98 protein-coding genes and 2 pseudogenes are annotated in these 114,306 nt (G+C 61.4%); 15 read left to right on the forward strand and 85 right to left on the reverse strand.

Translation table 11 applies throughout. The annotated features are described in order from the left end of the window. Positions 1-70 precede the first annotated feature (70 nt). The 6 genes from priA to hisD all read right to left on the reverse strand — a co-directional run bounded on the left by priA (position 71) and on the right by hisD (position 5,387). Positions 71-808, reverse strand: coding sequence for a bifunctional 1-(5-phosphoribosyl)-5-((5-phosphoribosylamino)methylideneamino)imidazole-4-carboxamide isomerase/phosphoribosylanthranilate isomerase PriA (gene priA / locus JFX23_RS04115; RefSeq protein ID WP_005961632.1), 738 nt, complete (start codon positions 806-808; stop codon positions 71-73). Between the two features lie 96 nt (positions 809-904). Continuing rightward, positions 905-1,540 carry an imidazole glycerol phosphate synthase subunit HisH gene (gene hisH / locus JFX23_RS04120; protein ID WP_198775852.1) on the reverse strand — a complete coding sequence of 212 codons (636 nt, stop codon included), beginning with the start codon at positions 1,538-1,540 and terminating at the stop codon, positions 905-907. 3 nt (positions 1,541-1,543) lie between these two features. Next, positions 1,544-2,263, reverse strand: a complete 720-nt coding sequence (locus tag JFX23_RS04125) for a hypothetical protein (protein WP_005961636.1) — start codon at positions 2,261-2,263, stop codon at positions 1,544-1,546. Between the two features lie 60 nt (positions 2,264-2,323). Beyond that, complete coding sequence (gene hisB, locus JFX23_RS04130) at positions 2,324-2,941, reverse strand: imidazoleglycerol-phosphate dehydratase HisB (protein WP_198775853.1); 618 nt, start codon at positions 2,939-2,941, stop codon at positions 2,324-2,326. After that, complete coding sequence (locus JFX23_RS04135; protein ID WP_198775854.1) at positions 2,938-4,056, reverse strand: histidinol-phosphate transaminase; 1,119 nt, start codon at positions 4,054-4,056, stop codon at positions 2,938-2,940. The genes hisB and JFX23_RS04135 overlap by 4 nt, the downstream gene beginning before the upstream one ends. Beyond that, positions 4,053-5,387, reverse strand: coding sequence for a histidinol dehydrogenase (hisD, locus tag JFX23_RS04140; RefSeq protein ID WP_198775855.1), 1,335 nt, complete (start codon positions 5,385-5,387; stop codon positions 4,053-4,055). The genes JFX23_RS04135 and hisD overlap by 4 nt, the downstream gene beginning before the upstream one ends. 405 nt (positions 5,388-5,792) lie before the next feature. On the opposite strand from hisD, the gene JFX23_RS04145 reads away from it, so the two are divergent. Further along, positions 5,793-6,026: an RNA-binding S4 domain-containing protein gene (locus JFX23_RS04145; RefSeq protein WP_198775856.1), complete on the forward strand. Its 234-nt coding sequence runs from the start codon at positions 5,793-5,795 to the stop codon at positions 6,024-6,026. A 503-nt stretch (positions 6,027-6,529) separates the two neighbouring features. Here JFX23_RS04145 and JFX23_RS04150 read toward each other — a convergent pair. The 22 genes from JFX23_RS04150 to dinB all read right to left on the reverse strand — a co-directional run bounded on the left by JFX23_RS04150 (position 6,530) and on the right by dinB (position 33,824). Then, positions 6,530-8,254, reverse strand: coding sequence for an Ig-like domain-containing protein (locus JFX23_RS04150; RefSeq protein ID WP_198775857.1), 1,725 nt, complete (start codon positions 8,252-8,254; stop codon positions 6,530-6,532). A gap of 813 nt (positions 8,255-9,067) precedes the next feature. Then, positions 9,068-12,616 (reverse strand): DNA polymerase III subunit alpha, encoded by a 3,549-nt coding sequence (gene dnaE, locus JFX23_RS04155; protein WP_198775858.1) that lies wholly within the window; start codon positions 12,614-12,616, stop codon positions 9,068-9,070. A 107-nt stretch (positions 12,617-12,723) separates the two neighbouring features. Continuing rightward, the gene (locus JFX23_RS04160) at positions 12,724-13,626 is read right to left on the reverse strand and encodes an RluA family pseudouridine synthase (RefSeq protein ID WP_005961650.1); all 903 of its coding nucleotides are present in this window, start codon (positions 13,624-13,626) and stop codon (positions 12,724-12,726) included. A gap of 7 nt (positions 13,627-13,633) precedes the next feature. Then, a complete protein-coding gene (gene lspA / locus JFX23_RS04165) occupies positions 13,634-14,278 on the reverse strand; it encodes a signal peptidase II (protein WP_005961652.1) in 645 nt (214 codons plus the stop codon). Positions 14,279-14,351: 73 nt separating this feature from the next. After that, positions 14,352-14,972: a DivIVA domain-containing protein gene (locus JFX23_RS04170; RefSeq protein ID WP_005961654.1), complete on the reverse strand. Its 621-nt coding sequence runs from the start codon at positions 14,970-14,972 to the stop codon at positions 14,352-14,354. Positions 14,973-15,148: 176 nt separating this feature from the next. Further along, positions 15,149-15,451, reverse strand: coding sequence for a YggT family protein (locus JFX23_RS04175; RefSeq protein ID WP_005961656.1), 303 nt, complete (start codon positions 15,449-15,451; stop codon positions 15,149-15,151). A 9-nt stretch (positions 15,452-15,460) separates the two neighbouring features. Further along, positions 15,461-15,928 (reverse strand): cell division protein SepF, encoded by a 468-nt coding sequence (locus tag JFX23_RS04180; protein WP_040313652.1) that lies wholly within the window; start codon positions 15,926-15,928, stop codon positions 15,461-15,463. 427 nt (positions 15,929-16,355) lie between these two features. Next, the gene (locus tag JFX23_RS04185) at positions 16,356-17,114 is read right to left on the reverse strand and encodes a purine nucleoside phosphorylase YfiH/LACC1 family protein (protein ID WP_233050563.1); all 759 of its coding nucleotides are present in this window, start codon (positions 17,112-17,114) and stop codon (positions 16,356-16,358) included. 6 nt (positions 17,115-17,120) lie between these two features. Next, positions 17,121-18,407: a cell division protein FtsZ gene (ftsZ, locus tag JFX23_RS04190; protein WP_198775860.1), complete on the reverse strand. Its 1,287-nt coding sequence runs from the start codon at positions 18,405-18,407 to the stop codon at positions 17,121-17,123. Between the two features lie 324 nt (positions 18,408-18,731). Then, complete coding sequence (locus JFX23_RS04195; protein ID WP_198775861.1) at positions 18,732-19,532, reverse strand: cell division protein FtsQ/DivIB; 801 nt, start codon at positions 19,530-19,532, stop codon at positions 18,732-18,734. Between the two features lie 320 nt (positions 19,533-19,852). Next, complete coding sequence (gene murC, locus JFX23_RS04200; protein ID WP_198775862.1) at positions 19,853-21,259, reverse strand: UDP-N-acetylmuramate--L-alanine ligase; 1,407 nt, start codon at positions 21,257-21,259, stop codon at positions 19,853-19,855. Further along, positions 21,256-22,374, reverse strand: a complete 1,119-nt coding sequence (locus JFX23_RS04205) for a UDP-N-acetylglucosamine--N-acetylmuramyl-(pentapeptide) pyrophosphoryl-undecaprenol N-acetylglucosamine transferase (protein ID WP_198775863.1) — start codon at positions 22,372-22,374, stop codon at positions 21,256-21,258. Before JFX23_RS04205 ends, murC begins: the two co-directional genes overlap by 4 nt. Then, positions 22,371-23,666 (reverse strand): FtsW/RodA/SpoVE family cell cycle protein, encoded by a 1,296-nt coding sequence (locus tag JFX23_RS04210; RefSeq protein WP_198775864.1) that lies wholly within the window; start codon positions 23,664-23,666, stop codon positions 22,371-22,373. Before JFX23_RS04210 ends, JFX23_RS04205 begins: the two co-directional genes overlap by 4 nt. After that, entirely contained in the window at positions 23,650-25,110 is a 1,461-nt protein-coding gene (gene murD / locus JFX23_RS04215; protein ID WP_233050565.1) for a UDP-N-acetylmuramoyl-L-alanine--D-glutamate ligase, read from the reverse strand. The genes JFX23_RS04210 and murD overlap by 17 nt, the downstream gene beginning before the upstream one ends. Next, positions 25,092-26,183, reverse strand: a complete 1,092-nt coding sequence (gene mraY / locus JFX23_RS04220) for a phospho-N-acetylmuramoyl-pentapeptide-transferase (RefSeq protein ID WP_198775865.1) — start codon at positions 26,181-26,183, stop codon at positions 25,092-25,094. Before mraY ends, murD begins: the two co-directional genes overlap by 19 nt. Then, positions 26,180-27,583 (reverse strand): UDP-N-acetylmuramoyl-tripeptide--D-alanyl-D-alanine ligase, encoded by a 1,404-nt coding sequence (locus tag JFX23_RS04225; protein WP_198775866.1) that lies wholly within the window; start codon positions 27,581-27,583, stop codon positions 26,180-26,182. The genes mraY and JFX23_RS04225 overlap by 4 nt, the downstream gene beginning before the upstream one ends. A gap of 35 nt (positions 27,584-27,618) precedes the next feature. Continuing rightward, positions 27,619-29,382 carry a peptidoglycan D,D-transpeptidase FtsI family protein gene (locus JFX23_RS04230; protein WP_198775867.1) on the reverse strand — a complete coding sequence of 588 codons (1,764 nt, stop codon included), beginning with the start codon at positions 29,380-29,382 and terminating at the stop codon, positions 27,619-27,621. Positions 29,383-29,391: 9 nt separating this feature from the next. Beyond that, positions 29,392-29,787: a cell division protein FtsL gene (ftsL, locus tag JFX23_RS04235; RefSeq protein WP_198775868.1), complete on the reverse strand. Its 396-nt coding sequence runs from the start codon at positions 29,785-29,787 to the stop codon at positions 29,392-29,394. Further along, positions 29,784-30,761 carry a 16S rRNA (cytosine(1402)-N(4))-methyltransferase RsmH gene (rsmH, locus tag JFX23_RS04240; protein ID WP_198775869.1) on the reverse strand — a complete coding sequence of 326 codons (978 nt, stop codon included), beginning with the start codon at positions 30,759-30,761 and terminating at the stop codon, positions 29,784-29,786. The genes ftsL and rsmH overlap by 4 nt, the downstream gene beginning before the upstream one ends. Positions 30,762-30,866: 105 nt before the next feature. Beyond that, entirely contained in the window at positions 30,867-31,298 is a 432-nt protein-coding gene (gene mraZ, locus JFX23_RS04245) for a division/cell wall cluster transcriptional repressor MraZ (RefSeq protein WP_005961682.1), read from the reverse strand. Positions 31,299-32,150: 852 nt separating this feature from the next. Beyond that, positions 32,151-32,543, reverse strand: coding sequence for a DUF3040 domain-containing protein (locus JFX23_RS04250; protein ID WP_198775870.1), 393 nt, complete (start codon positions 32,541-32,543; stop codon positions 32,151-32,153). Between the two features lie 30 nt (positions 32,544-32,573). After that, positions 32,574-33,824: a DNA polymerase IV gene (gene dinB, locus JFX23_RS04255; RefSeq protein ID WP_198775871.1), complete on the reverse strand. Its 1,251-nt coding sequence runs from the start codon at positions 33,822-33,824 to the stop codon at positions 32,574-32,576. A gap of 36 nt (positions 33,825-33,860) precedes the next feature. On the opposite strand from dinB, the gene JFX23_RS04260 reads away from it, so the two are divergent. Both JFX23_RS04260 and JFX23_RS09495 read left to right on the forward strand, forming a co-directional pair. After that, the gene (locus JFX23_RS04260) at positions 33,861-34,736 is read left to right on the forward strand and encodes a spermidine synthase (RefSeq protein WP_198775872.1); all 876 of its coding nucleotides are present in this window, start codon (positions 33,861-33,863) and stop codon (positions 34,734-34,736) included. 50 nt (positions 34,737-34,786) lie between these two features. Beyond that, positions 34,787-34,921: a hypothetical protein gene (locus JFX23_RS09495; RefSeq protein ID WP_005961689.1), complete on the forward strand. Its 135-nt coding sequence runs from the start codon at positions 34,787-34,789 to the stop codon at positions 34,919-34,921. Here the strand turns inward: JFX23_RS09495 and JFX23_RS04265 are convergent. Further along, positions 34,915-36,072 carry a proteasome assembly chaperone family protein gene (locus JFX23_RS04265; RefSeq protein ID WP_005961691.1) on the reverse strand — a complete coding sequence of 386 codons (1,158 nt, stop codon included), beginning with the start codon at positions 36,070-36,072 and terminating at the stop codon, positions 34,915-34,917. The genes JFX23_RS09495 and JFX23_RS04265 overlap by 7 nt on opposite strands. Before the next feature lie 476 nt (positions 36,073-36,548). On the opposite strand from JFX23_RS04265, the gene JFX23_RS04270 reads away from it, so the two are divergent. From JFX23_RS04270 to JFX23_RS04280, 3 genes are all read left to right on the forward strand, one after another. After that, a complete protein-coding gene (locus JFX23_RS04270) occupies positions 36,549-38,957 on the forward strand; it encodes a HelD family protein (protein ID WP_198775873.1) in 2,409 nt (802 codons plus the stop codon). Positions 38,958-39,070: 113 nt separating this feature from the next. Further along, a complete protein-coding gene (gene serA, locus JFX23_RS04275) occupies positions 39,071-40,276 on the forward strand; it encodes a phosphoglycerate dehydrogenase (protein WP_198775874.1) in 1,206 nt (401 codons plus the stop codon). 106 nt (positions 40,277-40,382) lie between these two features. Then, positions 40,383-42,191 carry an AMP-binding protein gene (locus JFX23_RS04280; RefSeq protein WP_198775875.1) on the forward strand — a complete coding sequence of 603 codons (1,809 nt, stop codon included), beginning with the start codon at positions 40,383-40,385 and terminating at the stop codon, positions 42,189-42,191. 156 nt (positions 42,192-42,347) lie between these two features. Here the strand turns inward: JFX23_RS04280 and nrdR are convergent, their stop codons facing one another. Together nrdR and JFX23_RS09345 are read right to left on the reverse strand one after the other, a co-directional pair. Then, positions 42,348-43,010, reverse strand: coding sequence for a transcriptional regulator NrdR (nrdR, locus tag JFX23_RS04285; RefSeq protein ID WP_416153021.1), 663 nt, complete (start codon positions 43,008-43,010; stop codon positions 42,348-42,350). A 69-nt stretch (positions 43,011-43,079) separates the two neighbouring features. Then, positions 43,080-43,562 carry a LysM peptidoglycan-binding domain-containing protein gene (locus tag JFX23_RS09345; protein ID WP_233050566.1) on the reverse strand — a complete coding sequence of 161 codons (483 nt, stop codon included), beginning with the start codon at positions 43,560-43,562 and terminating at the stop codon, positions 43,080-43,082. Between the two features lie 188 nt (positions 43,563-43,750). On the opposite strand from JFX23_RS09345, the gene lexA reads away from it, so the two are divergent. Beyond that, complete coding sequence (lexA, locus tag JFX23_RS04295) at positions 43,751-44,458, forward strand: transcriptional repressor LexA (RefSeq protein ID WP_198775876.1); 708 nt, start codon at positions 43,751-43,753, stop codon at positions 44,456-44,458. Positions 44,459-44,709: 251 nt separating this feature from the next. On the opposite strand, the gene JFX23_RS04300 is transcribed toward lexA, so the two are convergent. The 3 genes from JFX23_RS04300 to hflX all read right to left on the reverse strand — a co-directional run bounded on the left by JFX23_RS04300 (position 44,710) and on the right by hflX (position 49,519). After that, complete coding sequence (locus tag JFX23_RS04300) at positions 44,710-45,699, reverse strand: L-lactate dehydrogenase (protein ID WP_005961710.1); 990 nt, start codon at positions 45,697-45,699, stop codon at positions 44,710-44,712. Between the two features lie 192 nt (positions 45,700-45,891). Then, on the reverse strand, positions 45,892-47,865 hold the full coding sequence (locus JFX23_RS04305) for an ATP-dependent DNA helicase (protein ID WP_198775877.1): 1,974 nt from the start codon (positions 47,863-47,865) through the stop codon (positions 45,892-45,894). Continuing rightward, complete coding sequence (gene hflX, locus JFX23_RS04310; RefSeq protein WP_198775878.1) at positions 47,858-49,519, reverse strand: GTPase HflX; 1,662 nt, start codon at positions 49,517-49,519, stop codon at positions 47,858-47,860. The genes JFX23_RS04305 and hflX overlap by 8 nt, the downstream gene beginning before the upstream one ends. A 248-nt stretch (positions 49,520-49,767) precedes the next feature. On the opposite strand from hflX, the gene JFX23_RS04315 reads away from it, so the two are divergent. After that, positions 49,768-50,385: a class I SAM-dependent methyltransferase gene (locus JFX23_RS04315; protein ID WP_198775879.1), complete on the forward strand. Its 618-nt coding sequence runs from the start codon at positions 49,768-49,770 to the stop codon at positions 50,383-50,385. A 274-nt stretch (positions 50,386-50,659) separates the two neighbouring features. Here the strand turns inward: JFX23_RS04315 and miaA are convergent, their stop codons facing one another. After that, a complete protein-coding gene (gene miaA, locus JFX23_RS04320; RefSeq protein WP_198775880.1) occupies positions 50,660-51,697 on the reverse strand; it encodes a tRNA (adenosine(37)-N6)-dimethylallyltransferase MiaA in 1,038 nt (345 codons plus the stop codon). A 172-nt stretch (positions 51,698-51,869) separates the two neighbouring features. On the opposite strand from miaA, the gene JFX23_RS04325 reads away from it, so the two are divergent. Further along, positions 51,870-52,316 (forward strand): histidine kinase, encoded by a 447-nt coding sequence (locus JFX23_RS04325; protein WP_198775881.1) that lies wholly within the window; start codon positions 51,870-51,872, stop codon positions 52,314-52,316. Continuing rightward, positions 52,309-52,866: a YbjN domain-containing protein gene (locus tag JFX23_RS04330; protein WP_198775882.1), complete on the forward strand. Its 558-nt coding sequence runs from the start codon at positions 52,309-52,311 to the stop codon at positions 52,864-52,866. The genes JFX23_RS04325 and JFX23_RS04330 overlap by 8 nt, the downstream gene beginning before the upstream one ends. Before the next feature lie 626 nt (positions 52,867-53,492). Here JFX23_RS04330 and miaB read toward each other — a convergent pair. The 14 genes from miaB to JFX23_RS04400 all read right to left on the reverse strand — a co-directional run bounded on the left by miaB (position 53,493) and on the right by JFX23_RS04400 (position 68,379). Beyond that, positions 53,493-55,016, reverse strand: a complete 1,524-nt coding sequence (gene miaB / locus JFX23_RS04335) for a tRNA (N6-isopentenyl adenosine(37)-C2)-methylthiotransferase MiaB (RefSeq protein ID WP_332874671.1) — start codon at positions 55,014-55,016, stop codon at positions 53,493-53,495. 10 nt (positions 55,017-55,026) lie between these two features. Next, the gene (locus tag JFX23_RS04340; RefSeq protein ID WP_005961725.1) at positions 55,027-55,521 is read right to left on the reverse strand and encodes a CinA family protein; all 495 of its coding nucleotides are present in this window, start codon (positions 55,519-55,521) and stop codon (positions 55,027-55,029) included. Between the two features lie 341 nt (positions 55,522-55,862). Further along, positions 55,863-56,456: a regulatory protein RecX gene (locus tag JFX23_RS04345; RefSeq protein WP_005961726.1), complete on the reverse strand. Its 594-nt coding sequence runs from the start codon at positions 56,454-56,456 to the stop codon at positions 55,863-55,865. 6 nt (positions 56,457-56,462) lie between these two features. Further along, positions 56,463-57,569 (reverse strand): recombinase RecA, encoded by a 1,107-nt coding sequence (gene recA, locus JFX23_RS04350; RefSeq protein ID WP_040313481.1) that lies wholly within the window; start codon positions 57,567-57,569, stop codon positions 56,463-56,465. Positions 57,570-57,854: 285 nt separating this feature from the next. Beyond that, on the reverse strand, positions 57,855-58,088 hold the full coding sequence (locus JFX23_RS04355) for a DUF3046 domain-containing protein (protein WP_005961728.1): 234 nt from the start codon (positions 58,086-58,088) through the stop codon (positions 57,855-57,857). Between the two features lie 2 nt (positions 58,089-58,090). After that, positions 58,091-58,405 (reverse strand): helix-turn-helix domain-containing protein, encoded by a 315-nt coding sequence (locus tag JFX23_RS04360; RefSeq protein WP_005961729.1) that lies wholly within the window; start codon positions 58,403-58,405, stop codon positions 58,091-58,093. A gap of 166 nt (positions 58,406-58,571) precedes the next feature. Beyond that, positions 58,572-59,201 carry a CDP-diacylglycerol--glycerol-3-phosphate 3-phosphatidyltransferase gene (gene pgsA / locus JFX23_RS04365; protein WP_005961730.1) on the reverse strand — a complete coding sequence of 210 codons (630 nt, stop codon included), beginning with the start codon at positions 59,199-59,201 and terminating at the stop codon, positions 58,572-58,574. Between the two features lie 20 nt (positions 59,202-59,221). Then, positions 59,222-62,119, reverse strand: coding sequence for an FtsK/SpoIIIE family DNA translocase (locus tag JFX23_RS04370; RefSeq protein ID WP_198775884.1), 2,898 nt, complete (start codon positions 62,117-62,119; stop codon positions 59,222-59,224). A 54-nt stretch (positions 62,120-62,173) separates the two neighbouring features. Continuing rightward, positions 62,174-63,130, reverse strand: coding sequence for a PfkB family carbohydrate kinase (locus JFX23_RS04375; protein ID WP_005961732.1), 957 nt, complete (start codon positions 63,128-63,130; stop codon positions 62,174-62,176). Positions 63,131-63,167: 37 nt separating this feature from the next. Continuing rightward, positions 63,168-64,859, reverse strand: coding sequence for a ribonuclease J (locus JFX23_RS04380; RefSeq protein ID WP_005961733.1), 1,692 nt, complete (start codon positions 64,857-64,859; stop codon positions 63,168-63,170). Positions 64,860-65,088: 229 nt separating this feature from the next. Next, on the reverse strand, positions 65,089-65,385 hold the full coding sequence (locus JFX23_RS04385) for a ferredoxin family protein (RefSeq protein WP_005961734.1): 297 nt from the start codon (positions 65,383-65,385) through the stop codon (positions 65,089-65,091). 28 nt (positions 65,386-65,413) lie between these two features. Beyond that, on the reverse strand, positions 65,414-66,712 hold the full coding sequence (locus JFX23_RS04390) for an FAD-dependent oxidoreductase (protein WP_198775885.1): 1,299 nt from the start codon (positions 66,710-66,712) through the stop codon (positions 65,414-65,416). Positions 66,713-66,727: 15 nt separating this feature from the next. Continuing rightward, complete coding sequence (locus JFX23_RS04395; protein WP_198775886.1) at positions 66,728-67,600, reverse strand: electron transfer flavoprotein subunit alpha/FixB family protein; 873 nt, start codon at positions 67,598-67,600, stop codon at positions 66,728-66,730. Between the two features lie 17 nt (positions 67,601-67,617). Continuing rightward, a complete protein-coding gene (locus JFX23_RS04400; protein ID WP_198775917.1) occupies positions 67,618-68,379 on the reverse strand; it encodes an electron transfer flavoprotein subunit beta/FixA family protein in 762 nt (253 codons plus the stop codon). 114 nt (positions 68,380-68,493) lie between these two features. On the opposite strand from JFX23_RS04400, the gene JFX23_RS04405 reads away from it, so the two are divergent. Then, positions 68,494-69,135 (forward strand): TetR/AcrR family transcriptional regulator, encoded by a 642-nt coding sequence (locus tag JFX23_RS04405; RefSeq protein WP_332874672.1) that lies wholly within the window; start codon positions 68,494-68,496, stop codon positions 69,133-69,135. On the opposite strand, the gene JFX23_RS04410 is transcribed toward JFX23_RS04405, so the two are convergent. The 23 genes and pseudogenes from JFX23_RS04410 to JFX23_RS04520 form a co-directional block, all read right to left on the reverse strand. After that, positions 69,099-69,770, reverse strand: coding sequence for an MBL fold metallo-hydrolase (locus JFX23_RS04410; protein ID WP_198775888.1), 672 nt, complete (start codon positions 69,768-69,770; stop codon positions 69,099-69,101). The genes JFX23_RS04405 and JFX23_RS04410 overlap by 37 nt on opposite strands. A 2-nt stretch (positions 69,771-69,772) precedes the next feature. Next, positions 69,773-71,065 carry an MFS transporter gene (locus tag JFX23_RS04415; protein WP_198775918.1) on the reverse strand — a complete coding sequence of 431 codons (1,293 nt, stop codon included), beginning with the start codon at positions 71,063-71,065 and terminating at the stop codon, positions 69,773-69,775. 161 nt (positions 71,066-71,226) lie between these two features. After that, on the reverse strand, positions 71,227-72,102 hold the full coding sequence (locus JFX23_RS04420; RefSeq protein ID WP_005961747.1) for a MaoC/PaaZ C-terminal domain-containing protein: 876 nt from the start codon (positions 72,100-72,102) through the stop codon (positions 71,227-71,229). A gap of 28 nt (positions 72,103-72,130) precedes the next feature. Beyond that, entirely contained in the window at positions 72,131-73,705 is a 1,575-nt protein-coding gene (locus tag JFX23_RS04425; protein ID WP_198775889.1) for an AMP-binding protein, read from the reverse strand. Positions 73,706-73,711: 6 nt separating this feature from the next. Beyond that, positions 73,712-74,932 carry an L-carnitine CoA-transferase gene (caiB, locus tag JFX23_RS04430; RefSeq protein WP_198775890.1) on the reverse strand — a complete coding sequence of 407 codons (1,221 nt, stop codon included), beginning with the start codon at positions 74,930-74,932 and terminating at the stop codon, positions 73,712-73,714. 25 nt (positions 74,933-74,957) lie between these two features. Beyond that, a complete protein-coding gene (gene caiA / locus JFX23_RS04435) occupies positions 74,958-76,091 on the reverse strand; it encodes a crotonobetainyl-CoA dehydrogenase (RefSeq protein ID WP_198775891.1) in 1,134 nt (377 codons plus the stop codon). A gap of 33 nt (positions 76,092-76,124) precedes the next feature. Further along, positions 76,125-77,051, reverse strand: coding sequence for an alpha/beta hydrolase fold domain-containing protein (locus JFX23_RS04440; protein ID WP_233050568.1), 927 nt, complete (start codon positions 77,049-77,051; stop codon positions 76,125-76,127). A gap of 50 nt (positions 77,052-77,101) precedes the next feature. Further along, positions 77,102-78,427 (reverse strand): MFS transporter, encoded by a 1,326-nt coding sequence (locus JFX23_RS04445; protein ID WP_198775920.1) that lies wholly within the window; start codon positions 78,425-78,427, stop codon positions 77,102-77,104. Positions 78,428-79,565: 1,138 nt separating this feature from the next. Then, a complete protein-coding gene (gene dapA, locus JFX23_RS04450; RefSeq protein WP_198775892.1) occupies positions 79,566-80,462 on the reverse strand; it encodes a 4-hydroxy-tetrahydrodipicolinate synthase in 897 nt (298 codons plus the stop codon). Positions 80,463-80,537: 75 nt separating this feature from the next. Beyond that, entirely contained in the window at positions 80,538-81,248 is a 711-nt protein-coding gene (locus tag JFX23_RS04455) for a GNAT family N-acetyltransferase (protein WP_198775893.1), read from the reverse strand. Between the two features lie 7 nt (positions 81,249-81,255). Then, positions 81,256-81,999 carry a 4-hydroxy-tetrahydrodipicolinate reductase gene (gene dapB, locus JFX23_RS04460; protein WP_198775894.1) on the reverse strand — a complete coding sequence of 248 codons (744 nt, stop codon included), beginning with the start codon at positions 81,997-81,999 and terminating at the stop codon, positions 81,256-81,258. Between the two features lie 222 nt (positions 82,000-82,221). After that, the gene (locus tag JFX23_RS04465; RefSeq protein WP_198775895.1) at positions 82,222-82,992 is read right to left on the reverse strand and encodes an NYN domain-containing protein; all 771 of its coding nucleotides are present in this window, start codon (positions 82,990-82,992) and stop codon (positions 82,222-82,224) included. A 240-nt stretch (positions 82,993-83,232) separates the two neighbouring features. Next, positions 83,233-84,549, reverse strand: coding sequence for a M16 family metallopeptidase (locus JFX23_RS04470; protein WP_198775896.1), 1,317 nt, complete (start codon positions 84,547-84,549; stop codon positions 83,233-83,235). Between the two features lie 123 nt (positions 84,550-84,672). Continuing rightward, a complete protein-coding gene (locus JFX23_RS04475; RefSeq protein ID WP_198775897.1) occupies positions 84,673-84,909 on the reverse strand; it encodes a hypothetical protein in 237 nt (78 codons plus the stop codon). 18 nt (positions 84,910-84,927) lie between these two features. After that, positions 84,928-85,338, reverse strand: a complete 411-nt coding sequence (locus JFX23_RS04480) for a hypothetical protein (RefSeq protein ID WP_198775898.1) — start codon at positions 85,336-85,338, stop codon at positions 84,928-84,930. 656 nt (positions 85,339-85,994) lie between these two features. After that, the gene (locus tag JFX23_RS04485; RefSeq protein ID WP_198775899.1) at positions 85,995-86,693 is read right to left on the reverse strand and encodes a response regulator transcription factor; all 699 of its coding nucleotides are present in this window, start codon (positions 86,691-86,693) and stop codon (positions 85,995-85,997) included. Next, the gene (locus tag JFX23_RS04490; protein WP_198775900.1) at positions 86,690-87,565 is read right to left on the reverse strand and encodes a sensor histidine kinase; all 876 of its coding nucleotides are present in this window, start codon (positions 87,563-87,565) and stop codon (positions 86,690-86,692) included. The genes JFX23_RS04485 and JFX23_RS04490 overlap by 4 nt, the downstream gene beginning before the upstream one ends. Positions 87,566-88,268: 703 nt before the next feature. Further along, complete coding sequence (locus JFX23_RS04495; RefSeq protein WP_198775901.1) at positions 88,269-90,617, reverse strand: polyribonucleotide nucleotidyltransferase; 2,349 nt, start codon at positions 90,615-90,617, stop codon at positions 88,269-88,271. A 439-nt stretch (positions 90,618-91,056) separates the two neighbouring features. Beyond that, the gene (gene rpsO, locus JFX23_RS04500; RefSeq protein WP_005961796.1) at positions 91,057-91,326 is read right to left on the reverse strand and encodes a 30S ribosomal protein S15; all 270 of its coding nucleotides are present in this window, start codon (positions 91,324-91,326) and stop codon (positions 91,057-91,059) included. A 671-nt stretch (positions 91,327-91,997) separates the two neighbouring features. Beyond that, positions 91,998-92,987 (reverse strand): bifunctional riboflavin kinase/FAD synthetase, encoded by a 990-nt coding sequence (locus JFX23_RS04505; RefSeq protein WP_198775902.1) that lies wholly within the window; start codon positions 92,985-92,987, stop codon positions 91,998-92,000. 973 nt (positions 92,988-93,960) lie between these two features. Further along, positions 93,961-94,621: pseudogene (truB, locus tag JFX23_RS09680) on the reverse strand (tRNA pseudouridine(55) synthase TruB); the annotation flags it as partial. A 2-nt stretch (positions 94,622-94,623) separates the two neighbouring features. Further along, entirely contained in the window at positions 94,624-95,067 is a 444-nt protein-coding gene (gene rbfA / locus JFX23_RS04515) for a 30S ribosome-binding factor RbfA (RefSeq protein ID WP_198775904.1), read from the reverse strand. Positions 95,068-95,342: 275 nt separating this feature from the next. Continuing rightward, a complete protein-coding gene (locus JFX23_RS04520) occupies positions 95,343-95,513 on the reverse strand; it encodes a hypothetical protein (RefSeq protein ID WP_198775905.1) in 171 nt (56 codons plus the stop codon). A 475-nt stretch (positions 95,514-95,988) separates the two neighbouring features. On the opposite strand from JFX23_RS04520, the gene JFX23_RS04525 reads away from it, so the two are divergent. Then, a complete protein-coding gene (locus JFX23_RS04525; protein WP_198775906.1) occupies positions 95,989-97,020 on the forward strand; it encodes an endonuclease domain-containing protein in 1,032 nt (343 codons plus the stop codon). 669 nt (positions 97,021-97,689) lie between these two features. Here JFX23_RS04525 and infB read toward each other — a convergent pair. The 4 genes from infB to JFX23_RS04545 all read right to left on the reverse strand — a co-directional run bounded on the left by infB (position 97,690) and on the right by JFX23_RS04545 (position 102,613). Beyond that, positions 97,690-100,635: a translation initiation factor IF-2 gene (gene infB, locus JFX23_RS04530; protein WP_198775907.1), complete on the reverse strand. Its 2,946-nt coding sequence runs from the start codon at positions 100,633-100,635 to the stop codon at positions 97,690-97,692. A 107-nt stretch (positions 100,636-100,742) separates the two neighbouring features. Continuing rightward, a complete protein-coding gene (locus tag JFX23_RS04535; RefSeq protein ID WP_332874673.1) occupies positions 100,743-101,066 on the reverse strand; it encodes a YlxR family protein in 324 nt (107 codons plus the stop codon). Between the two features lie 24 nt (positions 101,067-101,090). Continuing rightward, a complete protein-coding gene (gene nusA / locus JFX23_RS04540; protein WP_040313491.1) occupies positions 101,091-102,137 on the reverse strand; it encodes a transcription termination factor NusA in 1,047 nt (348 codons plus the stop codon). A gap of 5 nt (positions 102,138-102,142) precedes the next feature. Further along, positions 102,143-102,613 carry a ribosome maturation factor RimP gene (locus tag JFX23_RS04545; RefSeq protein WP_198775908.1) on the reverse strand — a complete coding sequence of 157 codons (471 nt, stop codon included), beginning with the start codon at positions 102,611-102,613 and terminating at the stop codon, positions 102,143-102,145. A gap of 72 nt (positions 102,614-102,685) precedes the next feature. Here JFX23_RS04545 and JFX23_RS04550 point away from each other — a divergent pair, with 72 nt between their 5' ends. Further along, positions 102,686-103,855, forward strand: a complete 1,170-nt coding sequence (locus tag JFX23_RS04550) for a hypothetical protein (RefSeq protein ID WP_198775909.1) — start codon at positions 102,686-102,688, stop codon at positions 103,853-103,855. A gap of 52 nt (positions 103,856-103,907) precedes the next feature. Then, on the forward strand, positions 103,908-104,393 hold the full coding sequence (locus JFX23_RS04555; RefSeq protein ID WP_005961816.1) for a hypothetical protein: 486 nt from the start codon (positions 103,908-103,910) through the stop codon (positions 104,391-104,393). Positions 104,394-104,561: 168 nt separating this feature from the next. Here JFX23_RS04555 and JFX23_RS04560 read toward each other — a convergent pair whose 3' ends face one another. The 3 genes from JFX23_RS04560 to JFX23_RS04570 form a co-directional block, all read right to left on the reverse strand. Then, a complete protein-coding gene (locus tag JFX23_RS04560; protein ID WP_005961818.1) occupies positions 104,562-105,050 on the reverse strand; it encodes an S-ribosylhomocysteine lyase in 489 nt (162 codons plus the stop codon). 481 nt (positions 105,051-105,531) lie between these two features. Beyond that, positions 105,532-107,493, reverse strand: a complete 1,962-nt coding sequence (dnaG, locus tag JFX23_RS04565) for a DNA primase (protein WP_198775910.1) — start codon at positions 107,491-107,493, stop codon at positions 105,532-105,534. A gap of 352 nt (positions 107,494-107,845) precedes the next feature. Beyond that, a complete protein-coding gene (locus tag JFX23_RS04570) occupies positions 107,846-109,150 on the reverse strand; it encodes a deoxyguanosinetriphosphate triphosphohydrolase (RefSeq protein ID WP_198775911.1) in 1,305 nt (434 codons plus the stop codon). Between the two features lie 280 nt (positions 109,151-109,430). Here JFX23_RS04570 and JFX23_RS04575 point away from each other — a divergent pair, with 280 nt between their 5' ends. Then, on the forward strand, positions 109,431-109,832 hold the full coding sequence (locus JFX23_RS04575; RefSeq protein WP_198775912.1) for a hypothetical protein: 402 nt from the start codon (positions 109,431-109,433) through the stop codon (positions 109,830-109,832). On the opposite strand, the gene JFX23_RS04580 is transcribed toward JFX23_RS04575, so the two are convergent. The 6 genes and pseudogenes from JFX23_RS04580 to JFX23_RS04600 all read right to left on the reverse strand — a co-directional run. After that, positions 109,829-110,500 (reverse strand): response regulator transcription factor, encoded by a 672-nt coding sequence (locus JFX23_RS04580; protein WP_198775913.1) that lies wholly within the window; start codon positions 110,498-110,500, stop codon positions 109,829-109,831. The genes JFX23_RS04575 and JFX23_RS04580 overlap by 4 nt on opposite strands. Next, on the reverse strand, positions 110,497-111,924 hold the full coding sequence (locus JFX23_RS04585; RefSeq protein ID WP_198775914.1) for a sensor histidine kinase: 1,428 nt from the start codon (positions 111,922-111,924) through the stop codon (positions 110,497-110,499). The genes JFX23_RS04580 and JFX23_RS04585 overlap by 4 nt, the downstream gene beginning before the upstream one ends. A gap of 122 nt (positions 111,925-112,046) precedes the next feature. Further along, the gene (locus JFX23_RS04590; protein ID WP_332874674.1) at positions 112,047-112,367 is read right to left on the reverse strand and encodes a hypothetical protein; all 321 of its coding nucleotides are present in this window, start codon (positions 112,365-112,367) and stop codon (positions 112,047-112,049) included. After that, positions 112,364-112,651: a hypothetical protein gene (locus JFX23_RS09595; protein WP_332874675.1), complete on the reverse strand. Its 288-nt coding sequence runs from the start codon at positions 112,649-112,651 to the stop codon at positions 112,364-112,366. Before JFX23_RS09595 ends, JFX23_RS04590 begins: the two co-directional genes overlap by 4 nt. Before the next feature lie 234 nt (positions 112,652-112,885). Further along, positions 112,886-113,740, reverse strand: a complete 855-nt coding sequence (aroD, locus tag JFX23_RS09500; RefSeq protein WP_332874676.1) for a type I 3-dehydroquinate dehydratase — start codon at positions 113,738-113,740, stop codon at positions 112,886-112,888. Positions 113,741-113,982: 242 nt separating this feature from the next. Next, positions 113,983-114,306: pseudogene (locus JFX23_RS04600) on the reverse strand (tRNA dihydrouridine synthase DusB); the annotation flags it as partial.

Genomic DNA, 114,306 nt, shown 5'->3' on the forward strand with positions numbered 1-114,306 from the left:
GAAGACAAGAGCCGTTTGCCCTCCACTGCCCCGCCCTCGCCACTCAAGCCCACAGGTTCAGGACCAGTGGTCACCGTGCAGACGCCCCAGCGGCCACGTCGAGCGCCTCCGGGAGCGTGAAACGCCCCGAGTACAAAGCCTTACCCACGATAACGCCTTCAACACCAGCATCGACAAGACCACGGATCGCTTCAATGTCCTGAAGACTCGACACACCCCCCGATGCGACGATCGCAGCATCCGTCGCCTCACACAGGCGCGCCAATAACTCAAGATTCGGCCCCGAAAGCATGCCATCACGCGACACATCGGTCACGACATAGCGAGCACAGCCCGCCGCGTCGAAGCGAGCGATCGTCTCGAAAAGATTCGGCCCCTGAGTCGTCCAACCGCGCCCCGCCAGGGTCTCGCCGCGCACATCAAGGCCAAGGGCGATCCGATCTGCGAACTCGCCAATCACTTTCTCCGTCCACTCCGGGTTCTCAATCGCAGCCGTCCCGAGGTTCACCCGTCGTGCCCCGCACTCCAAAGCACGCCTCAAAGACTCGTCATCCCTGATCCCGCCGGTCAGTTCCACATTGATCGGCAGCTGCGCGGTGATCGACTGGAGGAGCTCCGCATTCGAGCCTCGACCGAAAGCGGCATCCAGATCGACCAAGTGCAGCCACTTCGCCCCCGCTTCGACGAAAGAGCGGGCCGCTTCGAGCGGAGTGCCGTACACGGTTTCCGTACCGGCCTGCCCCTGGGTGAGGCGAACGGCCTGCCCGTTCACGACATCAACTGCGGGCAAGAGGATGAGTGTGGACATGTCAAGCCTTTCATTCCTACGAGTGGGCCGAGGAAGCGAAGTCATAGTCAAGGGCGAGGATGATGCGGCACGAGGACGAGGAGCCCTGCGCTTCGTTCACAGAGAGGAGAGCCAGTTCTTCAACAAAGCGAGACCCGCTTCGCCGGACTTTTCCGGGTGGAACTGTGTGCCGCACAGCGGACCGTTCTCAACAGCAGCAACGAAACGCGAGTCCCCATGTTTCGCCCAGGACACGAGGGGCGGCACGGTACGCCCATCGTCGAAGGGGGCTGCGGGGTCGTTGATCGCGGCATAGGAGTGCACGAAGTAGAAGCGCTGGTCCTCAACGCCGGAAAAGAGCATCGATCCTGCTCCCGCTTCCACTGGCGACCAGCCCATGTGCGGTACGACTGGGGCGTTGAGACGGCGAACCACTCCGGGCCATTGCGCAAGCCCCTCGGCCTCGCCTTTTTCTTCGGAGGATTCGAACATGACTTGCAGGCCCACGCAGACGCCCATCACGGGGCGCCCTCCCGAGAGGCGACGTTCAATGATGTTCGGCCCATTGGCCTCGCGAAGCTGAGCCATGACGGCGGCGAAGGCGCCGACCCCGGGAACGAAAAGACCATCCGCGTTCAGGCAGGCGTCACGATCCGAGGTGAGTTCCACTTCGGCCCCCACCTGTTCGAGGGCGCGGCACGCCGAACGGACATTTCCCGAACCGTAGTCGAAGACGACGAGGCGCACAGCCATGGATCACCTTTTCTTGAAGAAGCCGAAAGGACCGGGGCGACGCTTCGGGCCGCCCTCGGCGAGGACTGAATCACTGTAATCGCTGGGGGTGGTGCGCCCAAGGAGGAGATCCTCGGTCGCTTGGGGCATCGACCCGAGGAGGACCCCCGCCGGGATCGGCTCTTCAGGCTGGCCGGCCACATAGCGTTGCGCACTGATCCGCCCGGACACTCCTGGTTCCACCCCATCGCCTTCGACCAGCCAAGACATTATTGCGACAGCGCCGTACTTCGATAGGCGCGACACTGTGCGAGCGACGGCGTCCACGTCATCGGGCATCGGACGGCTCTCATTCAACAGGGCGTCGAGTTCGTCCTCGTCCGTCGGAGTCGTCTCAACGCGCAGCCATACTCCAGTCCAGGGTTTGAGGCGCACGACCGTCGCACGAATCCCTGTGAGCCCCAGGAGGGCGTGGAGTGCCTCTGGGGAGGGGATCGGTGCGAGCACAAGACCGACGGAGAGTTTGCCGCCGTCAAGATGGAGCTGCTCATCAACCGGAGTGTCATCCGGGTCCTTCAAAGCCGCTTCCAGGCCGCTCAGCTCTGAGGCGAAATCCTCTGCGCCTCCGTGTTGCGCAGTGTGTTCCGCAGCCTTCATGGGAACAGCATCAGGCTGAGAGGAATCCGCGAGCCCTGCGACGAGGTCGCGGAACTCGGCATCAATGTCATCGTCTCGCATGGACATGCCTTCTCCAGATTCTTGCGGCGCAGCCTCAAAGGCGTTGAGCCGATCGTATCGCAGCTCTTAAAGGGCGCCCTTCGTCGAGGGGATCCCCTCGACACGGGGATCAGGCTCAACAGCACTGCGAAGAGCTCGGGCGAGCGCCTTGAACTGTGCTTCGACAATATGATGCGGGTCGCGCCCATTGAGGACGCTCATGTGCAGGCAGATTCCAGAGTTGAAGGTGAGGGATTCGAGGGCGTGCCTCGTCATGGAGCCGGTGAAGTGGCCGCCAATGAGGTGATACTCCTGGCCTGCGGGCTCGCCCTCGTGAACGATATAGGGCCGGCCTGCAACGTCGACGACTGCGCGGGCGAGAGCCTCATCGAGGGGCACGGTCGCATCGCCGAAGCGCTTGATGCCACGCTTGTCGCCGAGCGCTTCCTTCAGGCCGAGGCCCAGGCAGATCGCCGTGTCTTCGACCGTGTGGTGCACGTCCACGTGGGTGTCACCGCTGGCCTGGATCTTCAAGTCAATGAGTGAGTGCTTACCCAGGGCGGTGAGCATGTGGTCCCAGAAGGGGACGCCTGTTGAAATCTCGGTCGCGCCCGTGCCGTCGAGGTTCATTTCCACGTGGATCGTGGACTCGGAGGTGGCGCGGTCAATGACGGCGAGGCGGGGGGTGTCGAAAACGAGGCTCATCGAGTGATCTCCTCCAGTGCAGTGGTGAACAGGCGGGTCTCTTCAGGGGTGCCGACGCTGACGCGCAACCACCCTTCGGGGCCGACGACACGGATGAGGACACCTCGGGCGAGCAGGGCTTCGAAGATCGCTGCGCGGTCCTCGAAGGTGCCGAAAAGAACGAAGTTCGCATCCGAGTCGAGGGCGTGAAAACCATGGGTGCGCAACCAGTCGACGAGGCCGTTGCGTTCCTTGCGCAATGCGCCGACCTGCGCCATGAGGGAGTCTTTGTGACGCAAAGCTGCGAGGGCGGCCGCCTGTGTGAGGGCGGAGAGGTGGTAGGGCAGGCGCACCAGCATGACGGCGTTGATGATCTCGCGCGCGGCGCTCATGTAGCCCAGACGTAGGCCAGCCATTCCGAAGGCTTTCGACATGGTGCGTGTGACGACGAGGTGGGGGGCGTCTTCGAGTAGTTCGAGGGCGGAGGGCACTCCTTCTCGGCGGAATTCCCCGTAGGCCTCGTCGATAACAACGAGGGTCGCGCTGGGGCGTCCATTGATGATGGGCCCGGATTCGCGGGTCATTTCCAGGATCGCCCGCTGCTGTTCTTGGGGCAGCGCCGTGCCCGTCGGATTATTCGGACTGGCGAGGACGAGCACAGCGGGGTGCTCGTGGGCGAGCACCCGGGCGACGGCGTCGAGGTCGAGGGAGAAGTCGTCGAGGCGCCTTCCCTGCACCCAGCTGGTGTTCGTATCACGCGCATACTCGTGATACATGGAGTAGGTGGGGGCAAAGGAGACGAGGGTGCGCCCAGGGCCCCCGAATGCTTGGAGGATCTGGGTCATGATCTCGTTTGAACCATTGGCCGCCCAGATGAGTTCCGGGGCGCGCCTGACTCCTGATTCCACTTCCAGGTAGTCGGCGAGGGCGCGGCGCAACTCGGTGAAATCCCTGTCCGGGTAGCGGTTGAGGGTGTGTGAGGCTTCGGCGACGGAGCGGGTGATATCGGCAATAACCTCGGGCGAGGGTGCGTAGGGGTTCTCGTTGACATTGAGGCGCACGGGCACATCCAATTGGGGCGCGCCGTAGGGCTCGAGTCCTGCGAGGTCTTCACGCACTGGGAGGAGGAGACTCATTGGCTTTTCCCCTCCCTCGCCCGGATGAGGGCGGCTTGTCCGTGGGCGGGCAGGTTCTCCTCGCGTGCGAGTACATCAAGTTGGGGGGTGAGTTGTGCGAGCGCCTCAGCGGTGTATTCAACGACTTGCTGGCTGCGCAGGTACTGGGTGACGTTGAGGCCCGAAGCGAAGCGGGCGGTCCCCCCGGTGGGCAGGACGTGGTTAGAACCGGCAATGTAATCGCCGAGTGGGACCGGCGTGTAGGGGCCGACGAAGATCGCCCCGGCGTTCGTGACCCGCTGTGCCACCTGTGAAGCGTTCGCGGTGTGGATCTCGAGGTGTTCGGCGGCGTAGGCGTTGACCACTTCGAGTGCCTCGTCGAGAGTATCGACGAGGACGATCCCGGATTGGGGCCCTGATAGGGCGGTGAGGATTCGTTCAGTGTGGGTGGTCGCGCGAGCTTGAGTGGGGATGATCGCGTCGACGGCTTCGGCGAGTGCGGCTGAGGTGGTGACGAGCACGGAGGCTGCGGCCGGATCGTGCTCGGCCTGGCTGATGAGGTCGGCTGCGACGAATTCGGGGGTTGCCGTCTCGTCGGCGAGGATCGCGATCTCTGTCGTCCCGGCTTCGGCATCAATGCCGACGGTGCCTTGGACGAGTCTTTTGGCGGCTGCGACGTAAATGTTGCCCGGTCCGGTGACGACGTCAACCGGTTGAAGAATGTCCTCTCCGTCGGTGATTCCGTAGCTCAGGGCAGCGATCGCTTGGGCGCCGCCGATGGCCCAGACTTCGTCGACACCGAGGAGGGCGCATGCGGCGAGGATCGTCGGGTGCGGCAAGCCGGCGAACTCAGCTTGAGGGGGCGAGGCGAGGGCGATTGAGCCTACTTTGGCGACTTGAGCGCACACGGCGTTCATGACGACGGAGGAGGGGTAGACGGCGAGTCCGCCGGGGACATACAGGCCGACGCGCCCGACGGGGAGCCACCTTTGTTCGACGGTGCCGCCCGGGATGATCTGAGTCTGGGAGGGTGCGGGGAGTTGCTGGGTGTGACCGATGCGGTTGTGTTCGATCGAGGTTTCCAGGGCTTCGCGCACCTGCGGGTCGAGTTGCTCGAGGGCGCGTGTGAGTGCTTCGGCGGGGACTCGCAGACGCTCGGGGCGAACATGGTCGAAGCGTTCAGCGAGTTCGTAGAGGACGGGGGCCCCTTCGTCTTTGACTCGAGCGATGATGGGGGCGACGGCCTGGGCCGCTGCTGTGGTGTCGAGGGCTGCCCGCGGCAACGCGTCCGACAGTTTCGTCCCTGTCAGCGCGCCATCTGTGAGGTCGATCCGTCTCATCGTGGAGATCATGTGCTCATGATAGGCGACTCGCTGACACCAGGCTTTTTCGTTTCCAGGGTGAACAGGCGGCTCAGCTCCGGGGCGAACAGGAGGCTCAGCTCTAGGTGCGCACATGGGGCTCAGGTCCGGCGGTGTGCACTCGGCTCAGCTCGGCGGTGAGCACTCGGCTCAGCTCGGCGGTGAGCACTCGACTCAACTCCGTGAACGAACACACGACTCAGCTCGAAGACGAACCCGTCGCTCAACTCCGAGGGTGAGCACTCGGCTCATCTCCAGCAGCGCACAGGAGGCTCAGCTCCAGGGGTGAACCCGTCACTCAGCTCCGGGAGCGAACACACGGCTCGGGACGTCGAATGCGCTGGAGGCGCATCAGTGAGATGCTGGGGGCCATCACGACCAGCGAGGAGAATACTCATGTCCACTGTCCCCGTCATTGCGGTATCCGGTGTCATCCGTTTAGGACAGTTCCTCAAATTGGCGGGCCTTGTCGAGGACGGAGCGATGGCGCGCGTACTCATCCAAGGCGGTGATGTGCTCGTCAATGGCGTGGTGGAGACGCGCCGTGGACGACAGCTTTCACACGATGACATGATCGAAGTTGACTCCCCCACTGGGCGTGCGGGCGCTCGCATCCACGTCATCGACTGAGGGGTCGCATCAGGCGAGGCATCTCTTCGCCCTGCCTCGCGTAGTGGTCGCAGGATTCATCGCTCGGGCAGCCCGGGAGAGGCCACACCTCCAACCCCGAGCGGGCATAAACTGCCACAAGTCGGACATTGGGTGGGCTCGAGTCGGACCATTCGAACTTTGATCTGGGGAGTTCTTCACGATTCGGAGCAGTGCGTCCGAGTTGTGCCCGAAAAGACAAGGTTTCGGGTGTAGTTTTGCGCCGCTGCGTGGTGCTGCTGCCCTCTAGCTTCTCGTGGTGCAGGCTAATGCCCCACACAGTGGGACGAGCGAAGCCCAGCACAGTGATGGCGGCTAAAACCACGGGATAGCCAGCACGACATCAGCATTATGGCTCAGGCAGCGCGACAGAGGCAGCGCGCGTCCTTTCTCCCAAACAAGCTAGTGGGGGCTGAGAACATTCCTGTTCTCAGCCCCCACCTGCTCAGCCTCGACGTTTCAGCATCTCAAGGCATCGCGTCGTGTCAGTCTTGGCTGTGCTTGCGGCGACGCGCAACAAGGATCGCTGCGCCCGCTCCACCAAGGACAAGAGAAGCGAGGGCCAGCCCACCACCGGAAAAACCAGTTTTGGCAAGCTTCTTACCGCCCTCCGTGTTCTTCTCAACGAAAGAATTCGTCACAGTGAAACCGTTTTGAGCATCTCCGGTCACAACTGACTCATAGCCTTCAGGAACATCCAGTTCCTTAACCGAGTAGACGATGTCCGCATCGTTCTCCTGCAGGATCAGCCCCGGCCACTTATGAGACCAGCCATTGGCCTCATTGAGAACAACCGGCTGACCAAGCTCCTTGCCATTGGCGAAGAGCTGAACCTTCACCGAATCAGGACGCTTACCGGCCTTGTTGTTCGAGTCCTGCCACTTCTTGACCACCGGCGCCTCGAAGAACAAGCGCTTATTCGTGATCGTCTGAACCGCACCACCATCACGGGTCACCTCCAGCGTGAACTCTTCATCGCTGGGCTCATACCCCTTGGGAGCCTTCTTCTCCTTGACCTTGTAGGTTCCCTGTTCGAGCGGCTCCGAGGTCACGGTCCCGTCCTCACCCGTGGTCAACTCCAGGGGAGCGAAGTTGGGATCGCCCGGCTTCGTCACCTCGAAGACAGCATCCTTCAAGACGATCGTGTCATCATCGGCATCGACCTTGATGAGCTTGATCCTCGACGCGAGATCGCCAGTGGCGTCACCACCGGAAGTAACCGAACGGTAAGTGTAGACGTGCTGCTTAGTCTCCTGGTCCTGAGATCCGAGCTTGAGCGTGTTCTTCAAGCTGGAACCCGCTTTGTTGTAGCTCGTCTGATAGTGGAGGCTGTACTGCTCGCCATTAATATCGCCTAGGTCAATGGTGAAGCGCTTCTTGTCCGGCGAAAGATCCAGCTTTCCAGTCAGATCAATCTTTTCCAGCTGCTGCTTGATTGTGCCATTGGTATTGAACTCGACTCGCCACAGTTCGAAGCTACCTTCGACGAAGGTCTCGTCTCCTTCGCCGACCAGTTCATCGCTCAACACAACGTTCTTGTAGTTCTTCTTCGCGCCATTGATGCGCGCTCCCCAGCGCACAATCTTAGGCTTGCCTTCCACGGGCTTGCCCCACTTCAGAAGATCCTCATTGGTGATGTCGCCATGATCAAGAGGGGTAACGGACGCAGTAGTGGCCTTGCCGTTGACGGTGACGGAGAAGTCGTTCACCACACCCTTGTTGATCTTCGTCTCTTCAAACTTGGCGCCGAGCCACATGCTTCCGTGGAGGTTGTATTTGTTCTCCACCTCCTTGTTGAAGGTGATGCGCACTGTTCCGCCAATGCTCCCAGCACCGGGTGTGACATGACCGGAGCCGACGACCTTACCCGAAGTCTTATCCTTCACATCGAAGTCCATCTCCGTGACTTCAGAGGGGAAGCGCATTGCCTCAGGCAAAGTGATGTCGAAGTAGTCCCCCTCATGGATACTCATCCCCAGATGCTTCGCATCCCAGTCCATCACTAGGCGGAACATGTCGCCGAAGAAGATCTGGTCGACCTTCTCTTCCTTCACATTCTGGATTTCGAAGCTCGTGATCTTAACGTCCACGTTCTTCGCTTCGGCCTTCGCTGTCATCGTCAGCCCCGGAATCACCAGGGCAAAGGCGAGAATGAACGCGAAAAGCGCAGCCAAGCGCCTCATGCTCATTCGATCATTTCGTGTATTCACGAGTTAATCCTCACGCTTGTCGAATCCGCGGAACGCGGATGAAAAACACCAGCATCACCCAGAAAAGAGCGCAGCACACACCGCACTGCTCTTCCGAAGACACAGTGCTTCCACTATCCCATAGCCAAACAAGCACTCGCAAGACTTCACCTTGCCCGTCCAGGTCACGCAGCATTCTCCTCCCTCTTTGCACTCCACAAGAGCAAGTCCCCCACCCCATCCCGAATAGTGTGCCGCTTCTTTGTCCGACATGCGTAAACAGCGTGAACTCCTACATAACTCAGGAGCAGCACGCTTGAGCTATCAGGGGCCTCTTCATTTACCGGGAGCCCACAATCGGGGGATGGATCACACACTCTCACAATTATTTCAATTCTTGAAACGCTGCGGGCTAGAAACCAGGAACACATTCCGACACAGCTACTCATCCTCAATGCTTCAGCGCCTCAACGCCTCCTACTAAAATCAGTCTTAGCCGCGCTTGCGACGAGGACAATCAGGATCGCAGCTCCTAGCGCGCCAAGGACAAGAGAAATGAGGACAAGGCCGCTTCCAAAAACCTCTCTTCACGGGATTCTTACCACCCTTCACATTCCCCACAAGAGAGCCCGCTTTATTACACCTCGTCATATAGCGAAAGATGAAACAGTCACCGCAAAGATGATCCAAGTCAATGGGGAAAGGTTTCTTCTTCGATGAGGAGAAGAAACCCTTCAGCGTCTGCGAGTTTGGGCTTTCATCGGCCATCCGACAGATCAAGCGGCGAATTCAGACCCCCGGCTGCTCCCTGAATTGTGAAGACCGGGAGACCCTTCACCCTGATATCCGAACCCCATCAACACCGACCACTGCTTTGATCTGCGAGAAGAAAGCACTCGATTGAGTGACCCTCAGCTTCGGATCCAACTCAACGAGCGTCGTACGACCTGTCTCACGAATACGCAAACGCACCGGTGATGCGCCCGGGAAGGACTCAAGAACATCCTTGAGTTCCCGCAAAAGGCTTGGCGTGCAGCGAGCAACAGGCAATTCCACCTCAATCGGAGTATCACAATCCTCACGCGCATCCACCAGCGTCATCGATTGGCCGTAGATGCTCATCCCCTCATCACGGACATTGACTCGCCCCTCCACCTGAACGATCACATCCTGAACGAGGTGAGTCTGAATCGTCTCGTAAGTGCGGGGGAAGAACAACACCTCAACGGAACCAGAAAGGTCTTCAATCGTGGCAATCGCCCACATTGAGCCCTGCTTCGTCACCTTCGTCTGTACGCCCGAGACCAGGCCCGCGATCTTCACGACGCGCTCCGCCATCGATTCTTCAGAACTCACCACCTGAGCGATCTCATAGTCCTGATAGCGTGCAAGCGCGCCTTCGAGCCCTCGGAGTGGATGATCCGACACGTACAGGCCGAGCATTTCTCGTTCCTGGGCGAGCTTCGCCTTGCGGTCGAACTCGGGGATATTCGGAATATCAACTGCAAGGGAAGAAGCAGCAGCCGACTCCTCGTCCCCGAAAGCGCCGAAGAGATCGAATTGGCCGAAAGCCTCATTGCGCTTCAGGTCAATGATCGCGTCCACCGCCTCATCGCAGCGGGCCAGAAGTGCGCGGCGCGTATGGCCCATTGAGTCGAATGCCCCCGCGCGAATGAGAGATTGGATCGTGCGCTTATTGCACACGACTTGCGGAACCTTGTCGAGAAAGTCATGGAAAGAGGTGAACTGTCCTTTGTCCTTCCGGGTCTGGACAATTGCCTCGACAACGTTCGCACCGACGTTTTGGATCGCGTTCAAACCGAAGCGGATCGCCTCACCATCGGGGGCGAAGTTCCCCTGCGAGGCGTTGACATCGGGCGGAAGGACATTGATGCTCATGTGCCTGGCCTCTGCAAGGTAGAGGGCCCGCTTGTCCTTATTGTCCTTGGTTGATGTGAGAAGAGCCGCCATGTACTCCGTCGGATAGTTCGCCTTCAAGAACGCCGTCCAGTAGGAGACGAGGCCGTAGGCCGCTGAATGGGCTTTGTTGAAGGCGTAGGCGGAGAAGGGGACGACAACATCCCACAGAGCCTGAATCGACTCCTCGGAGTAGCCGTTCGAGAGCATCCCAGCCTTGAAGCCCTCGAACTGTTTGGCGAGAACCTCAGGCTTTTTCTTGCCCATTGCCTTACGGAGGATATCCGCCTGGCCGAGGGTGTAGCCCGCAAGTTTCTGCGCGATCTGCATGACCTGTTCCTGATAGACGATCAGGCCATAAGTCGTGCCGAGAATCGGATCGAGCGCATCCGCGAGCTCGGGGTGGATCGGCTCAATATCTTGGCGCCCGTTCTTGCGCAGCGCATAGTTCGTATGCGAGTTCGCGCCCATCGGGCCCGGACGGTACAGGGCGCCCACAGCAGAGATATCTTCGAAGTTGTCGGGCTTCATGAGTTTAAGCAGGTCACGCATCCCACCACCATCGAGCTGGAAAACGCCGAGGGTCTCCCCCGCTGACAAGAGCTCGTAGGTCTTCTTGTCATCGAAGGAGAGATGTTCGAGGTCGGGGTCTTCTTTGCCGTTGATCTGGATGTTCTCCAGGGCATCCGAGAGCACCGTAAGATTGCGCAGGCCAAGGAAGTCCATCTTCAACAGCCCGAGAGTCTCACAGGTTGGGTAGTCGAACTGTGTAATGATCGCGCCGTCTTGTGGGCGTTTCATGATCGGGATGATGTCGGTGAGGGTGTGGCTGGACATGATGACCGCACAGGCGTGCACGCCCCATTGGCGCGTCAGGCCTTCCAAACCGAGGGCATATTGAACGACCTCGTGCAGTTCAGGGTGTTCCTCGTAGAACTTCCTGAACTCCGCGGCCTCCTCATAACGTGGATTGTCTTTATCGAAAATCCCATGAACGGGGATGTCCTTGCCCTGCACACTCGGTGGCAAGGCCTTCGTCAGTTGCTCACCGACCTTGAAGTCCATGCCGAGGATGCGGGCAGAGTCTTTCAGGGCCTGCTTCGTTTTGATCGTGCCGTAGGTGACGACCTGGCTGATGCGATCCTCTCCGTACTTGCGTTTGACATAGGCGATGACCTCATCACGCCTGCGCTCATCGAAGTCGACATCGAAGTCGGGCATTGAGATTCGTTCAGGATTGAGGAAGCGCTCGAAGATCAGGCCGTGTTCAAGAGGGTTGAGCTCGGTGATCCGCATGGCGTAGGCGACCATGGAGCCCGCTCCCGAGCCTCGCCCCGGCCCGACGCGGATATTCTGATTCTTCGCCCATTGGATGTAGTCCGCGACGGTGAGGAAGTAGCCGGGAAAGCCCATGGAGACAATGACGTCTTCCTCATACTCCGCTTGTTTTCGGACTGCGTCCGGGATTCCCTCCGGGAAACGGTAGTTCAGGCCCCGCTCGACCTCTTTAATGAACCAGGAAGTCTTATCCTCCCCTTCGGGCACGGGGAAGTCGGGCATGTAGTTCGCGCCCTCGGCGCTGGTCGTGAACTTCACCTCGCAGCGTTCAGCGATCTCGAGGGTCGAATCACAGGCCTGGGGCAGTTCCCTCCAGGCGGAGCGCATGTTGTCGCTCGAACGGATGTAGTAGCTGTCCCCGTCGAACTTGAAACGATCCGGGTCTGTGATGCGAGAGCCGGAGTTGATGCACAAGAGCGCGTCCTGGATCTTGCGATCTTCCTTCTTCACGTAGTGCGAGTCGTTGGTGACGACGAGTGGTGCATCGAAGAGTTTGGCGATCTCGAGGAGTTCTTTTTGGGTGCGTCGCTCAATATCGATGCCATGGTCCATGAGTTCGACGTAGAAGTTCTCAGGCCCGAAAATATCGCGAAGTTCAGCGGCCTCACGAACGGCCTCGTCCCATTGCCCGAGACGCAATCTCGTCTGCACCGCACCGGAAGGGCAGCCGGTGAAGACGATCAGGCCCTGATGAAAACGCTGAAGCAGCTCCTTATCGGCGCGCGGCCACTTGCCGAACTGGCCGTCCGTCGACGCGTAAGAACCCAGACGGAAGAGATTATGCATCCCCTCTGTCGAATAGGCGATGAGAGTGAGGTGATTGTAGGAGCCCGAGGCCGACACGTCATCCGACTTTTGCCAAGGCTCACCCCAGGTGACTTTTTGACGGTCAAAACGTGAAGTCCCCGGCGTCACATAGGCTTCTAGTCCGATGATCGGTTTGACGCCCGCGTCCAAACAGTTCTGGTAGAACTCGTAGGCTCCGAAAAGATAGCCGTGATCCGTCAGGCCCAGGGCCGGCTGGCCCAGGCGAGCAGCCTCTTGCGCCATCGCTTTCGTCTTCGCTGCGCCGTCGAGCATGGAGTACTCGGAGTGATTGTGAAGATGCACGAAGGAGTCGGAAGCCATGTGCTGATCCTATCCGTCCTCGCGTTCAAGGGCAGCAGGCCGACGCTGGCCCAAGTGGCGGGCATGAACTCTATCCGTCCTCGCATCCAAGGGTGCCAGCCCTTCACTCAGGCAGGATTTCTCAAAAGCTCCAAGGCCCTGGCCAAATCAGGCGGGTACGGGGAGCGCACGCTCGTCAACACACCGGTACGCGGGTGGGCGAAAGACAGACTCACGGCGTGGAGCCACTGGCGTTCCAAGCCCAGACGTTCAGCGGTCTTCGGGTCCGCTCCGTAAAACACATCCCCGACACAAGGATGACCGAGGGCGGCGGTGTGCACTCGGATCTGGTGTGTACGGCCCGTCTCCAAATGGATCTCAAGTAAGGAGGCTCCCGCCATCAACTCGAGCGTGTCGTAGTGCGTGATGGCAGCTTTGCCGCCCTCGATTACCGCCATTCGCCACTCTCTCGAAGGATGGCGCCCAATCGGAGCCTCAATCGTGCCCGAAGGCGGGTCCATATGACCGGCGACGACGGCGTGGTAGATCTTCGTCACGGTGCGCTCTTTGAAGGCGCGTTTCATCACCGAGTAGGCGAGTTCAGACTTCGCGACCATCATCGCGCCGGAGGTACCCACATCGAGCCGGTGGACGATCCCCTGGCGCTCTGGAGGCCCATAACCGGTGATCCGGTATCCCGCTGCTTCAAGATTGCCCAGGACAGTCGGTCCGCTCCAGCCCGGACCAGTGTGGGCGGCCACTCCTACGGGCTTATCGACGACGACAATATCCTCGTCGTCGTACAGGATGTCCATCCCCGTGACAGGCACTGGTGGCGTTTGGGGTGCGGGGATTGTCACTTCCAGTAAGTCCATTGCAGCCAGGCGCGTGGACTTTGAAGGCACTCCCCCATTGACGAGGACGTTCCCCGCTTCAATGAGGGCCTGGCACTGCGCTCGAGACATCCCGAGCATTCGTGACAAGGCCGCATCAACACGCTCACCGACAAGCGCATCGGGAACCGGAAGCATGCGCGATTCACTCATGGGCGGTGACTTCCGCTTCGAGCACGTCCGTGGGAACTTGAGTCTGGGGTGCGGGCGCATCATCTGCATCGTCCGCATCATCACGGGGCTCTGCCTCCGATTCGAGCCCGGATAAAGGCGCGGCTAATGCGGGGTTCTGCTCCTCTTCAGGAAGTGATCTCATGAGTTCCCAGGCGAGCCAGGCCGCACCGATGACGATCCAAATATCCGCAATATTGCCGACGAAAAAGTCCGTGTAGTTGATGAAGTCAATGACATGACCTTGGCCGAACGAGGGGGGTTGGCTCAGTCGATCGATAAGGTTGCCGATCGCTCCTCCCATGAGAAGCCCGATTGCGCCTGCCGAAGACGCCGAGTTCATTCGCCACAGTCCATAGGCGAGCAACGCAAGAATCACGAAGGCGAGGAGTGTGAAGAACCAGGTGGTCGAAGCCCCTAAAGAGAAGGCCGCGCCGGGGTTGTGAACAAGCTGAAGAGTGATGAAATCGCCGAGCAGGGGGATTTGGCGCCCGTTGTGCAAAGAATCTAGGGCCCAGGCTTTTGTCACCTGATCGGAGAGGATCACGAAGATGGCGAGGATCGCACAAACGCCGATCCTGCCTCTCAAAGAAGCTCCCAACCTTCGAGCTCCGCTCATTCACACTTCCTTTCACACATGGAAGACGGCGGTGGCGCCCCGCGCCACCGCCGTCATCGATAATGGGGTGCCGTCACTCCTCGACGCCGGCGTTGACCTGCGAGAGAAGGCCCTCGAGGTGAGTGCGCAGATTCGTGCGGTACTCCGACTCGAAGGTGCGCAGTTCATTGAGCTTGGTCTCGAGGAGGCCACGCTGCTGATCGAGTTGAGCGAGGATCGTTTCGTGCTGGTTCTGAGCATCGGCGATGATCTCGTCACCCTTCTGGCGAGCCTCAGCGATGATGCGCTCGGACTCTTCCTTGCCGTCACGCACATATTCGTCGTGCACTCGCTGAGCAAGGGCGAGCATCGAAGTGGCGGACTGGGCCGACTCAGGCTCGGTGGCAAGCGGCTCGAAGACCTGCGGCGCTGCGACGACCGGCTCTTCAACGGCAGGCACCGGCTCCTCGGGCTCTGCAGGAACCGGAGCAGGCTCAACATAGGGCATCGCCTCGGCGGCGCTCGAGAGCTCTGCGATACGACGCTCGGCAGCTTCGAGCTTGTCCTTCAGATCCTGGTTCTCGACGTTCAGGGCGAAGATCGTCGAAACGACTTCATCGAGAAACTCGTCGACCTCAACCTGGTCGTATCCCTCGCGGAACTTCACGTTCGCGAAAGTCTTGTTGAGGACGTCCTCGGTTGTCAGCAGGGCCATTTCCTCGCCTCTCAGTATGGGACTTGATGACGCCTAGGAGATTTCCCCAAAGCGTATCAGGGTCGTCTCGGCCGACGGCTCTTTAATACATCGCTGTCATCATAACCGACGCAATCGCCACACGTACACCATCGACAACAAGAAAAACGTGGCGCTCACCTCTAGATCCGCGCAGATCAGCCAAAGGACATGAGGAGCAGGGAGAATCGCTGAAGCATCATGAGAGCAATGAAGAGGAGGATGAAACCGACGTCAAGAGCGAATCCCCCGCCCAAGTGTAAGGGCGGGATCCGAGCCCTCAACCAGCGGATCGGTGGATCGGAAGCGGCGTATATCAGGTTCGCAAAAAGAGCGAGGACACCCCTGGGGGAAAAGGACGGGACCAGGAGTTGGAGCCAATCGAAGACCATTCGGACAACAAGCACTAGGAGGTAGAGGCCTGCGATGGAGTAGATCAGCCATCCAAGGAAACTCAGCACGGATCAGCCCTAGCTCAACAGGGTGGTTCGCCGTGATCTCTGCGCCTCACCGATCACCTCAAAAGCCTGAGGGGACAGGAGGAAGACGCGGTTCGTGACCTTCTCGAGGGTACCGTGAAGTCCGAAAGCGAGGCCGCCCGCGAAATCAATGATGCGACGCGCTTCATCCTCGGAGGTGTCGGTGAGATTCATGATCACCGGAGTTCCTTCACGGAAATGCTCGCCGATCACGAGGGCATCGGCATAAGCCTCCGGATGAACTGTGACAATGCGCGTCGGCTCAGCCGCGGGCGCCTCTTCACGGGTCTCACGGTGAATCGGCGAGACAAAAGAACGCTCCACAGGTGCGAGCTCAGTCACGGGAGCAATTTCCTCGGGCTCTTCAGCCTGTTCGAAGACTTCAGCATCAAGCTCAAGATCTTCCGCCGGGACCCAGCCCATGAACCTGCGTGCCCGTGCACCGAAAGAATCGCCCATTGTCTTCTCCTCACCCGTGTTGGCTTCCCACACGTTACGACTCATAGATCCATCCTCAGCGCAAGCACTGCGGCGAGTCGCACAAGGGGAGAGGCAAAGTCTGCTTCCGTTCTCACGAACGCCCACATTCGCCCTCGTCCGTGTCACGTGACGTTGCCTCGAAAGAGTCTCCCTCTGTTAGACAATCACCTCCCCGCGCTGTGACCTTTCCCTGGCGAGCTCGGCTGACCTTGCACGCTTTCCATCTGCCCTCACGCTCGAAACCACAGTGTGCGAACTCCACCTCACCGAAAGGTCGTGGCCAGGTCTCAGCGACTGGACTTCGGGACCTGAGGAGTTCCACCTCCCCCAGGGTCTTGGTCTTCCCGTAGTAGCGCCCCACCCTGCTCAAAGCATCTGTAAGTTGTGCCCAATTCGAGTCGAGCAGCTATCGGGGGCTGATGATGGCAGCGTTTCGCCCGCAGGAAGGGTCTCGGCGATAGGAATGAAGAGTGTCGTCCTCAAAAGTGCAGCGTGGGTCAATCGTGACCTTCTGGCAGCCCGCACTCAGCAGTTCTGCCCTGGCCGCGCCGGGAAGATCAAGGGCGGGAGTCCCCCATGAGCTCGTCGATTCGAGCTCGGGCCTGGACCGCACGCATTCGATCTGCATGTCGATGGGCACTTCGTAGCAGCGCCCGCAAATCGAGGGGGCGATGAACGCTTGTATCGGAGCGGAGGGGTCAAGGGCTCGCATGAGGCGAAACGCCCGAGTCAGGATCGAGTCGAGGAGCCCCCTGCGTCCGGCGTGCACAGCCGCGACAATGCGTCCATCGGCGCTCGAAAGGAGGACGGGCATGCAATCAGCGGTCATGACAGCTGCGGCGGGCGCATCTGGCCAGTCGCGCCCGTCCACGATGACTCCATCGGCTTCAATGAGGGTACCTGGCTCCTGAGGATCGAAGAAGGAGGATTCGGAGTCAATGTCGAGGCAAGTCCTTACCCCGTGCTTCGCGAGCACCCCGACTCTTGCTGAGTGAGTTTGATTCATCCAGAGGATCTGGCGTCCGAGTTCATCAACCAGGGCGCGGCGTCGTTGAGCCACGAGGATCGGATCGTCGTGGACATGATGAGCGATATTCGAACGTAACGGCGCGGTGCCCCGACCCGCTTCAACGAGGCGGACCGGGGCACTCAGAGCTGGAGACATCACGGATCAGCGAAGAAAATCCGGAATGTCAAGATCGGAAGCACTATCAGCTTCCTCGTCGAAGATCCGCGGAACCTCGAGGGACTGGTCCTCATTGCGTTCAACGGGGCGTTGGGAGCGTTTTGCCAAGGGGATCGCACCAGTACGAGTGGGGACGTCAACGACAGCTCGATGCTGCGGGCGTACCGTGGATACCTCCCCGAGGGGGCGGGGAGCTGCAGCTTCAGGAACAGGACGGGGTGCCGGGGCCACGGCAGCAGGAGCCGGAGAAGGATCCGGAGCTGCCTGTGCAGCCGGAGCCTTCGCCGTAGAGGCCTGCCAAGCCGGGGAAGCACTCGCTTCTGCTTCCATCTCGTCAAAGCCCGCAGCGATGATCGTCACCCGGATCTCATCACCGAGGGAATCGTCAATGACCGAGCCGAAGATAATGTTCGCCTCCGGGTGGGCGGCCTCGCGAACAAGCTGCGAGGACAAGAAGATCTCTTGGAGCCCCAGGTTGGATCCGCCCTGGAAGAACATGAGGACACCGTGGGCGCCATCAATGGAGGCTTCAAGGAGGGGCGAGGAGATCGCGGTCTCAACGGCGCGCAGCGCCCGGTCTTCACCGGTCGCAGCGCCAATCCCCATGAGTGCCGAACCCGCATCCTTCATGACGGACTTGACGTCGTTGAAGTCCACGTTGATCAAGCCCGGCGTTGTGATGAGTTCAGTGATTCCCTGAACTCCGGAGAGGAGCACCTGGTCTGCGGCGCGGAACGCATCGAGGACGGAAATGTTCGTGTCGGAGATCTCCAGGAGACGATTGTTCGGGATGACGATGAGGGTATCGACCTCTCCGCGCAGCTTTTCCACGCCGGCTTCGGCCTGTGCTGCGCGGCGATTTCCCTCGAAGGAGAAAGGACGGGTCACGACGCCGACGGTGAGCGCACCGGCCTCACGGGCGACGCGCGCAACGACAGGAGCCGCGCCAGTGCCGGTGCCACCGCCCTCGCCCGCAGTCACGAACACCATGTCTGCACCTGCAAGAGAGTCGGTGATTTCCTCGATGTGGTCCTCGGCGGCCTGGCGGCCGACATTCGGGTCGGCACCCGCGCCAAGTCCGTGCGTCAATTCACGGCCGATGTCGAGCTTCGTTTCAGCATCAGACATGAGCAGTGCTTGGGCGTCAGTGTTCACGGCGATGAATTCAACGCCTTTAAGGCCAACCTCGATCATGCGGTTGACGGCGTTGACACCGCCGCCGCCCACGCCGACGACCTTAATCACTGCAAGATGGTTCTGCGGTGCGGCCATAGTGTGCTCCCTTACCAGTCGATACCTTCACCCTCAAGTTGAAGGTTGATCTTCACCATGCTCATGTCCGGGAGAAAAGTAGAGATGCACCCGGGCCGCTTCAAGGCGACACGCGGGAGTGTGAGCGCCAGGGGACAACTCCAATCTGAGGACACTACGAATCCCCTGCTCACCGGCTTCTCTCCGCCACACTCGGACTGTCGAAGAACTCCGGCCAAGAATTCCCCCGCTCATCGGCCTCTTTCCAGAAGGACACGCGCCCTTATTGAAGGAAAGAGCAGCTCAGCCCCATCATGCTCACGCTCTCAAGCGGAGCGAGCATAGCTAGAAGGTCACCGGATGCGCTGGCGAGGAGACGTCATAAACACTCGCCGAACGTTGAGAGACGAGCACCTCGAGAACCCGAGACTTCAAAGCGGAATCATCAGGTGTCCCCCACTTGACAAGCGCCCCAGAGTCGAGGGAAAGAGTCACGCTCTTCGAATCGGCCGTGATCTGGGAAGTCCTTTGCTTGACAAAATCACCCAAAGCGCTCCACACCGTCACAACATCTTCAGCAGCGTTCTTTCGCTCCTCCCCTTGAGGAAGTGCCACGAGGGGAAGCCCCTCAGGACGCTCAGACACCCGTTGGAAAGCCACACCGGAAGCGTCAACAAGCGTGAAGCCGTTCTCATTTGCTTCGACCATCGCGCCAGTGCGCAAGCTCAGAGTGATATCGAGCCCGGCAGGCCATGCGCGTCTGACCTGAGCGTCGGCGACAACAGGATTTGTTTCAATAAGCTCCGCGATCTTTGCAGTGGGGACCCTGGGCAAGGGGATTCCCTTATAAGCGTCGAGTGTTACCGCTACGTCATCTTCACTGATCAGTCCCTCTTGCACGCCTTCAACGCGGATCCGATGCGGATCGAAAGCAAGAAGGGGGGAGAAAAGGACAAGCCACACCAATCCAGCAATGAGGAGGCTTCCCACCAGCGTCCACAGCGCGGTGCGAATGTAAAAAGAGCGCTTCGCGCGTTCCTTCTCCTCGCGCCTCGGAGCTAAATCCGTTGCCTCTTGAGGGCCGAGGACGTCCGCGGCGTCTCGCTGACCGATCGGGCGTTTCAAGACCTTTGAACGGGGGCCCACGGGTTTTCCCAAGGGCCTCATTGCCGCCGAGACTCCGTCTTGACGCTGGAGTGCTCCAGAGCCGCCCAATCGGCGGGGCTGTGCTCCGACATCACCCTCTTGGAAGAGCTTCGTTCCGGGAGCACACTCTGGCCGGGGCTTCGCTGCGAAGTCACGCTCTTGGCGGGGATGTGCTCCAGACTCGCCCCTTTGAGGGCGCGCCGAAGCAGAAGCATCCCCTTGGGCCTTCGGATATGGACTCCTTGCCCGAGAAGAAGGGCTGTGTCGTTGAGAATCACCCCGCCCCTGAGAGGAACGAGGACGCCGGGGGGAGGGAGGCTTCACTCCTGGCCCGCCATAATGGACCACTCCTCAAGGACGTCGTCCGCGCAATCCGTGATCGAACCGGCTCCCATCGTCAAAACAATGCCTTTCTCGCCGCATTCTCGGGCAGCCAGACGCGCCGCCTCATGCATATCAGGCACGTAGAGTGCTCCCTCGATCTTCGAAGAAATCAGTTCAGCCGTGACCCCGGGTTCAGGATCCTCACGAGCCGCATAAATCTCAGTCACAACAACACGATCCGCACCCGAGAGGGCCTGGGCGAAGCGCTCAGCGAAAATCCGGGTCCTTGAGAACAAGTGCGGCTGGAACACCACCACCACAGGAGCATCCCCAACAACAATTCTCGCCTCAGCAATTGACGCTGCGACCTCTGTTGGATGGTGCGCGTAATCGTCGAACACGCGCCGTCCATCCACCTCGCCGCGCGCCTCGAAACGCCGGGCAGTCCCGGTGAAAGCCTCAAGAGAGCTCGCCATCACCTGCGGTTCAATTCCGAGTAGCACTCCAGCCGCCCACGCAGCCGCGGCATTCAAAATGTTATGCACGCCAGGAACATTCACAGCAACACGAACGATTCCAGCCGAGCTCGCGAATATTGCACTCCCCGAACGGGCACTAAGCTCCAGTTCAGAAATCTCAATGTCCGCTGGAATGAGGCTGGTTTCAGGACGACCATAGGTCAGGACCCGGATACCGAGTTCAAGGGCAGCACTCGCAAGACGGGCCGCTCCCGGATCCTCAGCGCAGACGATCAGCACACCCCCCACATCAAGCTGCCTCGCAAAATCAAGGAAAACCTCCTCGAAAGCCTCAGGAGTGCCATACCGATCCAAATGGTCGGGCTCAACATTCGTCACGATCTCAATATTTGGCCGATAGTTGAGGAAGGAGGCATCGGACTCGTCGGCTTCTGCTACAAAAACATCACCTGTCCCCAGATGAGCGCCCGAGCCGAACTGGGGGACGATCCCCCCAACCGCCACCGAAGGGTCGAGTCCCGCCGCCCGCAGTGCGACCGCCAGCATCCCTGAAGTCGTCGTTTTCCCATGCGCGCCCGCCACGGCGAGGAAACGCATCCCGGAAGCGGCCAAGGCGAGAGCCCGAGAACGGTGAATGATCCGCTGGCCACGTTTTCGTCCGATCACAAGCTCAGGATTTGTCTCGCGGATCGCCGTTGATACGACAATCGTCGCGTCTTCTGGAACATTCGCCGCATCGTGACCGACGAAGCAGGAGATCCCCCGTGACTTCAGACGAGTGAGGGCATCAGAGTCGGAGCGATCCGAACCGGACACGGTCGCGCCACGCTCTTTGAGGAGCTCAGCAACGACGGACATCCCGGCGCCGCCAATACCGATCAGATGGAAAGAGCCCTCGATGGGCCTGAGAACTGTGGTCGTCATAATTCTCCGATCACGGACTCGATGAGGTCAACGAAGTCTGAAGCCGCGTGGACGCGCCCCTGTCCGCGTGAAGCCTCAGCCATTGTTTTGAGGCGCTCAGATCCTAGAAGCGGGAACACGCGGCTCGCAGCGTATTTTGCGTTGAGATCAGAGTCTTCCACGAGGATCGCGCCTCCTGATTCGACGTGCCCATGGGCGTTCAGTCGCTGCTCCCCATTGCCGATCGGTAAGGGCACATACACACAGGGCAAGCCCAAGGCAGTCATTTCTGCAACGGTTCCCGCACCCGAACGACACACCACAAGATCAGCAAGTGCGAGGGCGTCTTCCATTGTCTTCAGATAGTCGCAGACGAGCCAGCGTTCCTCGACTCCAGCTGCTCGGATCGCCTCACGCACCGGCCCGTCCTTGCCCCGACCGGTCAGATGGATGACCTGCACGCCCTCGGGCAGACGCTCGGCGGCTTGAGAAAGAGCCCGGTTCAAGCTCAGGGCCCCCAGGGAGCCTCCTGTGATGAGCAATGTCGGCAGGTCCGGGTTCACTTCAAGGCGAGCTGCGGCCTCAACACGTGCTTGGCGGGCGAGACTCGGGTCAAGGCGCTTGTGCGCGAGTTGTGCAATGGCGGGGCGAAGCGGCAGGCCCGTCACTTCGGTTCGCCCCTGGCGTGCGACAAGAGGGGTGTTGTCAAAAGTCAAGGCAAGCAGAGCCGCGCTGCGCGCACCGACACGATTTGCAAGCCCTGGACGGGCATTCTGCTCGTGAATGACGATCGGGACGCCGAGCCTTGTCGCCGCACGATATGCCGGGGTCGACACGTAGCCGCCGAAACCGACGACGCACTCGGCGCCGCGAACCACATCCTCACAGGCCGCGACTGCACGGCGCCACTTCCTGGGGAAACGCAGGGCCTCAAGGTTGGGCCGCCTCGGGAAAGGCGCTTTGTCAATAACGGACAGCTCCAATCCGGCGGCAGGTACAAGATCAGATTCGAGGCCCTCACGAGTACCTAAGACATCGACCGTGAAGTTGCGTTCGCGCAGAGTGAGAGCAGTTGCGAGCAGGGGGTTCACATGACCTGCGGTCCCACCACCGGCCAACACGATCCTACGAGTCATTGTTCTGTCACCTTCTCAACACTTCCGCGGTCAGCGCGTCTGCGTCTGCGTGCCTTGCGAGGATCACGCATCCCGCTGAAGGCATGCGACTGCCCCCACATTGTCATACCAGTATCCGCCCTCGCGAAAGAAGCGATTACTGCAATACCGATGACGGTGAAGAGGAAAGACGAGCCCCCGTGGGACACGAGTGGAAGCGGAACACCAACGACCGGTCCGACTCTCGTGACCGAAAAAACGTTGATGATCGTCTGAAAGCCGATCCAGGTGGCGACGCCACCCGCGACGATGACGGCATAGGGGTCCTTCGCCGCTTGGCAGACTCTGACCAACCCCCAGACGAGTAAGGCGATTGTCACGAGGACCGCGATCGAGCCGAGCAGACCGAATTCCTCCCCGATGATCGCAAGAATGAAGTCCGTGTGCGCGGCCTGGAGATAATCCCACTTCTCGCGCGAAGCTCCAGGTCCGAGGCCTGTGAAGCCCCCTGAGCCGAAAGCCCACAGGGAATGGTCGATCTGCTCTGGTTTTGAAATATTGCGCTCCGTGTTACCCGGCATGACTTCAAGAATGCGTTGGATTCGCGTCGGGTTCTTGCCGACAAAAATGCCCAGGACGGGCATGGCAGCTAAAATCACAACCCCGAACCAGCGTGAAGGCAGCCTCGCCACCCACAGGGCCCCAAGTGCAAGGCCAGCGACAACCATGGCTGTGCCCATGTCATGACCGAACATGACGAAGACGAGGGCGAGGCCGAGCAACCCCCCTGCTTTGACGAGCATCTGGCGCCAATCGTGAAGGCGAGCCCCCGGATGAGTCAAAGACTTCGCCAAAACGAGGAGCAGAGCGAGTTTGAGCAACTCGGAGGGCTGGATCAAGAACGGCAAGCCCGGGATCCACACCCAGTTGACGTTTCCGCCTTCTTCCCTCCCCAAGGGGGTCAAGACGAGGGACTGCAAGATCAGTGCGAACACGAAAACCGGGTAGGAGAAGGTCTTGAAGAACTCGATCGGGATCTTGTGCACTCCGTAGGCGATCAGCAAACCCCCCAGAATGACCAGGAGAGGCTTCATATAGTCGAGGTAGGGATTCTCACCACCAAAGATCGAACTCACGGTCTGCGCAGAAAACCCCATGAGCATCCCGATAATCGCCAAGACCAGCGCGGGAATGACGATAAGGTAGTAGGTGACCACCGGATTCAAGCTCCCCGCGCTACGCCCTTCGGAAACGAAACGTGGATTCGAGATTGGCGATCTCAGGCGAGCCCAGCCTTCACGCAGAGCTTCCATCGGTACTCCCCCATTGTGCGGCCAAACGCTTCACAGCTTCAACGAAAATCTCTCCGCGCTGAACGTAGTTCTCGAACTGATCCCAGGAAGCGCAGGCGGGGGCGAAAACAACCGTGTCCCCGGGTAAGGATAATGCGACCGCTTCGTTGACAACGGAGAACATCCAATCCTCGTGTCCGTCAACCTCCACGAGAGGAACTGCGGGCGCACCTTGAGTAAAAGCCCGCAGGAGGGGTTCACGCTCCTCACCGATGACGATCGCACCGCGAAGCAGAGGAGCAACCTCGGCGACCAGCCCAGTCAGGTCCTGCCCTTTCGTGTCTCCACCGACGATCCACACGGCGCGACCTGCCGGAATCCCAGCGAGGCAGGCGCGTGCAGCGTGCGCATTCGTCGCTTTCGAGTCGTCAATCCACGTCAGCTCCGCTGCCTGCGCGACAATAGCGCGACGGTGAGCGAGGGGACGATACTCACGAAGACCAGCAGATACGGCCTCAGGGCTAACGCCGTGAGCGCGGGCAAGGGCCGCGGCGGCGAGGGCATCGTTGATGACGGCAGCACCCGGATGCGGCCCGTAGGCGCCCTCCAAGTCCGCAAGGTCCGCCAAATGAATGGCGTGGGTCTTTCGCTCCTCAAGGAAGGCACGATCAACGATGCTTCCTTCAACAATTCCCACCTGAGACAAGTACGGGGTACCAAGAGTCACGCCGATCGCCCGTGCGCCCTCGACAACATCAGCGTTCTCCACCATCGCTTCGACCACCCGGTCTGAAGCGGGATACACGCAGGCGATCCTCGTGCGCTCATACACCCGTGCTTTGTCGGCGGCGTAGGCCTCCACAGAGCCATGCCAATCCACGTGATCGGCGTCGACGTTCAAGCACACAGAAGCCTCAGGGGACACGCTCAGCGTCGTGTGGAGCTGGAAAGAGGATATTTCGACGGCGAAGACCTCAGCATCCGAGTCGATTGCCTCCGTGATGGGGGTACCGACATTGCCGACCTCCATGGCATTCTCACCGTTGGCCCGCAGGATCGAGCCGAGCATGCCAAGGGTCGTGGTCTTCCCATTCGTGCCTGTCACGACAAGCCAGGGACGGCCCGCATGAGTCCCCTCTTCTTGGAGGCGCCACGCAAGCTCGACTTCTCCCCACACGGGGATCCCCACCGCTTTCGCGGCTGCAAAGATCGGGGCGTGGGCTGGGATGCCCGGGGAGACGACGATGACCTCCGGTCCGGCAAGGATCGCCTCTTGAGCAAGCTCCTTCGCGTCCTCGACGACGGTGACTTCAATGGACTCGAGGCCCTCGAAACTGTGCTTCGGGGGATTCTGGTCGAACACGAGCACCTCACGCCCCCGGGCGAGAAGAGCGCGAGCCGCACCCCGACCGGAGGTGCCCCAGCCGATGACGACAACGCGCCCGCTCATAGCTTCGACACCCATTCGGCGTAGAAGACACCTGCGCCCGTGATCGCGAAGAGTGCGGCGATCAGCCAGAAACGGATAACGATCGTGACCTCTTGCCAGCCTTTGAGTTCGAAATGGTGGTGCAGCGGAGCCATGCGGAAAACCCTCTTCCGGGTCTTCTTGAAGACGAGAATCTGGATGACGTCGGACATGGTGATGACGACGAAAAGACCACCGATGATGATCGCGAGGAACTCAGTGTTCGTCAGGATCGACAAGCCCGCGACCGCGCCGCCGAGAGCGAGGGAACCTGTGTCACCCATGAAAATGCGTGCCGGCGAGGCATTCCACCACAAGAAACCCGCCAAAGAACCGATCAGTGCGGCCGAGAAGACCGCCAGATCCATGGGATCACGCGTCATATAACAGGCCGCCTCCGCAAGATTCGCGTGGTCGGAGTAGCACGACTGGATGCGCTGAAAGTAGGTGATGAAGGTGTAGGCGCCAAAGACGAAGATCGACGCGCCCGTCGCCAGCCCATCAAGACCATCGGTCAGATTCACAGCGTTCGACCAGGCCGCGACAATGAAATTCGTCCACACGAAATAGAGGATGACGCCGATCGTCAACCCTGCGAAGGCGAGAGTCACAGCTGTGGGACGAGCAAGGGAAATCGCCAGAGAACCAGGAGTGATGCCATGCACATTCGGACGGAGCAAAGACATTCCGGCAAAAACGGCGGCGACCAGGATTTGGCCGACGATCTTCGCTCCCGCGTGAAGTCCCAGGGAACGCTGACGAAAGATCTTGATGCCATCGTCAAGTAGGCCGATCAGCCCCAGACCCACGAACAACACCAGCAGCGACCAGCCCGACCAGGAAGGACCCACCCCGGCGATGAAAGAACCGATCAGCCAAGCAAGAACAGTTGCGAGCATGATGACGAGGCCGCCCATCGTCGGCGTCCCTCGCTTCGTGAGGTGTTGAGTCGGTCCATCCTGGCGGATGAACTGCCCATACTGGTGGCGCGTGAGAAATCCGATGAGAAGCGGTGTGCCCAGAATCGAGACCGCGATAGCGATGACGAATGCGGCAATAAGTCCGATCAACGCTGGACTCCCTTCTCGCGGAGAAGATCCGCTACCTTCCACGACTGTGAACCGTAGGACCCCTTCACGAGGACAACACAGCCAGGCTCCAGTTTCGCACAGAGCAAGGCTGCGGCCTCCTCAACACTTCCAGCGAGCACGCCCTCGACCTTTTCACCCGCCCCCTCGAGGTAGAAGTGCGAATCTCCTCCAAGGACGACAAGCGTCGTGACTCCCCCATCTCGCGCCATATCTCCGACCGCCCGGTGAAGCTCAGCGGATTCCTCGCCGAGTTCGAGCATCTCGGACAACACAGCGAAACGAGGGCGATTCTGGCCGATAGCGGCAAGGGCTGCGAATCCCGCTCGCATCGAATCGAGGTTCGCGTTATACGCGTCGTCAATCAGGGTGAAAGGAACGCCCTCGATTTCAAGGTCCACCACATCCATACGATGCGGGGACAAAGCAGTTGCGCCGTTCACCGCGGCGAGGACCTTGTCGAATCCGATCCCGAGAACGAGGGCGCCGGAAATAGCGGCAAGCGCGTTATTCACATGGTGGACGCCCGCGACTCCAAGAGCAACCTCACCCCTGCCCTCCGGGGTGAGGAGTGTGAAGCGCGCGCGATCGAAGGCATCCCTCGTGACATTGAGGGCACGAACCTGCGCTTCAGGCTTGCCTGAGGCTGAAAAGGTCCAGACCGGGCCGCTCGCAAGAGGAGCCATCGCCATCACACGCTCATCATCAGCGTTGAGAATCACCGGAGCGCCAGGCACAGAGCCGACGATGAGCTCAGCCTTCGCCTTCGCGATTCCCTCAACCGAGCCGAAACCGCCGAGGTGGGCGTGGCCGACCATCAATTCGACCGCCACGTCCGGAGCGACAATCTCCGTGAGGTAGGCAATATGGCCTGGCCCGGAGGCGCCCATCTCCAAAACCATGTGTCGGGTCGTGTGATCAGCGCTCAAAACCGTGAGCGGCAGCCCGACCTCGTTATTGAAGGAGAGTTTGGGGGCGATGGTCGGAGCATCGGCGGACAAGATCTGGAAGAGGAGGTCCTTCGTCGTGGTTTTACCCGCCGAACCGGTCACGGCGATCACATCGAGGCTCTGATTCGCTCGAAGGTCATGAAGGTGGGCGCTCGCAAAATCGCCGAGAGCTTTCGTCGACTCGGGAACAAGAATCTGGGCGATCCGTGGGTCGAGGTCGAGGATGCGCTCAACGATCACTCCAACAGCACCACGCTCAACCGCTGCCTGAGCATAATCGTGTCCATCGCTCATCTCGCCACGGCGCGCAACATAACAGGAGCCTTCCTGAGCTTCGCGCGAATCCGTGACGACAGGGCCGGTCACCATCCGGTCGGGACCGTGCAGTGTTCCAGTGACAGCCTGAGCGATCCAACCCGCCGAGCGTTCCATCTTCTTCCTTTCCTCGGCCCGCGTGAGCGCGGACGTCACTGCGTCGGAGTCGTCGGATACAGATCCGGCGAGCTTGACGATGCGGGAATCCCGAGGTTCCTCACAGCCACTTTGGCGACATCTCCGAAAAGCGGCGCGGAGGAATCTGAGGAGATATACCCGACCTTCGGATTGTAAAGGACGACAGAAATCGCCAGGCGCGGAGCATCGACGGGAAGGAGGCCGGCCGTCGTTGAAACGACGCCATGACCGCCGTCTTCGAGGATGATATCCGCGGTGCCGGTCTTCACTCCAAGACGGTAGCCGTTAACTTTGGCTGCCCCTGCCGTACCGAGTTTGTCTTCGACGACCGATTCCATCATCGTCATGAGAGTTTGCGCTGTCTGGGCGTTCATTGCCTGGGTCGGGGTCGGAGCCTCGGGGATGACAGCAGTCCCATCGGCGTTCGTCACCGATTTGACGATCCGAGGAGCGATGCGGACCCCTCCATTTGCGATGGTTGCGAGGAAGGATGCTTCTTGCAGGGGGGAGATCGAATAAGACTGCCCGAACATAGACACATAACGGTCGCGTCCAAGCCATTCGGTGTCCGGGCGCACACTGCCCCCGGTTTCGCCCGGAAGTTCAATCCCGGTGGGTTCACCGAATCCGAGGCCTCGCATCATCGTGTAACGCTGCTCGTCACTCACCGTCTGGCCCACGAGGACAGTCCCCGTGTTCGAAGACTCAGCGAGGATTCCCGTAGCGGTCAAGACCTCGCCGGAGTGCTCATGAAAATCCGTGATCGGACCGCCCGCATCAGCCAGGTCCAATTGATAAGGAACGTTGAAAACGGTGGTCGGCGTGATTGATCCTGCTTCGAGGGCTGTGGCGAAGGTGACGAGCTTACCGACAGAACCGGGTTCGACCGCGTACTGGACGGCGGAAACGGCCTGCAGATTCGCATTATCGGGCACCGTCGAGTTCGAATCCGCAAGGACCAAGATCTGCCCGGTCGAAACATCTTCAACAACGATCGAGCCCCAATCGGCCTGGTGCCTACTCACCCTTTCGTCGAGGAGTTCTTGGACCTGGTGCTGTAGATCGGCGTGGATCGTCAAAGCGACTGACGCGCCGTCAACAGGATTCTTCACGGTCTGCTTGCCACCCGGAATCACCGCTCCATTGGGTGCGATTTCGAAGGCCTCCGTACCGGGAATCCCTTTGAGTGAGTCCGTGTATTGCGCTTCAATTCCGGAAGATCCCTTCCCATTGGCATCGACAGTTCCGATCACGGGAGCTGCGAGCGCACCATTCGGATAGGTGCGCTCGTACACGGCTTCCCATTCGATGCCATAAATGTTCAGGGCCCGGATCTTACGGTAGGTGACCGCATCAACATTCCTCTTGACGTACTCGTACCTCGAGGAACCCATGAAAAGGCCGCCCAGTTCTGCTGTGCTCATGCCCAGCAGCTCGGAAAGTTGGCGAGCGGCCTCAGTGGGCCCGTAACCGACGACAACATTCTTCGTCTGTCCCTCTACCTCTTGTTTCTCATAGTGCACGTACTTGCGGATGTTCTCCTGGTTCACTGCGATGTCATAGGTGAGGATCGAGTCAGCGAGAACCATCCCGGTCGCATCGGTAATCTGACCGCGCTTCGCCGCGATGTCCGACTTCGATGTGCGCACCGCTTCGCCCTCGGCCGCGAGTTCCGGGGCTTGGACGATTTGCAGGTTGACGAGGCGCACGATGCACACGCAAAGCAAGAGCACGACCATCAGGAGAATGTGGCGAGCTCGTCGAGCAGATTGATTCATGGTTTCGCCTTAGCGCGCGGCGGGCGTTCCACCTTCAACGACGCCCGTATTCAAAGTGATGAAGCCTGTGTTTCCCGCGGGAACCATTCCCTGCGCGCGAGCCTGAGTCTCGAGCGAGGAGGGCGAGGAAACCTCCTCGATTCTCACTTGCATTGACCATGCTTCAGCATCGAGCTCGTTGAGGATGATCTGCTGGGAACGGATTTCGTAGGCCGTTTGCGCCATGCGAGTGTGCAGGAAGATCGAAGTGGCTGCCGAAACGATGAGTACGGTGAGCAAGACCGCGAAGAAGACGAGGGCGGAGCGCCCGCTGCGTTGCCCTTCAATAACCCGGATCTGTTGGACGGAGGCGTGCAGGCGCTCCGGACGGGAGGCGGGCCCGGTTTGGGCTGCTGCTGCTCTCATGAGAGCTCCTTCCATTCGCGAACGAGTCGGACGCCGCGCAGTCGTACAGAAGCGGATCGAGGATTGTGGGTGATTTCAGCGTCATCGGCCATGCGGGCTCCTCTGGTGAGCAGCTCAAGGCTCGGTGCCATGTGCTCGGGAATCACCGGGAGCCCAGGAGGCAGATCGATCGAGGAGCCCGCTCGGAAGATCTCCTTGACGATCCGGTCCTCCAAAGATTGGTAGGACTCGACCACGAGGACGCCGCCAGTGTTCAGAGAGCGCAGTGCCGCTGGAATCGCATCTTCGAGGATCCTCAGCTCGTCATTAACGGCGATCCGCAAGGCCTGGAAGGTCCTCTTCGAAGGGTTGCCACCGCTTCGACGTGCGGGGGCTGGAATGGCTGCGCGAACAATATCAGCGAGTTGACCGGTGCGGCTCAGCGGCTCCGTATCTCGGCGTTCAACGATGCGCCGGGCAATCCGGGATGCGAATCGTTCCTCCCCGTAGACGCGCAGGATCCGAGCGATTTCTTCCTCGGGTGCGCTCGCAAGGAGTTGGGCTGCACTGATCCCACTCGTGGGGTCCATTCGCATGTCCAATGGAGCGTCCGCGGAGTAAGAGAAGCCGCGTTCGACCTCGTCGAGCTGGAAGCTGGAGACCCCCAGATCCATGAGGATCGCGTCCGCTTTTCCACTTGGCGAGTGTTGGGCCACGACCTCGTCAATGTGGTCGTAGGTGGTCTGCACGGCGGTGAAGCGATCAGCGAAGGGGGCGAGGCGCTGGGAGGCGAGGGCGATGGCCTGGGGGTCGCGGTCGATGCCGATAAGGCGGATGTCGTGGAATCGTTTGAGGGCCGCTTCGGAGTGCCCGCCCATGCCGAGGGTGCAATCAACGAGGACTCCCCCTTCATCGGGCAGACCGAGTGCGAGCATGTCGAGGCATTCGTCAAGAAGGACGGGCGTATGACGCGCCGAAGTGTCGGGGGTGCCCACATCCGCTCCTTCCTGTCGAGGGCGACTCGTGGAGCCGGGTCCCCCACCGGGCTCCGCCATCGGGGAAGTGATGTCGGAACACGGATGGAGACCGAGCACAACGAGTCAGAACATGCCGGGGATGATCTCCTCAGCGGTTTGCGAGAACACCTCTTCCTGGACGGCGAGGTACTCGCGCCAGGCTTTGGCATTCCAGATCTCTGCACGCGAACCGGCACCGATGACGGTGAGTTCACGGTCGAGACCGGCGTAGGTCCGAAGATCGGCTGGGACGCTGATGCGCCCCTGCTTATCCGGAACCTCCTTGTAGGCGCCCGAGAGCATGACTCGGATCCAGTCGCGCGCCTGTTTCGACGACAGTGGCGCGTTCATGAGGTCCTTCGTCATTTCCTCGAACTGTGAGGCAGGGAATGCGTAGACGCAGTGCTCCTGACCTCGGGTGAGGACGATGCCGCCCTCCATGTCCTCGCGGAACTTGGCGGGGAGGAACATGCGTCCTTTGTCGTCGAGCTTGGGCTCGTATGTGCCAAGGAACATGTTTCACCGCCTTCCCCCGCGGAACACTTTTCCCCACTTTACCCCACAAACTGACTTTCAGGGCACCGTTTTTCGGAAGATCCTCCACACAACAGAGCAACAATCCGCAGAACCATGCGGAAAACTTGCGGTGGTGAGAAGTGGGGAAGATTTTCTCGAGCTTGTCTGGAGTGCGAGAGAAGAGGGGGTTATCAGACGCCCGAATCAGTGTTTTGCCTGCTCTGGGGCTCCTCAAGGAGGAATGTGGAGCGCCCCGGGGTGCAAAGTGGGGACGAACAGGGAGCAGGGCCGGGGTGGAAAGTGGGGAGGAGACAGCTCCGAACTCACCGGCACCCAGACCTCGATCATCAGGGAGCAGCTCGGGGTGGGCAGTGGGGAGGAACAGGGGGCGGGTCGGGGTGGAAAGTGGGGACGAGGGAACAGCATGGGGAGGATGGTGGCAAACAGCCTTCACTCCCCCGCTGGCTCAGCACTCACTCCCCAGGGTGGAAAGTGGGGACGATCAGGGAACGCCCCGGGGTGGAAAGTGGGGGCGCCCAGGGGCTTAGCGCTCACTCCTGGGCACAGCGCTTACGCGCCCGGGCACAGCGCTCACGCCCGGGCACAGCACTCGCCCACACGTCGGACACACCCCCATAACAATGCGCACCGCAGGGCACGACCTTGGTTACAAGTCGGACATAACCCCTGCACAACACGCAAAGACCAGACCTCGACCTGGGGTTACTCCAACGATCCACGACACAGTGTTCGACTTGTGGACCACACAAGCACAAGGGCGCACGCAATAATCACAGGGGCGCACGCACAAGGCGCACTCTCAGAATCCCGGATTCCAGATCCGAGCAAAACTCAGTGACGGCCCCGCTCTTGCCAACGACGCTCCTGATCCGCAAGGAAACTCGCCCAAGAACTCCGCTGGCGCTTCACCTTCTTCTTCAGAGAAGGAACCCCACTGCCTTTCGGCGAAGAGATCGCGAACCACACACCGCCGACCATCAAAATGAACCCAGCGACGCCCAGGAGGATCGACACAAGCGAATAACCGAGAGACACCGCAGCAACAAGAACGATAAGGCCCACAACGGCGAGCAATGCTCCCGCTGCGATGCGACGGGGGGAAAGGCGAAGTGGGGCATGGTCCTCAATGGGAGACTCCATTTGAGACGCGAAAGCCGGGTCAGCACGACGGAACTCTTCTTCCATCTGTTCGAGTACTTGCTTCTCATAATCGGAGAGAGCCACGACGCCTCCTTTCAGATCCGTACCCCCAGTCTAATCCGTCGCGTGACCCTCAAGCGATTCAGTTCCACCAGGGCGCTGAATCAGAGTCGCCGGCGCAATCGCATTCCTTCCAAAACGCGAGAGCACCGAATCCATCGCACGCTCCGAGGCGAGGGGCTTGCCGTCCTCGTCCAAAGTGACAGCGATCCCCTCGTCCCTTGAGCACAATCCCTCGCAGCGGACCCCCACGAGGCGAACTCCACCCGCAGGCATCACCTCACGTTCGAAAAGCCCCTTCACAGCCTCGAAGACAATGCGCCCGACGTCGCTCGGGGCGTGAAGGGTCGTGGAACGCGTCAGAGTTTTGAAAGCAGGATCACGCAGTTTCAGGACAATCGTCGACGCAACCCATTCGTGAGCGCGCAAACGTTGGGCGCACTCGTGGGAGGCCTTGAGGAGGAAGGCTTCCACTTCCTCGCGGGTTCGCAAGTCCTCATCGAAGGTCTGCTCCGTTCCAATGGACTTCTCCTCGCGCTGGGGCGCAACCCTGCGTCGATCAATCCCCCACGCCAGATCATGAAGCCGGTGGGCATTGGCGACTCCCACAATGCGGCTCAGCCGAGACATCTCCAGCTTTGCCAGATCTCCGATCGTGTCGATGCCCGCCTCTTCGAAGCGTTTGGCGGACACGGCCCCAACTCCCCATAGGGCACCCACGGGTAATCCATGAAGAAACTCCACAGTCCTATCCGCTGGGATGAGGAGGAGGCCATCGGGTTTCGCATTCGAAGACGCGATCTTCGCGACAGATTTGGAAGAAGCGATGCCCACACTCGCAGGAAGCCCCACTTCTTCGCGGATTCGAGCCCGCAGCATGCGCCCGATGCTCGTCGGAGAACCCAAGCGCCGTCTCGCCCCCGACACGTCGAGGAAGGCCTCATCAATCGACACCTGCTCCAACTCGGGAGTCACCGAAGAGAGGATCGCCATGACACGTTTCGAATACTCCGAATAGGCGCCCCGGCGTGAAGGCACGACCCTCGCCTCGGGACACAAAAGTCGTGCCCGAGCCATCGGCATGCCCGCACGCACGCCCTTCGCCCTCGCCTCATAAGTGGCCGAGGTAACGACCCCACGATTGGAGGTCCCCCCAACAATGATCTCCTTGCCCGCCAAAGAAGGGTCTTCGGCGAGCTCAACCTGCGCGAAGAAGGAATCCATGTCGATATGGAGGATCGGGGTCGCTGAATCGTCATCTCCCCAAAAGCGGCGCCCCCTGGCGTCGCGCGGCGCATTCGACATATCCCCTCCTCTCCTCGTCTCGCTACAGTGTCCCCCATGGCACGGGTATCAGCGCGCGGAAGTGAATTCCACACAGTCGATTCGGGCGAGGTCGAGATCCGCTGGGATGGGCCCATTGCCACCGTATTCCTCAACGGCGTCGAATCCTCAGCGATCCACACTGATGATCCCTCGATCCTTGAATTCGAGTACATGCAGCACGCGAACTGCGCCCTCGACGCAGTATTTCCTGCTCCGCAGAGGATTCGAGCACTCCACTTGGGAGGAGCTGCATGTGCCCTCCCTCTTGCTTGGGCTACTCTGCGGCCCGGCTCGCGTCACAGCGCCGTCGAGATCGACCCCGGCCTCGCGGGCGCTGTACGCGATTGGTTCGATCTGCCTCGCTCTCCGGCTTTATCCATCCGGGTTGGGGACGCTCGCGCCGTCATGTGCTCCATGAAAGACGCCTCTTTCGATGTGATCGTCCGCGACACCTTCGACGAGGGGAAAGTCCCCGCTCATCTGCGCACCACCGGCTTTGCCCGTGAGGCGAGGCGAGTTCTCAAATCTGAGGGGTTGTTCCTCCTCAACTGCGCCCACGGGGGCGGCGAGGACGCCAGGCGCGAGATCGCCTCGCTTCGAGAAGAGTTCTCGCAGCTGTGCTCAATCCAGGATCCGAAGGTCGGTCGCTCGGGTCGGCGCGGTAATGTTCTCGTCGTTGCGAGTAACTGCGCGTATCCGATTGATGAGCTCGATCGGCGACTGCGCACACTGCCACTTCCTGCCCGAGTCACCCATGGGAAGGCGCTGGAGAAATGGTGCGCGGGTGCCAAGCCCTTCCTCGATCCAGAACCCTCATCTCAAGGCGTGGGCGTGGCTCAAGGCGCAGACTCGACTCAAAGCGAAGACTTGGCTTCGAAAGCCCGGGCTTGACTCGAGGCGCAGGCGTGGCTCAAGGCGTGGGCGTGGCTCAAGGTGTGGGCGTGGCGTCGAAAGCCCGAGCTGCAGTCCTTTCAGACGGCGCCCTTCAAGATACGAGCCTTCACTACGGGCACTTTTATGACGGGCCCCTTCAAGACGGTGCCGAGTTCGTCGAGTCCCCTCAAAAGAATCAGTGAGAGGATTCTTCGCCCGAGTTCTGCTCGCCACTTGCGGACTCGCCCTGGGCTGAAGGCCCCGCACTCGACGAAGCAGCGGACTCATCTGATTCAGGCTGAGCGCTATGGCGAGGGCGCCCGACGTTCCTGGGAGCATTCGGGTTCAGCCTGCGCAGCTCAACACGGCGCAGCGCCGCCTGAAGCGGATCCGATTCTTCTTCCGCTTGCGCCTCTTCTGCCTCGTCTTTTTCTGGCTGCTCCGCGAGGTTCGCGAGATACGCCTCAATGACGTCGCCAATGTCCTTCTCAGTCTTGCGCTCAGACCTCAAAGGAGTGCGTTCAGCCCACTCTCCCGGGGGAACACCGTCTTTGCCAGCTCCGCTCAAGGCATCAAAGTGTTCCTCGAGGGCGGCCACAGTGCGCTGCATCTCCGAGTTCGATTCCAAAATCCGCTCGATCGCCGTGTGTTCTTCGGCGGCGTCCTGTTCGAGTTCACCCACGGGAAGAGACAAGTCCGCCAGATCCGACAAAGCACTCAAGAGTGCGGAGGCGCCTGCAGGATATGCGGCATCCGCGACGTAGAAGGGGATGGCGGCGAGGAACACGATCCCCGGAATCCCCTGATTCGCCAGCCGCTCCTGCAGGAAAGTCGTCATCGGCGTTGGGAAACGCAAGGTCGCCGCCATCTGAGGCTGTTCAGGAATAAGGGCCTTTTCCGTAGCCTGGACATGAACGGGCGTCGGCCTCGTATGGGGAACCCCCGAGGGCATTCCGTTGAAAGAAACGACGATCTCTACACCCGCTCGGGTCGCAAGTTCGGTGACGATCCTCGAGAAGGACTCCCATTTCGCATCCGGCTCAGCACCGTGAAGCACCAGCACAGGGTTGCCGAGATCGTCTTTGACTCGGTCGAGGACGAGTTCGGGCATCTCCACGGACTCGAGCACCCAGTCACTCACCGTCGCGAAAGGCCGGTGAGACCTGTAATCGAGGAAAGCATCCGTATCGAAAGTGGCGACGCGTTCCGTGGGCAGCGAACGCAGCATCTCTTCAACTGCCAGACGAGCGGCACCACCCGCATCGAAAGCACCGTTGAACTGGGCGACGAGGATCCGCGCCTTCGTGTCCTCGACATCTCCCCGCCAGAAGAGGTCTTCATCGGTTGAGCGCACGGGCCTCTCCTTTCAGGTCGTCAGTTCTCATGCCCCTTCCACGCTACCTGGATGGACAAAGCGATGCGCGCCTAGATCCACGAGTTGCGCCATGAGCGAAGGAGAACGAGAGCAAAGGCGAGAAAGAACAGACATCACGAACGAGGGCGAGGGCCGGGGCGAACGAGGGCGAGGGCCGAGCCACACGAAAACCGAGGTCCCCTCCCACACACCCTGCAAGACAGGCAGAAGCCGGGGCCGAGCCACAGAAGGACTGGGGCCAAGGCCTTGGCACCATGAGCAAGGACGAGGGGGCACCACGAAAAAGAAGAAAGAACACCATCAGCACGACGCCCCAGACACCACGAAACGAGGGCGAGGGCCACCACGAACACAAGAGAACACCTGGCCGGTTCTTCTCCGTGGACTTGGCGAAGCCTCCGGCTGCACATGAGGCACAATGGTTTACCCCTCTTCACCGACCGCAAAGGAAGCGCATGGCCGAGCAGCCCTCAACGCACTCGAGGCCTCCCCTCCCAGAGCAGGAATTCGTTGACGCCGCCTACGCGCGTCTCGACGCATTGCGCCGCTCCTACCGTGAAGGCCAAGCGAAGGCTCATGCCACGCACGGCGTCGGCAATGCACAGGGCTGGACTGAAAGGGACGCGATCTCCTCTCACCTGGGAGATATGGCAGCCCGCCTCGAAGGGGTCGAAGAACGCCTCGTCTTCGGCCGACTCGATACGAAAGAAGGGCTCGTCCACCATATCGGCAGGCTCTCACTCCTCACCGAGGAAGGCATCCCTCTTCTCATCGATTGGCGCGCCCCCGCCGCGATGCCCTTCTATCAGGCGACCGCTGTCGAACCACGAGGGGTCGTCAGGCGCCGCCACATCACAACGAAAAAGCGGAACGTCACCGCAATCGAAGATGAGCTCCTCGATTCACACTCCACGAGCGCCCTGGATCTTCAAGGAGAAGGGGCCCTCATGTCCGCGCTCACAAAGGCGCGCGATGGGCGAATGGGCGACATTGTGGCGACGATCCAATCTGAACAGGATCAAATCATTCGCGCAGCCGACGATGGCCTAGTCGTCGTTCAAGGCGGGCCGGGGACCGGCAAGACTGCTGTGGCGCTGCACCGCATCGCCTATCTTCTCTACTCGCAGCGCGAGCGTCTTGAGCGCTCCGGGGTGCTTCTGCTCGGGCCTTCTCGGGTTTTCCTCCAATACATCGAAAAGGTCCTGCCTTCCTTAGGTGAGACGGGCGTTGTTTCCACGACTCTTGGCGACCTGCTTCCCGGGATCAGCGCGAGGGGCAGCGAAGCTTTCGCCGTCGCGCAGGCGAAGGGACGCTCCGGCTGGTCCAGACTTTTGCGCCAGGCGGTCCGTTCCCTTCCCAGACTCATTGACGAGCCTGTGCGCCTTGAAGTGTGGAACCGCAGTGTTGATCTTCTTCCCGAGGACGTGAACGCGGCCTTCAAACGTGCGCGCAACTCCCATAAGACGCACAACGAGGCGCGAGAGATTTTCGCCCGCGAGCTTATGAAGACGCTCGCCAAGCGTCTCGCAAGCGAAGCCGCGGAAGGGCTCGGGCGAGTCGAAGAAGAGGACATTGCGAGCTGGACTGCGGAGATTCGAGATTCCATTGATGCTCGTCGTGCGATCAACCTGGCGTGGATGCCCACGGGTGCTCAGACTCTTCTCACGCGCCTGTATGCGAGGCCACAGCTTCTCCGCGCTCTCAATGCCTCGGCGAGGCATCCCTTGAAGGATGCGGATCTGGAACTTGTCGAGCGGCATGGGGGTGAATGGACGCCGGCAGATGTGCCGCTGCTCGATGAACTCGAAGAGCTTCTCGGTCCGATGCCGAACTCGAGGAGGAGTCGTCGCGACTCCACCGCAAAAGAGGAGATCAAGCGAGCTCAGGAGGCAATTGATCGGCAAGGATTGGGTGGGGGCATTGTGACCGCCGCCCAGCTCGCCGCATCTGCGAGAGCCGAGGTCGAGTGGAGCCCCCTGACGGAGAAGGCGGCCGCTGACCGCCAGTGGGCCTACGGTCACATCGTCGTCGACGAGGCACAGGACCTGTCGCCGATGGCGTGGCGCGCACTGCTTCGACGCTGTCCCTCCCGCTCGATGACGATCGTGGGAGACCTTGATCAGCGTCGCGGGAAGAATCGCCCCCATACCTGGGTCGAGGCCCTGGGACCGGCTCGCCGCGCTTATTCGGGCGAGTACGTGCTCTCCGTCTCCTACCGGACCCCGGCGACTTTGACCGCTATCGCTGAGTCGGTGATGGCTCGGGCCGGTGAGCCCGTCGTCCACCCCATGAAGGCCGTGCGAGATGTCGAGGATTGCTACCGAGTTGTCAGAGTCGAAACTGAGAGCGAAGCGGGGGGCCCAACCGAGGCGAAAGGTGAAGCCTGTTCGGGAAGCAAGGCCCACCCGGGGGGCGAAGCTGAGGCGAAGGCTGAGGTCCAGCAGCAAGACGAGACCTTGCGAGGGGGCGAATCCTTAGCAGGCCATGAGCCTGTGATTGGCCGCAAGAGCGTTCACACTCACGAGCGACTCGTGAGCGCGGTGAAGCAGGCGGTGAACCTCGCCCTCGAACGTCTCGATGCCGAGTCCGGTGAAGGCTCAGGCCGCGTCGCGGTGATCGTCGGTTCTCAGCGCGCTTCGATGTGGGGAGCGGATGTGACGGGAAGTCGGGGCTTGGACTCGCGAGTCTCGCTCTTGTCCGCTCCGGCCTCGAAGGGCCTCGAATTCGACTCGGTGATCCTCGTTGAGCCCGCAGAACTTCTCGAGGACGGCCCAGGGGATCTCTTCGTCGCCCTGACGCGAGCCACCCACGATGTGACTGTCCTTCATGAAGGAGAACTCCCAGCGGGAATGGAGGAATGGTAAGCCCGGTGAGGCGCGAGCCTAAGGAATGGTGAACCCGATGTTCGGGGCGAGCCGAATGTTCAGAAGGTAAACGCGTTTCCCGTGCTCACCAGTTTTCTGGCACCATTTCGATCATGACGCGAGCACTCCTCCTTGAAAATCCCCATAAGACCGCCGACGAAGTTTTCGTGAAGAACGGTATCGAGGTCGTTCGCAACCCCGGAGCCCTCGACGAGGCCGAACTGATCCGAGCTCTTCAAGGAGTCGACTACCTCGGCCTGCGTTCGAAGACGAGCGTCACCCGTGAAGTGCTCGAAGCGAACCCGCAGCTCAAAGCAATTGGCGCCTTCTGCATTGGAACGAATCAAATCGACCTGGAAGCGGCGACCGAGTTGGGTATCTGCGTGTTCAACGCCCCTTACTCCAACACCCGTTCCGTGGTCGAACTGGCCATCGGCGAGATCATCGACTTGTGTCGACGCGTCACTGTGAAGAACTCGCGTCTTCACCGTGGCATCTGGGACAAGTCCGCTGACGGCGCGCACGAGGTCCGAGGCCGAACCCTCGGCATCATCGGCTATGGCAATATTGGCACTCAGCTTTCCGTGCTCGCGGAAGCGATGGGCCTCAATGTCATCTTCTATGACGTCGCCGAGCGCCTCGCCCTCGGCAATGCCACACAAATGCCGACGATGGAATCCGTGCTGCGTGAAGCGGATATCGTTTCAGTCCACGTTGACGGCCAACTCGTCAACGCTAATCTCTTCGGATCCCGCGAGTTCGCGATGATGAAACCCGGAGCTCTCTTCATCAACCTGTCGCGCGGCTTCATCGTCGATATCGATGCTCTCCACGACGCCCTCGTCTTAGGTCATCTCGCCGGGGCGGCAGTCGATGTTTTCCCCGAAGAGCCCAATAAGAACGGCGACCCCTTTACCTCTCCTCTGGCAAAACTCGACAATGTGATCCTCACTCCGCACATCGGAGGTTCTACGGAAGAGGCTCAATACGACATCGGTCGTTTTGTTGCGAGCAAGATCGCCGACTATGAGAACACGGGCTCGACCGATATGTCCGTGAACCTGCCGAACCTCCAGCTCAGTGCTTCCGAGGAATCGCGCTACCGGATTGCCCTCATCCATCGCAACACCCCCGGCGTCCTCGCAACCGTCAACAACACTTTCGCCCAGACTGGCGCGAACATCGGTGCTCAAATCCTTGGAACTGCGGGGCAAACAGGCTACGTGCTCACGGATATCAACTCCGAGTTGCCTGTTGAGGCGATCGAGAAGATCCGTTCCATGAAGGATACGATCCGTCTGATCACGACTCGCCTGTGAAGGTGTCGTGGCTTGGGGGTGAGATCTTTCCCTCGTGCTCATCCCAGGGCGGCTCCTCGTAGAGTAACCTACGGTTCCGTAGGTAAAGTCGATTAACGGAGGCACTGTGTCCCTCACCGACGATCTTCGACGCGGCTACGCGCCCGGCGTTGCCCTCGAGGTCTCAATCCCCGAACTTACGCTGCCGCAAATGGTGGAGGAAGTGGCACGCCGATACCCGCAACGCGTCGCCCTCGACTTCTTCTCCCGCTCGATCACCTACGCGCAACTCGTTGACCGCGTCCGGCGCGCCGCATCAGTGCTCGCCCGCGCGGGCGTCGCCCCAGGCGATCGCGTTGCCCTCATGATGCCGAACTGTCCTCAACATGTCATTGCGATCCTCGCGACAATGACTCTCGGGGGTATCGTCGTCGAGCACAACCCCCTGTCTCCCGTCCTCGAAATTAAAAAAGAGTTCGAAGCCCATGGTGCTCGAGTCGTCATCGCCTGGGAGAAGTCCATCGACAAACTTGCTTTCCTCAAAGACGAGGCGACCGTCTTCTCCGTTGACCTCACACGTGCCATGCCGGGGGCCACCCAGTTCCTCCTGCGCCTGCCCGTGAAGGCGGCGAAGGAAAAGCGCACGGCTTTGTCCGCCAAGCCCCCCACGTGGACGCGGTCCTGGGATCGCGAGGTCATGCAATCACCCCGCTGGTTGAACGAGCGCCCCGTCAGCCCCGACGACCTTGCCCTCCTCATTCATACTGGTGGCACGACCGGCATTCCGAAGGGTGCAGCCCTGACGCACCGCAACATCCTCGCCAATATTGCCCAGTCGATCGCCTGGGTTCCTGTCCTCCACGAAGGCGCAGAAGTCTTCTACTGCGTTCTGCCCTTGTTCCACGCTTTCGGTTTCACGATTGGGCTCTTTGCGGGGCTTCGCCTCGGTGCAAGCGTCGCGTTGTTCCCCAAGTTCGATACAACGATGATCCTCACGAGCCAAAAGCGCCTGCCCTGCACCTTCTTCCTTGGTGTCCCCCCGATGTATGAGCGCCTACTCAAGACAGCGGAGACAATGGATGTTGATCTGAGCTCAATGACTTTCTCCCTTTCGGGAGCGATGCCCCTGTCTGGGGAATTGGCGAAGCGTTGGGAAGAGGCGACCGGTGGCCTCATGGTCGAGGGCTATGGCATGACTGAGGCCTCCCCGATTATCCTTGGCTCTCCCCTGTCCGATTCTCGCCGCCCCGGCGCTTTGGGCATTCCCTTCCCCTCGACTCAGGTTCGGATTGTTGATCCCGAGGATCCTGGAGTGGATGTTCCCGAGGGCGAGATCGGCGAATTGATTGTGAAAGGCCCGCAAGTTTTTAGCGGCTACTGGGAGCGCCCCGAAGAGACTGCAGAAGCCTTGTGGAATGGTTGGTTGCGTACGGGTGATCTCGTGCGCGTCCAGGACGGCTTCATCCATATGGCTGATCGTCGCAAGGAGATGATCAATGCCTCCGGTTTCAATGTGTACCCGAGCCAGGTTGAAGACGCCGTTCGAGATATGCCGGGCGTTCGCGATATCGCAGTCATTGGCCTTCCCGCAGGAAGCGCGGGCGAGAATGTGGTCGCCGCGGTTGTCCTTGAAGCAGGCGCCTCGGTCACCCTGGCGGACGTGCGCCAGTGGGCGGAGAAGTCGATCGCTCACTATGCTCTTCCCCGCCAGATTGTCGTCATGACTGAGCTGCCGCGCTCTCAGCTGGGCAAAGTCATGCGTAAGAAGGTCCGCGAGCAGATTCTCGACACCGCTGATTCTGTACTCACCGCTGCCGGTCAGGTCCGGAATGCGGCCGATCAGATGCGCAGCGCCGCTGATCAGGTGAGAAGCGCGGCCGATTCTGCGGCTGCGAGCGCTGCCGCGAAGCTTCGTAGTTTGAAGAACCGCGAGTGAGAGGAAATGCTGAGCAGTAGAAGAATGCCCGCCCAGGGCTTTCCAAACGACAGGGCTGGGGCCTGAGGACGTTCCTCCTCGTTCCTGCCACTAACCCCGATTCTTCCTTTTCACAAAAGATAGAAAATGCTCGCCCGGAAAACGGGCCGAAAGCGTTTAGGCGTCGAGGAGGGTCTCGGCCTGTGGCTTGGCTTTTCTCGAGCGCCGCCTCTTCGAGGCCCCCGTACTCGGCGTTGTTTTCTTCGCCGTGTCTTTCTTCTCAGGAGGCGTCTTTCCACCAGTTCCCTTGCTGGAGGTCTTCTTCGCGCCAGCCTCCCCCTTCACGCCTTCCCCCGATGACTTCACCTCATGTGAATCCTGAGAGTCAATGTCCTGTGTGCGCGAACGCAGGGCATCAATCGCTTCTTCAAAATCGTCGAGGCTGTTGAAGGCATGGTAGACGGAGGCGAACCTCAGGTAGGCGATCTCATCAAGATCACGCAGGAAGGGCAAGATCGCCTTGCCGACTTCATCGGAGGAGACATTCGAAACGCCAGACGATCGCAGTTTCTCTTCGACCTGCTGGGCGAGAAGGGCGAGCTGGTCATCTGTGACCGGCCTGCCCTGGCACGCTTTTTTCACACCCGAAACGACTTTGTTCCTGGAGAAGGACTCAACGACGCCGGAGCGTTTCACCACTTGGAAGGTCGAGGTTTCAAGGGTTGTGAAACGCTTCTTGCAGACGATGCACGCCCGCCGACGACGGATTGAGGCACCATCGTCCGCAATACGCGTATCGACAACACGCGAGTCCGGGTTATGACAGAAAGGGCAATGCACCCCTTCACGCTACACGCTTCACACACCTCAGTGGTAACACCCGAAACATCTTCCACATTTGAAGAAGGCTCAGCGAATCGGGACCTTGATCTGCTGGCCAACCATGAGAGCCCCTTCAACATCATTGAGAGCTCTAATGTCCGTGACAACATCTTCAAGGGGGCGATCCGTGTTCACGCCTTGCGCGATCGACCAGATGGACTCACCTGCGACGACACCATGCACAGCGGTCGGACCGGAGTAGACCCCGGGCGACAAAAGCATTCCAATTCCCACACCCGCCACCCCAAGGACAAGAGCAGCCATCAGCCCGAGCGCAAAGCGCACAACAGAGGCCAAAGAGATAGGCGCCTCCAACGCCCCATCTTGCTCCCCCTCAAGGCGGGATACGCATGGACGACGATGCATCGCAGGATCTTCTGCGAGCAGGACTTCGCGACGACGGCGAACAGAAGGAGCCATGCTGATCTCAACGACATCCGCACCTGGAATAGGTGGAACACAGACAAGACGCCGCTGTTCAAGGTGAAGTGCCGAGTTCTGAGTACTCATTGGTATCCCCTCCGATCGAATCGAACACTTGTTCGTCGAACATCTGTACGATATCAGCATGAGTGCGCAAAGTCGAGACTTTCTCGAACATGTGTTTCATTCACGCCCCAGGCTCCGATAGCCTGGCCCTATCAGTGGAACAGAGGCCATAGGCATTTGCGTCCTCCCATCGATCGACAGGAATCGTCATGACTGAGACCAGCCCGCTGAGCCCGCGGCAACGCCAGATCCTCCTCGTCGTCCACGAAGAGGTCCAAGCCCACGGATTCCCCCCTTCAGTCCGCGAGATCGCCGCCCGCGTGGGCCTCGCCTCTCCCTCGACCGTGAAGCATCACCTCGACGCCCTGGAACGCTCTGGCTACTTGCAAAGGGTCCCGGGCCTTCCCCGCGCCCTCGAACTCTCTCAGAGCGCTCGAGTTCAACTCGGCGTCGACTCTGACTCCACGGAGGATCACCCAGAATCACCTGTCAGCGCGAGAGTCGTGACGATCGACCTGCCCGCAGCTCACGTCGACGAGGAACTCTCCAGCGTTCCCCTCGTTGGCCGGATTGCCGCTGGCTCCCCGATCACCGCCGAACAGCACATTGAGGACGTCTTCGACCTGCCCACCCGCCTGACCGGCCACGGCTCCCTTTTCATGCTCGAAGTCTCAGGAGAATCAATGATCGACGCGGGCATCCTCGACGGAGACTTCGTCGTCGTCCGCTCACAAAGCAGCGCCACCCCCGGAGAGATCGTGGCCGCAATGATCGAGGGCGAGGCGACAGTCAAGGTTTTATCGAAAAAGGACGGTCACATCTGGCTTCTGCCCTGCAATGAGGACTACGCGCCAATCCCCGGCGATGAGGCAACGATCCTCGGCAAGGTCGTCACGGTGCTGCGCTCTCTCGTCTGAATCGACTGTCTTGTGCTCACTCACCTGAGAGGAGGGTGCCGCGCTCACTCATCTCAATCAACCGCCTTATGCTCACTCGTCTAAGAAGCAAGTCCTACGATCCCTCATCTTAAAGGATGGTGCTGCCGATTACTCACTGAAGGAGGACGAGGACACACGAGAGGGGCGGCACCTTAAGGTGCCGCCCCTCAATCGTTGTCGGGGAGGGGGAGACGAGATCCCCTCAGCTTCGAGACTCTACACAGCGAGAATCAGAAGCCCAGGTCCCGTGCGACCTGACGCAGACGCGTTGCCGAAGCCGTCAGGCCATCACGCTCCTTCAAGGTGAGCGGAGGGTTGAGCACCCGGCCCGCACCCTCGCGGCCAACAATCGTCGGCGCAGCCATGCAGACATCCGAGATGCCTTCCCAATCCTCAAGGAGGGTCGAAACCGTGAGGACACGGTTCTCATCGCGCAGCACGGCGCCGGCGATATTCGAGGCCGACAGTCCGATCGCGTAGTTCGTTGCGCCCTTGCCGTCAATGATCTTGTAGGCGGAGCGAACAACCTCCTCCGCAATCCTGTTGCGCAGTGCCGCATCGAAAAGACCACCATCGAGGGTGGGGCCCCAATGCTCAAGCGGCACGTTGCCGATCTCGGCAGAGGACCAGAGGGCAACCTCGGAGTCACCATGCTCGCCGGCGATGTAGGCGTGGATGTTCTGCGTCGCGACTCCGGTCTCCCTCGAAACAAGGTAACGCAGACGCGAAGTGTCAAGAACTGTGCCCGAACCGAAGACTTGGTTGCGTGGCAGTCCCGTGATCTTCAGGGCCACGTAGGTCACGACATCGACCGGATTCGTGATGAACATGAAGCGCGCATCGGGTGCGACGTTCTGCAGGTTCGGCACGATCGTCTTCATGAGGTTGACGGTGGAACCGGCGAGCTCCAGGCGCGACTGCCCGGGCTTCTGCTTCGCACCGGCGGTAACGATCACGAGGTCCGCGCCGCGGACGATCTCCACGTCGTCAGAGCCCTCGACCGATCCGCAGGGGGTGAACTGAATACCATGCGCGATGTCGAGTGCCTCGGCCTCGACCTTCGCCTTGTTGATGTCTTGAAGGACGATCGAACGGGCGTCGCCCCTCATCGCACAGGCGTAGGCGACTGCAGTGCCGACGGCACCAGCTCCGACGATCGCGATTTTCGAAGGGCGACCGGATGATTTGGACGGGTACAGGCTCTTAGCGTTCGCTGCCACTCTTAGCTCCTTCCATAAGGCCCAGGACCAATAGTGTCAGGTCACACCCCGTAATGCACCACCTAGTTTCGAATGCAACCCGACGGGGACCTGAATTGTGAGTTCCGCTGTACGCACGTTGGGCCCTTCGTCCACCTTGTCCGCCTTCGACGAGACTCAGAGAAGAAGCGGGAACCTCACGCCCTCGTCCTTCTACGCTTCTTCTCCCCCACGCCTTTGTCCACCCGAGGCGGCCTCATGTGATGTTGCGAGACGTTTGAGAGCAGCGCGCACGAGCTGCGGATCCGTCGTCGGCCACATCTTCGGCATCGACTGGCGGATGAAGGAGCCGTAGCTTTTCGTCAGCACACGACGATCCAGGATCGCCACCACTCCCCGATCCTGGGCGGATCTGAGCAAACGCCCCGCGCCCTGCGCCATGAGCAGTGCCGCCTGCGTCAAGGACACCGTGTGAAAGCCCGAAAAACCCTTGCGCTCCGCATCGATTGAACGAGCCTTCGCAACCGCATCATTGAGATGAGGGAAGGGGATGCGGTCAATCACAACGAGCCGACAAGACCCACCGACGACATCCACGCCCTGCCACAAGGAGCGCGTACCGATGAGGCAGGAGTCCTCTTCCTCACGGAATCGATCAACGAGGGCGCTCAGGGTCTCATCCCCTTGCATATAGATTGTTAAATCCGTGTGCTCCCTAAGAAGCTGGGCGGCGCGCTCGGCGGCCTTCCAGGAGGAGAAGAGGCCGAGCATTCCCCCGCCCGATGCTTTCGCGAGCTCAACGAGTTCCTTGCCTGCTTCAGGGCTCAGGCCTCCTGGGCCAGGCTCTGGCAGGTGCTTCGCGATGTACATGATCGCCTGTTTCTCAGGGGCGAAAGGGGTTCCGACGTCGATACCTTCGAAAGGCCTCTCAGTCATCATGAATCCGCATTCGCGTGCGATCGCGTCGAAGGAATCCCCCAGAGAAAGGGTCGCGGAGGTGAGAATCGCGGGCCTGTCGCTGAATCCCTTGAGGCCCAGTGGGGGCGCGACCTCGAGGGGGCTGATCGACAAGAGTTCTCCCGAGCCCTGATCCGAACGGGATAGGGAAAGGATCGTCAGTTTCGGGTCCTGGGACCAGGTATCCACGAAGCCCGTGATCTCGTCGAGGGCGGCGCGCGCCAGCACTTTCCCGGCCTGTTCGGCGCCAGAATCTTGGATTGCTGATGCGGCGCGCCGGGCGGCGTCGTCGATGATGCGCATCGCCTCCGCGAGCGCTTCGGGGCGTTCGAGCATGAGCCCGTCTTCGAGGGGTGCGAGCACCGCTGCGAGTTCTGTTCCGGCGTTTTCGAGGTCCTCGGCATCCACTTGCGCTTGAGAGCGGATCGTGCGGGCGATTCTCGTGACGATGCCCTGTGAGAGGAGTTGGCTGGCTTGCGTGCGGACGCGCTCGGAAAGCTCGTGGGCCTCGTCGACGACGACCGGCCCGAAGTCGGGCAGGATTTCAGCCTCGCCGGTGCAGTGGATGCCGAAGAGTGAATGGTTCGTGACGATGAGGTCAGCCTCTCCGGCCTTCTCGCGAGCTGCTTTCGGGAAGCACTCCTCGAGCAGCGGACACGAACTGCCCAGACATTCCCTTTTTGAGACTGAAACCTGGCGCCAGGCTTTGTCTGAGACTCCTGGTACGAGTTCATCGCGGTCACCGGTGTCGGTTGTTGACGCCCATTCGCGCAGTCTCAGCACCTGTGTGCCCAGGTCGGACACTTTCCCGGTGTTCGTTTCTATTCCCTCGAAGAGGGTGCCCTCAGTGGGGTAGCCGCCTTGCGCGCGATGCAGGCGCAGGTAGTTCGACCAGCCTTTGAGGACGGCGACCTTTGGGCGGATTCCCGTCTTCTCGGCGATGGCCTCCACGACTCTGGGGGCGTCTTTGGACAGGATTTGACGTTGAAGCGCGAGGGTCGCGGTCGTGACGAGTGCTTTTTGCTCGGTTGTGACGCAATGGGCGAGCAGGGGGACGAGGTATCCGATTGATTTGCCGGTACCCGTTCCCGCTTGGACGAGGAGTTGTCCCTCGTCTTCGATGGCGGAGGCGATCCGACGGACCATTTCCACTTGCCCGGGGCGTGCACTCCCTCCTATCGATTCAACAACGAGGGAGAGGATGTCGAGCGGATCTGGACCCTCAGTCATCCAGACTCCCCTTGGGGCTTTCCATCCTCTTGGGCACAGCGCCTTCAAAGCCTTCCCTCTTGTCGGGCATAGTCCCCTCAAGGCTTCCCGCGCCGATGGACAGGGCCTGCTTAAGACTTCCCGCGCCCGCGGAAGAGGCTCCCCCAACGCCGTTCAGGACGATCCCCGCCTCCTTGATGTGTGCTCCGAGGCGCTCGTTGACGCGGGCGATGACGCGCGTCCCCTCCGAAACGTACTCCTCGCGCTCGACCTCGCCCTCCTCGTGGATCGTGTGCACGAGGTCGCCGCGCGAATAGGGGATGACGCAGTCGATGAGCAGGCTCGGACGAGGCAGGGCCTCCTCAATCCGGTGGCGCAGCACATCAATGCCAAGGCCCGTGTACGCCGACACGACGACCGCTTCGGGGAAGTAGGTGCGGACGAGGGCGAGGCGCTCGGGCGAGGCGAGGTCGGCCTTGTTCAAGACGATGATTTCGGGAATGCTCGAAGCTCCCTCAATATCGGCGAGGACGAGGCGCACGGCCTCCACTTGGCCGACGGGATCGGGGTGTGCGGCGTCAACGACGTGGACGAGCAGATCAGCCTCCCCGACTTCCTCAAGCGTGGAGCGGAAGGCTTCGACAAGCTGGGTGGGGAGGTTGCGGACGAAGCCGACGGTGTCGGTGAGCGTGTAGGCGCGCCCATCTACGGTTTCAGTGCGGCGCACCGTCGGGTCGAGGGTCGCGAAGAGGGCGTCTTCGACGAGGACCCCCGCGTCCGTGAGCTGATTGAGGAGGGTCGACTTTCCTGCGTTCGTGTAGCCGAGGATCGCGACGGAGGGGACTGCGCCGCGGCGCCGGGAGAGGCGTTGAGTGCGCCGGGCGGGTTCCATTTTGCGGATCTCTTCACGCAGCTTCGCCATGCGCGTGCGGATGCGGCGACGATCAAGTTCGATCTTCGTCTCGCCCGGTCCTCTCGAACCAATGCCTGCGCCCGCAGCGACACGGCCACCGGCCTGGCGCGACATCGATTCGCCCCAGCCGCGAAGGCGCGGTAGCAGGTATTCGAGTTGGGCGAGTTCTACTTGGGCTTTGCCCTCCCTGGACTTGGCGTGTTGGGCGAAAATGTCGAGGATCAGCGCGGTCCGGTCCACGACTTTCGCGTCGATGACGTCTTCGAGGCCTCGACGCTGAGAGGGTGTGAGTTCTTCGTCGACGATCACGGTGTCGGCTTCGGCGGAGCGCACAATGTCGGCGAGTTCCTTCGCTTTGCCTGAGCCCAGGTAGGTCGCCGGATCTGGTTTCACGCGCTTTTGGACGACGGCGTCGAGGACCTGGGAGCCGGCCGTTTCCGCGAGCGCGGCGAGTTCTCTCAGTGATGTGTCGACTTCTTCTTCGCTTTGGGTTGTCCTCAGGCCCACGAGGACGACGCGTTCGAGTCGGATCTGACGGTATTCGACCTCGGAAATATCTTCGCGGTCGTTCCTCTGGCTTTGGATGCGTCGGGTTCCCGCTCTCGCTTCCCTTTCGAGCATCCCGGCATCCCAGGAGTGGTCTTGTCCCTCGGTCGATTCGAGAGCGGTGCCGCGCCTGGCGAGGATGCGGGCGACGATGCTCTGTGCGCGCTCTTCGTCTAGGGAGTCGTTCAGCTCGCGCTCTTCGAGGGGCTTGTCCATCAAGGTCCTTTCTCACAAGGTGGGCTTCCAGTGTGTCACGCCTTTATGGGCGCAGCCGAGTGTGTTCGCCCCACTTTGAGCACAACACTTCCTTTTGAGGACGCGGCCTTTTCGGCTCCTTTCGAGGTGTACGGCCCGCTGTGTTGCTTCCTTGTGGGGCCAGTGCCTCGTTGTATCGTCTCGAGTTGAGGACGAGAGCCCCTTGCGAAGGCAAGGAGAAGCCTCTTCGTACCGTTAGGCTTGTGCCTGTGAGCGAACAGTATTTCTCCGATCAGGTGCCGGCCGCCGACTCCGATCTGCGCACCATCACCATCGAGGCGCGAGGCCACGAGTTCTCTATGCGCGTCTCTGCGAAGATCTTTTCTGCGTCTCGCCTTGATCTGGGCACCCGTCAGCTCCTTTCGGAGGCGCCGGAGTTGCCAGAGTCTGGCCGTTTCCTTGATATCGGCTGCGGCTGGGGGCCGATCGCCTTGACCATGGCGAAGGATTCTCCTGAAGCGGAGGTGTGGGCTGTTGACGTGAACTCGCGCGCCGTTGATCTCACTGCCCGTAATGCCTCCCTCAATGGTTGCCCGAACGTTCGTGCGATGCTCGAAGAGGATGCTCTCGCCACTGTCGAGGCCGAGGATGCTCGCTTCGATGTCATCTGGTCGAATCCTCCGATCCGCATCGGTAAGGAGGCTCTGCATGCCCTGCTGCGCCGGTGGTGTGATCGTCTTGCGCCCGGCGGTGTCGCCTATTTCGTTGTGCAGCGCAATCTCGGCGCGGATTCTCTGATCGCCTGGCTCAATGGTCAGGGTTATGCGGCGGGTAAGATCGCCTCGAAGAAGGGCTTCCGCATCATTGAGGTGCGCCCAGGGGCCTGATTCCCTCAAGGCCGGGGCCTGAGCCTGGATTACTCAGGACCGGGGCCTGAATCACTGAGGACCGGGGGCAGAAGGACCAGCCGCACAATGACCGGTCGGTGGAAGACCGTGCACGGCCTGCAGGCTTGGGCTATGGCCCGAAGGATTGCCCTGCGGCACGCAGGATTACCGCATGATCTGGGGATTCCCGTATGCGGCCCGTAGGCTCATTCCCAACTCATATCCCCGTCGACAGGGGCTTCAACCTCACGCCCCATCGCAGTTGCCCGCAGGCTCATTCCTGCCTCGCATCCCCCTCGGCAATCTCCACAGCCCCTCGCTCCATCGCAGCGTCTACAGCCTCACGAACGAGGGCGATCGCCCGATCCTTCAAAGGCGCTGGATCATCGGCCTCGAGCCAGAACACCCTCGGATCAGGGCGCAGCCACTTGATCTGCCTGCGGGCCAATTGCCGGGTCGCAAGTTCAACGCAGTTCTGGGCCTCGTCCTCGTTCATCTCACCCTTGACGACGGCGATCGCCTCCGCGTAGCCCGTGGCGCGTCGAGCGGTCCTGCCCTCCTCGAGGCCCTCTTTCATCAGTTCACGAGTCTCCTCGATGAGGCCATCTGTGAACATTCGCGCAGTCCGAATGCGGATCCTTTCGTCGAGGACCTCAAGATCATGGCGGATTGCCAGCATGATCGAGGGGCGCTGGAAGAGTCTTTCAGGCATGTGCGAGGAATAGGGGCGGCCCGTCAACTCGATGACTTCCAGGGCCCGAATGATGCGCCGCGTATTGTGCGGGTCGATCCGGCTGGCCGATACAGGATCGAGGCTCTCCAAACGCGCATGGAGCCCGCGAGACCCCGAAGGGCCCTCGGCCTCGGCCTCCACGGCGGCGCGAACACGCGGATCGGTTCCGGGAAAGTCGATCACATCAAGGAGAGCTCTTTGATACAGGCCCGATCCGCCTGCGACCACGCTAAGGCCCCCTCGTCCTCGAATATCAGCGAGGTCGGCGCGGGCTGCTTGCTGATAGCGGGCGACGGAGGCCTCCTCTTTCACGTTGAGGACGTCGATCTGATGGTGAGGGATGCCGCGCCGTTCCTCGAGAGGGGTCTTCGCTGTGCCGATGTCCATGCCGCGGTAGAGCTGGAAAGCATCTGCTGAAACGATCTCCCCCGCCCCTGATTCGAGAAACTCGGGCAGTGCCGAAGCGAGGTCGAGAGCCAAGTCCGATTTTCCTGAGGCTGTCGGACCGACAACGGCGATGACGAAGTCGCCCGGCCGCTGGAGCGTAGGGGCACAAGGGGCTGTGAAATCCTCAGTCATCACCACCCCGTCATTGTACGGAAGGAGCACTACCCGCATGTCAGGGGCGCGGCTGGGAGTGGGCTCATCCTCGACGACGCCGAACGCATGGGAAGGGCAGTAGTGGTACGGGCCCCAGCCCGAAGAGACTCGCCAGCCCGACGACAACTCCTCAGCCCGATAGAGTTGGGGCATGAGTTCAACCAGCACCGATCCGATCACGATCGAGCGCGTTGCGAAAGCACTGGAGACGATCGGGCTCTTCCCCTTCCTCGCCGGCCAGACGCAGATCGCCGCGATCCTTCCGAATCGCACCATCCGCATTGTTCTGCCCGAGGGCTCGCCCGCGCAGGGAGTTGCGGAATATCCCCGTCGTTTCCACGCCTGTCACCGAGACACACTCTCTGAAGTGGTGCGCACGTTCAACGCGACGACCTACGTTCCCAAAGCCGCTCTGGTGACCACTGAGGAGGGAATGCTCTCTGTGCGTTTCTTCCACTGCTTCAACTGGGTTGTTGGTGCGACCGATACGCAGATCAAGGGGGAGATCTCCCAGTTCATCCTGTCGTGTATCGCTGTGCAGAACCGCCTTGACGAGCAATTCGTCGACCCCTGGGCGAAGGAGGCCCCGAATGCCTGAATGGAAGTCCTGGACCTTTGGCGGTGAAGACGAGAACGGCTTCGCCTTGCCCACTCCCACCGAGGATGAGCCGAGTGCACCGGCCCCCACCCCAGGAATGGAAGCTGATGCGGCCGCCACAAAGTGGGGCGTCGAGGTTGAGCCCGTGTCGATTAAGCGCATCGAGAAGGTCATTGAGGGCGATGGCCTGCCACATGCCTCCGATGAGTTCGTGGCCGTCACCGAGGTCAATGGCATTCGCATGCAGTTCCACCTCGAACCCGCCGACTCGCCCTGGCTCCAGCTCGAAGCGAAACTCCCCCTCGAGGACGAGAGTCCCGGGCTCGAGGTGCTCGGCGAGATTGCGAACACCTGGAATCTTGATCACCTCCAGCCAACCGTGTTCCCACTCAGTGATGAGTCTTCCCGTTTCTTCATCCTCGCGACGCGTTTCTTCGTCGCCGAGGGGCTTTCGGATCGTCAGATCCACGCCATGGTGCGGCGCGGCGTTTCTGTGACGGCTCAGGCGCTTCAACTTCTGCCGACTCTTGTGGCCGAAGCGGGTAAGTGAGTTCACGCGCGTCAGTGAGCCTGAACGAGGGAAACCTGACGCACATGTGAGCCCAGTGCCCAAGTGAGCACGGGACGCACGAAGAGCCCTACGCGCCGGGAACCCCATAGAATCACGCGAGCCCGGCACACAAGTGACAACGGAGAGAGAGCGTGGGTCTGGTCGTTGACCGGACCCACGCTCTCCCCTTTTCGACCTTCGATTCTTATCTGGGGCCGCACACGGTCCCCACGCCGTTGTGACGACCGCTCTCCTATTGTGACTGTCGATTCACACTCACGTTGCGAGTTCACACCAAGCGGCCTCGATCGTGACCGAGATCAAATATTTTCCCTGCTCAGCGGCTACAGCTCCCTAAGCAATCGACCCTTCAATGCTTCATGTTTCAGCAGCAACCCCCTGCTTCACAACTGACCAAGGAACTACTGATTCACAGTTCGGTCGCAGTCCACTGCCTCACAGACGCCCAGAGTCTCACAGCTCAGTTGCAGCCCAGTGTTCCATAGATGCCAGGCGCTGAAGGCCCCACCAATTCACACGTGACAAGCGCTCCAGTGTTTCCTCACACGCGACAAACGCTCGAGTGTTTCCTCACGCGCAACTAGCGCTCGAGTGTTTCTCTCGCCTCAGCGGCCCACTCGAATCCTTGGAATCCCCAAGGAGACTCGCTGGTCCTCCTCTTGAGCTTGACGCTGCTCCCACGCGTCTCCTGCACGAGTGCGCCGCAGCTGCCACAATCCGCCTTCGAGCGCGGAGTCGGCGATGAGATGGTGCGGTGCACCATACGTCACCCGTGCAGTCACCATATCGCCGGGCCGAGGAAGATCCACCTTCGACGCATTTTCAGGCAGGGCAACGTGCACGAGGCGGTTGTCGCGGGCCCGACCCGTAACACGATGGGTCGCTCCGTCCTTACGGCCTTCGCTCTCACAGATCAGGACCTCAACGCTGGAGCCAACGAGCTTCGCATTATCCTCAGTGCAGATCCCCTCTTGGAGGGCAATGAGGCGCTTGTAGCGGTCGAGCGCGACCTCGGCGGGAACCTGATCTTCGCGATCCGCTGCAGGGGTGCCCGGGCGCGGAGAGTACAAGAAGGTGAAGGCGGAGGAGAATCGTGCCTGTTCAACAACCTCGAGGGTCTGCTGGAAGTCCTCTTCAGTCTCGCCGGGGAAACCAACAATAATATCGGTCGTGATCGCGGCCTCAGGAATGGAGGCGCGAACCCTTTCGAGGATCCCCATGAAGCGTTCACGCCGGTAGGAGCGTCGCATTTGACGCAATACGGCATCCGATCCGGACTGGAGCGGCATGTGAAGGCTCGGCATGACATTCGGCGTCTCCGCCATTGCGGCAACGACATCGTCCGTGAAGGCGGCCGGGTGGGGCGAGGTGAAGCGCACGCGTTCAAGCCCCTCGATCTGGCCGCATTGACGCAGGAGGGCCGCGAATGCTCCGCGCTCACCGAAGCCGACCCCGTAGGAGTTGACGTTCTGGCCCAGTAGGGTCACTTCAATGGCGCCTTGGGAGACGACGGCGTTGATCTCGTCGAGGATCTCACCAGGACGCCTGTCGCGTTCTTTACCTCGAAGATGCGGGACGATGCAGAAGGTGCAGGTGTTGTTGCAGCCCACCGAGATCGACACCCATGCGGCGTATGCGGATTCCCGATGGGTTGGCAGGGTCGAGGGAAATACCTTCAAAGATTCTTCGATTTCAACGGCGGCCTCGTGGTTGTGGGCAGCGCGTTTGAGGAGGACGGGGAGCACATCGATGTTGTGGGTCCCGAAGACCGCATCCACCCAGGGGGCCTTCTCGATAATGCCTTCGCGCATCTGCTGGGCGAGACAGCCTCCGACGGCGATCTGCATGCCTGGGCGTTCGCGTTTGACAGCGGCGAGTTGGCCGAGGTTGCCGAAAAGTTTGGTCGCCGCATTTTCGCGCACGGAACAGGTGTTAATGACAAGGACGTCTGCACCCAAATCCCCCGCTTCCGTTGCGCGTTCAGCTGCCGCGGGGACGAGGGAGACGGGGAGGAGTCCCTCCTGTTCGAGTAATCCCGCCATTCTTTCCGAGTCGTGGACGTTCATCTGGCACCCGAGGGTGCGGATGGCGTAGGTCTTGGGCAGGGCGGTGGTGGTCTCGGCATTCACGGCGTGCAGTCTAATGGCTGTCAAGGATTCCTCCCGATTCGAGGGTTTCTTTGAGCAGTTCGAGGGCTGCGTTGACTGTGCCGGATCGAATGTGAGCGCGGTCGCCTGTGAGGTGGAGCTCTCGGTGTACGACTCCTTTCGACCAGGCGAGAGCAATGTGCACGGTTCCCGCCTCGTGTCCTTCAGCGGGCCCGGGGCCTGCGACTCCTGTGGTGGAGAGGGCGAGCTTGGCACCCATGAGCCTGCGGGCTCCTTGGGCCATTTGGCGGGCGACCTCAGCGTCAACGGGTCCTTTTTCGGCGAGCAGTGTGGAGTCCACCCCCAGCAGAGTCGCTTTGAGTGGCGTGGCGTAGGTGCACACTCCTCCGCGCAGCACTCGGGAGGCTTTGGGCACGTCGACGAGCCTTGCGCATAGAGCACCCCCGGTGAGCGATTCTGCGAGCGCGAGGGTGAGTTCTGCCTCGGCGAGGGTGTCGAGGAGTTCGATGAGGTGAGTGTCGTCCATGCATCCAGGCTAAGCGTGAAAGCTGGGTGTTTCGCGGGTGATCGAGGGACGCACGTTAGGAGTCGCAGCGGGGATTTCCCTTGCGGATCGCGAGCGCAGCTGAGCCCGGCACGCGCGCTGAGAGTGCTGCACAGTGGAGTGTCTGCTCCTTCTCTTTTTCGCAAGAGGGTTGCGGGCGAGCGTGTTTTCTCCTGGATTCCCCCGAAAGGGAGGGGTCTGCGACGAAATTCTCAACCAAGGGACGAGCAGCGCTGAGATTTCCGAGCGGGGATGATGAGTGATGAAATCCTCAATCGGGAACGATCAGCGGTGAAGTGAACTCCCCTCCCCCGCCTGCTCCCCTATTCTTCTTCGCGTTCTTCGAGTACTTGAGTCACAACCGCTGTGCAGATCGAGGGCGAATACCCTTTGCGAGCGAGCATCCCCGCGAGCCTGCGAAAGGCCGCGTCTCTGGGAACCTGCGACATGGTGCGCAGGCGTTTTCTGGCGAGTTCGAGTGCGCGCTGACGCAGGTCATCAGGCTCCAGTGTTTCCATGGCGGCCTCGATGGTCTTAGGGTCCAGGCCTTTGCGGCGCATTTCCTCAACGAGGGCGCGCCCCACTTTGCCCGAGCCGGTGAAACGATCGGATACGAGTGCCCTGGCAAAGGCCGCATCGTCGATGAGGCCGACGCGCCTGAGCCTGGTGATGACCTCTTCGGCAGTTTCAGCGGAAAAGCCCTTCGATTCGATCGCTTGTCGCAGCTCCCCCGTGGAACGCGAGCGCGTATCCAAGAGGCGCAGGGCAAGCTCGCGGGCCCCTTCGATCGCTGCTGCTCCTTCGAGGGCACTATTGCGTTCTTTGAGGCGTTGGAGGCGCTCTGCTGGGCTGAGGCGCGACTTTCGCCGCGTCTGGGCCCCTTCGGGATGATCTTCAGGATCGAGGTAGCGGACCATTTCGGATCAGAAACCGGCGTCCTCTGAAGGGTCGATCACCTCAGGAAGAGGCTCCGGCTCGGCCTCGGGTGCTTCCCCGATTCCGAGGGAGATGAGGATCTTGTCTTCGATCTCTTTGGCGAGTTCGGGATTGTCTGCGAGGAACTGGCGGACGTTCTCTTTGCCTTGGCCGAGTTGATCGTCGCCGTAGGTGAACCAGGAGCCGGATTTTCGGATGATTCCCGCTTCGACTCCCATATCAATGATTGAGCCTTCACGCGAGATGCCCTTGCCGTAGACGATGTCGAACTCGGCCTGTTTGAAGGGCGGCGCCATCTTGTTCTTCACGACTTTCGCCCGCGTGCGGTTCGCGACGGGGGCTCCCGCTTCTTTCAGGGTTTCGATGCGGCGAACGTCAATGCGAACCGAGGCGTAGAACTTGAGGGCTTTACCGCCGGTCGTGGTTTCCGGGGAGCCGAAGAAGACGCCGATCTTTTCGCGGAGCTGGTTGATGAAGATCGCGGTCGTGCCGGTCGCCGAGAGGGCACCGGTGATCTTGCGGAGTGCTTGGCTCATGAGGCGCGCCTGAAGGCCAACGTGGGAATCACCCATTTCCCCTTCGATCTCTGCTTTCGGGACGAGGGCAGCGACCGAGTCAATGACGATGATGTCGATACCCCCGGAACGGATCAGCATGTCGGCGATTTCGAGGGCCTGTTCGCCAGTGTCAGGCTGGGAGACGAGGAGGTTGTCGATGTCGACGCCTAGGGCTTTCGCATACACAGGGTCGAGGGCGTGCTCGGCGTCAATGAATGCGGCATTGCCGCCCGCTTTCTGGGCGTTCGCCACAGCGTGAAGAGCGACGGTGGTCTTACCGGAGGATTCGGGGCCGTAGATTTCGATGACGCGGCCGCGCGGCAGCCCGCCAATACCAAGGGCCACGTCGAGAGCGAGGGAGCCCGTGGGGATCACCTGAACCGGGGGACGCGTGTCATCGCCGAGGCGCATGACGGAACCCTTGCCGAACTGCTTGTCGATCTGGGAGAGCGCGAGTTCGAGGGCCTTGTTCCTCTTATCGCCCTTGCGGTCTTCAGCTTTTCGTTCGCTCGTGCGCTTACGCGATGCAGCTGCCATGGGATGTCCTCTCAACGCTTCGAGCCTCTCCGGCTCACGGGTGATCCGGTCTGGGAGCGTCATCCCCTCTCCGGGGCGACGCAACGACGGTATGCCCGACCATAGGCATCTGCGGACCATCCCCCATCACGCTTGTGGATGAACCCTGGCTGTGGATGGATGAACCCTCAGGTGTCGTCAGCGAACGATCATACATGGAACAGGTGTTCGACTCGCGTCGAAATGCGCGCGTGTTGAGACACGGAAGCGGACCCTCAGGAATCGGTACGCAAGCACACCAGGAGCTCAGCGCAGCGAGCGCTTCGCTTTCGCGTCGAGGCGGTGAAACCACTTGCACGACTCCCCCACACCGGTTTCATCGACCAGGGCCTCCCACACCCTTTGTGGGGCGAGACCCGCCTCAAGCGCCTCCAGGCAGGTACCGGAGATCGCGGGCAGATACAGGTCCGCAGCGTAAGAGCGCCCGAGGGTGGGGCCGAAAACAGAATCGACAGCGTCCCAGAACTCCGAAGTCTTCACGTTCAGGAAATGAGGGTGACGGGCACGAGATCTTCGGGCACCGTGTCAGGTACGACGATGCCGGAAGAGACCGCCATACGTTCAGAAACCTCACGCAGGACGAACCAGAGCGGCACGCCGAGCGCCAGGCAGATCGCCTCAAGGAGTTCGGAGGACGCTTCCTTCTGGCCGCGCTCAACCTCGGAGAGGTATCCCAGGGAAACCTGGGCGTCCGAAGAGATTTCACGCAAAGTGCGCCCCTGGTGACGGCGAAGGTCGCGCAGGACATCACCGAGTTCAGTCCGCAACAGCGGAGCGGGAGCGGCAGAAGCGTTCATATGGTGAGCCTATCGCGCAGGGCTCAGCCGCGCATCTCCATACCGGCCTTCAAGTCCGGCTCGGCCACTCCTCCTGCAGCTCAACACCGACTTTTCGGCTTGTTTCTGCAGATCTTGCGAATTGTGGCGTTGCTCGCCCTCGTCATGGAACTTGAGCGAACAAGACTCAACTCTGGGTCTTGGCGTCCTTCTTCAGGCGCATCCCCTCAGCCACATACACCCAACCCGACCACAAAGTGACGACGAGGGCGAGGCCCGCGACCGTCCAACCGAAAACGAGCATGCCCTGCGCAAAAAGCCCGCTCCACTCTCCCCCGAACTCGATCGTCGTCCACGGAATCAACAAGACCCAGATCGCGAGCATCTGCAACACCGTCTTCAGCTTGCCACCCTTATTCGCAGCGACGACGATCCCCCTCTTCAACAGGATCGCACGCAGCCAGGTGATGCCCAGTTCACGGAAGGCGATCAGCGCCGTCACCCACCAGGGCAGCAGGCCGACGACGGTGAGCATGACGAAAGCGCCAAGAGTCAACGCTTTATCCGCGATCGGGTCGACGAGCTTGCCGAAGTCGGTCACGAGGTTCCGCGAGCGAGCGATGTGCCCATCGAGCTGATCCGTGGAAGCTGCGATCATAAAGACCAGAACCGCCCACCAGCGCGCCCCAGGCAGCTCAGACACCATCAGCCAAATGAACACGGGCACGAGGAGGAGGCGAATCACCGTCAGCGCATTCGGCAGGTTGTACGGTGAAACCGAGTGCTCCCGATCGACTAGCGAGACATTGTCGTGCATTGCCCGTCCTTCCCAGTGACTCAGCGGCCTGTAAGCTGCCAAGCGTCTTCATCCTCTTCGGGCTCCTCATCGACCCATTGAGGCGGATTCCCACCGAAGTTGTGCCCCGCGTAGGGATCCTGCATCACGTCGTCACCAGGAGTGTACGGCCCTGGCTGAGAAGACGCGCCGTCAGGGACGAAAGACGAGACCATCTGTGCGGCCCCGCTTGCGGGCGCGCCCGCCTCACCTGCCATGTCCGAAGCCGCCGAGGCGTCGACCGCCCCACGCCCCGCATTGTCCGAACCAAAGGCATCCCCCGCCAAAGCCGGTGAGGTCGCCGGAGCCTGTCCCCCGGCATCCATCGAATCGGATTCACCCCTGAGCATCGCAAGCACCTCGGGCAATTGCTCAGGCTGAACGAGGACCTGACGGGCCTTCGACCCCTCCGAAGGCCCAACGATCTCCCTGGACTCCAACAGGTCCATGAGACGCCCAGCCCTGGCGAATCCGACCCGGAGCTTGCGCTGCAACATCGAAGTTGAACCGAGCTGAGTGGACACCACAAGCTCCGCCGCCTGGAGCAGATCATCAAGATCATCACCAATATCCTCGGCAACCTTGACGCTCTTCGTCTCCGTCACGACATCATCGCGATAGTGGGGCTGCATCTGCTGCTTCACATGGGCGACGACCCTGTGGATCTCCGACTCAGTCACCCACGCGCCCTGCACGCGCATCGGCTTTGAAGCGCCCGCAGGCAGGTACAGAGCATCACCCTGACCGATGAGCTTCTCAGCGCCCGGCTGGTCGAGGATCGTGCGCGAATCCGTCAACGAGGAGGTCGCGAAAGCCAAGCGGGAAGGAATATTCGCCTTGATCAAACCGGTGACGACATCAACGGAGGGCCTTTGGGTCGCGAGGACAAGGTGGATCCCCGCGGCGCGCGCGAGCTGCGTGATCCGCTGGATCGACGCCTCCACGTCACGCGGCGCGACCATCATCAAATCAGCAAGCTCGTCAACGACCACCAGAAGATACGGGTAGGGGCGCAGCACCCGGTCAAGACCCGGCTTGGCCAGGACCTGGCCCGATTGGACCGCCTTATTGAAGTCGTCAATATGTTTGAACCCGTAATCGGATAGGTCGTTGTAGCGCGCGTCCATTTCTCGCACGACCCATTCGAGGGCCTCGGCGGCCTTCTTCGGATCCGTGATGATCGGTGAAATCAGATGTGGGATGCCCTCGTAGATCGTGAGCTCCACGCGCTTGGGGTCGACGAGGATCATGCGGACCTGCTGGGGGGTCGCGCGCATCATGATCGAGGTGATCATCGAGTTCACAAAGCTCGACTTGCCCGAACCGGTCTGGCCCGCGACCAGGAGGTGCGGGGTCTTCGCAAGGTTCGTCACGACATAACCGCCCTCGACGTCCTTGCCGACACCGACGACCAGGGGATGCTGGTTGCGCAGGGCCGCACTCGAACGCAGAACATCACCGAGGGCGACATTCTCACGATCAGTGTTCGGGATTTCAATGCCGATCGCGGACTTGCCGGGAATCGGCGCGAGGATGCGCACATCCGCGGAAGCCACGGCATAGGCGATGTTCTTCGACAGGTTCGTGAGCTTGTCGACCTTCACTCCCGATCCGAGGACGACCTCGTAACGGGTGACCGTCGGGCCTCGGGAAAAACCGGTGACCTGCGCGTCGATCTTGAAGTCGGCGAAGACTTGGGCGAGAGCGTGAACGACCTGGTCGTTCACCACCGAGCGGGTCTTATGCGGGGGCCCGGAGACGAGGAGAGAGTCCTCAGGCAGGGTGTAAGAGATCGCCTCGTTGAGTTGGGGCTGGAAGACCTCCCCCTCGGGTGCTGGCGTGATCGGCGCGGGGGCAGGCTCGTCGGCTTCGGGAGAGGTGGGGGTCGGAATGGCCTCGGTATTCGGATCGGCAACGACCGAGAACTTCTCAGTCGGCATGTCATGCGCTAAAACACCGGTCTGGGCTTGGGGCGCCGACTCAACCTCGCCGCTGTTTGCGGCCGATGAGGCCTCGCCGTGAAGGGGCGCAGGCTCAGCGTCCCGGAGCCGTGCAGGCGAAGCGCTTCCCAGTACGCTCGTCGAGTCCTCGGAAACATTCGGGGAGCGGAAGGACTCATCGCCGTCGTATTCGTCAAGGAAAGGATCGTCCCCTGCGGCGAGGTCCTCGCGTGCGCGTTGACGCGCCACTCGAGCCGGATCCTCATTCTCAGGGGTTGTACCCGGCGTGCTCCTGCGCTTAAAGCGCCGCGCCAGCTCCCTCAAGCGCGCGGGGACCTCCGCGACGCGGGTACGGGTCGCAAGAAGCAGCGAATAGATGCCCACCAGCACGAGGATCGCGCCCGCCCCCCAGGGGGAGAGCAGATTCGTCAGGGGACGAGCCACGAACCAGCCCACGATTCCCCCTGCGGACTCGATCGTCTCGACATCCTCAAGAGAGGGATTGCCCTGCGTGACATGCACGAGGCCAGACAAGGAGATCACGAGCCCGATCCCGCCTGCGACATGATGCGGCAGAGCCTGCTCTCCACTGCGCGCCCGGAAGAGCTCAATGGAAAAAGCGATCAATGCGAGCGGGACGACCACGGAGAACAGACCCACCGACCCGGCTGCCGCATGATGAATGAAGTCCCCGGCCTGCCCGGAGATCCTGAACCATTCACGCAAAGCAACGAGGAGCGCGGCTGCGATGCACACGAAAGCGAGAGCATCGCGTTTCATCTGAGGATCTGCTGCCCTCCAAGCGCGAACCAGTGAAGCAACTCCCCTGCCGATCGAGGCGAAGAACCTCGCGAGGAGTCCCGGCTCGGGGGCTTGGGGGGCCGCTTGACGCTTCGAAGACTGGGGGCGACCAGAGGGATTTCTCCCGGTCTTGCCCGTCGATGGGGTACGTGATGCCATGATGCTTCGACGCTACCCGCGTCCAGCGCCAGACGGCCCGTGGCGCGCCGGAAATCAGGCCTTCTGGCTCGTGAGTCCCGTCGCCTTCCCCTCCTTCACAACGCGCAAGATCTGCTCAAGAGTCGGCACCGGCAGAGCCGACTCGTGTGAGATCGCAATCGCCGCCGCAGCATTCGCCAACGAGCACGCCTCCTCAATGTCCTTGCCTTTGAGGAGTGCGGCGCACATGGTGGCGATATGGGTGTCGCCGACTCCAGCGGTGTCCGCGACACGGGTTTCAAATGCGGGCACCTGAATGCGTTCCGCGCCCTGCTCGCGTTGAAGCTCACACCCCATGATCCCGGTCCTGCGCACCAGCGCCGCTTCAGGTTTCATGAGATTGCGGATCCCCGTTCCCGGCTCATGCGTCGCGAGGATCGAGCTGAGCGCCGCGGCCTCGCGCACATTCATCGTGACGATATCCGCACGCTTGAGGAGTTGACGCCACGATTCAACGGGGACCTGCTCGACCGCGGGGGAAACCGAAACGACGAGGCGCACCGACGCCGGAAGGGCCGCTCCCCAACCGGCGAGCACCATCGCCGAATGCGGAGTCGTCAAGTCCGAGGCCGCAATGTGGATAAGATCGCCGGGCCTGAGGACCATCCGATCCAGAGCAGTCCGTGAAGGCTCGGACTCCACTCCAGCCGTCACAATGGAAGTCATCGAGCCGTTCCTCTCGATGAGTTGGATCGCCACACCAATGTCGCCCACGAGCTCCTGAGTGAGGATTTCCACCCCCGCTTCGACGAGCTGCTGGCGAACCGCGAAGGAGTTCGGGCCCGTCCCCAGGGGAGAAGCCAAAGCTGCGGGCACGCCCTGCGCGGCGGCTGCTGACAGTGTCGTGAAACCGCCGCCCGGGCGCGAACTTGCAGCATCAGCATGCACCGAGCCTCCCCTGACGGGAGTGTGCGAGACGTGCATCGGGAGCACGAGGACGACCGAGTGGGTCGAAATGAAGCGTCCAGCCATCGAATGAGGTCCTTTGCGCTATGAGTGCCCGGGCGTGTTACTGCTCGACGACGACGGGGACAATCATCGGGCGACGACGCAGCCTGCGGGCGACCCAGCGTCCGAGGACGCGCCTCATCGCCTGTTGGAGGACATAGGGGTCCTTTCCGCCGGGAGCGGCAGCGTCCTTGAGGGCATCCTCCACATCGGGCAGGACCTCGTCGAAGACTGCGTCATCTTCCGCCATGCCGATCGCTTTGATCGTCGGACCGGAAAGGACCATGCCCGAATCGTGCTCGACCACGGCGTACACAGAAATGAAGCCCTCAGAACCGAGAATCCTGCGGATCTCGAGCTCTTCTTCGGAGATCTCACCAATCGATTTACCGTCGACGAAGACGAGCTCGCAGGGGACCTGGCCTGAAATCCGCGCCTGCCCGTCTTTAAGGTCGACCGTAACCCCACCATCGGCGAGGACGACCCGACTTGCGGGGACACCGGTGGAGACCGCGAGTTGACCATTCTTCACGAGGTGGCGCAATTCGCCGTGAATCGGCATGACGTTCTTCGGCTGGACCAGGTTGTAGAAGGTGAGGAGCTCGCCCTGGCAGGCGTGGCCCGAAACATGGACCTTCGCATTGCCACGGTGGAAAACCTTCGCGCCCAACTGTGTGAGCTCGTTGATCACGCGGTTCACATCAGTCTCGTTGCCGGGAATCAGGGAGGCCGCCACAACAACCGTGTCCCCCGCTTCGAGATTGACGAACTTGTGGGAGCCAGCGCTCATCCGCGCGAGCGCCGCCCTCGGCTCGCCCTGTGAGCCGGTCGCCATGTAGAGGCGCTTTTCAGGAGGAAGGGCCGCCAATTCATTGGCGTCCACGATCAGGCCCACAGGCACCGTGAGGTAGCCCTTTTCAGCGGCGATGCGCATATTGCGTTCCATCGAACGCCCGACGAGGGCGACATGACGTCCCGCTTTCGCGGCGGCGTTCATCACCTGCTGGACGCGGTGCACATGTGAGGCGAAGGTCGCGACAACGACCTGGCCTTCTGCTTCTTCAACGATCCGGTCGAGGACTGGGCCGATCTCGGATTCAGAGGGGATGAAACCGGGGACCTCAGAATTCGTCGAATCAATCATGAACAAGTCGACGCCCTCGGAACCGATGCGGCCCAGGGCCGCAAGATCGGTCTTGCGCCCGTCGAGAGGCTGGTGGTCGATCTTGAAGTCGCCGGTGATGAGGACCGTGCCCGCGCTTGTGCGCACGCAGATCGCAAGAGCATCCGGAATTGAGTGCGTGACCTGCACGAACTCGAGCTCGAATGGGCCAAGCTGGAGGCGATCGCCGCTTTTGACGATGTGCATGTCACCGGCGGGAAGACGATGCTCGCGCAGTTTCGGTTCAATGAAGGCGAGAGTCAGGTCGCTGCCGTAGATTGGAATGTCGTCGCGCAGCTTCGCGAGGTAGGGAACCGCGCCGATGTGGTCTTCGTGACCGTGTGTGATGACCATGCCGACGACGTCGTCGAGCCGATCTGCGATCCACGAGAAGTCAGGGAGGATGAGGTCGACGCCGGGCTGGTAGACCTCGGGGAAGAGGACACCGCAGTCGACGATGAGGAGCTTGCCCTCGTGTTCGAGGACGTTCATGTTACGGCCGACCTCGCCCAGACCTCCCAGGGGGATGACGCGCAGGGCCCCATCTTCGAGGGGGGCGGGCTCGCGAAGATTTTCGTACAGAGGCTTCATGTGGGCGATTCTACTTGTTCTTACGCCTCCACCCCCGGACCAGAGATTCATTCCAAGACCCCGCACTCACCAGGCGCAGGCGCGAGCGCCTTCGAGAAGCCGGGCGGCGGGAGCGCCTTCGAGAAGCCGGGCGGCGGGAGCGCCTTCGAGAAGCCGGGCGGCGGGAGCGCCAAGCACTCCCGCCGCCGTGACCAGGTAAGACTTATGGTCTGACCTTGTGCCTTCCGCTTCAGCCTTCGCGGAACATAATGCCGAAGCTGCCACGCGGGTAGTGCCACTTGAGCACACCCTTAGGAGCCATGGCGAGACAGGTTCCGCACTCCAGGCACGCCGCATACTCCACGCCGATCGTGCCATCGGCTTCAACCGAGTACACGTGCGCAGGGCAGATGCGCTCGAGCAGAGGGCCGGCGCCGAGCTTGCGGGCGAGCTCCTGATCGACCTCGATGTGGGATTCTTCCTCATCAAGGTTGTAGGTGTTCCCGGCCAGTCGAGCAGGGACGCTGTCGATGACGAATTCAGCCATTGCTCAGTCCTCTTTTCAGGAAGTGTCGTTACAGGGCGCGGATGCCCGCCAGGACATCCCCCATGATCTGAGTGAGTTTCAGTCCCGACGCCTTGAGAGCGTCGATTCCGACCTTGCGCATATGACGCCTGGGCTTCAGATCGTGGTTGAAGATCCCGTAGAACACCTCGGCGGCGAGCTTCCCGTAGTCCTTGTACATGCGGGGGCGCTCCAGGAAGGCCGGGGCCTTCGCATAGGTCGCCATATCCTTGCCGACGAAACCAGAATCGAGCAGACCCCGGTAGGCGTCCATTGCCTCCTGGCTGAAGTCCATCGTCTGGAAGGCCTTGCGAATCGTTTCAGCCGCCGCGAGCGCAGAGCCCGCCGCCAGGTCCATGCCACGGATGGTGAGCCCCGTGTTGAGGGTGAAGCCCGCGGCATCCCCGATGATGATGAGCCCGGGGCGGGTCAGATCATGGGATGCCATCGCAGGACCGTCCTCAATGGTGAGGTGGCATCCGTACTCCAGGAGGGTGCCGTCCTCCAAGAGCGGGGCGATAGCCGGGTGGCGCAGCATGTGGTCGTGGACGTCTGAAGAGGACAAGCCCGACTTCTCGAGGTCGTCGAGACGCATGACCACTCCGATGGAGATGGACTCCTCGTTGGTGTAGAGGAACCCACCGCCTGCGACGCCCTGGGTGCAATCCCCGACCATCGCGTAGGCCACGCCTTCCTTACCTCGGACGTTGAAGCGATCCTCAAGGACCTTGCGAGGCAATCCGATGACGGATTTCACGCCAACGGCGAGGTGCTTCATCGGTTCTTTGGCTCGGATTCCGGCCTGCTGGGCGATGAAGGAGTTGACCCCGTCCGCGGCGACGACCACGTGGGAACGCAACTCGTCCTCGCCGGCCCGCACACCGACAATCTTCTCGCCTTCGACGATGAGGGAGTCGACCTTCACGCCGGGCATGACGGTCACTCCGGCCTCTTCGCATTGTTCGAGAAGCCAGGCGTCAAGTTTGGCGCGCAGCACGGTCACTGCGTTGACTGGTTCACTCAGACGCTGATCCCAGTAGTCGATATTGACGAAGGAACTGGCGTTGATGAGGCTCACGCAATTCCGGGTGATTCTACGTTCCACGGGCGCGACGTCAACGAAGTTGGGGAAGACCTTCTCCATGACGCGGCAGTAGAACACACCGCCGGACAGGTTCTTCGATCCCGGCTCCGCGGCGCGCTCGATGAGCAAGACCTCCCGTCCTTGTTCGGCGAGGGTGTAGGCGCATACTGCGCCCGCCACGCCCCCGCCGATGACGATGACGTCGAAGTCAACTTCCTCGGACATGTTCTTCTTCTCGTTTCAGGACAGTGCCGCAGTGAGTGCGGGCACGACATCGTAGATGTCGCCCACGATGCCGTAGTCGGAGATCCGGAAAATCGGGGCATTGGCGTCGTTGTTGACGGCGACGACGACCTTCGAATCTGCCATGCCGGAGGTGTGCTGCACCTGGCCGGAGATACCGAGAGCGACATAGACGTCCGGTGCGACGTGCATACCGGAGACGCCGACGTAGCGGTCCTTGCTCAGCCAGGCCGTGCCTTCAGCCAGTGGACGCGAGCAGGCGATCTCGGCGCCGAGGGCCTCGGCCAGAGTCCGGGCGAGGCCGAGGTCCTCTTCGGCCTTGAATCCGCGTCCGCAGGAGACGATGCGACGCGCTGCAGCGAGGTTCGCAGGACCGGAGCCTGCGGGCTGAACGTCGACGACCGCGGCACCCATGGGGGCACCTTCATGTGCCTGGGCAGCCGGGCCACCGGCTTCCGGCGCGGCTCCGCCTTCGAGGATGAGTACGGCACCCTTGAAGGCGACGGTCTCGTTAGTCAGTCCGCCGTAGCGGGCAACTTCGGCGTTTTCAGCGCTGACGCTCGTCGCGCCGACGACGACGGGGAGGGCGAGGGCAGCTGCCGCAGCTCCCGCGAAGGAGCGCTCGGCGGGACGGTTCGCAGCGAGAATCACATCGCCCTTCGCATCAGCGAGGAGCCCCGCGACAACGCCTGCGTAGGCTTCGGCGGGAACGTTCTCAGCGGTGGGGACGTGAATGATGGTGTCGACGCCGCCGACGGCGGGGGCCGAAGGAGCGACGGCGATGACGGTGGTGGTCCCGCCGATCGCAGCGGCAGCCTCAACGAGGTTCGCGATGCGCTCGTCGGTGGTGAGGATCCAGGTGTTCGTCATTGTTCTGCAGTCCTTTCTCAGAGTGCGCCGGCATTGCGCAGGGCGGCGACGAGCTGGGCGGCGGCGTCGTCTCCGGTGAACATCTCATTGCGGCGGGCCTTGGCGACCGGCTTGGCACGACCGGTGACCTCCAGAGCCGTATCAACGGTCGAAAGCTCGGCCACGGGAACCTCCTCGAGGGGCTTCTTGCCAGCAGCGAGGATGTCCTTCATGCCGGGGACCTTCACGGGGGCGGCATCGGTGGCGACGGCGGCGACAACGGGGCCGTCGACGCGGACGGTGCGGGTACCGCCGGCGGTGCTCTGGGTCAGGGTCCAGCCATCACCCGCAGCTTCGACGGAGATGACCTCCTGGAAGCAGGGCCAGCCGAGGAAACCGGCAATAAGGGTGGGAACAATCTTCGCGGATTCGTCGATCGAGGAGTCGCCTGTCAGGACGAGGCTCGTGCCCTCGACCTTACCGACGAGGCCTGCCAGGGCACTCGCAACAGTGGTGGCGTTCCACGTCGAGGTGGCGTCATCGGCGACGACTAGGGCGCGGTCCATGCCCCTGGAAAGGGCGCCCTTCTTCGCCATGGACGAAGAAACGGCCTTGCCGCCGACGGAGATGCCGACGACATCGGTGCCGAGGGAATCGGCGAGGGTGCGTCCCACCTGGACGGCGACCGGGTCGTATTCGGAGATCGCGGCCTTGGCGCGCGACCAGTCGACAACGCCGGAAGCGTCGACGGTGGTGTCTTGTGGGTTTGCTGCGTACTTGTACGCGACGACGATGCTCATCATCTGCCCTTTCTGCACGGGGGTGCTTTTGGCGGTCTATGTGGGGCCCTTAAGCCCTGGGGGATGCGAAGAGGGTCGATTAGACTAATTGCCTGTGACCCCCTCGCGGAAGGAGTGCGCGCATTGACGCGTTTTGCGATTCTCAATCCCGCTAAAGCGGGCCGACCTCGTGACCCTCAAATGGAGGAACGCGTCTTTCGCGCTGCCCTTGATCTTTATGGGGAGGCAGGATGGGCGGGCTTCAATTTGACGAAGATCGCCGCCGAGGCCGGAGTCGGCAAGTCGAGCTTGTACTCGCGATGGAACGACCGCGACGAGCTGCTCCACCATGCCTTCACCGCCCTGGTGATTTGCCCGGGACCCCGTGGGGATTCCCCCTGGGAAATCCTCGTCAACGAAGCGGACTTCCGCCTCCGGGAATATCTGGGTCCGAATCGTTCGGCCGTTCGTCGGCTCTTCGTTGAAGCCGGGAACGCCGAAGACCCTGTCATATGCCAGATCTACAAGGATCTGTTCGTCACCCCCCTTTCGGCTATTCATGAGCGTTTGTGGGACTTCAAACTCAATGGTGAGTTGCCCCGCAACACTTCGGTGGTGCGTCTGCTCGATGCGATCGAAGGGAGCGTGCTGATGCGCACCTTCTGTCTTCCCGACGATGTCATCGGCTGTTTCTTGGAGAAGGTTCCGGCTTACGTGGCCGATCTTGTTGACGATCAACTTCACCACCACGAACCCTCACGCCAATTGGACGAGTGACCTGCGGCGCGCAAAGCGCTCTGGGCCAGGTAGCTCAGCATCGGCTTTTCAGCCTGAAGAGTCGTCGCGGGCCCGTGCCCCGGGTACACCGTCAGTGCGGAATCCATCTGGGCAAGACGGGCGCATGAGCGCATCAGCTCCGTGTAGTCGCCCAGGACGAAAACCGTCGAGCCGATCGCCCCGGAAAACAGAGTGTCTCCGCTGAACAAGACCTGTTGTTCTGTGGCGAGCAGGCAGATGCTTCCGGGCGTGTGCCCCGGGGTGTGCAGAACCTGCAGGGTGTCACCTCCCCATGTGATGACATCCCCTTCTGCGAGGGAACGGTCGACATGGTCGACGGTGTAATCAATGCCTTCCTCGTCGAAGCCGGAACGGTGAACATCTGCAACCCCGTCCACGTCGTCAACGCCGCAGGCCACTGGGCAGCCATAGGCTTCGATAAGTTCATTGACCGCCCCAATGTGGTCGCTGTGACAGTGAGTCAAGACGATACCGATGACCTTCTTGCCTTCAAGCCAGCGCATGAGCGTTCGCGGCTCTGCGCCCGGATCAATGATGAGGGTGCCTTCCTCGTTGGTGAGGGCGTAGCAGACGGCCTTCCAGGCGCCGACGGTGAGATGCTCAATTGTGAACACTATCAGCGCCCCTTGAAGTCCACGGATCCGGTTTCGGCCAGGGTGTATCCGCGCGTTTCAGGAGCCCAAATGACCGACACTCCGAAGCCCAGGGCGGAGATCAGAGCACCGGCGAGCATTGTCTTGCCGATGCCGTGATTGTCGATGAACCCGGGCAGGATGTAGATCGACACGACAGTGCCGATTCGGCTGAAGGCCATGGCGAAGCCCATAGCGGTCGCCCGGATCTCCGTGGGGAAGAGTTCATTGGGGTAGAGCCATTCGAGGTTGCCGGGGCCGCCTGACAAGAGCGCGTAGGAGATGAAGCAGCCCATGATCAGGCCGATGCCCGCGCCTGGGAAGAAACCGATGATGGCCAGGGCCACGGTCATGCCGCCGAAGCAGGCGATAATAAGGGGGCGGCGGCCGATCTTTTCGCACAGGTACATTGCGGGGAAGGTGCCGAGCATGAAGAAGGTGCCGATGAGGAGTTCGCCGAGAAGGACATTGCGCCCCTCCCCCAGGCCGACGGCGGCAATGATCTGCGGTCCGTAGGTGTAGAGGGCGAACATGGGGATCGCCTGGCACAGCCAGATGACGCCGACGAAGATGATGCGCTGCAAATAGACGCCCTGCAAAACCTTCGAGACTGAGGTCTTCGCCGCTTCCTCAGCCTCAGGCAGACGGACATTGGCCCCTAGGGTCTCATGGACGATGCGCTGAGCTTCTTCGCTCCGGCCCTTGGAGACGAGCCATCGGGGAGACTCGGGGATATTCCAGCGGCCCACGAGGATGAGAATGCAGGGAACCGCGGAGGAGGCCAGCATGTAGCGCCAACCGTGGTTCGTGTTGATGAGGGCGAAACCCACGAGGGCTGCGACGTTTGCCCCCAGATACCAGGCCGCCGCAATAATACCCATCGCTGCTGCACGGTATTTGCGCGGCGAGAACTCGGCGATCATAGAGGTCGCGATCGGATAGTCGGCGCCCACTGCCACGCCGACGAAGAAACGCAGGATCACGAGGGTCAGTGGCGTGTGGACCATGGCGCACAGGATCGACAAGATGGCGATGACCACCAAGTCGATGACGAACATCTTGCGCCGACCGATCAGATCCGTGAGCCACCCGCCGAAAGAGGCTCCGAGGAAAAGACCGACGAGGGCGGATACGCCCAGTAGGCCGTTCCAGTGAGCATCGAGGATAAGGTCTGAGCCCATCGCCCCCAATGCCACGCCGATAATGGACAAAACATAGCCCTCGAGGAATGGACCGCCCGATGAGAAGACGATGACTCGCCTCAGCAGCGGAGTCATCTCGAGGTCCTCGAGGTCGATGACGGGTTCGTTGTTGCCCACGGTGTTCTCCCTCCATTCTCATCGCGGGACATGGTGTTATGAGGGGCGGCGCGGGAGAGTATCTTCAGCGCCTCTCCCGCGCCTGGGAATCGCGTCTTCGCCCCCCCGCACAAACGCGATCAGCGGTACTCGATGATTCCCCAGTTCAGGTGTGGCTTTGCGCCGGTCTCGTCAGCATCGGCATCGACCAGTGCGAAACGCAGCTCGCCTTCCTTGATCTTCCACAGGCGGGTCTTCAGGGTCGTGCCCGGGTGGACCGGTGAGGTGATGCGAGTCTTGAAGCGGGTGATGCGCTCGGGCTCTCCGGGAACGAAAGCGTTGATCGCGTGACGCATGACGACACCCGCGTAGGAGATCGCGTGCAGGATCGGACGCGGCTCCCCGTTCTCGGCGGCGTAATCCCAGTCGATGTGCTGAGGGTGGTAGTCGCCCGAGAGACGGTAGATGAGCGCCTGGTTCTCCGGGATCGTTTCGGTGATCTCCACGTCCGCAGGACGGTCGGGCATCTCGACGATGTCCTTGGGGGGCTTGGGGCCGCCCCAGCCGCCGTCATAAATCAGGCAGTCCCAGGACTCGTTCGTGAAGAGCAGGTTGCCGTCCGAGTCGTAGGTGTCACCGATGTGCTGGGCGAGCAGGCCACGGCCCTCGCCGCGGTCGTAGAGCCCCTCGAGGCGCACCATGGTCTCCAGATGGTCGCTCATCTTCGTGATGGGCTTGTGGAAGGTGATGTCGAAGCCCCAGTGCAGCGAGCCCGCGTAGTTGTAGCCGTAGTCGATGGTGCGGGTGACTTCGGAGTCAACGATGAGCATCGCACCGAACATGGGGAGCACCTTGAGGTGAGGATCGCGCTCATCGTGCTCGTTGATGTATTCGAGGCCGTCCTTGCCGTCGATGCCCGCGCCGCATCCGAGAGCGAAGAGTTCCAGGTCGCGGAAGGTGTAGTCGCGGACGAAGGGTCCGAAGGTCTTGCCGACCATTTCAGTATTGATCGCCATTGTTCACTGTCCTTTCATGGGATCGGATTCAAGAGTTTGCGAGGATGTGCTTCTGTACTTTTCCGTAGCTGCCCCGCGGGAGCTCCTCGACGAACTCCACGAAACTGGGCACCTTGAAGGCTGCGAGGCGGCCCGCGCAGTGGTCAATGACTGCTTCGGCATCAAGCGCGGCATTTGCCTCGGCAACAATAAAGGCCTTGACCGCTTGGCCTCGCACGCCGTCGGGGACACCGATCACGGCAACTTCACGCACTCCGGGGAGGTCTTCGATGACCCCCTCGACTTCTGCCGAGGACACGGACTCGCCCGAGCGTTTAATGAGGTCAACGCGTCGATCGACGAAATACACCCAGCCGTCTTCGACGTAGGCGTAGTCGCGGGTGTAGTACCAGCCGTCCTCGTCGAGGACTTCCGCCGTCGCCTCGGGATTGTCCCAATAGCCCGCCATGAGACTCACCCCAGGGACGCCGTGGAGGACCAGCTCCCCCACCTCGCCTTCAGGCAGATCAGAGCCGTCATCGTCAACGATGCGGATCTTGTAACCGGGACCCACTTTGCCGATGGAAGGCCAGCGCCGTTCCCCGTGAGGAGGATCGGTGATGGCTCCGATGAGGCATTCGGTCGAACCGTAGTTGTTCAGCAGCGGCACGCCGAAACGCTCTTCGAAGGTCTCCTTGTCCCGGGTGCTCAAGGGCAAGAAGTAGTGCATCTCTCGCACTTGGTGGTCGCGCTCTTCCGGGTCGACGGGCTGACGCAGCATGGTCGCCACGATCATCGCCATCCCCTGGACGAGGGTCGCGCGGTGAAGACGGGCCTGGCGCCAGAAGCAGGACGCCCGATAGTGGGAGAGCATGATGAGCGTCGCCCCCAGCGTCAGCACCGGGGCCAGGGCCGAGAGCTGGTAGTTCACCCGGGTCGCCACCATTGAGGTCATGTAGCGATCCTCGGGATTCATATCAAGTTCCCAGTTGACGAAATCGCCTGAGAAGACGAAGTTCGTGTGCGTGATCATCACGCCCTTGGGCGCGGAGGTCGTGCCCGAGGTGAAGAGGATCTCGCACAAGTCCTGGGGCTGGACTCGAGGATTCGACGTGAAGGTGTTGGCTTCATGTCGAGTGAGCTCGTGCAATCGGAGAAGGTCTGGGAAGGCCTCCTCGTCCTCGTTGCCTCCCTCGATCACGACGATAATGTCCTTGACGGTGTCGGGCAGGTTGGAACGCACTTCGCCAAGGTTCTTCGTGCAGGTGATGAGAGTCTGAGCCTGGCACAGACCGAGGATGCGACCCAGCTCGAAGGGCGCCGAAGTGGCATCAACGGGGACCGACACTGCCCCCATCTTCGCGAGTGCCAATGCGCACTCGACGAACTCGATGCAATTATCGAGGTAGAGCGCCACCTGGCTCTTCTCACCAATCCCCCTAGCGGTAAGGGCATTGGCGCACTTGTTCACAAGCGCATCGAACTCGCGGTAGGTGAAGCGACGGATTTCATGAGAATAGGCGTCCTCGAAAACGAGGAACTCGTGTTCTCCTCTGTCCTTCACCTGCCGTTCCCACAGTTGGGCAACCGTGGTGTTCTCCGGCGCGATCTTCGAGCGGGTCACAGCCAATCAGTCCTCGTCTTTAACCTTGACGGTGCCCGATTCGACCAGGCGGTCAATGTCCTCATCGGAGTACCCCGCGCGCTTGAGCACGTCGCGAGTGTCCTCGCCCAGTGCCGGCATCGGACGCCAGAAAGCCCCCGGGTTACGGCGGAACTTCGGGAAGGTGTTGAGAACCTTGACGGGAGTGCCGTCCGCCTTCTCAGAATCGATGAAGCATTCGCGGGCCTTGACGTGCTCGGCTGCCAGGATGTCCGGGAACTCGTTGACGACCTGAGCGGCGATGCGGTGAGCGACGAAGTCGCGCTGCACATCGAACTTGGACTGGGTCTTGAGGTACTCCTCCAGGGTCTCCTGGATGAGGTCGGCCTTGGGGCCATTAAGCCACAGCGCCGAGGTGCCCTCGGGGTATTCCTCCGTTCCCCATAGGTGACCGAGCCCGATGGTCTCGAGCAGGTACTTGTTCTGCGACACCCCGTACAGGCACAGCCCGATAAAGCCGTCTTTGCACTCGTAGATGCCGATACCGCACAGGTTCTGGTGACGGGCGCCAGGACGCGGGTAGAGGATGTCCGCGTTCATGTAGTCCATCATGTAGTAGGTGCCCACCCGCAGGAGGGTCTCGTACATCGCCATGTCGATGCTCTCGCCCTCGCCGGTGACGCCCACGCGGTGCAGCGCCGCCAAAGCCGAGGAGATGATCATCAGGGAGTTGATGTAATCGCCCAGATACGGGGAAATGTTCATCGGCTGGTCGACGCTGCCGTTCTGGGCGACGATGCCCGCGTATGCAGCGACCGTCAGGTCGTAGGCCGCCGAGTTGATCTGCTCTTCATCGCCCCACTGTCCGAACCCGGACACGTGGACGATGACGAGCTTGGGATTGACCTCCCAGAGGAACTCGTCGGTGATGCCCTTGCGAGCGTACATGGGGCCCTTGCCGGATTCGATGAAGATATCGGCATCCTTGACGATGGCCCGCAGGGCTTCCTTGCCGTCTTCAGTGAAGGGGTTCATGGAGACCGAGCGCATATTGCGCCGCTCCATTTCCTTCACCCAAGCGGTGTCGCGCATGGAGTCGCCGGTCCACACGTTCTCGATCCACGTGACATCGGCTCCCCATTCGGCCATGATGGCCGCGGCCGTGGGGGCTGCGATCTCAACGGCGGAGTAGACGACTTTAACGCCATCGAGGACGCCGAATGATGGCTTTTCTGTAGGCAGTGCCATTGCTTTCGCTCCTTTCTCTAATGGCTCAGCGGTAGGGGTAGAGGGCGGAGCGGCCGGTGGTGAGGATCATCATTTCGTCGGTGCCGCCCGAGACGCGGTCCACGCGCAGGTCGCGGTAGAAGCGCTGGATGCGGTGGTCGCCGGTGATACCGACGCCGGCGAGAACCTGGAGGGCGCGGTCAACGACCTCGAAGGAGGCCTCGGAGCAGTAGTACTTGGCCATCGAGCAGTCGCCACGCGAGAGCTGGCCGTTGTCGTGCTTCCATGCGATCTCGTAGAGCATGTTGCGCATGTTCGTCAGGCGCACCTTCATCTCGGCGAACTTCAGCTGGATGAGCTGATGGCGGGCGATGGCCTGGCCGCCCTGGACACGCTGGTTGGCGTACTTCGCGGCGTCCTCGAAAGCGCAGTAGGCGGTGCCGTAGTTGGTCAGTGCGACCAGGAAGCGCTCGAGGTCGAAGTCGGCCACGCCGCGGCGGAAGCCGTTGCCTTCCTTGCCGAAGAGGTCCTTCTCCTCCAGCTCGACGTTGTCGAAGTAGACGTCGCAGCACGAGTCCATGCGTAGGCCGAGCTTGCCCAGGGGCTCCTTGGTGATGCCCGGCAGGCTCATGTCGACGAACCACTCGGTGTAGGTGTCCATGTTCTCCGAGTCGCGGGCCATGACCACCAGGTAGGGCGCATAGAGCGAGGACGTGATGAAGGTCTTGTGACCGTTGAGGTAGACCTTGCCGTCCTTGCGGGTGTAGGTGGTGCGCATGTCATCCCACGAGGATCCGGCCGAGGGCTCGGTCATCGCGTAGTTGAGCATCTGCTTGCCGGTGCCGACGAAGGAGAGGATCTTCTCCTTCTGCTCTTCGGTGCCTTCACGCAGAACCGTGTCCCAGCAGGGCAGCTGATAGAGGACGTAGGTCGGGCCGCCTTCGCGTCCGAGGGCCTCGTAGGCGGCGGTCAGGGTCACCCAGTCGGCGCCCAGTCCGTCGTATTCCTCGGGCAGGAGGATGCGGTCGAAACCGAGTTCGCAAATCGCTTCGGCCCATTCGAGGGGGTACTCGTGCTTCTCATCGCACTCGTGGAAGTAGGTGTCCCAGTTACGCGAGCGCATGAGCTCGGTAAAGGCATCCACCATGAGTTGCTGGTCTTCGGAGAGGGAAAAGTCCATTGTGAGTCACTTTCTGTGTGTGAGCGTGTGTGCTCAGCGGCGGATCGGGTGTTCGGCGTAGAAGCGAGCGGCCTCCTTGAGGACATCCATGGTCTGGTCGAGCATCTTGGAGTGATGCAGGAAACCGTGGATGACGCCCTCGACTTCGTTGTAGAGGTGGGGCACGCTGCACAGACCGAGGATTTCAACCAGGGTGCGCGAATCATCGCGCAAGGGGTCGAGGCCGGCGGCAACGATGTAGCAGGGCGGGATTCCCGTACTGAAATCGGAGCCGAGAACGTTGAAGTAGGGGTCGTCGGCGTTCTCGGGTTCAGCGAAATACTGATCCAAGTAGTAGGCGTAGTCCGCTTCCGTCAGTCCATCCCATGCCCCTCCCAGCAGGCGCATGGACATAGAGTCCTTGAGCCCGTAGACGCCGTAGAAGAGGAGCATCGTGCGCGCCTGGGTGAGGACGCCCTCGTCGCGCATCATGAGCATCGTCGCCGCCGCCATATTGGCCCCTGCGGAGTCGCCTACGAAGGAGATGTCCTCAGGGTCGATGCCCCATTCTTCAGCTTGCTCACGAATATGCGCGACGACATCGCGGCACTCGTGAATCTGGCGGGGGAAGCGGGCATCGGGTGCGAGGGTGTAGTCGATGCTGACGACCGCCGCTCCTGTGAGGTGGCACAGAGTGCGGGTGATGCGATCGTGAGTGTCAACATCGCCGATGACCCATCCGCCTCCGTGGACGAACACGATGAGTGGTAAGGGCCCCTGCTCACCCGGACGGTAGTGGCGCACTCGCACCGCACCGTAACGGGTGGGAACCTCTTGGTCGACGCACACGGCCACTGAGGGGCCGCCCTCGTTCCAGAAGGCGCGCTCGGCGCGATACGCCTGACGCATCTCCTCGAGGCTCTGACCTGTGACGTAGGCACCTTCGGCAAGTTCGTTCTGCTTGGCGACGACCTCGCCCATTTGCTCACTCCATAGGCGAGGCACATCGTATTTGTGACCCATGACCGTGCTCACGCGTCCTCTCGGGCGTCCGCGTCCTCTTCAACGTTGCGTTTGCGCGCAACGACGATGAGAGTGAAGGCGCAGACCGCAGCGATGAGTGCGGCACCAGCGAGGATGAGGAAGATCTGGTTGTAGGCAACAGTGGGATTGTCCTGGTGGGCGTCGCGGATGGAGCCGAACCAGATGTAGGAGAAAGTGTCGGGCATGAATCCGACGACGGAGAGCAGGCCGGTGGCCGTACCGAAAACGCGGACGGGGACTTTGCCTTCAGTGAGCTGACTGGAGCAGATACCGAAAACACCGTTGGCGATGAAGGCGAGGAGGATCGCCATAGCGACCGCCACGTAGGCGAGGGAGGCCTGTGCGGGAAGGAAGGCGAAGACCGCCAGTCCGATCATCACGACCACCGAACCGAATCCGATGACCCGCGAGGGGGAGCCGAGCTTGGCGGCGATGGTGCCGAAAACGGGGCCCGAGATCAGAGAGACGCCGTAGGTACGGACTGTTCCGACGATGAGGACTGTGCCCGGCGCGATCATCATGACGTCCTTCATGTAGCCGGTGGTCTGGTTGACGCCGGTGTAGAAGAAGTAGACGAAGAAGAGTGTCAGAGCTGCGAGCCAGACGACAGGGTTTGAAAGGACCTGTCCGAGCTGCTTGAAGCTGAAGCCCTCGTCACTGGAGCCGATCTCGCCCTCGAACTTGGGGATGAAGAGGAAGGAGAGGACCGCGAGGGTCATGATGATGGAGCCGAGGACGAGGAGGAGGGTCCGCATGGGGACGATATCCCCTTGATCGGCGAGGAAGGAGACGATCGCAGCATTGACGAAACCGAGGATGAGGCCAGCCAGGCCGTAGAGTCCGTAGGAGATGCCGATATTGCGCGAGTATGCCTCTTCTTCAGAGATGAGGCGCACGAGCTTGAAGCGGATACCCCACCAGATGAGGATGGTGGTGATGCCCATGCCGACGAAGAGCCCGATGAGGACGGTGTAGGACGGGAAGAAGGCGTACCAGTAGGCGAGCAATGCGGTCGAACCGAATCCGACCCACGCGAGGGTGCGCACGCGGACACGGTCGGCGACGATCCCCGAGGGCAGGTAGCACACGAGTGCTGTCCACGAGTATGCGGCGAGGAGTGTGCCCATGGTCGTGACGACATTGTCTTGGCTCGCCGCGCCCGCAGCGATCAAGGCCTTTTGGAGGGGTTCATCAAAGACGTACTGCAGATACGCAGGCGTATAGACGATGGAGCTTCCGATGGAAACCAGGACAAGAAGAAAGACGCGATGAAAACTTGTGAGGTCTTTCGCGCGACGCTCCTGGGTGAGCATACTTAGCACTGGGGCCGCCTTTCATCATTGAAGGGTAGGGGATCAACTTTTGTCGAATGCCCCGCGACCGTCTTGCTCTTCTTCGAGAATTCCGAGGAACCCTCTGCTTACGACGATTCTCGGCCACCACCCTGGTCAACGTTAACCATGAAGCAGGACCTTAAGTCACACACACGGGGCGCTGTGTTCTCAATGCTATCGGAGGGGCACCAACTCCGTCCCGACCTTGGTCCCTCAACTTTCTCCGAACATTTTGGACACTTCTCGTCCAAAAACGACTTCGACCTGCAATGAGGCCGATCGCGCCCACAGTGCGGTCATTCTGGACGATTTGAGTCCATTTACCCAAGGGTGTGTAAAGCAACAGATTCGCAGGTCAGACGCCCAACTAAGGTCGAATTGTCTGACAAATTAACGATATATCAGTGAATCACAGATTACATTTTTGGAATGTCGAAATCATAGAGGTAAAAGAAGAGCTATCCGACAAATGCATAATGTCCGCCAAATCGGAAACTGTCTAACACATTGAACGTATCCAAAAAAGGAAACTATCATTCTAATTAACGGAGCTATTCAATATCAGGCGATTCGGCAAGGATATTTCTTCTGCACCGTTAAAGAAGACTTAAGTGCCTGCGGCAGCCACCAGCAGATCACTTGCGAACACGAACCCGCCGAACACCCCTGAGCGCCGAAGGCAGCACCGAGATACCACTCCTGGCACGCCACTGGACTTGACCAGTATCCCGCGTGCCCGATGTGTCCCTGCGGCCTCAAAGCCTCCAGACACATACCTGTGGGAGCAACCCATGGCATCTCCTCACAGGGGCATGGACACAACCCCCAGGCACTCGGCCGCGGGCGCAGCTCTCGCATCGACTGAAGGATCATCCTGAGCGCACCCCCAGACACACGCCCGCGGGTGCAGCTTGTGCGGAAGCGACGGCCAGGCGCAAGGGTGTGCCCCAGACACACGCCCGCGGGTGCAGCCGACTCGACAACGGCAGAGACAAGCCCCTCCCTAAGCCCCGCGCATACCGAAGATGAGCAGTTCCAGGGCAGTCGTGTCGAGTACGCCAGCATTGAGCCTCGCACGCACCGAATGCGAGCAAAAGTCAGAGGAGGACTGTGAACCTCACAGGAGCCCTGCGGTCTTCAAAGCAAGCCGCAGGCCCTCAATCTCCTCAGCACCGGCATCCACAAGCGGCAGACGCAGCTTCGGAGTATCGATAACGCCCTGGAGGTGAAGGGCGTGCTTCGCCATGACAGCGCCCTGTCCACCTCCCATGATCGCCGCGACGAGAGGACGCAGTGAATAGGACAGCTCGCGCGCCTCCCACACCTTGTCCCTGTCGAGAAGATCAATCATCTCCCGGTACTTCTTCGCAGCCACATGCCCGACAACGGAGATGAAGCCGGAAGCCCCACCCGTCATCCACGCGAAGTTCAAGCCGTCATCCCCGGAGTAGTACTCCAAGCCCGTGCGGTGCATTCGTTCGACGCCCTGCTCAACATTGCCGGTCGCATCCTTCACTGCTTTGATCCGCGGGTGCTGAGCAAGAACGTCGAGGGTCTCATCGGAGAAGGCCAAGCCGGTGCGTCCAGGAATGTCGTAGAGCATGATGGGCAAGTCGCTCGCCTCAGCGATGGCGCGAACATGAGCGACAAGCCCCGCCTGCGAGGGCCGGTTGTAATAGGGGGACACGACGAGCAGCCCATCGGCTCCGTGAGCCTGGGCGCCCTCGGCGATCCGAACCGCATGGGCGGTGTCATTCGATCCCGCACCACACAAGATGAAGGCGCGATCCCCGACCGCTTCCTTCACCGCAGCAGTCAGTTCATCCTTCTCAGGCTGATGAGTCGTCGGGGATTCACCGGTCGTACCGGACAGAAGGATCGTGTCGCAGCCATCATCGACGAGCTTGGCCGCCAAACGCACCGCGGAATCAACGTCGAGAGCCCCGTCCTCGGTGAAGGGCGTGACCATGGCGGTTGCGAGGCTGCCGAAGAGTCGGCTCGGAATTTGGCTCATGACATACAGAATACGGATGGCGCTGCGCCCGCGTTGTGATTGTTCGGTTTTCGGACCCGCTTCCCAGGTGCAGGACTACTCGCCCACTGCCGCCCACCACAGGTGTTCCATGAGAAGACTCCCATCGGGCTTTTCCAAAGTGCGGCGAATCCCGGCTGGCGCAAAACCGGCACTATGAAGGAACTTCGTCCTCGCCTCGTCTTCAGGACGCGCCCAAGCGCGCAGGTTCTCAGCCTTCGACAGCTCCGCGATCGCGGCGAGCAGACGCGAAGCGTGCCCTGAGCGAGTGAAATCGCGCTCAATGAGCAGTTCGGCAATGAGCGCTCCAGCGGGGATCTCCTCTCCCCCGTCAAGACTCAAAGGATCCGCGGGGGCGACGAGGGCGAAGCCCACGAGCGTGCTCGCGTGGAGGGCAACGAGGACCTGGTATCCCTCGGGTGCAGGAGCTGAAAGGCTCTGCTCCCATTGATCTGCCAAGGCGGAGGCATCAACAGGTGATGCGACTCCGAGTACTTCCTCCAAGGCCTGCGCCTGAATCCGTCCGATCGCCTCCGCATCCTTAGCGCAAGCCGGGCGGACCGAGAAGCGAGGGGCTGTGTCTGCGTCGTCCCTCTCGGATATGAAAGGTGCGTCGGAGAGGCTGGTGCTGCTGTGATCCGAGCAAGCGTTGCGGCTGGTGCCGGGGAGACTGTTGCCGCTGGAGCCGGAAAGGCTTTCGCCGCTCGGATCGGAGAGGCTTTCGCCGCTGAACTCAGGCAAGTTCTCTTTCCTGAACTCGATTGTCATGAAACCCTCAGATGTCGAGGATCTTGTCGAGGCCGATCGTCAGACCGACGCGGCCCCGAATTGAGCGGATCGCGAGAATCACGCCCGGCATGAAAGAGACCCGATCAAAAGAATCCGTGCGGATAACGAGCTGCTCACCCGGGTTGCCCAGGAGAATCTCCTCCGAGGCGGTCAAACCGCGCAAACGCACCGCATGAACCGGGACGCCGTCAATGAGGCCGCCGCGAGTTCCTTCAGGATCCGATTGCGTCGCATCAGGCATGGAATCGAGGCCCGCGCCCTTGCGTGCGGCTCCAATCCCCCGAGCTGTTGCGATCGCCGTCCCAGAAGGCGCATCCACCTTATTCGGGTGATGCATCTCGATCACCTCAGCGGACTCGAAATACGGGGCGGCGAGAGCTGCGAACTTCATCGCAAGGACCGCACCCATAGCGAAATTCGGCGCAATGAGAACAGCTCTGTCCAACTCCTCGGCATGCACGCGGACTCGCTCATAAGACTCCTCGGTCCAGCCGGTCGTACCCACGACGACGTCGACACCCGCATCGAGCAGGGCATGAACATTCAACTCCGTCACGCTCGGAACAGAGAAGTCAACCGCAACCTCCGCAGCGTTCAGGGACTCGGGGGTGATCTCATCCTCGGCATCGAGGGCTGCGACGAGCTCCATACCCCCCGCCGCTCTAACGGCTTCAACGACGGTCGAGCCCATACGGCCCTTGGCTCCGGTGACGGCAACGCGAATAGTCATGAGACCAGGGTATCGCTCGCCTTCTCGTCGGCGCTGAAAAGGCCGAACGCCGAGAGAGGTACCTCTTCGGATTTCTCTCACACGAGGCGCGTGCGCGCGGCCGGGAGACGAGCTGGGCGGCGAGGGCGTGCACGTCATCGGTGGTGACGGCGTTTGCGGCGTTCGCAGTTAAGAGCACATACGGGAAGGCAGACTCATACGTGCACGGATGCTAAAACGTATTCAGTCGACAGCACGAATGAACTCCTGCCGAATGGCATTCAGCTCATCGGTAGTCAACCGTCGACTCCCCTGGAGCTTCGATACCGAGGCAATCAAACGACCGTCGAATTCTCTAGGAATTTTCCCCTCGATCTCGATCTGCGCTCGGATCTGCTCCTTATCTCTTTCGTCCATTCCGTTGACGAGTTGGTGGACCACTCTGCTAGTCGAATCATTAATCGTCTCTCCCTCAATGGGATCCAATTCGACTCGTCGTGTTGATCGCCTCCCGATGCCGACCTGCGTCGATTGGCAATCAACCACGCTTTCGACCGTCGGCGCTGTTATCGCCCCTGTTACTAAGCCCGGAACTTCGAGAACCTCGGTGAACCACTCACTCGGCAGTATTCCTACAGTATCCGCTTCCTGGCGCAGCAATCGGCTCATATTCTTTGACACGTCCCCGGCGCCGAGCAAATGGACGCGAATACCATAGTTCTGTGCTAACTGCACTCCCAGGCGAATATCTTCATCCCCGGAGAGCACGACCGCATCGACGACTGCTCGATGGCGCGCCAAATCGATAAGATCCGTGACAATCAGGGAGTCAACTCCCTTTTGTTGTCCGGCGCCGTTGAGAACGCCGAGCCGAAGCTTGACAAAAGGTAACAGCGCCAATTCAGCCTGATCCGCAGACAATTGATTTCCAGGCATGGCATCATACCAGTAGGTACGCAGGAGCGGCGCATCCGATGCCAATCGTTGGGAGATCTCAACCAGCTTATCGATCATCCGCATCGGGTCCTTGAGGCGAATCTGGTCGCGTCTCAGCTTCTCTCCAAATGCTACGCGTATCCCCGCGGCATAGAAGTATCCCGCATCTACTAGGAGCGCACAACGGTCCACATCGACCCCCAGATCAAATACATAGGCCCCCTTGCGGGGGCCATACGCTGACCGTGCAACTAATAACGACCAGCGGACTATCAGGCTACCAGATTTGGTAGCGGTCCACAATCGTTAAGGGGCGTGTCAGTTCTCAGGAAGGACGAGGGCGCTGGAACGCGCTTGCGAAGCCAGGCGCTGTGCAAGCACACGGACGTCCTCGACCCCGACCTCGTCGATCGCATTGAGAGTCTCAGGAACCGTCCGGTACTCGCCCGACATCTCCGCCCGCCCCAGGCGCATCATGCGAGACCAATTGTCCTCAAGGCTCAAAGCGATGCCGCCGCGTACCTGGCCCCTCACCCTTTCGAGTTCATCTTCGCTCGGCCCGCTCGCGGCAAGATCTTCCAGCTGGCCGAGCATGATGCGCTCAACCTCCTTGACCTTTGCAGGCGAAGTGCCGACATACATGCCGAAAGAACCAGTGTCGGCGTAAGCGCTGTGGAAGGCGTAGGTCGTATACGCCAGACCCCGTTTTTCACGCACTTCTTGGAAGAGGCGCGAGGACATCGAACCTCCGAGCACGCTGATCAGCACGGACATGGCCGCCCAATCCTCATGTTTGGCGCGAAGGCCAGTCGTGCCGACGATCAGATGCGCCTGTTCGACATCACGGCGATGAACGATATGGCGCTCGTGATCGCAAGGCGCAGGCTCTTCAGTTGTTCGACGGGGCCTCGGCGAATTCACCTCATTAAGGCGCTGCGCCCACGAAGAGGATGCGAGAGCCTCCTTCATCATCTCGGCGAGGCGCTCATGATCGACATTCCCCGCTGCCGCCACGATCAAAGAATCCGGACCGTAGGAATCCTGGTAATGCGCCCAGACGTCCTCCCGGCTCACGCGGCGAATCACCTCGGGAGTTCCACCGATCGGGCGGCCCAAGGCCGCATCCCCGTGGATGGCAGTCTGGAACGCCTCATGGAGGACCTCAGTCGGACTATCGTCCGCCATTGCGAGCTCGTCGAGGATGACCTCGCGTTCCATCTCGAAATGCTCGGGCTCGATCAAAGAGTCGGTGAGCATGTCCGTGAGTACCTCCACCGCCATCGGCAGGTCCTCGCCGAGGATCCTCGCCCAATACGCGGTGTGTTCTCGCGCAGTCTCCGCATTCGATTCGCCGCCGACCCCGTCGAAGGCGGCCGCAATATCGAAGGCGCTGCGTTTCTTCGTCCCCTTGAAGAGGAGGTGCTCCAAGAAGTGAGTGGAGCCCTGGTGCTGCGCCGACTCGTCGCGAGAACCGACCGGCACCCACAAGCCGAGTGCGACTGAGCGCGTTGTGGGGATCTGCTGGGTGATGATTCGAGTTCCCGAGGAGGTGACGCTTCGCGAGATATCGCCCTCGGAGTCGTCAAGCAGGTGCGCCCGGGTTGCATCAAGGGGCAATTCGATCGGCGGAGTCATGGCGATGATTCTAACCGTCCGACGGTGATGCTCCCTCCAGGGGCGACACAAGCACAGAACAGCGCATAGTCGGGGCTAGCGCGACGACGCTCTCCCCGACTGTGCGGCAGTGGAAGATGGCTACTAAGCGTTCTGGTGGGCTGCGGCTCGCTCGTCCATGATCCGACGCCGATTGCGGTCGTAGTCCCCCAGACCCCGCCCCACCGCGAACAGTAGGAATGCCACCATCCAGGTGTTCTGAGGAATCTGGTCCTTCATGATCATCGCGTATCCGAAGCTCATCACTAGGACCGCGATCGACAGCCAGTCGCAGACGAGACCGACCTTCCCCCACGCGCTCATGTTCTTCCATTGAGCCATTGCGCTTGTCTCCTTCTCTCACCTGTAGTAGCAGTACGAGTGATTGGGGCATTCTTTCTGGAATCCGTGACTCCACCCATGGTATCCAGCGATTCCTATCGGACCGAGTCCATAAGCAGCTCCCATCCGGCTCCATCCCCAGTCGCCGCTCCACATGCTCCATGTCACTTGGCCTGTGGCAGCACGGGCAACACCATCGTTGTAAGCCACGGTGTGACCTGCCATCAGAACGGCAACAATAGCCGCTATCGGAATCGCTCTCGTCTGTTCGGATTCTCTTCCGAGTTCCGCTCCTCCGACAGTGGCAGACACGTCGTCACGGTCTTGCATCGTGACAGCATCAGTGGAGCCATATGCGACTCCAGCGCCGCTGAGTACGAGCGCACACGAAGTCAGCGCACCGATCACAGTTCTCTTCAATGTCGTCATTGTTGTCTCCTTTGAGACAAAGCTGCTTGAGTGATTGTTGGCCGACGCCGTCATTCTATGATTTGCGACTCGTTCTCCTCTATCGAGGAATGTTAATGATTGTTGGGATGGTGCCTGTCTCGGCGTTCATCGCCAGATAGCATCCGACCGAAGACGCACGGCATACCCCGCTTCCACGACACGTGGTACGGCACAGACGCGTGAAACAACGTTGAGTACGAGAATCTGGGCCTTTGCAGGTGAGGGTAGGGGTCGTGGGGTGGGACTGGGTGGTGGTGGGGGTTGAGGTCTCTCGGTGATGGGAGTTCGTACACGACCTGTCAGACAGGCCGGGGCGTGTGTCACGTTACCAGCAGTCTTGCTGATCTCACTGCTTTCTTGTCCCTGGATCGGCTCGGTCTACGAGCGCTGTGGCAGCAACTCAACGAGCAGCCCACCGTCATCGGGTGTGCCGTCATCGAGTTGTATCCGTGGTGTTTTGCTCGTGGTGGCCGGGGGTCTGTAACCCCGACAACAACCACCTCAGAATACTGCTCAACGGCGGCGGCTCACACACCTACCCCAGACTCAAATACGAAGAACCGGTTTGAGTCCCCACGCAAAGGATCGATGGCACAACCCTATTTCCGGGGCCGTCGCCCCTCGATCGAGGAAAGTCAACAACCCGGAGTCGACCCGATCCGAGCGGCGCGAACGGCGAGTTCGGTCCGTGAGGTGCAGCCGAAGCAATCGAGGAGTTGGGTGACGTAGGTGCGCACGGTACCCTCAGAGTAATTGGTCAGCTCTGCAATCTCCCGATTTGTCGCGCCCTGGATGAGCCGTTCATATACGGCCCGTTGTCCGATGGAGAGCGAATCAACGGTGCGAGCCCAGCCTTCGGTGCGCTCCTGTTGTTCTCCAAGTGATCGCAACGTGTCGAGCGCAAAATCCATCGCCCTGGGCGCGAGTACGCGGTGCCCCGAATAAATATGGAGGAGAGAATCCACGATCTCAACCACGGGTAGGTCCTTCGTAAGAAACGAACAGGCTCCCGCGGCGAGGGCCTCACTGAGGCGATGCTGGACCTCGAAGGCCGTGAACATCACGACTCTCACCGATGAGTGGCGCTCGGACATGATCCGAGTAGTCTCCACTCCGTCAAGCACGGGCATCTCGACATCCATCAGGACGATGTCGGCAGGGCGGTGTTCCACAAGCGCGAGGACCTCGCGCCCATCAGCAGCGGTCCCGACAATGCTGATGCGAGGATCCATGCCCAGAAGGGAGGCGAGGGCGTCGCGCAGATTGGGATCATCGTCCGCCAGGATCACTCGGATGGGGCGGATATGTTCGGGCGGCGACATGGGGGCGGTCATTCCACTCCCCCGATTCGGACAGCATCGATCGGCATGACGAGGGATATTATCCATCGTCCGGGCACTGTACCGAAGCAAACATCACCGCCAAGCGTCTGTGCTCGGCTCTGCAGACTCATGATGCCCAGTCCGGACGACAATTCGAGTTGAAGATCCAGTTCTTCCTTCGACAGATCCGATACGACGGTGACTTCCACGCCGCGCTCCGACACATCCGCCGACACGTTGACAATCGAGTTAACAGGCGCATACTTCACGCAGTTCATCAGTGCTTCCTTGAGGAAAACAACCAGGAATCGCAGTCGCGTGGCACCCAGAAGCATTGACAGCTCGTGTTCGTCGGGAAGGGCGCTGTGCAGTCGTCGACGCCCCATACGAAGCATCTGGGCGGCATCATCAAGCGCATGAGACACCGACTCGCTCATCGGGTCGTTGCGGGGTTGCAGCATTGTTACTGTACGACGCAATTGAGTGATGGCACGCGCTATTGATTGTTCAATGTCGGCAAGTGCGTACAAAGGCTGATCCCGATTGGGCACTTGGAGGGAGCGGACCATGACCAGGGCCTTGGTCAGATCCGTGATCACCGTGTCGTGAAGCGTCACGGCGAGCTCTGTATTCGTCCTATGGGCGAGGTACTCCACCTGCTGTTTGAGCAGTTCAATTTGCTTACTGCTCGTCAGCATGAGTAGACCAATCGAAACAGCGATAACCATTTGAAGCAGCAACAACCAAACAAGCAACGCACCAGAACGGTCAACAGGCTCAAGATAATAAGCACCAGACACGGCGACGCCGGAAATCACTACGAGAACCCACCGATTCTGTGAAATCAACTCAGCTGTAGCGAGGACGACAAGAAACGTCGTCATCAGCGCGTCGAGGAGACTAGCGGGTGAGATGATGGCGAGGCAGCTCACGGCTATGACTGTCACACTCCCGAGAGTGGAGAACCACGCTGCTGCTGCCATGCCTCCGGCAATGACCGTTGCTACTAGAAGGGAACGCCATGGCATCCTCCCCGAAGTGAGCAGAGAATAGCAGTCGAATGAGAGAAAAACCAGCGCGACCGCCGGATAAGTGAAATGCTTCCCCCAGCATTGAATCCTTCTGACAGCAGAAAGCAAACGCTGGAATAGCCTCACTATCACGACGCGCCTCGACACGCGGGATAATTCGGGAAGAAACGACAAAACAACTCCACAGGAGACACACGAACGCTCGACGTGTCATCAGCATCCTGAGAGACTGCAGGATTGACCATACCCATCATCCTGGACATCGCCGCCATCATTCCAAGCACTCGACGAATCACAGTTGACCTCCACTGGTGTCGCTGGACAGATCCATTCATCCATTCAACACCGATGAGGACATCCGCGACTATCGAGGAATGTCGATCTCTTCCCCGTAGTCTCTCCCCGCATCAGCCGAACGCGCAACGCCAGCTACGTCATGAGCAGGGCGAATACGCCACAACAACCCGGCCCCGGGCATGTAGTGACACAGTGGGGCCGGGGAGCATGCGCTCCCCGGCCCCATCTCAATCAGCGAGTGGCACCGCCTACACGAGGATCACTCCTCAGAAGCGGACTCCTCCTCGTCCTCGCGCTTACGACGCGTGCGAGTACGGGGGCGGCGCTCACGGCGCTCAGAACGATCACGGCGCTCACGACGCTCCGTGCGCTCCGTCGACTCAGGGCCCGCAGCCTCGGCAGCTGCGGCATCCTCGTCGAGGACGGCGTGCAGGCTGAGCTTGCCACGATCACCGATCTCAGCGATTTCCACCTCGACCTGCTGGCCGACCTGGAGGACATCCTCAACCGACTCAATGCGCTTGCCACCAACAAGACGACGCACCTGTGAAATGTGCAGGAGCCCATCCTTACCGGGGGTCAGTGACACGAAAGCACCGAAAGACGTGGTCTTGACGACCGTGCCGACGAAGCGCTCGCCGACCTCGGGCATCTGCGGGTTCGCGATCTGATTGATCATCTGACGAGCGGCCTCAGCGGACTGGCCAGAAGCAGAGGCGATGTACACCGTGCCATCGTCCTCGATCGTCACATCGGCGCCGGTATCCTCCTGGATCTGATTGATCATCTTGCCCTTCGGGCCGATGACTTCGCCGATCTTATCGACCGGGACCTGAACCGTGATGATGCGCGGCGCATTCGGGCTCATCTCATCGGGGCCATCAATCGCCCGGTTGATCAGATCAAGGATCGCAAGACGGGCATCGCGGGCCTGAGCAAGAGCGCCGCGAAGAACCTGCGAGTCGATGCCGTCAAGCTTCGTATCCAACTGAAGAGCCGTGATGAAGTCCTTCGTGCCCGCGACCTTGAAGTCCATATCACCGAAACCGTCCTCGGCACCGAGGATGTCAGTCAGGGTCACGGACTTCTGCACGCCATCGACCTCGCCGGTCATCAGACCCATGGCGATACCCGCGACAGGGGCGCGCAGCGGGACACCGGCCTGCAGGAGCGACAGGGTCGAAGCACACACGGACCCCATCGAGGACGAACCGTTCGAGCCCATCGTCTCGGAGACCTGGCGGATCGCGTAGGGGAACTCGTCGCGCGGCGGAATCACCGGGATGAGGGCACGCTCGGCGAGATCGCCGTGGCCGATCTCGCGACGCTTCGGAGCGCCGACGCGGCCCGTCTCGCCCGTCGAGAAGGGCGCGAAGTTGTACTGGTGCATGTAGCGCTTCGCCGTCACCGGGGACAGGTTGTCGAGCTGCTGCTCCATGCGGAGCATCGCAAGGGTCGTCACACCGAGGATCTGCGTCTCTCCACGCTGGAAGAGGGCCGAACCATGAACGCGCGGGAGGACCTCGACCTCGGCGGAAAGGGAACGGATCTGACGCGGGGTGCGCCCGTCCATGCGGATCTCCTCGCGGAGGGTGCGCTGACGGATCGTGTACTTCTCAAGAGAGCGGAAAGCGGCCTTGAGGTCCTTCTCCTGCTCCGGGTACTTCTCAGCGAGCCCCTCGAGCATCTCAGCCTTCACCGCGTCAACGGCCTCGTCGCGGGCGAGCTTGCCCTCCGTGAGAAGAGCCTTCGCGAGCTTGTCGCCCACGAACTCCTCAACGGCCTTGTACTGCTCATCCGTGTAGTCGATGAACAGCGGGAACTCGGCGGTCTCCTTCGAAGCGTGCTTCGCGACCTCGATCTGAGCCTCGCACAGCACCTTGATGAAGGGCTTGGCGGCCTCAAGACCATCGGCGACGACATCCTCGGTCGGAGCGGGGGCGCCGGCCTGGATGAGGTTCCACTGGTTCTTACCGCCACCAGCCTCGACCATCATGATCGCGACATCCTCGGAGCCGTCCTCAGCCTTGACGATGCGGCCCGCGACAACAATGTTGAACACGGAGCGCTCAAGCTCAGACCAACGCGGGAAAGCGACCCACTGGCCGTCAATGAGGGCGAGCCGAGTGCCGCCGATCGGGCCCGTGAAAGGCAGACCCGCGATCTGGGTGGACATCGACGCGGCATTGATCGCGAGGACGTCGTAGGCGTCGTCCGGGTGGACAGTCAAAACGGTTTCGACGACCTGAACCTCGTTGCGCAGGCCCTTGACGAAGCCCGGGCGCAGCGGACGGTCGATCAGGCGCGCGGCGAGAATCGCCTCAGTACCTGCGCGGCCTTCGCGGCGGAAGAAAGAACCGGGGATGCGGCCCGCAGCGTACGCGCGCTCTTCAACATCAACGGTGAGCGGGAAGAAGTCGAACTGGTCTTTCGGGGACTTGCCGACAGTGGTCGCGGAAAGGACCGTCGTCTCGTCGTCCAGGTAGGCGAGGGCGGACCCAGCGGCCTGCTTCGCGAGACGGCCGGTCTCGAAGCGCACTGTGCGCTTACCGAAGCTGCCGTTGTCGATGATCGCCTCAGCGGCGATGATGTCGGAGCCTTCCATCATGGTGGCGTTTCTCCTTGTTTCGGGGATATGAGACTCGCGCCCGGCTTCGGCCTTCGATCGAAGTCCACGGCATCAATCCGAACGACCCAATGTCGCGGAGGTCCGTGAACCACTGTCGAAAACCGTCGGTCGGTGCGCAGTGGAACGGGCAAGAGGCTTGGGGCCTCGGCGAGGCCTTTCGAGTGGCCTCAGGGTGAAGGGCTGGCGCTCATCCGGGAGAGTGATGCGCGTCCAGGAGAGTGGTGCGCATCAGGGAGACCCGTGTGGTCTTCCCGTTCTCTTCCGATTTTGCGGCAGCGTCCTCGATGATGGGGAGCGGCCCTCAGGAGTCGAATGAGACCTGCGGGCGCGCCCCTCGTGGTCGATTGCTTGCGCGCCCCGTTCGGATGCGCAAGCAAAACCGGCCCGGTCCTCAAGAAGAGGATCGGACCGGGACGGCTCAGCGGCGCAGGCCCAGACGCTCGACGAGGGAGCGGTAACGCTCAATGTCGATCGAGGCCAGGTAGCCGAGGAGGCGGCGACGACGACCGACGAGCAGCAGCAGGCCGCGGCGCGAGTGGTGGTCGTGCGTGTGGTACTTGAAGTGCTCGGTCAGGTCCTTGATGCGCTTTGTGAGGAGCGCGATCTGAACCTCGGGGGAGCCGGTGTCGCCCTCGTGGGTGGCGTATTCGGCGATGATCTGATCCTTGACGTCCTTGCTCAGGGGCACAGGCTTCTCCTTATGACTCGTTGCGCGGGGCGGGAGGGCTATTCCCTACCGCTGACAGTTCGCGGCCGATCTGACGGCCTTCCAAGGCTAGCACGGGCGAAGATACGCACTTTCACAGGAATGGGCTGATCCGCGAGCAAAAGGGTGTGCGATCGGGCACGTCGGAAGGGAGGGGGAAGAGGAGCGGGGGCGACTCGGGGCGTGGGCAGGGGCGGGCGCTCGGAGAAGCTGGTGCGGGAGGGGCGGGGCAGTTCGGGGCGTGGAGACACAGTGGGCGGGAGGAGCGGGCGCTCGGAGACGCTGGGGTGCGGGAAAGGCAAGGGGCACAAGTCGGACGACGCTCGCACCATGCCCCATGAGGGCCCGCGCCGTTCTGGGCTTTTCCCATTCGGCACGGCTAAATCTGGCTCTGAATGTCCGACTTGTGGCCAAGGGACCGCCGCGCAACCCAAGAGTGTCCCGCGAAACCGAAAACGAAGCGCTCGGTCTCAGGTGACGCACAGCCCTGGCGCCGCGCGGCCCCTCCGGCGCGCTGCGCACCCCCGGGTCAAGCTGTGCCGACGCGCGCCCACGCAAGTCTTGCGCCCCGCTGGCCTTGCCCGACTCTTGGGACGCGCTGGCTTCGGAGCTGCTGGCCTCGGGGCGCTCTGGCCCTGCACCCAAGGCGGTGCTCAGCAGGCGGTGACGTCTTCAGGATCAATTCTCGAGGCGACCCCCACCCCGAGGACATACGCCGATTGACGCAAGTCGTCATCCATCTGGGCGAGCAGATCTTCAAGCGAGTCGAAAGCCAGCATCGGCCGGATCCTCGACACAAAAACAACAGCGATCCTCTCACCGTACAAGTTGAGGTCCGAGCGGCCCAGAACATGAGCCTCGACCGTCCGATGGACACCATCGAACTGCGGGTTCGTCCCCACCGAGATCGCAGACGGCAAGAACTCTGCCGACTCCGTCCCCGGCACCTGGCGCACGACCCATCCGGCGTACACGCCGTCAGCGGGCACAACCCCCTCGATCTCCTCCTGGAGGTTCGCCGTCGGGAATCCGAGTTCGCGTCCTCGTTTGAAACCGTGCTCGACAGTACCGCGGATGCGATGGAGGTGGCCGAGGACTCGTGCGGCACCGGCGACATCGCCCTCGGCAAGAAGCTCCCTCACCCACGAAGACGACCAGCGCCTTCCCTCGGGCGCTTGAATATCAGTCACCATTGTGACGTCGAAGCCATATCGACGCCCCAGCTCACGCAGGGTGTCGATCGTCCCGAGGTTCGCGCGCCCAAAGTGGAAATCCTCTCCGACAACGACCTCGACCGCGCCGAGACGCTCCACGAGGAATTCGACGACGAACTCTTCTGGTTCGAGCATGTACACGCTCGCGTCATAGTGGACGACGAGAGTCGCATCGAGCCCCGATGCTGCCATTGCATCGAGGCGGTCGCGAAGCGGGAAGATGAGCTGCAAGCCTGCTTCCGGCGCGTGAACCTGGATGGGGTGCGGATCGAAAGTGATCGCAACGGCGTCGGTGCCGCGTTTGCGGGCGCGCTCCACGCACGAGGAGACGACGCGCCTGTGCCCATTGTGCATTCCGTCGAAGTTGCCGATCGTCACGACAGACCTCTCGCCTCCGGGCACATCGGACAGCGTTGACCAGATCTTCATCCTTCCCCTCCGAAAAATACGCAGATCGTCTTCAGGCGCGGCTTCGACGCGTCGATCAGTCCGAGGATTCTCCCCTTCGGATCAGCCGCAGCGAAGATGGTGGTGTCCCCATCGACGAGGACGGGGGCGGATTCTCCTCGAATGCGGGCGCCTATGCCTGCTCCATGATCGGGCATTGTGGAAGCGAGCGCATCTTTCGCTGACGTTCGAGGGCTAGACGGGTTGGGGGCTTCAAGGCTAGGAGAAGCGGGCGCTCCGGAGGTAGGCGGTACAGGGGCTCCTGAGGCAGGCTTAAGAGGAGGCGGCACAGCGACACCTGGGGCAGGCGCGGCGGGGGCTCCTGAGGCAGACGCAGCGGGCGCTCCGGAGGTAGGCGGTACAGGGGCTCCTGAGGCAGGCTTAAGAGGAGGCGGCACAGCGACACCTGGGGCAGGCGCGGCGGGGGCTCCTGAGGCAGACGCAGCGGGCGCTTCGCGGGCAGGCGCGGCGGGAGCACCTGAGACAGGCTTAAGAGGAGGCGGCACAGCGACACCTGGGGCAGGCGCGGCGGGAGCACCTGAGGCAGGCGAAGCGGGAGCTTCAGGGGTAGGTGAAGCAGCGCTTTCAAGGGAAGAAGGAAGAGTAGCTCCTGGGACAGGCGCAGCGGGCGCTTCGGGGGTAGGCGGTACAGAGGCTCTGTGAACGGGGGCGGCCCGCAGCAGGGCCTGAAGCTCCTTGGGGCCGCGCTTCGGGGGGTTGCCGTGAAGAAAACGCGCAGCTTCGGCCTCGTTCAAGGAAATGATCGGAAACATCGCCGTGACCGCTGCACCCAGCGGAATCAAGCCCGGAGCAGGTAAGGGCTCTTCTGAGTGAGAAGCGGATTTCAAAGCCCCTTCAGGTGTCGGCGCAGGCAGCGGCATCTTTGGATGAGACGCAGCACGCGAGCTCGCGGCCTCGTCCTCGAGCGAATCCACAGTGCGGCAGTCCTCAAGAGTGAAGGCTCCGACGCGGGTGCGTCGCAAACGCGTCAGATGCGCCCCGACGCCAAGCATCAAACCGAGATCTCTCGCAAGGGCCCGAATGTAGGTGCCGGAAGAACAATCGACGACCACATCCACATCAAGAACCTCGAGTGGGCCCGAGGGCGTGTCGAGGGTCGCCCGGCGCAGATCCGAACAGCGCTCAAAACGCGAAACCGTTACTCGATTCGCCTTGAGCTCAACCTCAACGCCCTCACGCACAAGCTCGTAGGCCCGTTTGCCGTCAATCTTCTTCGCCGACACCGAGGAAGGCACCTGATCGATCTCCCCGCGAAGACCCTCCATCGCCTTTTCGAGCTCATCGAGGGACAAGGAGGTACAGCCGAGGGCCTGAACAAGGGCGCCCTCGGCATCATCAGTGGAAGTCGTCAGGCCGAAACGGATCGTCGCCTCATAAGTCTTCGAATGCCCCGTAATGAAAGTCAACAGGCGAGTCGCCTTGCCCACGCCCACGACCAGAACGCCCGTCGCCATCGGATCCAAAGTGCCGCCGTGCCCGACTTTGCGGGTATGAGCCAGGCGCCGCACGCGAGACACGACATCATGGCTCGTCATACCCGAAGCTTTATCGATGACGAGGATCCCTGGAACCGAATGATCTGGACGCTTCGCCATCCTCAGAGCGCGTCCTCGTCCTCGTCCGTATCATCATGCCGGTAAGGGTCTGCATCGCCGGCATAGGCGGCTCCCTGAGCGTGGCGGGCGATCTGTTCGTCCTTGGCCTTCGCGGCCGCGAGCGCACCCTCGATCGCGGCGACCGAGTCGGGCAAAGCATCAAGAATGAACTCGATCGTCGGAGTCAGGCGGATCCCGAGGGCTTTGCCGACCTCGGAACGGATGATGCCTTTCGCCGACTCGAAAGCACGAGCCGTCGCTTTGCGGTCCTCATCGTCACCGAGGACCGTGTAGAAGATCGAGGCGTGCTGTAGGTCGCCGGTCACGCGCACATCCGTGATCGTCACGAAACCCAGTCGCGGATCCTTGATCCTCCGTCCAAGCAGACGCGCGACCGTCTGCTGGATACGATCCTGCACCTTGCGTTGGCGGGCTTCGTCTGCCATGAGTCCTCCTGAAAGTCGTGGGTCGTCTGGCCATGCGTCTGCTCTGGCCGAGCCTGTCCGAAGTGCGGCGTCCACTCGAACTCGCGCAACGCGGAGTCCACTCGAAGCTGTGCGCAAGCTCGCGGGCGCGCAGACTAGGTGCTGCCTTTTCACGACTCCGCACGCCAGCGTAGCGGCATGCGGATTCGTGGCGAAGCCTCGCACGGCTTGTTGAGCCAGACGAAGTTGAGAAACGACCCGTATTCCGGTCTCCCATGGTACGGGGTTCTGCACGATCAAGAGCTCCATGCCCACGTGGGAGCTGGGATTGACAGGCCGATCATGGCTGCGGCGGCTCCGAACTCAACCATGCCCAGGTGGGAGCTGGGATTGATGTTGGCGCTGACGACGCCGCCAACCGCTAGGGCGCCATGCCCAGGGGGGTGCTGGGAAATCGTCGAGGGCACGATCCTCGGCGGTAAGAGCTCAACCATGCCCAGGTGGGAGCTGGGATTGACAGGAGAAGCGGGGCTGGTATGGAGAAACGCTGTGCGGGCTTCTCGCGGGGCACAAGTCGGACCCGCAGAGGCACAAGTCGGACCGCAAGTCGAGCTGGGGGCGCATAAGCCAGAGTTCCCCTTCGTCATTTTCCTTTTGATCAGCACAAACCCGCTCGCCCTCGTCAAGTTTCCAAGGCGAGCGTCCGACTTGTGGCCAAACGCCCATTTGCAGCCAAGGGCGCATTTGCAACCGAGAAGCCGCGTAGAGCCCAAAGCAGGCTTGTGGCCGAGCGCCCGCTACAAGTCTGCCCAGCTGTATCCAAGAAGCCCCATCGAGCCTGCACCGCCCCCACTATCCCCAGCTCAATCCCGCCCTATTCCCGGTCCACAGGACCCCTTTGACGAACTCGCTCAGATTCCCACAGGGAGAGAAGCTGCACGCATGTCCGCAACGCCGAGCATCACCCAGGTCCAAAGGCGAGTGCACTTCACCGGGCGCCGCCACAAGCACTGCCGTCTGAACGCCGACACCATCAAGATCGCGCGCGGAGTCCACCTCGAGTCGGAGTTCCTGCGCGGCCTCGAAACCCCCTGGGCGCAACGACGAGCGGTGGAGATCGCCCGGGTGTTCGCAGTTAGTCACCTTCGCCGGGCAAGCACCGCCGTCGGGCGTTCCGCTTTGCTCCTCCACGGGCTTGACCTGCCCGAGCCTCTCTCCGCCGAAAACGCTGCGAGGATCTCCTTTACCGGCGGCCGGGGCACTTCACGAGGAGCCCTCATTCTTCCGGCAGTTGTTCTCGATGGAATCATCATCTCCCCTCGGCTCCCAGTCACCTTCGTTGGTTCGACCCATGTAAGGACTCACTCGGTGAGGGTGCACGGCATCCTCGCACAGGACCTGAATGCTGCAGCAATCAGCACCGCACTTCTGAGCCCGCCACGGATCGCGTTCATACTCGTCAGTCAGGCTTATCGCACGATTCTCGATATCTTCGAGGGCGAAAGGCCCGCGCCAATGGCAAGTGACCGTGTTCGCCGTCAATCCCTCGCAGCTTTGCATGAGCTCCCCAGAGGCCGAGGATGGGAGCGGGCTTCGAGGATCCTCGCTTGGGCCGACCCGGCCTGTGAATCCCCCGCTGAGGCCTGGCTCTTATGGAATCTGCTGAGGGCCGGTGTTCGCGGAGTTCACACCCAGATGCATGTGTGCGAGGCGGGACAACACTTTTTCGTAGATATGGCACTGCCTGAGCTGCGCCTCGCGATCGAATTCGATGGCCGGGGCAAGTATGGGGCATCCGTGCAGCAGATCCACAGGACGATCGAGGCGGAGCGACGACGAGAGCGACTCCTCGTCGCCTCGGGTTGGACTGTGATTCGCTTCGATTGGGCGGATCTTCAGGATCCTGAAGGCTTAGCCGCCGAGCTTGTTCGCATCATCGAGGCTCGGCGTCTGGCTTTGGGGATAAGCGAATGACGGGACTCGTTTGCGGGCAGCTCGACGCCGGGGTGGTGTTTAGGGCACGCCGAGCGTCAAGGCGTATTAGGGCCCTACTCAGCGCCGGGCTCTGAACATAAGCCACGACGGGGGTAGCTCGCGTGGCAGGTTTATGACGGGGTGGCGTTTGGGGAAGCTTGACGCCGGGAGTGATGTTTGGGGCACGCCGAGCGTCATGGCGCATGAGGGGACTGCGCGTACTGGAGTGTATTTCGTCCCGGCTGAGTACGGGGCTGCGTGGCCTGCCTGGCACAAGTCGGACAGCGCGCATGGAAGAGAGGGCACAAGTCGGACAATGCGTTTGAAGGCGGGAGCACAAGTCGGACAAAGGGCCAAGGTAGAAGCACACAAGCCGAACCAGACATCGATTAATTCCCCTCTGATCAGCGCAAACCGTTTCAGCAGCATTGAGTTTCCAAGGATATGATCCGACTTGTGGACCGGGGATAAGAAAAGGTCCAGGAGAAGGTCCGACTTGTGGACCGGGGATAAGAAAAGGCCCAGGAGAAGATCCGACTTGTGGACCGGGGGTAAGAAAAGGGGTCCGGGTTGACGTTACAGCGTCAACTCGGACCCCTCCTGCGCTCCTACGCGCACGCGTAGCGCGCGAGCAGGATCATCCTGGAAGGAACAGGACCTTCCCTAGAATCAGTCGCGAGGCTTCTCACGCATCGCCCAGGTCTCAATGAGGTCACCCTCGGTGATGTCCTTGAAGCCGAGCGTGATACCGCACTCGTAGCCTTCGCGGACCTCAGTGACATCATCCTTTTCACGACGCAGAGACTGGATCTCGAGGTTGTCGGCGACGACGACACCATCGCGGACCAGGCGCGCCTTCGTGCCGCGCTTGATCGTGCCGGAGCGGACGATCGAGCCCGCGATATTGCCGAACTTGCCGGAACGGAAGACCTGACGGATCTCCGCGGTGCCGAGAGATACCTCCTCGTAGATCGGCTTGAGCATGCCCTTGAGGGCAGCCTCAATATCCTCGATCGCCGAGTAGATGACGTTGTAGTACTTGATCTCAACACCCTCGGCGTCCGCGAGTTCCACGACTCGTTCAGCCGGGCGAACGTTGAAGCCGATGATGACCGCGTTATCGACTGTGGCGAGGTTGACGTCATTCTGCGTGATCGCGCCGACGCCACGGTGGATGATGCGGAGCTGGACTTCCTCGCCCACATCAATGCCGAGCAGCGAATCCTCGAGCGCTTCGACAGCACCGGAAACGTCGCCCTTGATGATGAGGTTGAGGGTGTCGACCTCGCCTTCCTTGAGGACCTTGTCGAAGTCCTCGAGGGAGACGCGCTTGCGGCGCTTGGCGAGCATGGCCTGCCGCTCTGCGGCTTCGCGCTTATCGGCGATCTGGCGTGCGGTGCGCTCGTCGGTGGCGACGAGGAAAGAATCACCCGCACGGGGAATCGACGCGAGGCCGAGAACAGCGACCGGGCGTGAGGGCCCGGCCTCGGCAACATCCGCCCCGGTGTCATCGAACATCGCTCGGACGCGGCCATGGGCGGAACCCACGACAATGGCGTCCCCGATGCGCAAGGTGCCGCGCTCAACGAGCATGGTCGCAACCGCACCACGCCCCTTGTCAAGGTTCGCTTCGATCGCGACACCACGAGCCGCAGTATCCGGGTTCGCCTCGAGGGTAAGCGCCGCATCCGCAGTCAAGAGGACCGCTTCAAGGAGCTCACGGATACCGGTGCGTTCCTTCGCCGAAATGTCGACGAACATGACATCGCCGCCGTAATCCTCAGCAACGAGTCCATATTCGGTTAGCTGACCACGGATCTTATCCGGGGAGGCGCCTTCCTTATCGACCTTGTTGACCGCGACCACGATCGGCACGTTCGCGGCCTGAGCGTGGTTGATCGCCTCAACGGTCTGGGGCATCACGCCGTCATCGGCAGCGACCACGAGGATCGCAATGTCGGTGACCTGCGCGCCACGGGCGCGCATCGCGGTGAAGGCCTCGTGGCCGGGGGTATCGATGAAGGTGATCGGACGAGTCTTGCCTTCATGCTCGACGTTCACCTGGTAGGCGCCGATGTGCTGGGTGATGCCGCCGTGCTCGGTGTCGACGACATCCGTATGACGAATCGCGTCGAGGAGCTTGGTCTTGCCGTGGTCGACGTGGCCCATGACCGTGACGACCGGCGGACGCGGCTGCATGTGCTCGGCATCGTCGAGTTCTTCCGCCTCGAGGTCAATGTCGAAGGACTCGAGGAGTTCACGGTCCTCATCCTCGGGGGAGACGACCTTGACGTCGTAGCCGAGTTCAGCGCCGAGAGCCTCGAAGGTGTCCTGGTCGAGCGACTGGGTCGCTGTCGCCATTTCACCGAGGTGGAAGAGGACGGTCACTAGTGCTGCGGGATTGACGTCGATCTTCTCCGCGAAGTCGGCGAGGGACGCGCCCTGGCGGATACGAACGACCTGCCCGTTGCCGCGGGGGATTGAAACGCCACCGATGACGGGAGCGTTCTGCTGCTCGAACTCTTGACGTTTCGCGCGTTTGGACTTGCGGCCACGCTGATTGCGACCGCCACCGCGTCCGAAAGCACCCGGCGTGGCGCCGCGTCCTCCGCGGCCGCCTCCACGTGCGGGGCCGAAACCGCCGCCTGCGGGTGCACCGGCGCCTCCTCCGGCTCCGGGGCGAGTACCGCGACCGCGACCTCCAGCGCCGCCGCGCGTGGGACGATCATTCGCACCAGTCGCAGCGTTACGGGCGAAGTTCGCCTGGCCGGGCATCATTCCCGGGTTCGGGCGGTTGCCACCTGAGCGTCCGCCCGGGCGGGGTGCGCCACCGGGACGAGGACCGCCGGTGCCACCGGGACGGGGAGCACCGCCACGTGCGGGACGCTCATTGCCACCCTGACCGGGACGGGGGCCGCCTTGACGCGGGCCAGGGCGCGGACCACCGGTGCCACCGGGACGGGGCATTCCCTGACTGGATGCGTAGGGGTTATTGCCCGGGCGCGGGCCAGCGGGACGCGGACCAGGGCGGGGGCCCGCCGGACGCGGAGCTCCAGGACGCGGTGCCGCAGGAGCGCCGTCACGACCGGTGGTCTTCGCCTTGGGAGCGGGAGCTTTGGGGCTCGCAGCAGGCTTGGGCGCAGCGCCAGGCTTCGGAGCTGCAGCGGGCTTAGGCGCAGCGCCAGGCTTCGGAGCCGCACCAGGCTTGGGCGCTGCGGAAGCCGCACCGGGCTTGGGCGCTGCGGGAGTCGCACCGGGCTTGGGAGCGGAAGAAAAGGCCGGTCCCGTTGAAACGGCGGCACGAGGATCGGCGGGCACGGGCGCGCTCGCAGGGGTCTTCGCCTTGGTGGAAGGCTGAGTGCTCTTATCCCCGGGTTTGGCCGCTGAGCCTTTCGGGGCGCTCGGCTTCTTCGAAGCCGAGGTCTTCGCTGCGGGGGTTTGTTCCTCCCCTGTTCCCTTCGAGCTGTAGTGCTCACGAACGGAACGCACGACTGGCGGCTCGAGGGCCGAAGATGATGCCTTGACGAACTCTCCGTGATCCTTGAGGTACGTCAAAAGTTCCTTGCTGGTGATTCCGAGCTCTTTCGCAAGCTCGTGGACACGCAACTTTGCCACTGTTCTCCTGTCCGGAAGCGCCTCCGGACGGAGACGCGTTACTTGTATTGCTGGCAGCTCATCGCTGGGTACTCATCGGGTGCCCATCAGCTTCCAACCCGCTTCCATTACTCGAGTTCAGGCGTCGGCGACGCCTTGGATGACACGACCTGCTCGCACTGAGTCCACAACTCTTCGGAGACAACCTCCTCGAGGCGGAGCGCGCGCGCGAGGGCCCGACGTTTACGGGCCTTGTCGACGCAGCGAAGATCCGGGTGGATCCACGCGCCCCGACCGGGTCGCTGAGCTTCGGGGTCGAATGATACGACCCCGTGGTACACCGCGAATCGGAGCAGTTCCGAACGCGGTGAACGCTTCCCACAGCCAACGCAGGTACGAACGGGTGCAGGGCCCGGGAGGGCTTCACTCTCGTTCAGCGCAGACTGCGACACCCCTTCAGCTTAGTCGAGCCCTTCTCAATCCTGAGGATCGGAGTATGAGCGACTGGTCACGTCATCAGGCATCGAGGAGTGCGAGGCCACGCCCTCGTCGCCGGTTTCCGTGTCGGAGTGAATGTCGATGTGGAAGTCGGTGAGTCTGGCTGCGAGGCGGGCGTTCTGCCCTTCCTTACCGATCGCGAGGGAGAGCTGGAAGTCGGGAACGATCGCGGTTGCCGTGCGATTGTCAATCGAGTGGACGACGACGCGCGAGACTCGGGCCGGCGAGAGGGCGTTGGCGACGAAACGGCCAGGATCCGCCGACCAGTCGACGATGTCGATCTTCTCGCCGTTGAGCTCCGTCATGACGGCGCGCACTCGCGACCCCATCGGACCAATGCATGCGCCCTTGGCGTTCACACCTTCGCGCGTCGCGGCGACGGCGATCTTCGTACGATGACCTGCTTCACGCGCGATCGCTTTGATCTTCACGAGGCCCTGCTGAATCTCGGGGACTTCCCGTTCGAAAAGCCCAGCGACGAGGCCGGGGTGGGTGCGTGAAAGCGTGATGCGGGCACCCTTTTCCGTGCGCTCGACATTGACGACGAAAGCTCGGATGCGGTCGCCGTGACGGTAGGCCTCACCGGGAGCCTTCTCAGAATCAGGCAGAACCGCTTCGAAGTCGTCGCCGACCTTGATGATCGTGATGCGCCCATCGCGGGACTGGTCGACGATACCAGTGACAACTTGGCCCTTCTGGTTCGCGAAACCGCCGAGGACCTTCTGATCGTCAGCGTCACGCAGGCGCTGCATGATGACAGAGCGGGCAGTCGACTGGGCGATGCGCCCGAAGTTCTTCGGAGTGTCGTCGAATTCGCCGATCTCGTTGCCGTCCTCGTCCTCGTCCATCGCCATGACGGTGACGCGACCGGTCTTCTGGTCGATCTCAATGCGGGCTTTGGAAACTGCGCCGGGAATGTTGTGGTACGCCTTGAGGAGGGCCTCTTCGATCGCTTCCACGAGGCGGCCGAGGGAAACTCCCTTCTCCTGCTCGACCATGCGCAATGCGGTCATGTCGATTTCCATGCGTCTCATTCCTCCGAACCGAATTCGACGCGAGCCCGCGCCTTCTTCATCTGTGCGTACTCGATCCTAACGGTCTGAGCGTCCACGTCGAGCACTGCACCCTTGTCATCGGCGGATGTCACACGACCGCATAGGCGAGAGCCGTCGCGCAGCTTCACGCTCGCGAGGCGCCCGATCTGCTTGACCCAGTGACGAGGCTCAAGGAGTTCACGTTCTGCACCGGGGGTCGACACTTCCAGGTAGTACTCGCTGTCAATCGGGTCGGCCTTATCAACGAGGGGCGAAACGGCCCGCGAAACCTGCGCGAGCAACTCGGAATCGAGCCCCTGGCCCGTTTCGGGGCTCTCAACGATGACTCGCACGATTTTCATTCCCGATTCTTTGACGCTCAAGACGGCGTCGAGTTCGAGTCCGAATCCTTCAACGAGGGGGCGGAGCTCCTTCTCGAGTGCCTCGAAGTGTTGGGGTTGGGCCACAAATCCTCCTGTGTGTCCGACACGGCAAGGGGTTCCTATTCTACCCGGGGGTCAACATGCGATGATGCCCAGGTGACGATCTTCGGATTCTTCTCGCGACGCCCCGGCTCCTTCGGCTCTCCGAAGGGCCTACCAGCGTCCTTTGAACACGCGCTTGCGAGTGAACATGCGCATTCTTCAAGGACAGCGTCTTCGTCCAGGAAAGGACGCAGGCTCGCAGTTCTCGGCGCCACGGCGGGTACTCTTGCTCTCTTGTTGTCGTCTTGCGCTTCGGGCGTGCGTTTCGATTCGAGGGGCGCATCCCTTCCTGAACTCACCGAAGTGGATACCCTCCGTGAGACCGCGGCCCGCACGGAGGCCGCCGCTTGGGCCCGTGCTTCCTCCTTGGCCGAGGACGCGAGCTCGTGCCCCGAATGCGCCCAGGCCCTTTCCCTTGTCGCAGCGAACTCCCAAGCTCGTTTGGACGCTCTTGGCGGAGTGTGGTCCCCCTGGGGTGATCACACTCCTGAGGGGGCCGAAGAGGTTCCCCCTATCGCGGATGCGCCTGTGACGGTCGAAGAACTCGTCTCCTGGCTCGCTTCAACGGCCCGCAGGGATTTGGCTGCGGCGGCGGATCCGACTCTTATGGAGTCGGATAACTCCCGCGCCCTCGCTTCGGTCGCTCTGGGGCGCTACCGTTCTGCACTCGACTTGGCGGGCGCTTTCAATGTGAGTCTTGATTCTGAGGCTGCTGCGGTGACGGAGTTCAATGCTCGTCTGCACTCTTTCATCTCAAGTCAGACAATGGATCTTCTCAGCGGCTGGGGCTTGGATCCTCAAGCTCTGAATGCCTCGTCCATTCTTCCTGATGCTGATCTTTCTGCGGCGCAGAGCCTGGCAGAATCGACTGAGTTGGCTGAGGCCGTGGCCTCCTGGGATTGCACGGCCCAGTCCCTTCCGAAGGCGCAGCTTGTGGAGTTCTCCATTGATGATGCCGAGTTGCGCTCTCATGAACTCTTCTCCCGTGTCGATCACTACCTTTCAGCCGGTGCGAATGATCACAGGACCACCCGCTGTACTCTCGATTCGCTCGACGCGGCTTCGCTTGCGAATGGGCTTCTCCTAGCGGATCTGCATCTGCTCTCCTCCGATGACCAGACGATACGACTGATCGGCTTGCATGAGGCCCTTGAGGACCTGAGTTCGTGGTCCTTCCTCAACGAGTACGGGACCAGCCCCGCCCTGATCGGCGCGAGCGCCTGAGCTTGAGCTCGCGCGCGCTCGCAGGTGTCGAGTGCACCCGTAGAATCTTCCTATGCCGAATCTGATTCCCACCGAAGTCTCAGTTCTTCTTCCCGAGGGCGATCGGCGCGCCCCTGCGGAGCAGCTTGAGTCGGGCGAGTGGATCATCGCGGGGAGGCACGCGATCATCCTCGCCAACAAGGAGTCGGTCCTCGATTCGGGAATGTGGTACGAAATCGCGACCGCGAAGTGGAGTGCCGAGGACCGTGTTCTTTCAGTCGAGTGGATGGATCCAGCGCGCACACCCATCCGCGTGGAAACGGTTTCACAGGATCCGCGGGTGTTCATGCGGATCCTCTCCGAGCGTGTGAATCATTCGATCGTCGTCCACAAGTCCACACAGGTCTCTAATGGCACGACGATCACCGTGTGGATTCGACGTCGCGAGGACGATCAGCTCTTCTCCGTGCTCGCTGCCTTCGGGCCGCTTGATGAGGCCTGTGAGCGTGAAGCCGCTCATTTTGAACAGCAGCTGCGCGAAGGTGTCGGCTTGGACTGAGCCGAGCCGAACCGAGCAAGAGACTCGTCCCCCGCGTCCGGCAAGGAAGCCCGCCCATGGCAGGAGGAATCGGCAGGGAAGCGAACTCACGGCAGAAATATGGGCAAGGAAGCCAGCCCGGGGCAAGAGGAAGACGAAGGAGGCGAGGCCTGAGTCGGCCAGGAGGTCTTAGTCAGCAAGCTCGGGCAGGGGCGTCCTGACGAAGGGGTTTGTGGAAAAGCCCTCTTCGAGGATCTTCTTGCACCATTCGCGCGCAGTGAACAGCGAGTGGTCCCGGTAGTTTCCGCAGGAGGTGATATCCGTTCCCGGAACGTCTTGCCAATTCACGCTCGTCGCGATCGCTTCGAGTGAGGAGACGAGCGCTCGGGTCACAGTCTCTACACCGGGGGTTCCCCAGGTGATGAGGTGGAATCCAGTGCGGCAGCCGAAGGGTGAGCAGTCGATGACGCCTTCCATGCGGTCGCGCAGCAAGGAGGCGAGGAGATGCTCGATGGTGTGCAGGCCCCCGGTCGGGATGGCGTTCTCATTGGGTTGAACGAGGCGCAGGTCGAAGTTTGAGATCTCATCGCCCTTCGGCCCTGTTTCAACGCAGATGAGGCGCACATAGGGCGCGAGGACGGCCGTGTGATCGAGCGTGAAACTCTCAACTTCTGCCATAGGGGGTTCTCCTTCTTCGCTCGGTGGGACCGCGAGTGGACACGCTTCAGATTAGTGGATCGCTTCGACGAGGGCGGATGCCAAGTCCTCTGGGCGCCTGGCGTTCGGCGCGATGCCTTGGCGAAGTTCTTATCAGATGCGAGGCCTGCTTTTTATCCATCAAGAAAAACACGATGGTGTGTGAAGAAGCGTCGGCGCTCCTTCTCGCACTCGTGCGCCTCCTCGCGCACACCGGAGAGCGCCGAAACAGCAGACGCGAGGGGGAAGAACTGGCGTGTTCCTCCTCGCGCACCGGAAAGCGCGGCTGAAGGTCACCTGTGATAGCGGTGCGGTTCATGTTCCTCCTCGCGCACACCGGAGAGCGCAGTAGTCTTCGACTCCCGCCCCTCCAACTCGCCCCTGTCGAAGAATCGCCCACGCTCAGACCCGAAGCCCCTCAAAGCCTTCGTTTCGCGCCCCTCTCCCCTACTCGGAAAGCGTTTCAGTTCCTCTCAGTAAAGGTCTGCCGCCGGTTCTCCAAGCGCATGAGTTCACGGAAGGCCTGCGCATACTGGGGGTCGTCCTCGTCCATGCGTTGAAGACGCCCGCGCGCCTCCCCCAGTTTTCGAGTGAGATCCGTTCGGACGAGCGCTGCGACCACTCCCCTGCAATAGGAACGCATTTCCTCCTCGCGGTCCTGTGGAAGAGGCGCGACCGCGAGCTCAGTGACGGCGGCGCCGACGAGCTCGCCAGCAGCATCGCGTACCTGGTCGACGAAGCGACGGCTCGCAGCCTCCGTCGCACGCTCGCCGACGCCGAAATACTCCTCCGCGGAATGCAAAAGCTTCGCGAAGGCATCAAGGCCACCGCACGCGCGAATCGCATCATGCACCGCCCGGTGCGTGGGAACGAAGAATGAATCCCCTTCAAGGTCTTCGAAACCAGAACCGATGACGAAGACCGGGTGCTGCAAAACAACCTCGAGCGTCTGGCGTTCAAGGCGGGTGATCGGGTCCTCGGGACCGCGCCTGCGCGGCACCGGAGAAGGGATCCCGGCTCCGGCCATATCGGATGCCTCGCCATAGCGGGGCTCAGGCGCCGGACGAGCAGCATGGCGAACCGCATCCGCCACACTGCGCATGTCCATGCCGAGCCAACCGGCGAGGGAACGCGTGTATTCCATGCGCAAAGCACGATCACGAATACTCGCAACGATCGGCGCGGAGGCGGACAGGGCACGGACCCTGCCCTCAGCAGTGCGCAAATCGACTTGACGGATCACGGAACGAATGACGAACTCGAAAAGCGGAGTGCGGGATCGGACAAGCTCAATGACCCCCTTGTCGCCGCGCGCCATTCGCACCTCGCAGGGGTCCATGCCCTCGCGGTCGACGGCGACAAAAGTTTGGGAAGCAAAGTTCTGATCCTCGTGGAAGGCCCGCAATGCGGCCTTTTGCCCCGCCGCGTCACCGTCGAAGGTGAAGATCACTTCCGAGCCCCGGGCCCGCCCATTCGATAGGAGCACCCCCGCAGCAGGATCTGCGGCATCACCCAAGAGGCGGCGCACGATCTTCACGTGCTCAGAGCCGAAAGCCGTGCCGCAGGTCGCAACAGCGCAAGGCTCGCCGGCGACGTGGGCGGCCATGACATCCGTGTACCCTTCGACAATCACGATGCGATGTTCTTTCGCGATTGCCTTCTTCGCGAGGTCAAGCCCATAAAGGAGTTGTGACTTTTTGTAGATCGGCGTCTCGGGGGTGTTGAGATACTTCGGTGATTGCGGGTCCTCGTTGAGGCGGCGGGCGCCAAAACCGACGGTCGCCCCTGTGATGTCTCGGATCGGCCACATGAGGCGCCCTCGGAAACGGTCGTACAGACCACGATTTCCGCGCGAGGCAAGGCCTGCGATCTCGAGTTCCTTATCCGTGAAGCCCTTCGAACGCAGGTGGCGGGTGAGAGCATCCCAGGAGTCGGGCGAATATCCGACGCCGAAGTGAGTGCACATCGCCTGGTTGAATCCGCGTTTCGCGAGGAATTGCCTGCCCGCAGCACCCTCGGCCGAGGCGAGCTGACGCTGGTAGAACTCTTCAGCGACCCGATGCGCTTCAAGGAGGCGCTGACGTTTCCCGGGTTCTTCACTGCGAACTTGTGTGCCGCCCTCTTCGTAGTGGAGCGTGATGCCCGCACGCTGGGCGAGGAACTCCACGGCCTCTGTGAAGGACAAGTGGTCGATCTTCTGGACGAATGAGATGACGTCCCCGCCCTCGCCGCAACCGAAGCAGTGCCACATCCCCAGGTGAGGGCGGACGTGGAAGCTGGGAGTGCGTTCATCGTGGAAGGGACATAGTCCTTTGAGGGACCCCACTCCTGCGGGGCGCAGGGCGACGTGCTCGCCGACGATCTCATCGATCCGAGCGGCTTCGCGCACGAGGGCGATGTCCTCTTTACGAATCAGACCGGCCATGCGCACAGTCTAGCGATGCCCAGCAGGAGGGGCGCCGGGTAGGCTCGCCCGCTCAACAGGCGATGAGCCTCAGCGATGTCCAGGCGGAGACGTCGGGACGGGTGATGCCCTCCGAGATCACGACGCCCAGCCAGGCCCCATGAACCCCCAGCCAAACCCCATGAACGCCCCAGGCCCCGTGAACCCCCAGCCAGGCCACGTGAACGCCCAGCACGGCCCCATGAGCAAGAGGAGCGGCAGGACATGAGAAAACGGCCAGGCACGATACTGCACTCATGAATCATCGCCTCGCGTGCCGGACACGACAGCACATTCTGGCACGCTCTGTGCCCGTGAATTGTGTCGAGGCTCTTCACAGTTGGCTCGACAGCATCCCGCACAGGCGCGCATGCCATTTCGAGGCCGAAGAATCCGTCAGGGAAGCGACCTGATCAATGACCGCCCGCACACGCCCCTCCTCATTCGAGGATTGACGCCACTGGGTTGCGAACACGGGCTCAAGGGCGTTCGGCCCGACCTCCACCAATGCGTCGACAAGATCAGCGAGGAGGGTTCTCTGCTGATAGTAAACAGGCTCAGTTTCGCGTGGACTCATCACGAAATGGACCGCCAGCCCCTTGAGGACTTGGATCTCCGCTCGAGTCGAGGGCGGAACGACAAGATCCGCACGGTAACGGCCAAGAGGGCCTGGACCGAACTCCACACGCGTCGCTGACACGGCTGCGGAGCAAAAACGTCCGATGAGTTCACTGGTGAGGTCTTTGAGACGAGCGAGATCGGCGTAGGAGCCGTCGAAAGAGCCCATCCACTCGCCCAAGTGCACGAGTCGCTCGATCGCTGATTCAAGGTCGGCGCGAGCGACGCCGGGACCGTACCAGTCGAGAGTCGAGGCGATGACCCGTTCAAGGACCTCATCATCGCGCAGGCTGTGCACATCGCATTTTCCCGTCGCCACGGCATCTTCAACATCGTGCACGCTGTAAGCGATGTCATCGGACAGATCCATGATCTGGGCCTCGAGGCACCGCCGCCCGAAAGGAGCACCTTCACGCATCCATTCGAAAACCTCACGGTCGTCCTCGTACACCGAGTATTTGCGCAAAGACTTGTCCGGGTCGGGCCCCTCCCCCCTCGCCCAGGGATACTTGCAGATCGCGTCGAGAGTGGCGCGCGTGAGGTTGAGGCCAGCGGGCTCCCCATCCTCGTCAATGACTTTCGGTTCAAGACGCGACACGAGACGCAAGGTTTGGGCGTTGCCTTCGAATCCTCCGCAGTCGGCGGCGAGATCGTCGAGGACGCGCTCACCGTTATGACCGAAGGGAGGGTGGCCGAGGTCGTGGCTGAGGCAGGCCGCGTCCACGACATCCGGGTTGGCGCCGAGTTCCTTGCCGAGTTCGCGGCCCACCTGGGCGACTTCGAGAGAGTGGGTGAGGCGGGTGCGCACGAAGTCATCGCTTGCCGGGCCGAGGACCTGCGTTTTCTCCCCGAGTCTGCGCAACCCTGAAGAGTGCAGGATACGTGCGCGATCACGCTCGAAGGCCGTGCGCATCGCAGACTTCGCGGACTCTGCGACGCGCCTGGACTGATCGGCCTGCGAATAGACGGGGACGAGGCCTGCGTCCGAGGGATTACCTTGCAGTCGAGCGCTCACGGCCACAGTCTAGCCGCCGCTCTACATCCTCGCCCTCAAGGGGTTTGGAAGCTGTGGAGTGCCTCCAACCTGCGCACAGCTCGCAAAGCGCTGTGGGGAGCGCTGCAGGAACGCAGCAGGGTGGCTGTAGCGCGTACAGACAGGAGTTCGAGGGCGCTGCGGGAGGGGTGCGCACAACGCAATCAAAGCTCGCGGGATTCCTTAGAGGATTCTCATCGCTAGAAGTGGTCATCGTGCGGCTCATCGGGTTCACTGGAAAGGAGCAACAAAGGAAAGGACCGAGCACATGGGACTGTCAGAACGTCGACTCGCCGCGGCCCTCGTCGCTCTGTCCCTCGTCGCCATCGTCGTCGCCTGGTGGCTCGCATCCGCGCTCACTGTTGTCTCCGAGGAAGTCGTCTCCCCCGGAATCGTCATGTCCGAATCCGGGGGCGCCCAATCAGCACAATCGGGGACATCGCAATCTGGCGTTCCCATCGCACAACACCCCAGTGGGGAAAGCGAACAACCGCCCTCACCTCCCACCAACGGAAATGTTGCGCCCGTTGAAACCCCGACTCCGCCCCCTCCCCCGACGAGCTCGACCCCGGCACCAACCCCGATCGTCCCGGCCCCGCCCATCGACCTCGATGACGACGACTATGACGATGACATCGACGACGTGGATGACGACCGAGACGACGACTAAAGCAGCCTGTAGCCCATTCCCCTCACCGTTTCGAAACGCTCTTTGCCAAGTTTCGAACGCAAATAGGACATGTACACATCCACGACATTGGACCCGGGGTCGAAGTCCATTCCCCACACCGCGGAGAGGAGCTGCTCGCGGCTGAGCACCTGGCGGGGGTTGCGCAAGAACATCTCGGCGAGTGTGAACTCCCTGGCCGATAAGTCGACGACGCGCCCATCGACCGTGATCTGCCTCGTCCGATAGTCGAGGCTGAGATTGCCGTAGGACAGTGTGGTCGCAGCGGTGCTCGACTGAGAGGCTGAGGCAGAATCCCTCAAGCGCAGGCGGATCCTCGCCAGGAGTTCCTCATAAGAGAAGGGCTTGGCCATGTAGTCGTCTGCACCGTTTTCCAAACCGGCGACGCGGTCCACGACCGATGAGCGCGCCGTCAGCATGATGATCGGTGTCGCAACCCCCTGTCCGCGCAGCTCCTCAAGCACATCGAAGCCGTCGATATCGGGAAGCCCGACGTCGAGGATGATGAGGTCGAAGTCGCCTATCAGTCCGAATTGGATCGCCTCGCTGCCCGAGGCTGTGATCGTCGGGGTGAATCCCGCCGCTTTCAGCCCCTTTGCGATGAAGGAGGCGATTCGTTCCTCGTCCTCGACGATCAGAATCGTGCTCATGTCTCACTCTCCTCGGTCGTGGTGCGAAGCGGCAGGCGCAGGGAGAACACGGACCCGTGTCCGCGTCGTGAAGATATCCCCAGTCTCCCCGAGTGGGCTTCGGCGATTGAGTTCACGATACTCAGTCCCAGACCGGAGCCAGGGGCCATTCGCTCTGCCTCCTGGGTACGTGAGAATCGCTGCCTCACCCGTTCCAGATCCTCGGCAGCGACGCCGATTCCCTCATCTTGCACCCACAGGACGAGCTCATCGCCTTCAATGCGTGATCCGAGGGCGATGCGCGACCCTTCGGTGGAGTATTTGACGGCGTTGTCCACGAGTTGGAGCCACGCCTGAGTGATCCTGTCCGCATCGAGGACGGCGTCGATATCTGCGACTTCGCCGAGCTGCCAGGTTCGTTCCCCGAGGAAGCGGACCTTTTCGAAGACGCGGTCGCTGAGCTCGGCGACCGCAACGGGCGCGGGCCGGAGGAAGTCGCTCTGGCGCATCTGCGCGAGCAGCAAAATGTCCTCGATGAGCAGTCCCATCCGCTGGGTCTCCTCGAGGAGGAGCCTCCTCGTGGCCGCAATATCTTCGGGGTCACTCGGATCGAGCACTTCGAGGTGTCCTCGCAGGATCGTCACTGGTGTGCGCAACTCATGGCCGACATCATCGAGGAGGCGCAGCTGGTTCTTGTGAGAGGTTTCGACCCGGTCAAGCATGCGGTTGAAGGAGCGCGCGAGGAGTGCAAGATCGTCCCCTCCGCGAACCTCCACTCTTGATGTGAGATCGTTTTCGCCAATGGACTCAGCGGCTCGTGTGAGTTCTTCAATGGGGCGCAGGAGGTGGCGCACGGCGAAGTATGCGACCGCCGCGACGAGACAGAGCGTGCCTGAGCCGACGATGATGGAGGTCCCCAAGATGGAGCTCAGGCTGCGGGTGCGACTGCGGATGTCGATGACGCGAATGAGCGTGGCGGCATCGCTTCCGCTGCGCACGGGCGCGACGAGGACCCGGTAATCGCCCATGCCAGTTGACACTGTCGTGATGACACTGGACTCGCCTCCGACCCTCGCGTGGATGGCGGCCATGAGGGCGTTATCGTTCTCGGGTCGCAGCTCCACATCGGCGGGGGCAATCCACCGCAGTTGCGTCCCCTGGTACGCGACATACGATTCACCGGTGGACAGAACCGTGCGTTCAAGGTAGCTCTGCACCACCCGCTCCGCACTCGTGAAGCCTTTGCCCGTCAGTGGATCGATTCCCGTGTTGGACAAGAGTCGCACTTCGTCTTCGACGTGCCCAAGATCCTGGGTCATCGCAGAATAGACGTGGCGGTAGTGGAGCACAGCAACGAGGGTCTGCGTGACCGTCAGCGTTGCGAGGGCAACGAGCATGATCGCGGCGAGGATTCGGACTCGGATCGTCGTATGTCTGAGTCTCATGCCCCTATTGTGTCGACTCGTGAGCTCTGATGTGACGGCTCTGTCCGAGTGATCTCATGCTCGACTGCTCCAAAATCCTCGTCTCGAGCACGCGCCGCTCGCTCTGCCTCGAGCACAGGCGCTCAGATCTCTTCGAGCGAAGCCCCTTTCGTCTCTTTCGCAAAGAGGTAGAGGATTCCACCGACGAAGAGCAGAGCTGCGAAGAGGATGAAGGCCGGGAACACCGCGCGAAGCGTGACCTCCTGTTGGACGGCGCTGCCGCCGATCGTGGCCCTCATAATGAGCGGGCCGATGATCTTCGCGCTCGCGCCGATGCCGTAGCCCAAGCCGAGGCCGGTGCCGCGCGCCTCCTTGGGGAATTGCTCGCCGCCGAAGGCGTTGAGGATCCCGAAGGCACCATCGCCGAATGTCATTGCGATGAGGATGCCCGCGAAGAAGATCATCCACGAGCCAGACTCCCCGTCCTTGCGGAGAAGGCGACGATGAGCGCCCCGATGGCGTCGATAACGGTTCCGAGCCCCGAGCAGGCGAGGATGATGCCTGTTTGGATGCCGGAGAGGTTCCAGGGTTTGGTCAGCAAAGAGACGACGAAGCCGATGAGGAACATGTCGAAGAACTCGGAGATGTTCAAAACGATGACGAGGCCGATGAGGCTCTTGTGGTGTCCGCTCAGCGGACGCGAGTCGATCTGTTCGAGGGCGCTTGGCCTTAGCTCATGAATCGTCATTGTCCCCGGTTCTCGGTTGTGCGGTGGGTCCAGTGATCCGTAGGGCTCTCTTGGCCCTTTGGTTCTCTCAGCCGTGTGTCCTCCGCTTTTCGACTGGGTTTTCCTCTTCGGCTGGCTTCCTATTTCAGCGGCCACTCGCTTTGTCGACTGGGTTCTCCTCCTCGGTGGTCTTCCCCTTCTCAGCGGCCCCTCACTCTATCGACTGCCTTCTCCTCCTCGAGTGTCCTCCGCTTCTCAGCGGCCACTCGCTTTGTCGACTGTCTTCTCTTCCTCGTCGCTCTTCCTCTTCTCGACTGTCCTCCCCTTCTCCACGAGGTCGAGGCCCTTCCTCGTCTCTTCGACGGTGAACTGGCCGGGGGCCGAGGAGGCGGCGACAGAAGCGAAAGTGGCTGCTGAGAAGAGGGTGGCACCTGCGATCCGCGTGATCGCTCCCGTTTCTCCCATGCCGATGCCGATGATGGGACGGCGGTGCTCGCGGTGGGCGCTGATCTGGGCGGCGAGGACGCGCAGGGCATCCTCGGGGGTGGTGACGCGGCACGCGACTTTGAGGACATCGGCGCCCGCTTCGGCCATCTGCGCGTAAAGGGCAGCGAGGGTGTCATCGGGCGGAGTCTCGTTGAAATCGTGGAAGGAGGCGATAACTGCGGCTCCGGCCTGGTGGGCACGAAGGATGAGGGCGCAAGACTCGGTCCTGGCGATCTCCACGTCGACCGCGTCCGCGAGGCCTGCAAGCAGCGCCACGAGTTCGGCGTACTCGCTTGCGCTCAGTTCTGCCGCACCGCCCTCGACTGTTGTGCGGATCGTCGCGAGGACGGGGAGGGGAGCCTGTGAGACCGCCTCTTCCCAGGCCTCTTCGATCGCAGCGCGCCTGTTGGAAGCGGGCTCGAGTGCGGCGAGGAGCGGGTCGACTCTCCATTCGACGAGGTCGGCCGCTTGACTGGCCACAGCTTCGATTTCGGCGCTGAGGAGTGCGGGAGTCGTTCCCATGAGGGGCGTGATGATGCGGCTCGGCCCGCCGAGCACGACAGCGGGACGAGGCGAGGAGCCGCGTCCGATCCTCACCTCGATCTGCTCGGAATCCGAACGCACGGCGCTATTCACCCCTGCCCCGGTCGGGAGAACGCTATTCGCCTCTGCCGCGGCTAGGAATGCACTGTTCTTGCCTGCTCCAGGCGAGAAGGTGCCGCGCTCAGATTCAGCCCGAGGGGCAGCGCCCTCGCCTACCCCGGTCGGGAGGAGGCTATTCACGCCTGCCCCGGCTGGAAAGAGGTCGTGCTCGCCTCCCCCAGGTGGGAACGCACTGTGCTGAGGATTATGGGGATCCACGTCTCTTATCCTCCGTTCGCGCCGTCTTCGGCAAGGTGAAGGTTCGCTCGCTCTGCCTCGGTGAGGAAGGGCGAGTCGAGCCATCCTTCGGGAAGATGCGGGGTCTTCTCCCCGCCTGCGCGCCCTCGCGGCCCCAGCGCGGCCTTCGGGAACTCCTGGTCGAGGTCGAAGCCGTGAAGGAGATCGTGAAGCTCCTCGAGGGTCGACACCATGGACAGGGCGTGGCGGGTGGGCCCGCCGACAGCGAAACCTCGTAGATACCAGCCGAGGTGCTTACGCATTTCACGCATCGCACGAGCCTCATCCCCCTGGTCTTCGACGACCCACCT

This window comes from Schaalia cardiffensis (assembly GCF_016405145.1).
Classification (GTDB): Bacteria; Actinomycetota; Actinomycetes; order Actinomycetales; family Actinomycetaceae; genus Pauljensenia; species Pauljensenia cardiffensis.

Bases quoted from the DNA above. Each gene is read 5' to 3' on its own strand.
- priA (WP_005961632.1), bottom strand. From the start codon at position 808: ATGTCCACACTCATCCTCTTGCCCGCAGTTGATGTCGTGAACGGGCAG.
- hisH (WP_198775852.1), bottom strand. From the start codon at position 1,540: ATGGCTGTGCGCCTCGTCGTCTTCGACTACGGTTCGGGAAATGTCCGT.
- JFX23_RS04125 (WP_005961636.1), bottom strand. From the start codon at position 2,263: ATGTCCATGCGAGACGATGACATTGATGCCGAGTTCCGCGACCTCGTC.
- hisB (WP_198775853.1), bottom strand. From the start codon at position 2,941: ATGAGCCTCGTTTTCGACACCCCCCGCCTCGCCGTCATTGACCGCGCC.
- JFX23_RS04135 (WP_198775854.1), bottom strand. From the start codon at position 4,056: ATGAGTCTCCTCCTCCCAGTGCGTGAAGACCTCGCAGGACTCGAGCCC.
- hisD (WP_198775855.1), bottom strand. From the start codon at position 5,387: ATGATCTCCACGATGAGACGGATCGACCTCACAGATGGCGCGCTGACA.
- JFX23_RS04145 (WP_198775856.1), top strand. From the start codon at position 5,793: ATGTCCACTGTCCCCGTCATTGCGGTATCCGGTGTCATCCGTTTAGGA.
- dnaE (WP_198775858.1), bottom strand. From the start codon at position 12,616: ATGGCTTCCGACTCCTTCGTGCATCTTCACAATCACTCCGAGTACTCC.
- JFX23_RS04160 (WP_005961650.1), bottom strand. From the start codon at position 13,626: ATGCTTCCGGTTCCCGATGCGCTTGTCGGTGAGCGTGTTGATGCGGCC.
- lspA (WP_005961652.1), bottom strand. From the start codon at position 14,278: ATGAGCGGAGCTCGAAGGTTGGGAGCTTCTTTGAGAGGCAGGATCGGC.
- JFX23_RS04170 (WP_005961654.1), bottom strand. From the start codon at position 14,972: ATGGCCCTGCTGACAACCGAGGACGTCCTCAACAAGACTTTCGCGAAC.
- JFX23_RS04180 (WP_040313652.1), bottom strand. From the start codon at position 15,928: ATGGGCGATTCTTTCGGTGCACGGGCACGCAGGTTCATGGGCTGGGTC.
- JFX23_RS04185 (WP_233050563.1), bottom strand. From the start codon at position 17,114: ATGTCTCCAGCTCTGAGTGCCCCGGTCCGCCTCGTTGAAGCGGGTCGG.
- ftsZ (WP_198775860.1), bottom strand. From the start codon at position 18,407: ATGGCCGCACCGCAGAACCATCTTGCAGTGATTAAGGTCGTCGGCGTG.
- murC (WP_198775862.1), bottom strand. From the start codon at position 21,259: ATGACGACCACAGTTCTCAGGCCCATCGAGGGCTCTTTCCATCTGATC.
- JFX23_RS04205 (WP_198775863.1), bottom strand. From the start codon at position 22,374: ATGACTCGTAGGATCGTGTTGGCCGGTGGTGGGACCGCAGGTCATGTG.
- JFX23_RS04210 (WP_198775864.1), bottom strand. From the start codon at position 23,666: ATGGAAGCTCTGCGTGAAGGCTGGGCTCGCCTGAGATCGCCAATCTCG.
- murD (WP_233050565.1), bottom strand. From the start codon at position 25,110: ATGGGTGTCGAAGCTATGAGCGGGCGCGTTGTCGTCATCGGCTGGGGC.
- JFX23_RS04225 (WP_198775866.1), bottom strand. From the start codon at position 27,583: ATGGAACGCTCGGCGGGTTGGATCGCTCAGGCTGTCACTGGAACACTG.
- JFX23_RS04230 (WP_198775867.1), bottom strand. From the start codon at position 29,382: ATGAATCAATCTGCTCGACGAGCTCGCCACATTCTCCTGATGGTCGTG.
- ftsL (WP_198775868.1), bottom strand. From the start codon at position 29,787: ATGAGAGCAGCAGCAGCCCAAACCGGGCCCGCCTCCCGTCCGGAGCGC.
- mraZ (WP_005961682.1), bottom strand. From the start codon at position 31,298: ATGTTCCTTGGCACATACGAGCCCAAGCTCGACGACAAAGGACGCATG.
- dinB (WP_198775871.1), bottom strand. From the start codon at position 33,824: ATGTCGAATGCGCCGCGCGACGCCAGGGGGCGCCGCTTTTGGGGAGAT.
- JFX23_RS04260 (WP_198775872.1), top strand. From the start codon at position 33,861: ATGGCACGGGTATCAGCGCGCGGAAGTGAATTCCACACAGTCGATTCG.
- JFX23_RS04270 (WP_198775873.1), top strand. From the start codon at position 36,549: ATGGCCGAGCAGCCCTCAACGCACTCGAGGCCTCCCCTCCCAGAGCAG.
- serA (WP_198775874.1), top strand. From the start codon at position 39,071: ATGACGCGAGCACTCCTCCTTGAAAATCCCCATAAGACCGCCGACGAA.
- JFX23_RS09345 (WP_233050566.1), bottom strand. From the start codon at position 43,562: ATGAGTACTCAGAACTCGGCACTTCACCTTGAACAGCGGCGTCTTGTC.
- lexA (WP_198775876.1), top strand. From the start codon at position 43,751: ATGACTGAGACCAGCCCGCTGAGCCCGCGGCAACGCCAGATCCTCCTC.
- JFX23_RS04305 (WP_198775877.1), bottom strand. From the start codon at position 47,865: ATGACTGAGGGTCCAGATCCGCTCGACATCCTCTCCCTCGTTGTTGAA.
- hflX (WP_198775878.1), bottom strand. From the start codon at position 49,519: ATGGACAAGCCCCTCGAAGAGCGCGAGCTGAACGACTCCCTAGACGAA.
- miaA (WP_198775880.1), bottom strand. From the start codon at position 51,697: ATGACTGAGGATTTCACAGCCCCTTGTGCCCCTACGCTCCAGCGGCCG.
- JFX23_RS04325 (WP_198775881.1), top strand. From the start codon at position 51,870: ATGAGTTCAACCAGCACCGATCCGATCACGATCGAGCGCGTTGCGAAA.
- JFX23_RS04330 (WP_198775882.1), top strand. From the start codon at position 52,309: ATGCCTGAATGGAAGTCCTGGACCTTTGGCGGTGAAGACGAGAACGGC.
- JFX23_RS04340 (WP_005961725.1), bottom strand. From the start codon at position 55,521: ATGGACGACACTCACCTCATCGAACTCCTCGACACCCTCGCCGAGGCA.
- JFX23_RS04345 (WP_005961726.1), bottom strand. From the start codon at position 56,456: ATGGTCCGCTACCTCGATCCTGAAGATCATCCCGAAGGGGCCCAGACG.
- recA (WP_040313481.1), bottom strand. From the start codon at position 57,569: ATGGCAGCTGCATCGCGTAAGCGCACGAGCGAACGAAAAGCTGAAGAC.
- JFX23_RS04360 (WP_005961729.1), bottom strand. From the start codon at position 58,405: ATGAACGCTTCTGCCGCTCCCGCTCCGCTGTTGCGGACTGAACTCGGT.
- pgsA (WP_005961730.1), bottom strand. From the start codon at position 59,201: ATGCACGACAATGTCTCGCTAGTCGATCGGGAGCACTCGGTTTCACCG.
- JFX23_RS04370 (WP_198775884.1), bottom strand. From the start codon at position 62,119: ATGGCATCACGTACCCCATCGACGGGCAAGACCGGGAGAAATCCCTCT.
- JFX23_RS04375 (WP_005961732.1), bottom strand. From the start codon at position 63,130: ATGGCTGGACGCTTCATTTCGACCCACTCGGTCGTCCTCGTGCTCCCG.
- JFX23_RS04380 (WP_005961733.1), bottom strand. From the start codon at position 64,859: ATGAAGCCTCTGTACGAAAATCTTCGCGAGCCCGCCCCCCTCGAAGAT.
- JFX23_RS04385 (WP_005961734.1), bottom strand. From the start codon at position 65,385: ATGGCTGAATTCGTCATCGACAGCGTCCCTGCTCGACTGGCCGGGAAC.
- JFX23_RS04390 (WP_198775885.1), bottom strand. From the start codon at position 66,712: ATGTCCGAGGAAGTTGACTTCGACGTCATCGTCATCGGCGGGGGCGTG.
- JFX23_RS04395 (WP_198775886.1), bottom strand. From the start codon at position 67,600: ATGACGAACACCTGGATCCTCACCACCGACGAGCGCATCGCGAACCTC.
- JFX23_RS04400 (WP_198775917.1), bottom strand. From the start codon at position 68,379: ATGAGCATCGTCGTCGCGTACAAGTACGCAGCAAACCCACAAGACACC.
- JFX23_RS04415 (WP_198775918.1), bottom strand. From the start codon at position 71,065: ATGACTCCGCTGCTGAGGCGAGTCATCGTCTTCTCATCGGGCGGTCCA.
- JFX23_RS04420 (WP_005961747.1), bottom strand. From the start codon at position 72,102: ATGGCGATCAATACTGAAATGGTCGGCAAGACCTTCGGACCCTTCGTC.
- caiB (WP_198775890.1), bottom strand. From the start codon at position 74,932: ATGGCACTGCCTACAGAAAAGCCATCATTCGGCGTCCTCGATGGCGTT.
- caiA (WP_198775891.1), bottom strand. From the start codon at position 76,091: ATGGACTTTTCCCTCTCCGAAGACCAGCAACTCATGGTGGATGCCTTT.
- JFX23_RS04440 (WP_233050568.1), bottom strand. From the start codon at position 77,051: ATGGGCGAGGTCGTCGCCAAGCAGAACGAACTTGCCGAAGGTGCCTAC.
- JFX23_RS04445 (WP_198775920.1), bottom strand. From the start codon at position 78,427: ATGCTCACCCAGGAGCGTCGCGCGAAAGACCTCACAAGTTTTCATCGC.
- dapA (WP_198775892.1), bottom strand. From the start codon at position 80,462: ATGAGCCAAATTCCGAGCCGACTCTTCGGCAGCCTCGCAACCGCCATG.
- JFX23_RS04455 (WP_198775893.1), bottom strand. From the start codon at position 81,248: ATGACAATCGAGTTCAGGAAAGAGAACTTGCCTGAGTTCAGCGGCGAA.
- dapB (WP_198775894.1), bottom strand. From the start codon at position 81,999: ATGACTATTCGCGTTGCCGTCACCGGAGCCAAGGGCCGTATGGGCTCG.
- JFX23_RS04465 (WP_198775895.1), bottom strand. From the start codon at position 82,992: ATGATCGATAAGCTGGTTGAGATCTCCCAACGATTGGCATCGGATGCG.
- JFX23_RS04470 (WP_198775896.1), bottom strand. From the start codon at position 84,549: ATGACTCCGCCGATCGAATTGCCCCTTGATGCAACCCGGGCGCACCTG.
- JFX23_RS04475 (WP_198775897.1), bottom strand. From the start codon at position 84,909: ATGGCTCAATGGAAGAACATGAGCGCGTGGGGGAAGGTCGGTCTCGTC.
- JFX23_RS04480 (WP_198775898.1), bottom strand. From the start codon at position 85,338: ATGACGACATTGAAGAGAACTGTGATCGGTGCGCTGACTTCGTGTGCG.
- JFX23_RS04485 (WP_198775899.1), bottom strand. From the start codon at position 86,693: ATGACCGCCCCCATGTCGCCGCCCGAACATATCCGCCCCATCCGAGTG.
- JFX23_RS04490 (WP_198775900.1), bottom strand. From the start codon at position 87,565: ATGACGACGTTTCTTGTCGTCCTCGCTACAGCTGAGTTGATTTCACAG.
- JFX23_RS04495 (WP_198775901.1), bottom strand. From the start codon at position 90,617: ATGATGGAAGGCTCCGACATCATCGCCGCTGAGGCGATCATCGACAAC.
- JFX23_RS04505 (WP_198775902.1), bottom strand. From the start codon at position 92,987: ATGAAGATCTGGTCAACGCTGTCCGATGTGCCCGGAGGCGAGAGGTCT.
- rbfA (WP_198775904.1), bottom strand. From the start codon at position 95,067: ATGGCAGACGAAGCCCGCCAACGCAAGGTGCAGGATCGTATCCAGCAG.
- JFX23_RS04525 (WP_198775906.1), top strand. From the start codon at position 95,989: ATGTCCGCAACGCCGAGCATCACCCAGGTCCAAAGGCGAGTGCACTTC.
- nusA (WP_040313491.1), bottom strand. From the start codon at position 102,137: ATGGAAATCGACATGACCGCATTGCGCATGGTCGAGCAGGAGAAGGGA.
- JFX23_RS04555 (WP_005961816.1), top strand. From the start codon at position 103,908: ATGCCGAATCTGATTCCCACCGAAGTCTCAGTTCTTCTTCCCGAGGGC.
- JFX23_RS04560 (WP_005961818.1), bottom strand. From the start codon at position 105,050: ATGGCAGAAGTTGAGAGTTTCACGCTCGATCACACGGCCGTCCTCGCG.
- dnaG (WP_198775910.1), bottom strand. From the start codon at position 107,493: ATGGCCGGTCTGATTCGTAAAGAGGACATCGCCCTCGTGCGCGAAGCC.
- JFX23_RS04575 (WP_198775912.1), top strand. From the start codon at position 109,431: ATGGGACTGTCAGAACGTCGACTCGCCGCGGCCCTCGTCGCTCTGTCC.
- JFX23_RS04580 (WP_198775913.1), bottom strand. From the start codon at position 110,500: ATGAGCACGATTCTGATCGTCGAGGACGAGGAACGAATCGCCTCCTTC.
- JFX23_RS04585 (WP_198775914.1), bottom strand. From the start codon at position 111,924: ATGAGACTCAGACATACGACGATCCGAGTCCGAATCCTCGCCGCGATC.
- JFX23_RS04590 (WP_332874674.1), bottom strand. From the start codon at position 112,367: ATGATCTTCTTCGCGGGCATCCTCATCGCAATGACATTCGGCGATGGT.
- JFX23_RS09595 (WP_332874675.1), bottom strand. From the start codon at position 112,651: ATGACGATTCATGAGCTAAGGCCAAGCGCCCTCGAACAGATCGACTCG.